At 53.0% G+C, this 115,343-nt stretch carries 104 protein-coding genes and 2 pseudogenes (2 of these 106 running past the window's edge); 41 read left to right on the top strand and 65 right to left on the bottom strand.

Annotation, left to right across the window (positions count from 1 at the left end; genetic code table 11):
- Window positions 1-259, top strand: partial view of a prepilin peptidase gene (locus SK39_RS13560; RefSeq protein ID WP_032938703.1) — the 3' portion only. Its footprint begins 209 nt before the window's first position; 259 of the gene's 468 nt are visible here — the last part of the coding sequence; the start codon falls outside the window, past its left edge; it ends in the stop codon at window positions 257-259.
- On the opposite strand, the gene bfr is transcribed toward SK39_RS13560, so the two are convergent.
- From bfr to fkpA, 11 genes are all read right to left on the bottom strand, one after another.
- Complete coding sequence (gene bfr / locus SK39_RS13555) at window positions 256-732, bottom strand: bacterioferritin (protein WP_003031113.1); 477 nt, start codon at window positions 730-732, stop codon at window positions 256-258. The two genes, SK39_RS13560 and bfr, sit on opposite strands and share 4 nt — an antisense overlap.
- A gap of 71 nt (window positions 733-803) precedes the next feature.
- Complete coding sequence (gene bfd / locus SK39_RS13550) at window positions 804-998, bottom strand: bacterioferritin-associated ferredoxin (RefSeq protein ID WP_003031111.1); 195 nt, start codon at window positions 996-998, stop codon at window positions 804-806.
- A 185-nt stretch (window positions 999-1,183) separates the two neighbouring features.
- Window positions 1,184-2,368: an elongation factor Tu gene (tuf, locus tag SK39_RS13545; RefSeq protein ID WP_003031109.1), complete on the bottom strand. Its 1,185-nt coding sequence runs from the start codon at window positions 2,366-2,368 to the stop codon at window positions 1,184-1,186.
- A gap of 69 nt (window positions 2,369-2,437) precedes the next feature.
- Window positions 2,438-4,552 (bottom strand): elongation factor G, encoded by a 2,115-nt coding sequence (gene fusA, locus SK39_RS13540; protein ID WP_003023659.1) that lies wholly within the window; start codon window positions 4,550-4,552, stop codon window positions 2,438-2,440.
- A 96-nt stretch (window positions 4,553-4,648) separates the two neighbouring features.
- Window positions 4,649-5,119, bottom strand: a complete 471-nt coding sequence (rpsG, locus tag SK39_RS13535; protein WP_003023657.1) for a 30S ribosomal protein S7 — start codon at window positions 5,117-5,119, stop codon at window positions 4,649-4,651.
- Window positions 5,120-5,214: 95 nt separating this feature from the next.
- Window positions 5,215-5,589: a 30S ribosomal protein S12 gene (rpsL, locus tag SK39_RS13530; RefSeq protein ID WP_003023654.1), complete on the bottom strand. Its 375-nt coding sequence runs from the start codon at window positions 5,587-5,589 to the stop codon at window positions 5,215-5,217.
- 125 nt (window positions 5,590-5,714) lie between these two features.
- Complete coding sequence (tusB, locus tag SK39_RS13525) at window positions 5,715-6,002, bottom strand: sulfurtransferase complex subunit TusB (protein WP_003023651.1); 288 nt, start codon at window positions 6,000-6,002, stop codon at window positions 5,715-5,717.
- Window positions 6,003-6,009: 7 nt separating this feature from the next.
- Window positions 6,010-6,369 carry a sulfurtransferase complex subunit TusC gene (gene tusC / locus SK39_RS13520; RefSeq protein ID WP_003837966.1) on the bottom strand — a complete coding sequence of 120 codons (360 nt, stop codon included), beginning with the start codon at window positions 6,367-6,369 and terminating at the stop codon, window positions 6,010-6,012.
- Complete coding sequence (tusD, locus tag SK39_RS13515) at window positions 6,369-6,755, bottom strand: sulfurtransferase complex subunit TusD (protein ID WP_003023646.1); 387 nt, start codon at window positions 6,753-6,755, stop codon at window positions 6,369-6,371. The genes tusC and tusD overlap by 1 nt, the downstream gene beginning before the upstream one ends.
- Window positions 6,755-7,477, bottom strand: coding sequence for a helix-turn-helix transcriptional regulator (locus SK39_RS13510; RefSeq protein WP_003023643.1), 723 nt, complete (start codon window positions 7,475-7,477; stop codon window positions 6,755-6,757). Before SK39_RS13510 ends, tusD begins: the two co-directional genes overlap by 1 nt.
- Before the next feature lie 167 nt (window positions 7,478-7,644).
- Complete coding sequence (gene fkpA, locus SK39_RS13505) at window positions 7,645-8,463, bottom strand: FKBP-type peptidyl-prolyl cis-trans isomerase (RefSeq protein WP_003023641.1); 819 nt, start codon at window positions 8,461-8,463, stop codon at window positions 7,645-7,647.
- Between the two features lie 232 nt (window positions 8,464-8,695).
- On the opposite strand from fkpA, the gene SK39_RS13500 reads away from it, so the two are divergent.
- Window positions 8,696-8,914 (top strand): protein SlyX, encoded by a 219-nt coding sequence (locus SK39_RS13500; RefSeq protein WP_003023639.1) that lies wholly within the window; start codon window positions 8,696-8,698, stop codon window positions 8,912-8,914.
- Window positions 8,915-9,113: 199 nt separating this feature from the next.
- On the opposite strand, the gene slyD is transcribed toward SK39_RS13500, so the two are convergent.
- The 4 genes from slyD to kefG all read right to left on the bottom strand — a co-directional run bounded on the left by slyD (window position 9,114) and on the right by kefG (window position 12,380).
- Window positions 9,114-9,719 carry a peptidylprolyl isomerase gene (gene slyD, locus SK39_RS13495; RefSeq protein ID WP_003023634.1) on the bottom strand — a complete coding sequence of 202 codons (606 nt, stop codon included), beginning with the start codon at window positions 9,717-9,719 and terminating at the stop codon, window positions 9,114-9,116.
- 94 nt (window positions 9,720-9,813) lie between these two features.
- Entirely contained in the window at window positions 9,814-10,014 is a 201-nt protein-coding gene (locus SK39_RS13490; RefSeq protein WP_003023632.1) for a YheV family putative zinc ribbon protein, read from the bottom strand.
- A gap of 9 nt (window positions 10,015-10,023) precedes the next feature.
- On the bottom strand, window positions 10,024-11,829 hold the full coding sequence (gene kefB, locus SK39_RS13485; protein ID WP_003023630.1) for a glutathione-regulated potassium-efflux system protein KefB: 1,806 nt from the start codon (window positions 11,827-11,829) through the stop codon (window positions 10,024-10,026).
- Window positions 11,829-12,380: a glutathione-regulated potassium-efflux system ancillary protein KefG gene (kefG, locus tag SK39_RS13480; protein ID WP_003023629.1), complete on the bottom strand. Its 552-nt coding sequence runs from the start codon at window positions 12,378-12,380 to the stop codon at window positions 11,829-11,831. Before kefG ends, kefB begins: the two co-directional genes overlap by 1 nt.
- A gap of 132 nt (window positions 12,381-12,512) precedes the next feature.
- On the opposite strand from kefG, the gene SK39_RS13475 reads away from it, so the two are divergent.
- The gene (locus SK39_RS13475; RefSeq protein WP_003023627.1) at window positions 12,513-14,414 is read left to right on the top strand and encodes an ABC transporter ATP-binding protein; all 1,902 of its coding nucleotides are present in this window, start codon (window positions 12,513-12,515) and stop codon (window positions 14,412-14,414) included.
- A 52-nt stretch (window positions 14,415-14,466) separates the two neighbouring features.
- Here SK39_RS13475 and SK39_RS13470 read toward each other — a convergent pair whose 3' ends face one another.
- Together SK39_RS13470 and prs are read right to left on the bottom strand one after the other, a co-directional pair.
- A complete protein-coding gene (locus SK39_RS13470; protein ID WP_048217090.1) occupies window positions 14,467-15,957 on the bottom strand; it encodes a nicotinate phosphoribosyltransferase in 1,491 nt (496 codons plus the stop codon).
- A 14-nt stretch (window positions 15,958-15,971) separates the two neighbouring features.
- Window positions 15,972-16,832 (bottom strand): ribose-phosphate diphosphokinase, encoded by an 861-nt coding sequence (gene prs / locus SK39_RS13465; RefSeq protein ID WP_048217089.1) that lies wholly within the window; start codon window positions 16,830-16,832, stop codon window positions 15,972-15,974.
- Window positions 16,833-17,023: 191 nt separating this feature from the next.
- On the opposite strand from prs, the gene SK39_RS13460 reads away from it, so the two are divergent.
- From SK39_RS13460 to SK39_RS13445, 4 genes and pseudogenes are all read left to right on the top strand, one after another.
- The gene (locus SK39_RS13460) at window positions 17,024-17,743 is read left to right on the top strand and encodes an NUDIX hydrolase (protein ID WP_003837957.1); all 720 of its coding nucleotides are present in this window, start codon (window positions 17,024-17,026) and stop codon (window positions 17,741-17,743) included.
- Between the two features lie 35 nt (window positions 17,744-17,778).
- Window positions 17,779-18,847, top strand: a pseudogene (locus SK39_RS13455) (hydrolase).
- Window positions 18,844-19,062 (top strand): YheU family protein, encoded by a 219-nt coding sequence (locus SK39_RS13450; RefSeq protein WP_003023615.1) that lies wholly within the window; start codon window positions 18,844-18,846, stop codon window positions 19,060-19,062. The pseudogene SK39_RS13455 and the gene SK39_RS13450 overlap by 4 nt, the downstream one beginning before the upstream one ends.
- Window positions 19,063-19,115: 53 nt before the next feature.
- The gene (locus tag SK39_RS13445; RefSeq protein ID WP_003827751.1) at window positions 19,116-19,985 is read left to right on the top strand and encodes a phosphoribulokinase; all 870 of its coding nucleotides are present in this window, start codon (window positions 19,116-19,118) and stop codon (window positions 19,983-19,985) included.
- Between the two features lie 98 nt (window positions 19,986-20,083).
- Here SK39_RS13445 and SK39_RS13440 read toward each other — a convergent pair whose 3' ends face one another.
- Window positions 20,084-20,488, bottom strand: a complete 405-nt coding sequence (locus SK39_RS13440) for an OsmC family protein (protein ID WP_003023611.1) — start codon at window positions 20,486-20,488, stop codon at window positions 20,084-20,086.
- A 306-nt stretch (window positions 20,489-20,794) separates the two neighbouring features.
- Here SK39_RS13440 and crp point away from each other — a divergent pair, with 306 nt between their 5' ends.
- Both crp and SK39_RS13430 read left to right on the top strand, forming a co-directional pair.
- On the top strand, window positions 20,795-21,427 hold the full coding sequence (crp, locus tag SK39_RS13435) for a cAMP-activated global transcriptional regulator CRP (protein ID WP_000242758.1): 633 nt from the start codon (window positions 20,795-20,797) through the stop codon (window positions 21,425-21,427).
- Between the two features lie 51 nt (window positions 21,428-21,478).
- Entirely contained in the window at window positions 21,479-23,566 is a 2,088-nt protein-coding gene (locus tag SK39_RS13430; RefSeq protein WP_003837947.1) for a YccS/YhfK family putative transporter, read from the top strand.
- A 91-nt stretch (window positions 23,567-23,657) separates the two neighbouring features.
- Here the strand turns inward: SK39_RS13430 and argD are convergent, their stop codons facing one another.
- From argD to ppiA, 5 genes are all read right to left on the bottom strand, one after another.
- Window positions 23,658-24,875 (bottom strand): bifunctional acetylornithine/succinyldiaminopimelate transaminase, encoded by a 1,218-nt coding sequence (argD, locus tag SK39_RS13425; protein ID WP_048217088.1) that lies wholly within the window; start codon window positions 24,873-24,875, stop codon window positions 23,658-23,660.
- 85 nt (window positions 24,876-24,960) lie between these two features.
- A complete protein-coding gene (gene pabA, locus SK39_RS13420; protein WP_003837945.1) occupies window positions 24,961-25,524 on the bottom strand; it encodes an aminodeoxychorismate synthase component 2 in 564 nt (187 codons plus the stop codon).
- 31 nt (window positions 25,525-25,555) lie between these two features.
- The gene (locus SK39_RS13415) at window positions 25,556-26,158 is read right to left on the bottom strand and encodes a putative adenosine monophosphate-protein transferase Fic (RefSeq protein ID WP_003023599.1); all 603 of its coding nucleotides are present in this window, start codon (window positions 26,156-26,158) and stop codon (window positions 25,556-25,558) included.
- Window positions 26,148-26,315, bottom strand: coding sequence for a YhfG family protein (locus SK39_RS25925; protein ID WP_003023597.1), 168 nt, complete (start codon window positions 26,313-26,315; stop codon window positions 26,148-26,150). Before SK39_RS25925 ends, SK39_RS13415 begins: the two co-directional genes overlap by 11 nt.
- Before the next feature lie 106 nt (window positions 26,316-26,421).
- Window positions 26,422-26,994 carry a peptidylprolyl isomerase A gene (gene ppiA, locus SK39_RS13410; RefSeq protein WP_003023595.1) on the bottom strand — a complete coding sequence of 191 codons (573 nt, stop codon included), beginning with the start codon at window positions 26,992-26,994 and terminating at the stop codon, window positions 26,422-26,424.
- Window positions 26,995-27,258: 264 nt separating this feature from the next.
- On the opposite strand from ppiA, the gene tsgA reads away from it, so the two are divergent.
- The 6 genes from tsgA to SK39_RS25920 all read left to right on the top strand — a co-directional run bounded on the left by tsgA (window position 27,259) and on the right by SK39_RS25920 (window position 34,440).
- The gene (tsgA, locus tag SK39_RS13405) at window positions 27,259-28,440 is read left to right on the top strand and encodes an MFS transporter TsgA (protein ID WP_003023593.1); all 1,182 of its coding nucleotides are present in this window, start codon (window positions 27,259-27,261) and stop codon (window positions 28,438-28,440) included.
- A 306-nt stretch (window positions 28,441-28,746) separates the two neighbouring features.
- On the top strand, window positions 28,747-31,290 hold the full coding sequence (gene nirB, locus SK39_RS13400) for an NADPH-nitrite reductase large subunit (protein ID WP_003023592.1): 2,544 nt from the start codon (window positions 28,747-28,749) through the stop codon (window positions 31,288-31,290).
- Window positions 31,287-31,613 carry a nitrite reductase small subunit NirD gene (gene nirD / locus SK39_RS13395; RefSeq protein WP_003023590.1) on the top strand — a complete coding sequence of 109 codons (327 nt, stop codon included), beginning with the start codon at window positions 31,287-31,289 and terminating at the stop codon, window positions 31,611-31,613. The genes nirB and nirD overlap by 4 nt, the downstream gene beginning before the upstream one ends.
- A gap of 186 nt (window positions 31,614-31,799) precedes the next feature.
- Window positions 31,800-32,609 (top strand): nitrite transporter NirC, encoded by an 810-nt coding sequence (gene nirC, locus SK39_RS13390; protein WP_003023587.1) that lies wholly within the window; start codon window positions 31,800-31,802, stop codon window positions 32,607-32,609.
- Between the two features lie 15 nt (window positions 32,610-32,624).
- On the top strand, window positions 32,625-33,998 hold the full coding sequence (gene cysG, locus SK39_RS13385; protein ID WP_016151091.1) for a siroheme synthase CysG: 1,374 nt from the start codon (window positions 32,625-32,627) through the stop codon (window positions 33,996-33,998).
- Between the two features lie 271 nt (window positions 33,999-34,269).
- On the top strand, window positions 34,270-34,440 hold the full coding sequence (locus SK39_RS25920; RefSeq protein WP_003837939.1) for a YhfL family protein: 171 nt from the start codon (window positions 34,270-34,272) through the stop codon (window positions 34,438-34,440).
- A 67-nt stretch (window positions 34,441-34,507) separates the two neighbouring features.
- Here SK39_RS25920 and SK39_RS13375 read toward each other — a convergent pair whose 3' ends face one another.
- The 20 genes from SK39_RS13375 to SK39_RS13280 all read right to left on the bottom strand — a co-directional run bounded on the left by SK39_RS13375 (window position 34,508) and on the right by SK39_RS13280 (window position 52,270).
- Window positions 34,508-35,602 carry an aminotransferase class I/II-fold pyridoxal phosphate-dependent enzyme gene (locus SK39_RS13375; protein ID WP_048217087.1) on the bottom strand — a complete coding sequence of 365 codons (1,095 nt, stop codon included), beginning with the start codon at window positions 35,600-35,602 and terminating at the stop codon, window positions 34,508-34,510.
- Between the two features lie 13 nt (window positions 35,603-35,615).
- A complete protein-coding gene (locus tag SK39_RS13370; protein ID WP_046671293.1) occupies window positions 35,616-36,920 on the bottom strand; it encodes a YhfT family protein in 1,305 nt (434 codons plus the stop codon).
- Window positions 36,921-36,931: 11 nt separating this feature from the next.
- Complete coding sequence (locus SK39_RS13365) at window positions 36,932-37,285, bottom strand: DUF2620 domain-containing protein (protein ID WP_047408212.1); 354 nt, start codon at window positions 37,283-37,285, stop codon at window positions 36,932-36,934.
- Between the two features lie 10 nt (window positions 37,286-37,295).
- Window positions 37,296-38,174, bottom strand: a complete 879-nt coding sequence (locus tag SK39_RS13360) for a phosphotriesterase-related protein (RefSeq protein WP_003023575.1) — start codon at window positions 38,172-38,174, stop codon at window positions 37,296-37,298.
- Complete coding sequence (locus SK39_RS13355) at window positions 38,171-39,397, bottom strand: phosphopentomutase (RefSeq protein ID WP_048217086.1); 1,227 nt, start codon at window positions 39,395-39,397, stop codon at window positions 38,171-38,173. Before SK39_RS13355 ends, SK39_RS13360 begins: the two co-directional genes overlap by 4 nt.
- A complete protein-coding gene (locus SK39_RS13350) occupies window positions 39,397-40,560 on the bottom strand; it encodes a YhfX family PLP-dependent enzyme (protein WP_048217085.1) in 1,164 nt (387 codons plus the stop codon). Before SK39_RS13350 ends, SK39_RS13355 begins: the two co-directional genes overlap by 1 nt.
- An 83-nt stretch (window positions 40,561-40,643) precedes the next feature.
- Window positions 40,644-41,006, bottom strand: a complete 363-nt coding sequence (locus SK39_RS13345) for a hypothetical protein (RefSeq protein ID WP_003023568.1) — start codon at window positions 41,004-41,006, stop codon at window positions 40,644-40,646.
- A 15-nt stretch (window positions 41,007-41,021) separates the two neighbouring features.
- Complete coding sequence (gene yhfZ / locus SK39_RS13340; protein ID WP_003847977.1) at window positions 41,022-41,927, bottom strand: GntR family transcriptional regulator YhfZ; 906 nt, start codon at window positions 41,925-41,927, stop codon at window positions 41,022-41,024.
- A gap of 165 nt (window positions 41,928-42,092) precedes the next feature.
- Complete coding sequence (gene trpS, locus SK39_RS13335) at window positions 42,093-43,097, bottom strand: tryptophan--tRNA ligase (protein ID WP_003023564.1); 1,005 nt, start codon at window positions 43,095-43,097, stop codon at window positions 42,093-42,095.
- On the bottom strand, window positions 43,090-43,848 hold the full coding sequence (gene gph, locus SK39_RS13330; protein ID WP_048217084.1) for a phosphoglycolate phosphatase: 759 nt from the start codon (window positions 43,846-43,848) through the stop codon (window positions 43,090-43,092). Before gph ends, trpS begins: the two co-directional genes overlap by 8 nt.
- Window positions 43,841-44,518, bottom strand: a complete 678-nt coding sequence (gene rpe, locus SK39_RS13325; RefSeq protein ID WP_003023561.1) for a ribulose-phosphate 3-epimerase — start codon at window positions 44,516-44,518, stop codon at window positions 43,841-43,843. Before rpe ends, gph begins: the two co-directional genes overlap by 8 nt.
- A gap of 17 nt (window positions 44,519-44,535) precedes the next feature.
- Window positions 44,536-45,372: an adenine-specific DNA-methyltransferase gene (gene dam / locus SK39_RS13320; RefSeq protein ID WP_003023558.1), complete on the bottom strand. Its 837-nt coding sequence runs from the start codon at window positions 45,370-45,372 to the stop codon at window positions 44,536-44,538.
- Between the two features lie 117 nt (window positions 45,373-45,489).
- Complete coding sequence (gene damX / locus SK39_RS13315) at window positions 45,490-46,791, bottom strand: cell division protein DamX (RefSeq protein ID WP_032937261.1); 1,302 nt, start codon at window positions 46,789-46,791, stop codon at window positions 45,490-45,492.
- Window positions 46,792-46,887: 96 nt separating this feature from the next.
- Window positions 46,888-47,976: a 3-dehydroquinate synthase gene (gene aroB / locus SK39_RS13310; RefSeq protein ID WP_003837915.1), complete on the bottom strand. Its 1,089-nt coding sequence runs from the start codon at window positions 47,974-47,976 to the stop codon at window positions 46,888-46,890.
- Window positions 47,977-48,033: 57 nt separating this feature from the next.
- Window positions 48,034-48,555 (bottom strand): shikimate kinase AroK, encoded by a 522-nt coding sequence (gene aroK / locus SK39_RS13305; RefSeq protein ID WP_003023552.1) that lies wholly within the window; start codon window positions 48,553-48,555, stop codon window positions 48,034-48,036.
- Between the two features lie 404 nt (window positions 48,556-48,959).
- On the bottom strand, window positions 48,960-50,207 hold the full coding sequence (gene hofQ / locus SK39_RS13300; RefSeq protein ID WP_032937260.1) for a DNA uptake porin HofQ: 1,248 nt from the start codon (window positions 50,205-50,207) through the stop codon (window positions 48,960-48,962).
- On the bottom strand, window positions 50,110-50,523 hold the full coding sequence (locus SK39_RS13295; RefSeq protein WP_032937259.1) for a HofP DNA utilization family protein: 414 nt from the start codon (window positions 50,521-50,523) through the stop codon (window positions 50,110-50,112). Before SK39_RS13295 ends, hofQ begins: the two co-directional genes overlap by 98 nt.
- Window positions 50,513-50,968, bottom strand: a complete 456-nt coding sequence (locus tag SK39_RS13290; RefSeq protein ID WP_032937258.1) for a HofO family protein — start codon at window positions 50,966-50,968, stop codon at window positions 50,513-50,515. Before SK39_RS13290 ends, SK39_RS13295 begins: the two co-directional genes overlap by 11 nt.
- A complete protein-coding gene (locus tag SK39_RS13285) occupies window positions 50,952-51,491 on the bottom strand; it encodes a PilN domain-containing protein (RefSeq protein ID WP_048217083.1) in 540 nt (179 codons plus the stop codon). Before SK39_RS13285 ends, SK39_RS13290 begins: the two co-directional genes overlap by 17 nt.
- A complete protein-coding gene (locus tag SK39_RS13280) occupies window positions 51,491-52,270 on the bottom strand; it encodes a type IV pilus biogenesis protein PilM (RefSeq protein WP_032937255.1) in 780 nt (259 codons plus the stop codon). The genes SK39_RS13285 and SK39_RS13280 overlap by 1 nt, the downstream gene beginning before the upstream one ends.
- Before the next feature lie 120 nt (window positions 52,271-52,390).
- On the opposite strand from SK39_RS13280, the gene mrcA reads away from it, so the two are divergent.
- The gene (gene mrcA / locus SK39_RS13275; protein ID WP_048217082.1) at window positions 52,391-54,943 is read left to right on the top strand and encodes a peptidoglycan glycosyltransferase/peptidoglycan DD-transpeptidase MrcA; all 2,553 of its coding nucleotides are present in this window, start codon (window positions 52,391-52,393) and stop codon (window positions 54,941-54,943) included.
- A 120-nt stretch (window positions 54,944-55,063) separates the two neighbouring features.
- On the opposite strand, the gene nudE is transcribed toward mrcA, so the two are convergent.
- A complete protein-coding gene (nudE, locus tag SK39_RS13270; protein ID WP_003023537.1) occupies window positions 55,064-55,624 on the bottom strand; it encodes an ADP compounds hydrolase NudE in 561 nt (186 codons plus the stop codon).
- Between the two features lie 322 nt (window positions 55,625-55,946).
- On the opposite strand from nudE, the gene igaA reads away from it, so the two are divergent.
- The 4 genes from igaA (at window position 55,947) to hslO (ending at window position 60,128) form a co-directional block, all read left to right on the top strand.
- Window positions 55,947-58,082 (top strand): intracellular growth attenuator protein IgaA, encoded by a 2,136-nt coding sequence (gene igaA, locus SK39_RS13265; protein ID WP_048217081.1) that lies wholly within the window; start codon window positions 55,947-55,949, stop codon window positions 58,080-58,082.
- Window positions 58,083-58,144: 62 nt separating this feature from the next.
- Entirely contained in the window at window positions 58,145-58,813 is a 669-nt protein-coding gene (yrfG, locus tag SK39_RS13260) for a GMP/IMP nucleotidase (RefSeq protein WP_003023533.1), read from the top strand.
- Between the two features lie 10 nt (window positions 58,814-58,823).
- Window positions 58,824-59,225, top strand: coding sequence for a ribosome-associated heat shock protein Hsp15 (gene hslR, locus SK39_RS13255; RefSeq protein WP_003837900.1), 402 nt, complete (start codon window positions 58,824-58,826; stop codon window positions 59,223-59,225).
- 24 nt (window positions 59,226-59,249) lie between these two features.
- Complete coding sequence (gene hslO / locus SK39_RS13250) at window positions 59,250-60,128, top strand: Hsp33 family molecular chaperone HslO (protein WP_003023531.1); 879 nt, start codon at window positions 59,250-59,252, stop codon at window positions 60,126-60,128.
- A 109-nt stretch (window positions 60,129-60,237) separates the two neighbouring features.
- Here hslO and SK39_RS13245 read toward each other — a convergent pair whose 3' ends face one another.
- On the bottom strand, window positions 60,238-61,956 hold the full coding sequence (locus SK39_RS13245; protein ID WP_048217080.1) for a DUF4153 domain-containing protein: 1,719 nt from the start codon (window positions 61,954-61,956) through the stop codon (window positions 60,238-60,240).
- A gap of 378 nt (window positions 61,957-62,334) precedes the next feature.
- Between SK39_RS13245 and pckA the strand changes: the two genes are divergently transcribed.
- Entirely contained in the window at window positions 62,335-63,957 is a 1,623-nt protein-coding gene (pckA, locus tag SK39_RS13240; RefSeq protein WP_048217079.1) for a phosphoenolpyruvate carboxykinase (ATP), read from the top strand.
- 74 nt (window positions 63,958-64,031) lie between these two features.
- Here pckA and envZ read toward each other — a convergent pair whose 3' ends face one another.
- The gene (gene envZ / locus SK39_RS13235; protein ID WP_003837891.1) at window positions 64,032-65,384 is read right to left on the bottom strand and encodes a two-component system sensor histidine kinase EnvZ; all 1,353 of its coding nucleotides are present in this window, start codon (window positions 65,382-65,384) and stop codon (window positions 64,032-64,034) included.
- Window positions 65,381-66,100 carry an osmolarity response regulator transcription factor OmpR gene (ompR, locus tag SK39_RS13230; protein ID WP_001157751.1) on the bottom strand — a complete coding sequence of 240 codons (720 nt, stop codon included), beginning with the start codon at window positions 66,098-66,100 and terminating at the stop codon, window positions 65,381-65,383. Before ompR ends, envZ begins: the two co-directional genes overlap by 4 nt.
- Window positions 66,101-66,325: 225 nt before the next feature.
- On the opposite strand from ompR, the gene greB reads away from it, so the two are divergent.
- The 6 genes and pseudogenes from greB to SK39_RS13200 form a co-directional block, all read left to right on the top strand.
- The gene (greB, locus tag SK39_RS13225; protein ID WP_003023524.1) at window positions 66,326-66,799 is read left to right on the top strand and encodes a transcription elongation factor GreB; all 474 of its coding nucleotides are present in this window, start codon (window positions 66,326-66,328) and stop codon (window positions 66,797-66,799) included.
- Window positions 66,800-66,897: 98 nt separating this feature from the next.
- Window positions 66,898-69,231: a Tex family protein gene (locus SK39_RS13220; protein ID WP_016151100.1), complete on the top strand. Its 2,334-nt coding sequence runs from the start codon at window positions 66,898-66,900 to the stop codon at window positions 69,229-69,231.
- A 375-nt stretch (window positions 69,232-69,606) separates the two neighbouring features.
- Window positions 69,607-69,834 carry a ferrous iron transporter A gene (gene feoA, locus SK39_RS13215; protein ID WP_003023519.1) on the top strand — a complete coding sequence of 76 codons (228 nt, stop codon included), beginning with the start codon at window positions 69,607-69,609 and terminating at the stop codon, window positions 69,832-69,834.
- A gap of 18 nt (window positions 69,835-69,852) precedes the next feature.
- Window positions 69,853-72,171, top strand: coding sequence for a Fe(2+) transporter permease subunit FeoB (gene feoB, locus SK39_RS13210; protein WP_032937253.1), 2,319 nt, complete (start codon window positions 69,853-69,855; stop codon window positions 72,169-72,171).
- Between the two features lie 11 nt (window positions 72,172-72,182).
- The gene (feoC, locus tag SK39_RS13205; RefSeq protein WP_003023516.1) at window positions 72,183-72,419 is read left to right on the top strand and encodes a [Fe-S]-dependent transcriptional repressor FeoC; all 237 of its coding nucleotides are present in this window, start codon (window positions 72,183-72,185) and stop codon (window positions 72,417-72,419) included.
- Window positions 72,420-72,580: 161 nt separating this feature from the next.
- Window positions 72,581-73,312: pseudogene (locus tag SK39_RS13200) on the top strand (Rpn family recombination-promoting nuclease/putative transposase); the annotation flags it as partial.
- Window positions 73,313-73,357: 45 nt separating this feature from the next.
- On the opposite strand, the gene bioH reads toward SK39_RS13200, so the two are convergent.
- Window positions 73,358-74,128 carry a pimeloyl-ACP methyl ester esterase BioH gene (gene bioH / locus SK39_RS13195; protein ID WP_016151103.1) on the bottom strand — a complete coding sequence of 257 codons (771 nt, stop codon included), beginning with the start codon at window positions 74,126-74,128 and terminating at the stop codon, window positions 73,358-73,360.
- 37 nt (window positions 74,129-74,165) lie between these two features.
- On the opposite strand from bioH, the gene gntX reads away from it, so the two are divergent.
- From gntX to gntT, 3 genes are all read left to right on the top strand, one after another.
- A complete protein-coding gene (gene gntX, locus SK39_RS13190) occupies window positions 74,166-74,849 on the top strand; it encodes a DNA utilization protein GntX (RefSeq protein WP_003023511.1) in 684 nt (227 codons plus the stop codon).
- Window positions 74,850-74,907: 58 nt separating this feature from the next.
- Window positions 74,908-75,483 carry a Fe-S biogenesis protein NfuA gene (gene nfuA, locus SK39_RS13185; RefSeq protein ID WP_003023509.1) on the top strand — a complete coding sequence of 192 codons (576 nt, stop codon included), beginning with the start codon at window positions 74,908-74,910 and terminating at the stop codon, window positions 75,481-75,483.
- Window positions 75,484-75,851: 368 nt separating this feature from the next.
- The gene (gntT, locus tag SK39_RS13180) at window positions 75,852-77,168 is read left to right on the top strand and encodes a gluconate transporter (RefSeq protein ID WP_003023507.1); all 1,317 of its coding nucleotides are present in this window, start codon (window positions 75,852-75,854) and stop codon (window positions 77,166-77,168) included.
- Window positions 77,169-77,264: 96 nt separating this feature from the next.
- On the opposite strand, the gene malQ is transcribed toward gntT, so the two are convergent.
- Window positions 77,265-79,352 carry a 4-alpha-glucanotransferase gene (gene malQ / locus SK39_RS13175; RefSeq protein ID WP_032937252.1) on the bottom strand — a complete coding sequence of 696 codons (2,088 nt, stop codon included), beginning with the start codon at window positions 79,350-79,352 and terminating at the stop codon, window positions 77,265-77,267.
- 9 nt (window positions 79,353-79,361) lie between these two features.
- Complete coding sequence (malP, locus tag SK39_RS13170) at window positions 79,362-81,755, bottom strand: maltodextrin phosphorylase (protein ID WP_048217078.1); 2,394 nt, start codon at window positions 81,753-81,755, stop codon at window positions 79,362-79,364.
- A gap of 618 nt (window positions 81,756-82,373) precedes the next feature.
- On the opposite strand from malP, the gene malT reads away from it, so the two are divergent.
- On the top strand, window positions 82,374-85,079 hold the full coding sequence (gene malT, locus SK39_RS13165) for an HTH-type transcriptional regulator MalT (protein ID WP_003848003.1): 2,706 nt from the start codon (window positions 82,374-82,376) through the stop codon (window positions 85,077-85,079).
- A gap of 41 nt (window positions 85,080-85,120) precedes the next feature.
- Here the strand turns inward: malT and SK39_RS13160 are convergent, their stop codons facing one another.
- The 3 genes from SK39_RS13160 to glpE all read right to left on the bottom strand — a co-directional run bounded on the left by SK39_RS13160 (window position 85,121) and on the right by glpE (window position 87,302).
- The gene (locus SK39_RS13160) at window positions 85,121-85,879 is read right to left on the bottom strand and encodes a DeoR/GlpR family transcriptional regulator (RefSeq protein WP_003023499.1); all 759 of its coding nucleotides are present in this window, start codon (window positions 85,877-85,879) and stop codon (window positions 85,121-85,123) included.
- Between the two features lie 95 nt (window positions 85,880-85,974).
- Window positions 85,975-86,805: a rhomboid family intramembrane serine protease GlpG gene (gene glpG / locus SK39_RS13155; protein WP_003023496.1), complete on the bottom strand. Its 831-nt coding sequence runs from the start codon at window positions 86,803-86,805 to the stop codon at window positions 85,975-85,977.
- Window positions 86,806-86,975: 170 nt separating this feature from the next.
- A complete protein-coding gene (gene glpE / locus SK39_RS13150) occupies window positions 86,976-87,302 on the bottom strand; it encodes a thiosulfate sulfurtransferase GlpE (RefSeq protein ID WP_003023495.1) in 327 nt (108 codons plus the stop codon).
- 198 nt (window positions 87,303-87,500) lie between these two features.
- Here glpE and glpD point away from each other — a divergent pair, with 198 nt between their 5' ends.
- Entirely contained in the window at window positions 87,501-89,009 is a 1,509-nt protein-coding gene (gene glpD / locus SK39_RS13145; protein ID WP_003023494.1) for a glycerol-3-phosphate dehydrogenase, read from the top strand.
- A gap of 90 nt (window positions 89,010-89,099) precedes the next feature.
- Here glpD and glgP read toward each other — a convergent pair whose 3' ends face one another.
- The 6 genes from glgP to asd form a co-directional block, all read right to left on the bottom strand.
- Window positions 89,100-91,547: a glycogen phosphorylase gene (gene glgP / locus SK39_RS13140; protein ID WP_003023492.1), complete on the bottom strand. Its 2,448-nt coding sequence runs from the start codon at window positions 91,545-91,547 to the stop codon at window positions 89,100-89,102.
- A gap of 19 nt (window positions 91,548-91,566) precedes the next feature.
- On the bottom strand, window positions 91,567-93,000 hold the full coding sequence (glgA, locus tag SK39_RS13135) for a glycogen synthase GlgA (protein WP_003023490.1): 1,434 nt from the start codon (window positions 92,998-93,000) through the stop codon (window positions 91,567-91,569).
- The gene (gene glgC / locus SK39_RS13130; RefSeq protein ID WP_003023489.1) at window positions 93,000-94,295 is read right to left on the bottom strand and encodes a glucose-1-phosphate adenylyltransferase; all 1,296 of its coding nucleotides are present in this window, start codon (window positions 94,293-94,295) and stop codon (window positions 93,000-93,002) included. Before glgC ends, glgA begins: the two co-directional genes overlap by 1 nt.
- A 14-nt stretch (window positions 94,296-94,309) precedes the next feature.
- Entirely contained in the window at window positions 94,310-96,286 is a 1,977-nt protein-coding gene (gene glgX, locus SK39_RS13125; RefSeq protein WP_048217077.1) for a glycogen debranching protein GlgX, read from the bottom strand.
- Window positions 96,283-98,469: a 1,4-alpha-glucan branching enzyme gene (glgB, locus tag SK39_RS13120; protein WP_048217076.1), complete on the bottom strand. Its 2,187-nt coding sequence runs from the start codon at window positions 98,467-98,469 to the stop codon at window positions 96,283-96,285. The genes glgX and glgB overlap by 4 nt, the downstream gene beginning before the upstream one ends.
- A gap of 273 nt (window positions 98,470-98,742) precedes the next feature.
- Window positions 98,743-99,849: an aspartate-semialdehyde dehydrogenase gene (gene asd / locus SK39_RS13115; RefSeq protein ID WP_003837862.1), complete on the bottom strand. Its 1,107-nt coding sequence runs from the start codon at window positions 99,847-99,849 to the stop codon at window positions 98,743-98,745.
- A gap of 191 nt (window positions 99,850-100,040) precedes the next feature.
- Between asd and yhgN the strand changes: the two genes are divergently transcribed.
- Complete coding sequence (gene yhgN, locus SK39_RS13110) at window positions 100,041-100,634, top strand: NAAT family transporter YhgN (RefSeq protein WP_003023480.1); 594 nt, start codon at window positions 100,041-100,043, stop codon at window positions 100,632-100,634.
- Between the two features lie 1,129 nt (window positions 100,635-101,763).
- Window positions 101,764-102,210, top strand: a complete 447-nt coding sequence (locus tag SK39_RS13105; protein WP_003846194.1) for a lipoate--protein ligase family protein — start codon at window positions 101,764-101,766, stop codon at window positions 102,208-102,210.
- A gap of 95 nt (window positions 102,211-102,305) precedes the next feature.
- Here the strand turns inward: SK39_RS13105 and gntU are convergent, their stop codons facing one another.
- The 5 genes from gntU to SK39_RS13080 all read right to left on the bottom strand — a co-directional run bounded on the left by gntU (window position 102,306) and on the right by SK39_RS13080 (window position 107,391).
- Window positions 102,306-103,646 (bottom strand): gluconate transporter, encoded by a 1,341-nt coding sequence (gene gntU / locus SK39_RS13100; RefSeq protein ID WP_003023477.1) that lies wholly within the window; start codon window positions 103,644-103,646, stop codon window positions 102,306-102,308.
- Complete coding sequence (gene gntK / locus SK39_RS13095; protein ID WP_003023475.1) at window positions 103,646-104,176, bottom strand: gluconokinase; 531 nt, start codon at window positions 104,174-104,176, stop codon at window positions 103,646-103,648. The genes gntU and gntK overlap by 1 nt, the downstream gene beginning before the upstream one ends.
- A 141-nt stretch (window positions 104,177-104,317) precedes the next feature.
- Window positions 104,318-105,313 (bottom strand): gluconate operon transcriptional repressor GntR, encoded by a 996-nt coding sequence (gene gntR, locus SK39_RS13090; protein WP_003023473.1) that lies wholly within the window; start codon window positions 105,311-105,313, stop codon window positions 104,318-104,320.
- A 221-nt stretch (window positions 105,314-105,534) separates the two neighbouring features.
- Window positions 105,535-106,230, bottom strand: a complete 696-nt coding sequence (gene yhhW / locus SK39_RS13085) for a quercetin 2,3-dioxygenase (RefSeq protein WP_048217075.1) — start codon at window positions 106,228-106,230, stop codon at window positions 105,535-105,537.
- Window positions 106,231-106,353: 123 nt separating this feature from the next.
- Window positions 106,354-107,391: an oxidoreductase gene (locus SK39_RS13080; RefSeq protein WP_048217074.1), complete on the bottom strand. Its 1,038-nt coding sequence runs from the start codon at window positions 107,389-107,391 to the stop codon at window positions 106,354-106,356.
- Between the two features lie 58 nt (window positions 107,392-107,449).
- Between SK39_RS13080 and SK39_RS27865 the strand changes: the two genes are divergently transcribed.
- The 7 genes from SK39_RS27865 (at window position 107,450) to SK39_RS13050 (ending at window position 113,597) form a co-directional block, all read left to right on the top strand.
- Window positions 107,450-107,581 (top strand): hypothetical protein, encoded by a 132-nt coding sequence (locus tag SK39_RS27865; RefSeq protein WP_009364666.1) that lies wholly within the window; start codon window positions 107,450-107,452, stop codon window positions 107,579-107,581.
- A 226-nt stretch (window positions 107,582-107,807) separates the two neighbouring features.
- A complete protein-coding gene (gene yhhY, locus SK39_RS13075; protein WP_003023469.1) occupies window positions 107,808-108,296 on the top strand; it encodes an N-acetyltransferase in 489 nt (162 codons plus the stop codon).
- 46 nt (window positions 108,297-108,342) lie between these two features.
- Window positions 108,343-109,227: a hypothetical protein gene (locus SK39_RS13070; RefSeq protein WP_032937247.1), complete on the top strand. Its 885-nt coding sequence runs from the start codon at window positions 108,343-108,345 to the stop codon at window positions 109,225-109,227.
- A gap of 322 nt (window positions 109,228-109,549) precedes the next feature.
- Window positions 109,550-110,764: a PfkB family carbohydrate kinase gene (locus SK39_RS13065; RefSeq protein ID WP_003023466.1), complete on the top strand. Its 1,215-nt coding sequence runs from the start codon at window positions 109,550-109,552 to the stop codon at window positions 110,762-110,764.
- 15 nt (window positions 110,765-110,779) lie between these two features.
- Complete coding sequence (locus SK39_RS13060) at window positions 110,780-111,541, top strand: glutamine amidotransferase (RefSeq protein WP_032937243.1); 762 nt, start codon at window positions 110,780-110,782, stop codon at window positions 111,539-111,541.
- A 53-nt stretch (window positions 111,542-111,594) separates the two neighbouring features.
- Window positions 111,595-112,566, top strand: a complete 972-nt coding sequence (locus SK39_RS13055) for a DMT family transporter (RefSeq protein WP_048217073.1) — start codon at window positions 111,595-111,597, stop codon at window positions 112,564-112,566.
- Window positions 112,563-113,597: a phosphotriesterase family protein gene (locus SK39_RS13050; RefSeq protein ID WP_003023461.1), complete on the top strand. Its 1,035-nt coding sequence runs from the start codon at window positions 112,563-112,565 to the stop codon at window positions 113,595-113,597. Before SK39_RS13055 ends, SK39_RS13050 begins: the two co-directional genes overlap by 4 nt.
- 44 nt (window positions 113,598-113,641) lie before the next feature.
- Here the strand turns inward: SK39_RS13050 and ggt are convergent, their stop codons facing one another.
- Window positions 113,642-115,343, bottom strand: partial view of a gamma-glutamyltransferase gene (gene ggt / locus SK39_RS13045; RefSeq protein ID WP_003023458.1) — the 3' portion only. Its footprint extends 44 nt past the window's final position; only the last 1,702 of its 1,746 coding nucleotides appear in the window; its start codon lies off the right edge, out of view; it ends in the stop codon at window positions 113,642-113,644.

Here is a 115,343-nt window from a genome sequence, read left to right as displayed (position 1 = left end):
CTGGGGGTATCGTTTGATATGCCGACAGGAAGGATTAGGCTTTGGTGATGTCAAATTTCTTGCCGCACTGGGCGCATGGCATCGCTGGGAATCATTACCACTGTTGGTTTTACTTGCCGCGGGCATGGCATGTTGTCTCACCGGGATTTCTTGCGTCCGTTACGGGAGACAGATGCTAAAAAACCCGCTGCCTTTTGGGCCATATCTGGCGGCTGCGGGTTTCGTTATTGGCTGGGTAAATCTGATACAGGGCGGTTAGTCACTGACTTTAATTTGCGATTGCAGATAATTTTGCAAGCCAAGTTTTGCAATCAGGTCCAGCTCAGTTTCGAGCCAGTCAATATGCCCTTCTTCTTCAGTCAGGATCTCGATCATCATGTCCCGGCTGACATAATCATGAACGCTATCGGCATAGGCAATGGCTTCACGCAGATCTTTCGCCCCATCCAACTCGAGTCGAAGATCGGATTGCAGCATCTCTTCAACGTCTTCGCCAATACCCAACTTGCCAAGATCCTGCAAGTTCGGGAGCCCTTCTAAGAATAAAATACGCTCGATATATTTATCAGCGTGTTTCATCTCATCGATAGATTCATGGTACTCAACATCATTGAGGCGAGTCAGTCCCCAGTTTTTAAACATACGAGCATGGAGAAAATACTGGTTGATCGCGACAAGCTCATTTCCCAATAGTTTATTGAGATAATTTATGATTTTAACATCACCTTTCATTTTATAGTCCCTCCGCTTCCACTCTTAGAGCGTAGATGGGGCTACAGGGATGTCAAAAAAAAGAGTGTGACTTAGGCGATCTCTTTAAATTCTGGCATTTGCGTTAATTCATCCTGCATGACTTCACGGGCAGCACGAATGCACTTACCGCATTGATTTCCTACAGGAATAAATTTACGTAATTGCTGAAAGGACTGAGGGTGAAACTGGCGAACAGCCTGACGTATTTTTTTATCACTTATCGCATTACACAAACAAACGTACATGATCGCTCCCGTTCAATTTCTGCGCAAAGTGTAAATGAGAATAGTTATGATTACAATAGCACAGCGCTATTTACGCGGCGGGAGAATGAATAAAAAATGCGAATAAATATGACAGCTACTAAATTGCAGGCAGCAAAAAGGGCGCCGAAGCGCCCTTTTTAAGCTCAAAGCTAATTAATCAATAATTAGCTCATTACTTTAGCAACAACGCCCGCACCAACAGTACGGCCGCCTTCACGGATTGCGAAACGCAGACCGTCGTCCATCGCGATCGGGTGGATCAGGGTAACAACCATTTTGATGTTGTCGCCCGGCATTACCATCTCTACGCCTTCCGGCAGTTCGATGGTACCAGTCACGTCAGTAGTACGGAAGTAGAACTGCGGACGGTAGCCTTTGAAGAACGGAGTATGACGGCCGCCTTCGTCTTTGGACAGAATGTACACTTCAGATTCGAACTTGGTGTGCGGCTTGATAGAGCCCGGCTTAGCCAGTACCTGACCACGTTCGATTTCTTCACGTTTGATACCACGCAGCAGAACACCAACGTTCTCACCAGCACGGCCTTCGTCCAGCAGTTTGCGGAACATTTCAACGCCAGTACAGGTAGACTTAGCAGTCTCTTTGATACCAACGATTTCAACTTCTTCACCAACTTTGATGATACCGCGCTCTACACGACCGGTAACAACGGTACCACGACCGGAGATGGAGAATACGTCTTCGATAGGCAGCAGGAACGGCTTGTCAATCGCACGCTCTGGTTCTGGAATGTAAGAATCCAGGAAGCCAGCCAGTTCGATGATTTTCGCTTCCCACTCTGCTTCGCCTTCCAGCGCTTTCAGAGCAGAACCACGAACGATCGGAGTGTCGTCGCCCGGGAAATCGTACTGAGACAGAAGTTCACGAACTTCCATTTCTACCAGTTCCAGCAGCTCTTCGTCATCAACCATGTCGCATTTGTTCAGGAACACGATGATGTACGGAACGCCTACCTGACGACCCAGCAGGATGTGCTCACGAGTCTGCGGCATCGGGCCGTCAGTCGCAGCAACAACCAGGATCGCGCCATCCATCTGCGCAGCACCGGTGATCATGTTTTTAACATAGTCGGCGTGGCCCGGGCAGTCTACGTGTGCGTAGTGGCGAGTCGGGGTGTCATATTCAACGTGAGAAGTGTTGATGGTGATACCACGAGCTTTTTCTTCCGGCGCGTTATCGATCTGGTCGAATGCACGAGCAGCACCGCCGTAGGTTTTAGCCAGTACGGTAGTGATTGCAGCGGTCAGGGTAGTTTTACCGTGGTCAACGTGGCCGATGGTGCCGACGTTAACGTGCGGTTTTGTACGTTCAAATTTTTCTTTAGACACGGCTATATTCCTTACTATAGTGCTCTCCCCTATGGAGAGAGCACGGGACTTAGGTTTTAATCCTGTGGATTATTTACCACGGGCTTCAATAACGGCCTGAGCAACGTTGTTCGGCGCATCGTCGTACTTCAGGAACTCCATGGAGTAAGAAGCACGGCCTTTGGTCAGAGAACGCAGCTGGGTTGCATATCCGAACATTTCAGACAGCGGAACTTCAGCATGGATAACAACGCCAGTGACGTTGGATTCCTGACCACGAAGCATACCACGACGGCGGCTCAAGTCACCGATTACGTCACCGGTGTTCTCTTCCGGAGTCTCTACTTCAACCTTCATGATAGGCTCAAGCAGAACTGGTTTCGCTTTCTTAAAGCCATCTTTGAAGGCGATAGAAGCGGCCAGTTTAAACGCCAGCTCAGAGGAGTCAACGTCATGGTAAGAACCGAAGTGCAGACGCACGCCCAGATCAACAACCGGGTAACCAGCCAGCGGGCCAGATTTCAGCTGTTCCTGGATGCCTTTATCAACGGCCGGGATGTATTCGCCAGGAATTACACCACCTTTGATGTCGTTGATGAACTCGTAGCCTTTCGGGTTTGAACCCGGCTCCAGCGGGTACATGTCGATAACAACATGACCGTACTGACCGCGACCACCAGACTGCTTAGCGTGTTTACCTTCGATATCGGTAACTTTCGCGCGAATCGCTTCACGGTAAGCAACCTGAGGTTTACCGACGTTCGCTTCAACGTTGAATTCACGCTTCATACGGTCAACGATGATGTCGAGGTGCAGCTCACCCATACCAGCGATAATGGTCTGGTTAGATTCTTCGTCAGTCCATACGCGGAATGACGGGTCTTCTTTAGCCAGACGGCCCAGAGCCAGACCCATTTTTTCCTGGTCAGCTTTGGTTTTCGGTTCTACCGCGATGGAAATTACCGGCTCAGGGAATTCCATACGTTCCAGAATGATCGGGTGATCCGGGTCACACAGAGTGTCACCAGTGGTCACGTCTTTCAGACCGATTGCAGCAGCGATATCGCCCGCGCGAACTTCTTTGATCTCTTCACGTTTGTTAGCGTGCATCTGTACGATACGGCCGAAACGTTCACGTGCAGTTTTCACGGAGTTCAGGATGGTGTCACCGGAGTTAACCACACCAGAGTACACGCGGAAGAAGGTCAGGTTACCCACGAACGGGTCGGTAGCGATTTTGAATGCCAGAGCAGCAAACGGCTCGTCATCGCTAGCATGACGCTCAGCAGGAGTATCTTTACCGTCGTCCAGAATACCGTTGATCGCAGGTACGTCTACTGGGGATGGCAGGTAATCAATTACCGCATCCAGCATCGCCTGAACACCTTTGTTCTTGAACGCAGAACCACAGGTTACCAGGATGATTTCGTTGTTCAGAACACGCTGACGCAGAGCTTTTTTGATCTCTTCTTCAGTCAGTTCTTCACCACCCAGGTATTTCTCCATCAGCTCTTCTGAAGCTTCTGCAGCGGACTCGATCAGGTTCTGGTGCCATTCTTCAGCCAGTTCCTGCATGTCAGCCGGGATATCTTCATAAGTGAAGGTTACGCCTGCATCTTCTTCGTTCCAGTTGATGGCTTTCATTTTCACCAGGTCAACAACACCGGTGAACGCTTCTTCAGCGCCAATTGCCAGCTGCAGCGGAACAGGGTTCGCGCCCAGACGGGTTTTGATCTGACCAACAACTTTCAGGAAGTTCGCACCCATACGGTCCATTTTGTTAACGAACGCAATGCGCGGAACTTTATATTTGTTTGCCTGACGCCATACGGTTTCAGACTGAGGCTGAACACCACCAACTGCGCAGTAAACCATTACTGCACCATCAAGCACACGCATGGAACGTTCTACTTCGATAGTGAAGTCAACGTGCCCCGGGGTGTCGATGATGTTTACGCGATGCGGTTCATACTGCTTAGCCATACCAGACCAGAATGCAGTAGTCGCTGCGGAGGTGATAGTAATACCACGTTCCTGCTCCTGCTCCATCCAGTCCATGGTGGCTGCGCCGTCATGAACTTCACCGATTTTATGGTTTACACCGGTGTAGAACAGAATACGTTCGGTAGTAGTGGTTTTACCGGCGTCGATGTGCGCACTGATACCGATGTTACGGTAGCGCGCGATGGGTGTTGTACGAGCCATTTGATTCCTCGTTTATCTTTTAGGCGTTCAATTTAAGTAGCCCAAAGCGGGCTGCTTACTAGAAGCGCCCGCCTGGTGACTAAAACTCCGAAGGGATTACCAACGGTAGTGTGCGAACGCCTTGTTGGCTTCTGCCATACGGTGAACGTCTTCACGTTTCTTAACTGCAGTACCTTTGTTTTCTGCAGCATCAGAAAGTTCGTTCGCCAGGCGCAGAGCCATGGATTTATCACCGCGTTTACGAGCAGCTTCAACGATCCAACGCATTGCCAGAGCATTACGACGGACCGGACGGACTTCAACTGGTACCTGATAAGTAGAACCACCAACGCGGCGAGACTTAACTTCGACAGTCGGGCGCACGTTTTCGAGAGCTACTTCGAAAGCTTCCAGTTCGTTTTTACCAGAACGCTGAGCCAGGGTCTCCAGCGCGCTGTATACGATAGTTTCGGCAGTAGATTTTTTACCATCTACCATCAGGATATTTACAAATTTAGCCAGCAGTTCTGATCCGAACTTCGGATCCGGCAGAATTTTACGCTGACCAATGACGCGACGACGTGGCATGGAAATACTCCGTTGTTAATTCAGGATTGTCCAAAACTCTAAGAGTTTAGTTTGACATTAATATAAAACGTTTGGCCTTACTTAACGGAGAACCATTAAGCCTTAGGACGTTTCACGCCATACTTGGAGCGTGATTGCTTACGGTCTTTAACGCCGGAGCAGTCAAGCGCACCACGAACGGTGTGGTAACGAACACCCGGGAGGTCTTTTACACGACCGCCACGGATCAGGATCACGGAGTGCTCCTGCAGGTTGTGACCTTCACCACCGATGTAGGAAGTCACTTCAAAACCGTTAGTCAGACGAACACGGCATACTTTACGCAGTGCGGAGTTCGGTTTTTTAGGAGTGGTAGTATATACACGAGTACATACGCCACGTTTCTGCGGGCATGCTTCCAGTGCAGGCACGTTGCTTTTTGCAACTTTGCGTGCACGTGGTTTGCGTACCAGCTGGTTAACTGTTGCCATTAAATAGCTCCTGGTTTTAGCTTTTGCTTCGTAAACACGTAATAAAACGACCTCATACAATATGAGGACGCAGAATTTTAGGTCGGTGTCGAAAAGGTGTCAAGAAATATACAACGATCCCACAATTACCAGGACATCTGGCTGGGATGCTTCACCGTAAGTCTGACGAAGTCAGTATAGCTAACCCTGACGACACTGTCTGAAATTTGACCGCTCAACCCGCGAGCCTTAATGTCTTCTTCCAGTACATAGACCTTAATGGAGGCATTTTGCAGACTTTCAAGGAAACGGCTTCCTTCGATTGCTGCCGTCACGCCATCCTGGAGCAATAAAAGTTCATCGTCTTTATCAATCAGACGAAGAAGAGAGGAGAAATCGGTAAGCCACGCGGAGCGATGTAGTGTGTGCAGCATGAGAGTCTCAAAACCTTAAAATGACGTCATAGTTGCCTAACTCACGGCGTAAATCTTCCGGTTCAAGCGCTGTCGCATCGATCACAAAATTACTCCCCTGCTGAAGGCCCCGCTCGCGTAATGAGGCAGCGCAGAGCCAACATTGATCGATATCGTACAACCCTAACAGTTTGAAGGTCGCGATATAGTCTCGCGCCAGCACGGCATCCGGTTGCTGTCCCTGAAGGATTTGAAAGACGCCATCACCGATAAAAAACACGCCGAGGTCTTCCGTTAATGCAGAGGTCGCCAGCAATGCATCTAACCCTTCACGGCCAGATGCGCTGCCGTGCGGCACGGTAGAAAAGACAAAAGCAACACGTTTCATCAGAATTGCACCACGCGATCGCAGGTCAGGGATGCCTCAGCCAACGAACCAAGCCCGCTGAGGTTAAAACCTGATTGTAAATTAGCTCCTGCCAGCCCCAGCCGCTTTGCCTCAGTCTCATCAACCACGCCGCGTCGCAACGCCGCAGCCACGCAAATATTCAGTGTTACACCATGCTGTTGGTTCAGCTGTTGCCAGGCCCGTACCAGATCGTATTCATCACTGGCAGGCGAAGTGAGTAGGTTGGCGTTATACACACCTTCACGATAGAAAAAAACGCTGCTTAGCTCATGCCCTTCTTTGAGTAGCGCATGAGCAAATTGCAACGCGCTGCTCGCCTGCTGCGTGCCGTACGCTGGCCCCGTCACCATGATGGCAAAACGCATTACTTATCTTGCCCCTGGAAATCGCCACTTTTGAACTGACGAATATAGAGGTAGACCGTATGTTTGGAGATGTTCAGCCGATCGGCGACCTGGTTGATGGCATCTTTAATATCGAAGATGCCTTTCTCATACAAATTCAGGACGATCTGGCGGTTCTTCGCGTTGTTGGAAACATTACGATCGGCATTCACTTCTTCGATTGTGAATTCCAGCGTCTGGGTAACCAGATCTTCCACCGAAGAAGCAAAGTTGACGGCAGAGCCCACTTCCGGGGTTTCCGGTGGGATAAAGGTATTCATTATCTGCGAGAAAGGGACATCAAGGTTCATGTTGATGCACAGCAGACCAATCACGCGATGCTCACGGTTGCGAATGGCAATCGTCACCGACTTCATCAAGACACCGCTTTTCGCACGTGTGAAGTAACACTTCGACACGCTGCTATCCGCACCCGTCATATCATGCAGCATACGCAACGCAAGGTCAGTAATCGGTGAGCCAATTTTACGGCCCGTGTGTTCACCGTTAGCAATGCGGATGGCCGAGCATTTCAAATCCTGCAAAGAGTGCAATACGATTTCACAATGGGAACCAATGAGCATCGCCAACCCGTCCACTACCGCTTCGTAGGATTTGAGGATATCGAAGTCGGTTTGATCGAAAGGACGTTGATCCAGCAAATCTAGCTCACTGGTTTCGTTGGTTAAAAGCGACCTGGACATGAAAAAAAGCACTCCTTTTCAGGAGCCTGTCGTTATGTTGTCAGGGCAGGCTCATCACTATTATAGGGGCATCTAAAGTAATACAGCGCACAAGGCGCTTTCCAGTATTAATTATATCCTGTCGATAATAAAAAACCGCCGCCCTGTGGGCGGCGGTTTTTGTTAGCTTATTTTTTGCTGCTGTCTGCAGCTTTATCTGCCGGTGCAGCATCTGGCTGCGCGTCAGCTTTCGGTGCCGGTTTGATGTCTAACAGTTCAACATCAAAGACCAGCGTAGAGTTGGCCGGAATGCCCGGAACGCCCGTTTTGCCGTAAGCCAGATCCGGTGGGATAACCAGCTGGATTTTGCCGCCTTTCTTGATGTTTTTCAGGCCTTCAGTCCAACCCGGGATCACGCCGTCAAGACGGAAAGAGAGCGGCTCACCACGGGTATAAGAGTTATCAAACTCTTTACCATCGATCAGCGTACCTTTGTAGTTAACAACCACGGTATCGCTGTCTTTCGGTGCAGCGCCGGTACCTTCTTTCTCTACTTTGTAGACCAGGCCAGTAGCCGAGGTTTTAACGCCTTTCTCTTTAGCAAATTTCTCGCGGTAAACTTTACCTTTGGCTTCGTTGTCAGCCGCGTCTTTTTCCATTTTTGCCTGAGCGGAGCTCTTCACGCGCGCTTCAAACGCCTGCAGAGTTTGTTCGATTTCCTGGTCAGACAGTTTGCTCTTGTCTGCAAACGCATCCTGAACACCAGCGATCAGCTGATCTTTATCCAGTTTGATGCCCAGCTTTTCCTGCTCTTTCAGAGAGTTTTCCATATAACGACCCAGGGACGCGCCCAGCGCGTAAGCGGCTTTTTGGTCGTCATTCTTGAATGCTGCTTTGCTGTCAGCAGTAGCGGCTGGTTTCGCAGCATCAGCAGCGAAGGTGATCGGGGCATGCAGAGCAACAGCCATTGTGGTCGCCAGCAGCGTTACTTTAAACAGTGATTTCATCCATATCTCCAGGGCCGGGGCATCTCACCCCAGGGTTAACTAACATAAAAATGTACTATAAAGCGTTGCAGAACAAATCAACATACAGGCACGCCCTATTATCACCACTTTTCAGACTCTTTTTGTTTAAATTAGTTTCGTTACCGAAGATTGAGTGCTGTGCAAACAGGCAAAGTTAAGTAGAATTCGCCGCAGTCCGCGATCTGCCGGAGAAAAAAGAAAGAGGTGAATCATGCAGGATACAACAATGGAAACTCGCCTGGCTGAACTGGAAAGTCGCCTGGCATTTCAGGAGATAACCATTGAAGAGCTCAACGTGACGGTGACCGCGCATGAACTGGAAATGGCCAAACTGCGCGACCATCTGCGTCTGCTGACGGAAAAGCTCAAAGCAACGCAACCGTCCCACATCGCGTCGCAGTCTGAAGAGACCCCTCCGCCACATTATTGAGACGTAAAAAAAGCGGGGATATCCCCGCTTTTTTTGTGTCCGAAAGCGCTAACGCTTATCGGATCTACTCACATATACCCAAAGGATTTCAAATCACAGCAAGGCGGCAAGCTTGAGGAAGTCCTGGGAGCATAGATAACTATGTGACCAGGATTCGAAAGCGCAGCCAACACCGCTGTGGGTTGAAAGACGAAGGGTATTAGTGGCAACCGCAGCCGCCGCCGTTACCTTTACCGCCACCGCCGCAGCAGCCTTCGCCGCCGTGCTCGTGACCATGGTCGTGGCCGTGTCCACCGCAGCAACCGTCATGACCGTGGTCATGATCGTGGTCGTGACCGTGCGCACCGTGAACGTGGCCGTGAGCCAGTTCTTCTTCGGTCGCTTCGCGGATAGCAACAACTTCTACGTTGAATTTCAGATTCTGGCCAGCCAGCATGTGGTTACCGTCAACCACAACGTGGTCGTCTTCCACTTCGGTAATTTCTACCGGTACTGGACCCTGGTCAGTTTCAGCCAGGAAACGCATGCCAACCTGCAGTTCGTCAACGCCCATGAAGACGTCTTTAGGAACGCGCTGCACCAGGTTTTCGTCGTACTGGCCGTATGCGTCGTTTGCGCCAACAGCAACATCGAATTTGTCGCCAACTTCATGACCGTCCAGCGCTGTTTCCAGGCCAGAAATCAGGGAACCGTGACCATGCAGGTAGTCCAGCGGTGCACTCACCGGAGACTCATCAACCAACACACCGTCTTCTGTACGTACCTGATAGGCCAGGCTGACCACCAGGTCCTTTGCTACTTTCATGATATCTCCTGAGCATGGAAAGAATAGTGGCGCAGATTGTAGCGGAATTCTGCACCCGTGTACCCTCTAGCTTAAAAAAAGCTGCGCCATATCGCTAGTCCGGATGAAAAATCCCTATCACTTGCTCTTCTTTGCGAACGTGCTCGCGCGCCTCTTTATCGGCTTCCCGCATCTGATGACCGCACTTAACACACTCAACAATATCGATATTATTTTCACGCCACATCGCCAGCGTATCCTGCGACTGGCAGGACGGACATTTTGCGCCTGCGATAAAACGTTTACGAATTGCCATGATTATCCTCTACTCAAATTCATCCCAGCCATCCAGCTGACGTCGCTCTTGCTGCATCTCTCGTTGGAAAATTTCCTCCAGCTCGCGCCGTGCTTCCCTTGCTCGAGAGATTTGTACCGTATCTGTATGCATGGGGATCAGTTCCCGCAGCATGCGCATATCCAGCCGACGGAAATGCAGCTGAGCACGCTGGGCCTGGTGCGGATGCATCCCCAGTGTAACCAGCGTTTTACGCCCCAACTCCAGCGCACTGGAGAACGTTTCGCGGGAAAACTGCGTCACACCGGCCTGTAATAACTCATGCGCCTCTACACGTCCGCGCGCTCGCGCAAGAATATGCAAATGCGGAAAATACTGTTGGCACAGTTCCACCAGTTTCATTGTGTCTTCAGGCTCATTACAGGTAATAACAATAGACTGTGCCGCCTCTGCCCCTGCGGAGCGCAACAGTTCCACCTGAGTGGCGTCACCGTAGTAGACCTTATAGCCATATTTGCGCATCAGATTCACCGCGCTGATATCTCGCTCCAGGACGGTAATACGCATTTTATTGGCCATCAACAGGCGACCAATAACCTGACCAAAACGCCCAAACCCCACCACAATCACCTGCGGTTTATCATCTTCCACCCAGGGTTTTTCGTCTTCCTCATCCGTGCCGTTAAACTGGCGGGAGAGCCATTTATCAATCAGCTTCATCACCAGCGGCGTGGTCATCATCGACAGCGTGACGGTCACCAGCAGCAACGCCATTTGGTCGCCCTGAAACAGCCGTTGCGAGGATGCCGTTGAAAACAGCACGAAAGCGAATTCACCGCCCTGACTTAAAACCCCGGCAAATTGCATCCGTTCAGAGCTTCTCATGCCGTTAAGACGCGCCAGTACATACAGCACCAGCATTTTAACGACCACCAGCACGATCACGCTCGCTGCCACCCACAGAATATGGGTGTAGAGCACGCCGAGATTGAGCGACATGCCAACGGAGATAAAAAACAGCCCGAGCAACAGTCCCTTGAACGGATCGATTGCCGTTTCCAGCTCATGTCGGTATTCACTTTCCGCCAGCAGCACACCCGCGATAAACGTTCCCAGCGCCATCGACAGCCCCAGCGCATCCATAAATAAAGCAGAACCCAGCACCAATAGCAGCGTGGCAGCGGTGAACACTTCCCGCACGCCAGAATCCGCAATAAAGCGGAAAACCGGACGCAGCAAATAGCGCCCGCCAATCAGCATGCCGGCAAAGGCCAGCACCTTCATTCCCACTTTAATCCAGTCAAAATGTTCGTCAGCAGACCCCGCCAGCAGCGGAACCAGCGCCAGCGCAGGGATCACCGCCAGATCCTGAAACAGCAGCACCGAAAAACCCAACTGCCCGGATTCACTGCGGTTCATGCCTTTTTCGCGCATCAACTGTAGCGCCATCGCGGTCGATGACATCGCCAGACCAATGCCGCCAACCACTGCCGCCTGCCAGGAGAACGCAGTGAGCATCAATAATCCGGCCAGCACCACCGCGCTCAGCATCACCTGCGCGGCGCCGACGCCAAAAATTGAACGCCGCAGTTGCCACAGCTTGGCCGGGTTAAGTTCCAACCCAATGATGAACATCAGAAAAACTACGCCCAGCTCGGAAAAGTGCAGGATTTCATCCACATCACTGATGAACCCTAATCCCCACGGGCCGATGGCAATACCCGCCAGCAAGTATCCCAACACCGGGCCGATACCCAACCGCGATGCCAACGGTACCGCCGCCACCGCTGCGAAGAGGAACAACACTCCGGCTGTCAACAAATCTGAACCTTCCATCAGCGGCCTCCCACAGGGATCGGATTCGCCAGCCAGTCACCATACGCTTTCGCATGGCTGTCCAGCTCCTGCTTCGTTTGCCTTCTGGCCCAGTAAACGATAATAGGGCTCATCCAGTGCATGCGGCACATACCGGCCGTCAGCTCGAAAGGGCGCAGCACATCGCTCATTGGATAACGGTTTAGCGCGTCATAGCGGTAGGCACTTTCCGGTTCTCCGGTAGTGATAACGCTACGCCAGTACTTTCCCGCCAGTTGATTCCCCCCGGGACCGCTGGCAAATCCACGGCTCAGTACGCGGTCAAGCCACTCCTTTAACAGCGCCGGACAGCTATAGGTATAGAGTGGGTGCTGAAAAACAATCACATCATGCTCACGCAGCAGCGCCTGCTCATGCGGAATATCGATAAAAAAATCAGGATAGTGCGCGTAAAGGTCGTGCACGGTAACATTGCTGAGCTGCATGGCCGGTTTAAGCAGAACACGGTTCGCGACCGAGTCCTGAGATTCCGGATGGGCATACAGCAGCAAGACTTTCGCTGGCTGGAACATCATCCCCCTCCCGGTTTTGTCTTTTGTCTATTTTCGACGTTTTGGGCTACCATTGCGCCTCGGTGCGGCAAACGGCCCGCACATTACATTATCATAATGATAAATTAACATAGTCTGAACATACGGCGCCTTATGATTGTTTTCTCATCGTTACAAATTCGTCGCGGCGTGCGCGTCTTGCTGGACAATGCCACGGCCACCATTAATCCAGGGCAGAAGGTTGGCCTGGTGGGTAAAAATGGCTGTGGTAAATCTACCCTGCTGGCATTGCTGAAAAATGAACTCAGCGCCGACGCTGGAGGATTTACCTATCCGGGAAACTGGCAGCTCGCGTGGGTGAATCAGGAAACGCCTGCGTTGCCACAGCCCGCGCTGGAGTACGTCATTGACGGCGACCGCGAATATCGTCAACTGGAAGCGCAGTTGAACGACGCCAACGAACGTAACGATGGACATGCCATTGCCACTGTCCATGGCAAGCTGGATGCCATCGATGCCTGGACCGTGCGTTCACGCGCCGCCAGCCTGCTGCATGGCCTCGGTTTCTCCAACGAACAGCTTGAACGGCCGGTCAGCGACTTCTCCGGTGGCTGGCGTATGCGCCTCAACCTGGCCCAGGCGCTGATTTGCCGTTCAGACTTACTACTGCTCGATGAACCTACCAACCACCTCGATCTCGACGCGGTGATCTGGCTGGAAAGATGGCTGAAAAGCTATCAGGGCACGCTGATCTTGATCTCCCACGACCGAGACTTCCTCGATCCGGTGGTGGATAAAATTATTCATATCGAACAGCAAACCATGTTCGAGTACACCGGCAACTACAGCGCGTTTGAAATCCAGCGTGCGACCCGCCTCGCGCAGCAACAGGCCATGTACGAAAGCCAGCAGGAGCGCGTGGCACATCTGCAAAGCTATATCGATCGCTTCCGCGCTAAAGCAACGAAAGCAAAACAGGCGCAGAGTCGTATCAAAATGCTGGAACGCATGGAGCTGATTGCCCCAGCGCACGTGGACAACCCGTTCCACTTCAGCTTCCGTGAACCGGAAAGCCTGCCAAACCCGCTGCTGAAGATGGAAAAGGTCAGCGCTGGCTACGGCGATCGCGTCATTCTCGATTCGATCAAACTGAACCTGGTGCCGGGTTCCCGCATCGGTCTGCTCGGTCGCAACGGCGCGGGTAAATCGACGCTGATTAAGCTGCTGGCCGGCGAACTGGCCCCCATCAGCGGCGAGATTGGCCTGGCGAAAGGCATCAAGCTGGGCTACTTCGCGCAGCACCAGCTGGAGTTTTTACGCGCCGATGAATCACCAATTCAGCATCTGGCACGCATGGCGCCGCAGGAGCTGGAGCAGAAACTACGAGACTACCTGGGTGGATTCGGCTTCCAGGGCGATAAAGTCAGCGAAGAGACTCGCCGCTTCTCCGGTGGCGAAAAAGCGCGTCTGGTGCTGGCATTGATCGTCTGGCAGCGCCCGAACCTGCTGCTGCTCGATGAACCGACCAACCACCTGGACTTAGATATGCGTCAGGCGCTGACCGAAGCGCTGATCGATTTTGAAGGCGCGCTGGTTGTCGTCTCGCACGACCGTCACCTGATCCGCTCCACCACCGACGACCTCTATCTGGTACACGACAAGAAAGTCGAGCCGTTTGATGGCGATCTGGAGGATTATCAGCAGTGGCTGAGCGATGTCCAGAAACAGGAAAATCAGAGCGACGAACCAGCGAAAGAGAGCGTTAACAGCGCCCAGGCACGTAAAGACCAGAAGCGTCGTGAAGCGGAACTGCGCACTCTGACGCAACCGCTGCGCAAAGAGATCACCCGTCTGGAAAAAGAGATGGAGAAACTGCACGCGCAGTTAGCTCAGGCGGAAGAGAAACTCGGCGACAGCGAACTGTACGACCAAAGCCGCAAAGCCGAACTCACCGCTTGTCTGCAGCAGCAGGCCAGTGCGAAATCCGGGCTGGAAGAGTGTGAAATGGCCTGGCTGGAGGCTCAGGAGCAGCTTGAGCAGATGCTCGCCGAGTAGTCATAATTGCCGGATCTGACGCCAATACGTCCTATCCGGCATTTTTGTTGAATTATCCCTGCATCGCCAGACGCTGGCGGATTTCTTCGAAATGCTCGCGGTTAAACAGCTTGCCGTTGAGAAAACGAGTTTTCAGCTCCCCTTCCTGCTCTTGTTTCCAGGTTTGTTCATCATGCAGACGCAGTTCCCCTTGCTCATCACGCGTGACGCGAAGCAGACCACGGGCTGAACGCTTCAGGCCATTATCGGTTTTCGGCTCTTTGAAAATCATCCGGCCTTTGCCGTCGACTTCTCCCCACGTCGCTTTCATCGCAAAACCGAAGGTGTCACGCGTGTTGTACTGATAGGTAAAGGAACCGACGCCAAACACGACGTTTGAACTGGCAAATCCTTTCGCTTCCAGACGACGCAGGATCTCATTCGCCCGCTCAAGGGTGATGGAGTCGCCATAAATCAGTCCAACATGCGGGTCGAGCACCTTGTAACCTTTAGCGTTAATCGTGCCGCCAAAAATCTCCCACAGCACTTCCACGGACCCTTTCTCCTGAGCGGTACGATCGCTGCTTGTATCGTTATCTTCGCCAGTACCGCACAGAATCTCTACCGGGTTGCCGCTATCCGGACGGAATACCACACGACCTTCACGCGCCAGAATGATGCCCTTCAGTTCACGGGTATATTCCGTCAGCACCTGCCAGTAGTCCCAGGTATCAGATACTATCGATACAAATCCTTGCGGGTAGAGATCGGCAATCAGGCGGCGGAAGGTTTCAATCTCATGCTCGCGCTCGCCCATACACATCACGCTGTGTTCAGTAGCTGGAATGCTGGCGCCGATAAAATAGGGCTCGCCGTCGGTGTAGTAATCGCGGGCGTACAACAGAGATGGAATACTGTCGGTCCCTTTAAAGCTCAACAAATGCCCACTGCCCGCCTGCATGGTGTCCTGTAATCCGGACATACCGCGAAATGAAAAGTCATGGCACTGGAAGTCAAGATGCGTCTGGTCGCTACAGGTTTTCTGTGCCCAGCGTGCGCAGATTTTGCGGTAATGGTGAGCAATCGTGGCGTTTGTCGACGCTTTCCACAATTCCGCCGACAGGACGGTCTCCAGGTAATTCACCAGCCAGAAAAATTCGGGTTTGGTGTTGATAATGGTTAAAACCGGCACCGTCATTGGGACTTTGCTACCTTCATCCAGCGCCTTGATGTGCAGCGGCAGATAGCCCAACTGATGCAATGCACGAATATGGTCCACCGCCACTGCATCTTTGCCGAGATAGCTATCCATGACCTGTTTGTATTCACTCACAACCTCATCTTCCGGGCGGGCAAAGAACGCCTCATTAAACAGGTCGACTAAAAACCACTGCATAAACCCCTGCAGGCCGAAAAATACCAGTTTGCCATCCGCCAACGGCGAGGAGAAAAAGCGATCGCTGCGTGGGGTAAAGTTGGAATATACGCGACGGGTGCCCTGCGGATACTGCACGCGGTGAGACACTTTGTAGCCGTCGATAGCTAAAATTGGATTCATTTTCATAACAGGTGTCTCCCTCAGGCGCGGTAAATCGCGTCAATATCGATAAGTTCAAGCTGCGGATGTTCCAGCGTCGGGGCAGCTAAAGAAGTGGTGGTGTAGATGGCGTCAATACCGTTAGCAAACAGGTGTTCAACGCCCTTAGAAAAGATCCCGTGGGTGACGTACAGGCTAACGCTGCGGGCACCGGCATCACGTAGCACCTGCGCAGAACCTATGAAGGTGCCGCCAGCATCACACAGGTCGTCGACAATCAGCAGATCCCTCGCCCTGACGTCTCCGGCCAATAACGCAAATCCCGTCAGGCTGCCGCTTGCCACATCACGTTTTTTGCTCAGGATGGCGTACTGCTCCACACCGGCCGCTCTGGCTACGGCATCAATCTTCTTCAGCGATCCTGCATCGGGAGCAACCAACATCAGCGCGTTTTGCTGAAACAGCCGCGATAATGACGCGCTTTGCATCAGGCAAACCTCCTGGGGGATCGCCACAAAGTTGTCGATTGCAGCCGCCGCCGCGTCACTGTGCGGGTCGAGCACGTTGACCTTGTCAAATTTCAACGTATTGAGCTGACTGGCGAAGACTTTCAGCGCAAAGCTGTCACCCGATACCATATGTCTGTCCTGACGCGCCCACGGCAGCCAGGGAAGGTCGAGATGGCTGACCAGTACATCGGTCTGATGACGGACCGCCTCAACCAGTTGCGCCAGCAGCATAAAATCGTTCATATCGCGCATAGCCGTGGCACGGATGCGCATCAGGCGAGCAAAGGTTGGCAACGCATCGGTGACTTTTAACCAGACAGCACCATCAGGAAAAACACCGCTGGCAACGGCATAGACCTGGTCGTCCAAAGTTAGTGTCAATTTTATGTTCATCGCGCTCACCCCTTAATTGTGTCCCTTCGACACAATTAATAATGTCTCTAAGACACATATTAAGCAAGCAGAAAATGAATTATTTTTAAGCTGTTAGTTAATCTACTGATAAATAATGAGAAAAAACGAACCTTGCCCCCCGGTGCCGGGCTGGTACACTTATCAGCGTTACAAATCATCGTGAGTACCTTATGACCACCGAAGCCGACTACCTGAATCAGTACGACGCCAGCCGCTTCCCTTCACCTCTGGTGACGGTAGATAGTGCGTTATTTACCCTGCATCAGCAGGCGCTGTGCGTATTACTGGTCGAGCGGGCAAAGCAGCCGCAAAAAGGACGTTGGGGATTACCCGGCGGCTTTATTGATATCGAAAACGATGATTCAACCCGTGCCACCGCGCTGCGCAAACTCACTGAAAAAACGGGTGTTTCGCCTTCGTGGCTGGAACAAATGGATACCTTTTCCGGGCCTGATCGTGACCCGCGCGGCTGGAGCCTGACGGTCACCTGGTTTGCACTAATCGCCTGGGTAGACTGCGCGCCCCATATCGCCAGCGTCAGCAATGCCCGTTGGGTGCCGGTTGATGAGTTGAAAAACTATTCACTCGCGTTTGATCACGAGAAAATCATTACAGCGGCGCTGCATCGCTTGCGGCAAAAAACGATGTACTCGCTCCTGCCAGTGTACTGCTTGCCGGAAACATTTACCCATGGGCAACTACTCGAAGCCACTGAGGTGATCCTCGGTCAGTCGATCCAGCGTAAAAGTCTGATTCGTCGCTTTGAAGCGTCAGGAATGTTTGAAGATACTGGAGAAAGCGTGGCGACAGGGACGCGTAAAGCCCGCCTGTGGCGACGTAAACCTAACGTCGATTTTCATTTTTTCTCGCGTAACCTGCTGACTGACTAGCGACAAAATCACATATTGGCTAACCCGCACGCGCTGTGCGCGGTATAGTTATTCTTTCCGATTATTAATTGCTCCGGTGTTATGGTTGAAATCACGTCCACAGAAATGACCCCACCTACCGACGATTCGCGAGAATTCCGCCCGATGCGCGGTATCAGTAACCGCCATCTGCAGACGATGCTGCCGCGATTAATTCGCCGTAAGGTGAAGTTCGACGCCCACTGGCAGCGTCTGGAATTGCCCGACGGTGATTTCGTCGATCTGGCGTGGAGTGAAGATCCACAACAGGCGAAACACAAACCGCGCCTGGTGGTTTTTCACGGTCTGGAAGGTAGTCTGAACAGCCCCTACGCACATGGCCTGATTGAAGCAGCACAAAAGCGCGGCTGGCTGGGCGTGGTAATGCATTTTCGCGGTTGCAGTGGTGAGCCCAATCGTTTGAACCGTATTTATCACTCCGGTGAAACAGAAGATGGCACCTGGTTTTTACACTGGCTGGAACGTGAGTTCGGTCGCGCACCGACCGCCGCGGTAGGTTATTCACTCGGTGGAAACATGCTGGCTTGTCTGCTGGCAAAAGAAGGCAACAATATTCCGATAGATGCAGCGGTTATCGTTTCTGCGCCTTTCGTGCTCGAAGCCTGTAGCTACCATATGGACAAGGGCTTTTCCCGTGTCTATCAGCGCTACCTGCTCAATTTATTGAAAGCCAACGCCTCGCGTAAGCTTGAGGCGTATCCCGGTTCGCTGCCGGTAAGCCTGGCCCAGTTGAAATCTTTGCGCCGCATTCGCGATTTTGACGATCTGATCACCGCCAAAATCCACGGTTTCGCCGATGCTATAGACTATTACCGCCAGTGCAGCGCCATGCCGTTGCTCAATCGGATCGCCAAACCAACGCTGATTATCCATGCTAAAGACGATCCGTTTATGGATCATCACGTGATCCCGAAACCGGAAAATCTGCCTTCGCAGGTGGAATATCAGCTGACTGAACATGGCGGCCACGTCGGATTTATTGGTGGCACAGTGCGCCGTCCTGAGATGTGGCTGGAATCAAGAATCCCGGACTGGCTGACAACGTATCTGGAGGCGTCATCATGATTATCCCATGGCAAGATATCTCTCCGGACGCGCTGGACAATCTGATTGAAAGCTTTGTCTTGCGTGAAGGCACCGATTACGGTGAACATGAACGCTCGCTCGAACAAAAAGTCGCCGACGTCAAACGCCAACTACAATCAGGTGAAGCCGTGCTGGTGTGGTCCGAACTGCATGAAACGGTCAACATTATGCCGAGGAAGCAGATTCACGAGTAATCCGTAGCCGCCGGCCGACTTTACTATAATTACAACCATTTCATGGAGTTGTTATGTCTGCCAAACATCCGGTGATTGCGGTAACAGGATCCAGCGGCGCGGGGACCACCACCACCAGCCTCGCGTTTCGTAAAATTTTCGCGCAGTTAAACCTGCGCGCCGCCGAGGTGGAAGGTGACAGTTTTCACCGCTATACCCGTCCGGAAATGGACATGGCGATTCGCAAAGCACGCGATGCCGGGCGGCATATCAGCTATTTCGGCCCCGAAGCTAACGACTTCGGTCTGCTGGAGCAAACCTTCATTGAATACGGCCAGACGGGCAAAGGTCAGTCGCGTAAATACCTGCACACCTACGATGAGGCCGTACCGTGGAATCAGGTTCCGGGGACATTCACGCCCTGGCAGCCGCTGCCTGAACCGACGGATGTCCTGTTCTATGAGGGACTTCACGGCGGCGTTGTCACCCCTCAGCAAAATGTGGCCCGGCATGTCGATCTGCTGGTTGGCGTGGTGCCGATCGTGAACCTGGAGTGGATCCAGAAGCTGACCCGCGATACCAGCGAGCGTGGACACTCGCGTGAAGCGGTGATGGACTCGGTGGTGCGCTCAATGGACGATTACATCAATTACATCACGCCACAGTTTTCCCGTACGCATATCAACTTCCAACGCGTACCAACCGTCGATACCTCTAATCCCTTTGCCGCCAAGAGCATTCCGTCACTCGATGAAAGCTTTGTCGTTATTCATTTTCGTAATCTGGAAGGGATCGACTTCCCGTGGCTACTGGCCATGCTGCAGGGCTCATTCATTTCTCATATCAATACGTTGGTCGTACCGGGCGGAAAAATGGGTCTGGCGATGGAATTGATTATGCTGCCGCTGGTGCAGCGACTGATGGAAGGCAAAAAGATAGAGTGATATGTGGAAAGCGCCCGATGGCGCTTCGCTTATCGGGCCTACGACTCAACATCACCCTGTAGGCCGGATAAGGCAACGCCGCCATCCGGCATCAGCAATTACGCGGCAACCACTTCATAGGAGTGGGTAATGTTCACCGCCTTTTCCAGCATCAGCGCCACGGAGCAGTATTTTTCCGCCGAAAGATCGACCGCACGTGCGACGGACGCATCTTTCAGATCGTTACCCGTTACGATGAAATGCAGGTTGATATGGGTAAACAGGCGCGGCGCTTCATCACGACGCTCGGAGGTCAGCTTCACTTCGCAGTTGGTCACATCCTGACGACCCTTTTGCAGGATCGACACCACATCAATTGCGCTGCAACCACCCGCAGCCATTAAGACCATTTCCATCGGGCTCGGCGCTTTATCACCGGAATTACCGTCCATCAAAATCTGGTGGCCAGAGGCGGACTCACCGAGGAAGGTCAGCCCTTCAACCCACTTAACACGTGCTTGCATATTTTATTACTCCGATGCATCAATTTTCCTGACAGATTACGCGCACACAACAAATCTCGCAACGGAAGGCGACCTGCGTCATGCTGAAGCGAGACACCAGGAGACACACGGCGAAAGCTATGCTAAAACAGTCGGGATGCTACAGTAATACATTGACGTACTGCATGTATGCAGAGGACATCACATTACAGGCCGTCGCACGTATTGACAGCCCCCTTCCCAGGTAGCGGGAAGCACATTTTTGCAAACCCAGAGACAGGATGTTTTTTGGCTCTGGAGACAGCTTATAACAGAGGATAACCGCGCATGGTGCTTGGCAAACCGCAAACAGACCCGACTCTCGAATGGTTCTTGTCTCATTGCCATATTCATAAGTACCCATCGAAGAGCACGCTGATTCACCAGGGTGAAAAAGCGGAAACGTTGTACTACATCGTTAAAGGCTCAGTGGCAGTGCTGATCAAAGATGAAGAAGGGAAAGAAATGATCCTTTCTTATCTGAATCAGGGCGATTTTATTGGTGAATTAGGCCTCTTCGAAGAAGGTCAGGAACGCAGCGCCTGGGTCCGTGCTAAAACTGCATGTGAAGTCGCTGAAATTTCCTACAAAAAATTTCGCCAATTAATCCAGGTCAATCCAGATATTCTGATGCGCCTGTCCTCTCAGATGGCTCGCCGTCTGCAGGTCACGTCTGAAAAAGTGGGCAACCTTGCCTTCCTCGACGTTACCGGTCGTATCGCGCAGACTCTGCTGAATCTGGCGAAACAGCCTGATGCGATGACCCACCCGGACGGTATGCAGATTAAAATCACCCGTCAGGAAATCGGCCAGATCGTTGGCTGCTCCCGTGAGACCGTCGGTCGTATTCTGAAGATGCTGGAAGATCAGAACCTGATCTCCGCACACGGTAAGACCATCGTCGTCTACGGCACACGTTAACCCCATCGAAGTGGCGCGTTACCCCGTAATGCGCCACTTTTGTTTGCTCCGATGTGGCGAAGACTGATATACCACCCAGAGATCAACTACGCACTACGACAAACGCTGGTGCTATGTTTACCTGTGGCCGTCGGCCTGATCATCGGTCAGCTTCATCTGGGACTCCTCTTTTCCCTCGTCCCTGCCTGCTGCAATATTGCCGGTCTTGATACCCCGCATAAGCGCTTTTTCAAACGCTTAGTGATTGGCGCGTCTTTGTTTGCCGGATGCAGTCTGATCATGCAATTACTGCTGGCACAGACTATACCGCTGCCGCTGATCCTCACCGGCCTGACGCTGATTCTTGGTGTAACCGCAGAATTAGGCCCTCTGCATGCGCGACTACTACCTGCCTCGCTTATTGCGGCAATTTTCACACTCAGTCTGGCAGGTAACATGCCCGTCTGGGAGCCGCTGCTAATCTACGCGCTGGGCACATTGTGGTACGGTCTGTTCAACTGGTTCTGGTTCTGGATGTGGCGCGAGCAGCCGCTGCGTGAGTCGCTTAGCTTGTTGTACCGCGAATTAGCCGATTACTGTGAGGCCAAGTACAGCATGCTGACCCAGCATGCCGACCCAGAAAAAGCGCTGCCTCCCCTGCTGGTGCGCCAGCAAAAAGCGGTGGATTTAATTACCCAGTGCTATCAGCAAATGCATATGTTGTCGGCGCATCGCAACAACGATTATAAGCGCCTGCTACGTGCCTTTCAGGAGGCGCTCGATTTACAGGAACATATTTCCGTTAGCCTCCACCAGCCGGAAGAGGTGCAAAAGCTGGTCGAACGTAGCCACGCCGAACAAGTGATTCGCTGGAACGCGCGCACTGTCGCCGAACGCCTTCGCGTACTGGCCGATGATATTTTGTATCACCGCTTACCGACCCGTTTCTCAATGGAAAAGCAGATTGGCACGCTGGAGAAAATCGCCAACCAGCATCCGGACAATCCGGTAGGTCAATTTTGCTACTGGCACTTCAGCCGTATTGCCCGTGTGCTACGCACCCAGCGACCACTGTATGCCCGTGATTTAATGGCTGACAAGCAGCGTCGGCTGCCGCTGATCCCTGCCCTGAAAAGCTATTTGTCGTTGAAATCCCCTGCGCTGCGTAATGCCGGACGCATCAGCGTCATGTTGAGCATTGCCAGCCTGATGGGCAGCGCCTTACACCTGCCAAAACCTTACTGGATTTTGATGACAATCCTGTTCGTCACGCAAAATGGCTACGGGGCAACCCGGGTACGTATTTTACACCGTTCAGTAGGGACGCTCGTCGGCCTGGTGATCGCTGGCGTCACGCTGCACTTTCATATTCAGGAAGGTTACACGCTGGCAGGCATGCTGCTGATAACCCTGGTGAGTTATCTGACCATCCGCAAAAACTACGGCTGGGCTACCGTCGGCTTTACGGTCACCGCGGTATATACCCTGCAACTGCTGACGCTGAACGGGGAACAGTTTATCGTGCCTCGGTTTATCGATACGATCACTGGCTGCCTGATCGCTTTTGGCGGGATGCTCTGGCTGTGGCCGCAGTGGCAGAGCGGTTTGCTGCGTAAAAACGCCCACGATGCGTTAGAAGCCGATCAGGAGGCCATTCGCCTGATTCTTAGCAACGATCCCCAGGCCACACCGCTGGCGTATCAACGCATGCGGGTCAACCAGGCGCATAACACGCTGTTCAACTCACTTAACCAGGCGATGCAGGAACCTGGGTTCAACTCGCACTATCTGGCGGACATGAAACTGTGGGTTACGCATAGTCAGTTCATCGTCGAACACATCAACGCAATGACTACGCTGGCAAGGGAACATACGATGCTGACGCCGGATTTGGCGCAGCGTTATCTGGAGTCCTGTGAAATCGCGATCCAGCGCTGTCAGCAGCGGCTGGAATATGACGGACCCGGAAGCTCCGGCGATGTGAATATTCTTGAGGCGCCAGAGATGCTGTCCCATGGGCCTTTAAGCACCCTTGAGCAGCATCTGCAGCGGGTTTTGGGGCATCTGAACACCATGCATACCATTTCGTCGGTAGCATGGCGTCAGCGACCGCACCATGGGATCTGGCTGAGCCGCCGGTTGCGGGACATGAAAGGTTAAGATCGACTGCCGGATGCGCTACGCTTATCCGGCCTACGAATCACACCTTACCCTGTAGGCCGGATAAGGCGCTCGCGCCGCCATCCGGCAATCAGCCCACCACCTTCGCTACCGCCTGCGCGAAGCGCTGCATCCCTTCATCGATATCAGTCTGCTCCACCACCAGCGACGGCGCGAAACGCATCACGTCCGGTCCGGCGTTCAATACCATCACGCCTTCATTCGCCGCGGCGTACAAGAAATCACGCGCCCGGCCTTTAAACTGCGGCTTCAGTTCGGCGCCAATCAGCAGTCCCATACCGCGAATGTCGCTGAAAATGTCAAACTGCTGGTCAATTTTCTGCAAATGCTGAACAAACGCCTGGCGTTTGGCCTGAATACCTTCCAGCACTTCCGGCGTATTGATGATATCAAACGCAGCTCCCGCAACCGCGCAGGCCAGTGGATTACCGCCGTAAGTGGAACCATGCGAACCCACGTGGAACGCCGAGGCAATCTCCTGGGTGGTCAGTACCGCGCTCACCGGGAAGCCGCCGCCGAGCGCCTTGGCGCTGGTCAGGATATCCGGCGTCACGCCGTAGTGCATATAGGCAAACAATGAGCCGGTACGCCCCATCCCGCTCTGTACTTCATCAAATACCAACAGTGCCTGGTGCTGATCACAAAGTTCACGCAAGCCTTGCAGGAATGCCGGCGTTGCTGCAGTAACGCCCCCCTCTCCCTGAATAGGCTCGATCACCACCGCGCAGGTGTGATCGTCCATCACCGCTTTGACCGCATGCAAATCGTTAAACGGGACATGGATGATATCTGCCGGCTTTGGTCCAAAGCCGTCGGAATATTTCGGTTGCCCGCCGACGGATACGGTAAACAGCGAGCGGCCATGAAACGCGTTATGGAAGGCAATGATTTTGGTTTTGAACGGGCTATGACGCACGCAGGCATAGTGGCGCGCCAGCTTAAAGGCGGTTTCGTTAGCTTCGGTACCGGAGTTCATGAACAGTACGCGTTCGGCGAAAGTCGCATCAATGAGTTTACGACCTAAGCGTAACGCCGGTTCGTTGGTGAAAACGTTGCTGGTATGCCACAGGGTTTCACCCTGGGTTTTTAACGCCTCAACCAGCGCAGGATGACAATGCCCTAACGCGGTAACTGCAATGCCGCCCGCGAAATCAACATACTCTTTACCCTGTTGATCCCATACTCGACTCCCTTTCCCTTTTACCGGGATAAACTCAGCCGGTGCATAAATCGGCAGAATCACTTCATCGAATGTCGCGCGTGTAATTGCAGTTTGTTCAGTTGCCATGTCATTACCACCCTGTTAAGCAGAAATGCTAGTGAAATTATAATCACAAAATATGAATAAAAAATCACTGAATAGCAACCACAAATCACCGGTTGAGGAAATTAGCCAGCAGCTGATGCCCCTGTTCGCTGAGAATGCTCTCCGGGTGAAACTGCACCCCTTCCATATCCCACTCCCGGTGGCGAATACCCATGATCTCCTGTGTTTCACTCCAGGCGGTCACCTCAAAGCAGTCAGGAAGGGTTTCGGGAGCGACCACCAGAGAATGGTAGCGCGTTACCGTTAATGGATTGGCGAGCCCCTGAAAAACGCCCTGCCCGTTATGCGTAATCGGCGACGTTTTACCATGCATCACTTTCGCCGCCCGAACCACGGTCGCGCCAAAGGCCTGCGCCATCGCCTGGTGCCCCAGACAAACGCCCAGCAGTGGGATCTTCCCTGAGAAATAGCGAATAACCTCCAGCGAAATACCGGCGTCATCCGGCGTACAGGGTCCCGGGGAAATGACGATTTTTTGCGGGCTCAGCGCGTCAATTTGCGCCAGCGTCAGCTCGTCGTTGCGCCTGACAAGGACATCAGCCCCCAGTTCGCAGAAGTATTGGTACAGGTTCCAGGTGAAAGAATCATAGTTATCGATAAGCAGGATCATGGCGGCTCCGGTACATAAGAACCGCGCTATTCTACTCAGTTTCCGGTGCTTCGCTTACCACTTTACGAAATATCGCCCGCAGTGCAGACAGGTCACCCATCGCCCCGCTCTGATTAGCCTGATTCCACTCCTCAACCGGAATGCCATCCCAGCTCAGCACATACCCTGCATGAATCGCTAACTGTTCGAAGAAAATACGCTGCGCCAGACCGCTACCAATGCGAAACGGATGCAGCACATTGATTTCGCAATAATAGTGCGCAAGACGATCGACAAACTTGTCTTCCGGTAATCCCACCAGCCAGGACTCATCTTCCAGGTCCTGCATCAGTGCATTGCCCTCTTTCTCGATATAGGCGAAATGGCAAAAGCGAGTATCGCCCTGGTAAATATCGACTTCGCGCAGGTGTCCCGCCCAGTCAAAAATATCTCGATACAGCTGGCGATGAATGGCGCACAGGTGCGGTAAGCCTCGTTTAAGCGGCCCCAATTCGATAGTCGCCGCACGCAGCGCCGTCAGTTCATAAGCCGCCTGCGCCAAACGCTGCGCCTGATGAATCCCCAGACGGTTACGCATGACATTCAGGCCAGGATATAAATACGGGTCGCGACCATCACCGAATTTATCGCTCATAGTGCCTCCTCAGCTCTTCAAGACGCGCCAGAGCGTCTTCAGCACTCAGAGTAACCCGTAGAATATCTACGCCTTCCAGCCGTCGGCTGGCCTGGAAATTGGCGTTTCGCCGCTGTTCCCACAGCCTGGACTTTTGTTTATCGGTGAGTTTTTTCACGTGACCTCCCTGAATGAGCCGACACTTGCCACAAGTATAAGCAGCAATTTCGGGTTACGCAGAGAGAGGGGTGAACGCGGGCAAGAACTACCCGCGCTAGATGCGATTACGGCAGAACTTTAGCAGAAAGGATAACAATCGGTTTTGACGGAACATTCTGGTATGGACCGACATCATGGGTCTGTACCTGAGAGATCTTATCCGCGACATCCATACCTTTCACAACTTTTCCGAAGACAGCATAGCCAAAGTCGCGCTGGCCGTGATCGAGGAAAGCGTTGTCTGCAATGTTGATAAAGAACTGGCTGGTCGCGCTGTCTTTATCCGCTGTACGTGCCATAGCAATCGTGCCGCGGGTGTTACGCAGTCCGTTATCGGCTTCATTCTTGATTGGCGGGTTAGGTTTCTTCTGCTGCATCTGCTCGGTAAAACCGCCACCCTGCACCATGAAGCCAGGGATCACACGGTGGAACGTAGTGTTGTTATAGAAACCGCTGTTGACATAATCGACAAAGTTTTGCACTGAAACCGGGGCTTTCTGACTGTTCAGCTCCAGCTCAATGTTACCAGCAGAGGTTGTCAGCAGAACATGAGGGTCACCTTTTGCTGCCAGTGCTGCGGGAGAGAGAGCAGAAAGAGCGAGAACAGCTGCAACAGCCGCCAGAGTCGATTTGAGCATGAGAATTCCTTAACAAGAGCAGAAATGAAGCAAGTGAATTGATTCTAAAGAGCCTTCAAGGACAAGGCCATCCCTTTACCTAATTTTACGTACTTGAAACAAATGTAACCTTACTGCCGCATGGATAAATGTGATTTAGATCACATACAAAAATGTAATAAACAAACTCATTACCAATAAATATTTAAATACATCACAAAAGCGCCTAAAATCTGCCCGCTCACGGCGCAGTCAATGCGCCTTACACTTCTATACAGGCCAGTCATGACTAACAGCAATCGCATCAAGCTCACATGGATTAGCTTTCTCTCCTACGCCCTGACAGGTGCGTTGGTAATTGTCACCGGGATGGTGATGGGAAACATCGCAGATTACTTCCATTTGCCCGTTTCCAGCATGAGTAACACCTTCACCTTCCTGAATGCCGGCATTCTGATCTCTATCTTTCTGAATGCATGGTTAATGGAAATCGTGCCCCTGAAAACCCAGTTGCGCTTCGGCTTTATCCTGATGGTACTGGCAGTCGCCGGACTGATGCTCAGCCATAGCCTGGCCTTGTTCTCTGCCGCCATGTTTGTATTGGGTCTTGTGAGCGGTATAACCATGTCGATTGGTACGTTCCTGGTAACTCAAATGTACGAAGGTCGCCAGCGCGGTTCCCGCCTGCTGTTTACTGACTCCTTCTTCAGCATGGCCGGTATGATTTTCCCGATGGTTGCCGCGTTCCTGTTAGCGCGCAGCATCGAATGGTATTGGGTCTATGCCTGCATCGGCCTGGTATACGTCGCTATTTTCCTGCTGACCTTTGGTTGTGAATTTCCGGCACTGGGTAAACACGCTCAGCAGTCAGACGCGCCGGTAGTAAAAGAAAAATGGGGGATTGGCGTGCTGTTTCTGGCGATCGCCGCGCTGTGCTACATCCTCGGTCAGTTGGGCTTTATCTCCTGGGTTCCGGAATACGCCAAAAGCCTGGGTATGAGCCTGAACGACGCAGGTAAACTGGTCAGCGACTTCTGGATGTCTTACATGGTTGGCATGTGGGCGTTTAGCTTCATTCTGCGCTTCTTCGATTTGCAACGCATCCTGACCGTACTGGCGGGTCTGGCCACCGTACTGATGTATCTGTTTATCACGGGTACGCCGGAACATATGCCGTGGTTCATTCTGACGCTGGGCTTCTTCTCCAGCGCGATTTATACCACCATCATTACCCTTGGCTCCCAGCAGACGAAGGTCGCCTCACCCAAACTGGTTAACTTCGTTCTGACCTGCGGCACCATTGGTACTATGCTCACCTTCGTGGTAACCGGCCCTATTGTGGCACATAGCGGCCCGCAGGCGGCATTGCAGACGGCTAACGGCTTGTATGCGGTTGTATTCGTAATGTGCTTTATTCTTGGCTTCGTCACGCGTCATCGCCAGCATAACGCGCCAGCAACGCATTAATCTCAGTGCTGGGGGCGCTTCGCTAGCCCGGTCTACACACTGCCGGATGGTATCCACATCATCCGGCATATTTTCGCCTCCTCTCTTCTTTCACTGGTCATGTAGGCCAATTCTTACAAAAACCCCTTAATTTGTACGCTATTTATACAAACACGAAAACTCAAATAATTCCGTCACTTATAAAAATGCTGACAAATCAGTTATATACCTCTTAAGGAGTATATAAGGGCGAATTTGATTTGCATCAATAAGTGTGGTTGCTGAATCGTTAAGGTAGGCAGTAATAGAAAAGAAATCGAGGCAAAAATGAGCAAAGTCAGACTCGCTATTATCGGTAATGGTATGGTCGGCCATCGCTTTATTGAGGATCTTCTTGATAAATCCGACGCTGCCAATTTTGATATTACCGTCTTCTGTGAAGAACCCCGCAAAGCATACGACCGCGTACACCTGTCTTCCTACTTCTCCCACCACACCGCCGAAGAGCTTTCTCTGGTGCGTGAAGGATTCTACGAGAAGCATGGCGTTAAGGTGTTAGTGGGCGAGCGCGCAATTACCATTAACCGCCAGGAGAAAGTAATCCACTCCAGCGCAGGTCGTACGGTTTACTACGATAAGCTAATCATGGCGACGGGCTCTTACCCGTGGATCCCACCGATTAAAGGTTCGGAAACCCAGGACTGCTTCGTTTACCGCACCATCGAAGACCTCAACGCGATTGAGTCTTGCGCGCGCCGTAGCAAACGCGGTGCCGTGGTAGGCGGTGGCCTGCTGGGCCTGGAAGCCGCTGGTGCGCTGAAAAGCCTCGGCGTTGAAACCCACGTGATTGAATTCGCCCCAATGCTGATGGCTGAACAGCTGGATCATATGGGTGGCGAGCAGTTACGTCGCAAAATTGAAAGCATGGGCGTGCGTGTGCACACCAGCAAAAACACTAAAGAGATCGTTCAGGAAGGCACCGAAGCGCGCAAAACCATGCGTTTTGCCGACGGTAGCGAACTGGAAGTCGATTTCATCGTCTTCTCTACCGGTATTCGTCCACGCGACAAACTGGCTACCCAGTGCGGCCTTGACGTCGCGCCACGCGGCGGTATCGTCATTAACGACACCTGCCAGACTTCTGACCCGGACATCTATGCCATCGGCGAATGCGCAAGCTGGAACAACCGCGTGTATGGTCTGGTCGCTCCTGGCTACAAAATGGCGCAGGTTGCCGTTGACCATATTCTCGAAACTGAAAACGCCTTTGAAGGTGCGGACCTGAGCGCCAAGCTGAAGCTGCTCGGCGTTGACGTCGGCGGTATTGGTGACGCGCATGCTCGCACGCCGGGTGCACGTAGCTATGTCTATCTCGACGAAAGCAAAGAAGTCTACAAACGCCTGATCGTTAGCGAAGATAACAAAACCCTGCTCGGCGCGGTTCTGGTTGGCGACACCAGCGATTACGGCAATCTGCTGCAGTTGGTGCTGAACGCCATTGAACTGCCGGAAAATCCAGATTCACTGATTCTGCCAGCACACGCGGGCAGCGGTAAGCCATCTATCGGTGTCGATAAACTGCCGGACAGCGCGCAGATTTGCTCCTGCTTTGACGTCACCAAAGGCATGCTGGTTGCCGCTATCAACAAAGGCTGCCATACCGTTGCGGCGCTGAAAGCGGAAACCAAAGCCGGTACCGGATGTGGCGGGTGTATCCCGCTGGTAACGCAGGTCCTGAACGCCGAACTGGCGAAACAGGGTATCGAAGTTAACAACAACCTGTGCGAACACTTCCCGTACTCACGTCAGGAACTGTTCCACCTGATCCGCGTAGAAGGCATTAAAACTTTCGAAGAGTTGCTGGCTAAACACGGTAAAGGTTACGGCTGCGAAGTGTGTAAACCTACCGTGGGTTCCCTGCTGGCATCCTGCTGGAATGAGTACATCCTCAAACCACAGCACACGCCGCTGCAGGACACCAACGACAACTTCCTGGCCAATATCCAAAAAGACGGTACTTACTCCGTGATCCCGCGCTCTGCGGGCGGTGAAATTACCCCTGAAGGCCTGGTGGCCGTGGGCCGTATCGCGCGTGAGTTTAACCTGTACACCAAAATTACCGGTTCTCAGCGTATCGGTCTGTTCGGCGCGCAGAAAGATGACCTGCCGGAAATCTGGCGTCAGCTGATTGAAGCGGGTTTTGAAACCGGCCACGCGTATGCCAAAGCGCTGCGTATGGCGAAAACCTGCGTAGGTAGCACCTGGTGTCGTTACGGCGTCGGCGATAGCGTCGGCTTCGGCGTGGAGCTGGAAAATCGCTACAAAGGCATTCGTACCCCGCACAAAATGAAATTCGGCGTCTCCGGTTGTACCCGCGAATGTGCGGAAGCTCAGGGCAAAGACGTGGGTATCATCGCCACTGAGAAAGGCTGGAACCTGTACGTTTGCGGTAACGGCGGGATGAAACCTCGCCATGCAGACCTGCTGGCAGCAGATATCGATCGCGAAACTCTGCTCAAGTACCTTGATCGTTTCATGATGTTCTACATCCGTACCGCCGACAAACTGACCCGTACCGCACCGTGGTTAGACAATCTGGAAGGCGGCATCGAGTATCTGAAGTCCGTCATCATCGACGACAAGCTGGGCCTGAACCAGCATCTTGAAGAAGAGATGGCCCGTCTGCGTGAAGCGGTGGTCTGCGAGTGGACAGAAACCGTTAACACTCCATCCGCGCAGGTTCGCTTCAAACACTTTATCAACAGCGATAAACGCGATCCGAATGTCCAGGTTGTGCCTGAACGTGAACAACATCGTCCGGCCACGCCTTATGAGCGTATCCCGGTGACTCTGGTGGAGGAAAACGCATGAGCCAGTGGAAAAACATCTGCAAAATCGATGACATTCTGCCTGCAACAGGCGTCTGCGCCCTGTTAGGTAACGAGCAGGTTGCGATTTTCCGCCCGTATCACAGCGACCAGGTGTTTGCGATCAGCAACATCGACCCGTTCTTTGAGTCCAGCGTGCTTTCTCGTGGGCTGATTGCTGAACATCAGGGCGAATTGTGGGTTGCCAGCCCGCTGAAAAAACAGCGTTTTCGTTTAAGCGACGGACTGTGCATGGAAGACGAACAGTTCTCCGTGAAACATTACGAAGCGCGAGTGAAAGACGGCACGGTGCAACTGCGCGGTTAATAAATTTTTGGGAGGCGCAACGCCTCCCCTTTTTTGACGTATTTGTAGGTCTTTTATTGGTAGGCCTGATAAGCGTAGCGCCATCAGGCAATTGCAAAAGCACATTGCCGGATGGCGGCATAAATGCCTTATCCGGCCTACGGTTACGATTTCTTTTTATTTTTGTACTTCAAGGATAATCAACACATGTTCACAGACACTATCAATAAGTGTGCGGCTAACGCTGCGCGCATCGCACGCCTGTCGGCAAATAACCCGCTCGGGTTCTGGGTCAGTTCGGCAATGGCAGGGGCCTACGTTGGCCTCGGCATCATCCTTATTTTTACCCTTGGTAACCTGCTCGACCCGTCCGTACGTCCGCTGGTGATGGGTGCAACCTTTGGTATCGCCTTAACGCTGGTTATTATTGCCGGTTCAGAACTGTTTACCGGTCACACCATGTTCCTGACGCTCGGCGTCAAAGCGGGCACCATCAGCCACGGCCAAATGTGGGCTATCCTGCCGCAAACCTGGCTGGGAAATCTGGTCGGATCCGTGTTTGTCGCCCTGCTTTATAGCTGGGGAGGCGGCAGTCTGCTGCCGGTCGATACCAGCATCGTCCATTCGGTCGCGCTGGCGAAAACCACCGCGCCTGCAACGGTGCTGTTCTTTAAAGGCGCACTGTGTAACTGGTTGGTTTGTCTGGCAATATGGATGGCAATCCGTACCGAAGGCGCGGCAAAATTCCTCGCTATCTGGTGGTGTCTGCTGGCGTTTATCGCTTCCGGCTACGAGCACTCGGTGGCCAACATGACGCTGTTTGCCCTCTCCTGGTTCGGTCATCACAGCGAAGCTTATACCCTGTCAGGAATTGGTCATAACCTGCTGTGGGTGACACTCGGTAATACTTTGTCCGGTGTCGTATTCATGGGATTAGGTTATTGGTATGCTACGCCAAAATCGGAGCGTCCGGCTCCGGCAAAAATCAACCAGCCAGAGGCGGCTGCTAATAATTAATTAAGGGGTAATGTCGTGGACCATTTGCCTATATTTTGTCAACTACGTGACCGCGACTGCTTGATCGTCGGCGGTGGTGATGTCGCAGAACGCAAAGCGCGGTTACTGCTGGAAGCGGGCGCCCGTTTAACGGTTAATGCACTGGCGTTTATTCCGCAGTTCAAAGTATGGGCAGATGAAGGCATGCTGACGCTGGTTGAGGGACCGTTCGATGAGTCCCTGCTCAACACCTGCTGGCTGGCTATTGCCGCCACCGATGACGATGCCGTCAACCAAAGCGTCAGCACCGCCGCGGAGTCACGTCGTATCTTCTGCAACGTGGTCGACGCGCCAAAAGCAGCCAGTTTTATCATGCCCTCCATTATCGACCGCTCGCCGCTGATGGTGGCGGTCTCCTCCGGCGGGACATCGCCGGTGCTTGCCCGTCTGCTGCGTGAAAGGCTTGAATCCGTACTGCCTCAGCATTTGGGCCAGGTCGCACAATATGCCGGCAAGTTGCGCTCCCGGGTGAAGAAACAGTTTGCCAGCATGGGTGAACGTCGCCGCTTCTGGGAAAAATTGTTCGTGAATGACCGCCTGGCGCAGTCGCTGGCGAACAATGACCTAAAAGCCGTCGAGGAAACCACCGAGCAAATGCTCAGCGAACCGCTGGATCACCGTGGTGAAGTGGTACTGGTTGGCGCCGGTCCTGGCGATGCCGGCCTGCTGACGCTGAAAGGGCTACAGCAGATCCAGCAAGCGGATGTCGTGGTTTATGACCGCCTGGTTTCCGACGACATCATGAACCTTGTACGCCGCGATGCAGACCGAGTGTTCGTCGGCAAACGTGCGGGCTATCACTGCGTACCGCAGGAAGAGATCAATCAGATCCTGCTGCGTGAAGCACAACAGGGCAAGCGCGTGGTACGACTGAAAGGTGGCGACCCGTTCATCTTTGGCCGTGGTGGCGAAGAGCTGGAAACGCTGTGCCATGCCGGTATTCCATTCTCTGTAGTGCCTGGTATTACCGCAGCCTCTGGTTGTTCTGCCTATTCCGGCATTCCACTGACCCATCGTGATTACGCTCAGAGCGTGCGTCTGGTTACCGGACACCTGAAAACCGGCGGTGAGCTGGATTGGGAAAACCTGGCGGCCGAGAAACAGACGCTGGTGTTCTACATGGGACTGAATCAGGCAGCCACCATCCAGGAAAAACTGATTGAGTTTGGCATGCAGCCTGATATGACCGTCGCGCTGGTAGAAAACGGGACTTCCGTGAAGCAACGCGTCGTCAACGGGGTTCTGACGCAGCTCGGCGAGCTGGCACAGCAGGTTGAAAGTCCGGCGCTGATTATCGTCGGTCGCGTGGTTGGACTACGCGATAAGCTGAACTGGTTCTCGAATCATTAATTGAATGCTAATAAATGCCCTGATATTCAGGGCATTTATTTATGATTCACAAAAGTTAATATTTAATCTAAATAAAATATCATCCATAGCATTCATCAATTTATTAAAAATAGATACATTTCATAGCATTTTAATTCATAAAAAATATAATTTATCCTAACATTATCATGTCCTTATTCGGACTATTTAAAATCTTCCTTAGTTGATATCTTAATCGCCGAGAAATGGATTTCATCCATTTAATAAATAGATATTTTACAAGGATTTTATCATGTTTAAATTTGCAAAAATCACCATCGTGGCAGGTGTACTGGCTACGCTGACCGCATGTACTGGTCATATTGAAAACACAAAAAACAACTGTAGCTACGATTATTTATTCCATCCGGCGATTTCAATTTCTAAAATTATTGGTGGCTGCGGCCCGGCTGCAAATCAATAATATACGCGATTGCGCAGATACAAAAAAACCGGGAATTTCCCGGTTTTTGCATTTATAGATTAGCTACTCATTCACACATCATCGCGCTCACGCTCTCGCGCAAAATACGCAGCACCGTTTCTTCTCCACTTCGGTTAGGATTAATGCGAATCGCATAATCACCCAGCAACGGATTAGCTTCGCGAAACGTCCCCGAAAGGCGATAGAACAGCGGAGGGATCTCATACTTCGACTCAGCTCCCACCGGGTATGGCAGCGCACCTCTTTTTTGTGCCTCTTCCAGCACACCAGCGGCAATTGGATGGTGAAACTCCACGATCAGCACCTTCGACTGGGCATTAGCAATAACCGCTTTTTTCACCTCAGGTATCGCTCCACTATCGAGCAGATTCAGCAGACGCTCAGAAACGCCAGCCTGCACCGCATGCATCACCGGAGCGAAAACCAGACCACGCAACACCTCGAGCGCCTGCGCTCCCTGGATCTGGCTGCCGCCGGAATAGAGGGTGTTACGGATTTTAGCGATGACCTCTGCCTTGCCGACAACCGCCCCTACGCCTTCCGGGCCGAAGAGCTTAAAGCAGGAAAAGGTGGACAGCATCGCCCCACACTCGCAGCCGATACCCTCTACTTTCATCACCGCGTAGTTATCATCGGTTAATGTCGGTACGCCGCATTGTGTTATTTCCGCCAACACATCCGCTAAAACGTAATGGTCCTGCGGTTGCTGCCGCGTATGCTGTACCAACGCGGCATCAGGGCGATACTGCGTAATAGCCCGCATGATTGCCGAGGGGCTGTTGAAATCAGCCCTGACCAGGGTGATGCCCATCTGCTCGATGATCACCAGTGTTGTAGGATACACAGGTGCGTCGTGTACCAGCAGCCGCTGCCCGGGTTTGAGCAGTGCGGCCAGCCCGGCGCGAATAGCCCCGGTGCCAGCACCCTGAACCAGCACGGCGGCTTCAGCATGAAACGCCTCGGCCAGCACCTTTTCCACACGCTGCGTGACCCGGGGCTGATTCAGCCCCGGGGCCAGCCCCAAATCGCCACCGGCCAGAAAGTCAGCGCCAGGAAAGTGACGGCAGAGCGTATCCACCAGCGCAAACTGCTTTTGTTGTGCTTGCGCGAGCGTAAGACTTTGCAGAGGGAACGTCTTCATGTTTTACGCCTCCTCAGGCCGGAACAAACAGACCAAACCAGTAGAGAATATTCAGCACAATACCCGTAATCATCACCGCCACGACCGGGGCCGCCATCTTCTGCACCGGACGCCCTATCGATTCGTTAAGGAAGTAAATCGCTACCGCAATCGAGAAGCCGGTGTAGCCCGCCATCTTGATGGCGGCAAAAATCGAGCCTATCAGCAGCGCCATTTCCATCAGCATATTCATCGCATTACGAATATTGTCCGATGCGTTACGCACTGACGGATAACGCCCCAGCCATTTGCCAATTGAGCGCAGCAGCAGCACTTCCGCTGAAATCACGATAGCGCCAAGGATTGCCGCTATCCACGGGTTCGGAGCCAGATAACCTACGGAATAAACAAAGGTGAAGCCCGCTACCGCGTACACACCGGTTGCCAGCGCGGTGGTGGCAATCAACGGCACAAAACCCAACCCACGCATAAATTCCGCCAGCGCCGCCTGGTTAATCAGCGTCTGCGATTGCTCAGGCGTAATCCCCGCTGAATAGGCTTTTTCCAGCGTAAAAATTGAGACCTCGCTACCAGCAAAAATTTTCATACTGGCAACGGCGGCAATCAGCGCGCCTACAATGGCAATATACGGCAGGTTTTTAATAATCCGTGAGGTTCGTTCTTCAAAGACCGATAGCCCACTGGCATCCATCTCCTCATCACCGCGATGGCGAATATCATGCGTAATGGCGATCGCCAACAGCATCATCATCCCCACAAAAATCTCAATCGATTCCGGGTTCAGATGCGGGAAGTAACGCACCACCACCACGCGGGTCATCAGTACCACTACTGCCGCGATAATGCTGTGTTTCCAGCCAAACTGGTAGAAAATCGCCACCAGCGGGAAGAGTGCGAATGCGGAAACCACCGGAGAACTCAGCTCACCGAGGCTGCCCAGTACATCAACCGGCAGCGCCGTGAGCAAATGGTTCACCGGCAGCAGGCAGGTCAGAATCAATACGCCCCAGATAGCGCCCAGACCGAACGCCAACAGGCTGTTCATTGCCAGCACGCCGAGAATATCCGTCGGCAGGAACAGCAGCCAGGCGTTGAGCAAGCCGGTTTTCAGGGTAAAGGAGATCCCCACCGACGCGACAAAGCCGATACTCAGACCAAACGCGATACTCCCCGCCTCCCGGCGGTTCATGTACCCCTCGATCAGCTGCGGCAGAATCGGGCGGATGCCGTCATGAAAGACGGCCGCCGAGCGGTGTGCCAGAAGTGACGTCATGCCGGTCAGGCAGGCCACCACCACAATCTGAATATACAGATCCATAGTCATGCCTTTTATTTCAGGTGGTTAACCAGCATCGGAATCGCATGTTCAACATGTTCGACGGAGAGACCAAACGCCACTTTCCCTTCCGCAACCATTTTTGCGATATGTTCGTCTTTCGCCTTAATACCCGGCCTGGCGATAGTGCAACTCTTGTTGTAGCCAATCACCGCGATGGCAATCGACAGTGCTGCACCCGCGCCGGTGTTACAAGCGCCGATGTAGTAATCCAGTTGTCCGGATTTCACCTTCATCGCCGCTTCCATATCGTTATGAATGGAGACTTCAAAGCAGCCCGGTGCTGCGGTTTCGATGGTTTTTTTAATCTGCTCACGCTGTAAGCCAGCAACGCCAATCTTTTTCATGATTCTGTCCTTATTGGAAAAATTTTGAGGGGTTATCACGTAACATCGTGTCCACATCGGCCTGACTGAATCCTGACTGGCGCAGCTGTGGGATAAAGGTGGTTAACAGATAGTCGTAGCCATTGCCGCCATTGGCTTTTAAATGCGAGCGGCGGGTAATGTCCATAGAGAGCATGACGTGGCTAAGCAGTCCGCAATCGCGTATCGCGTGCAGCATGGCGATGCGTTTCTCGTCCGGGTAATAGTTGTTTTTTCCGATGGTATCGAATTGCACATACGCGCCGAGCTCGATCATGCGTAAGATATTGTCGAGATTATCTTTCAGGTCGCAGTGACCAACGGTTACGCGGGAAAGGTCGACGCCGTGCGCCTGTAGCAACACCAGCTGTTCCACTCCCATCGTGCTAAAAGAGGTATGGGTTGAGATGGGGCGTCCGGTTTCGATGTGTGCCCGTGCCGCGGCGATAAACACCTTCTCTTCAAGCGGCGTAATCACGCCTTCACTAGAGCCAATTTCCGCGATAATTCCGGCCTTCAATTCAGTACCATCAATACCGATGACTATCTCATCGACCATCTCCTGCGCGAGCTGTTCCACGCTGTGCGCCGCAACATGTTCAGGGAAGAACGCATCCTGGTAATAGCCTGTGCAGGCCACGACGTTGATTCCGGTATCGCGCATCAGGTCGAGCATGAATTGCGGATTACGTCCCATATAGCGGTTGGTCATCTCAATAATGTTGCTGACGCCTGACGCCCGGAGATCCTTCATTTCCTGACAAATGAGATCGTACTGATCTAACCGGCAGTCGAGGTTATTCTTAAATCCGGAGAGATCGATATGCAGATGTTCGTGGACCCAGGTGTAGCCCGTCGGATCAAAGTTCATAAGGTGTCTCCTGTAAGGCGCAATGCCGAGAGAAAAGAACAGCCGTTTTGTGGCGCCGCCGCGCCGAAAAATTCACACACCGTAGCGCCAACATCGGATAACGTCGCCCGGATGCCTAATTGCGCAGGCTCAAGCCCCTGTTGATACACCAATACCGGCACAACTTCCCGGGTATGGTGGCTGTGCCCTATGGTCGGATCGTTGCCGTGATCGGCCATGACCACCAGACAGTCATTTGGCTCCATAGCGGTCAGAAGGCGTGAAAGATTAAGATCAACAAGCTGCAGCCGTTCGGCATAACGTGCGACGTCTTCAGCGTGTCCGGCGAGATCGGTTTCCTGAATGTTGGTACAGATAAATACCGTCGACTCCGCGTTAAATTCGTTAAGCGTGATATCCATAATCTGCTGGCTATCTACCAGGTTTTGCCAGCTGCGCCCGTGCGGATTGCCAACGATGTCCGCCACTTTACCGACCAGCACGGTAGGGATTCCGGCGTCATGCAGTTTTTGCGGTACCTGTACCTGCTCATCTACGCCAAAGCCCATATGCCTGACCTGAAAACCGCTTTCATACGCGCCGGAGCGTGGGGCATTAATGCCGACAAAGCGCCCTTCCATCGTTTCGGCGGCATCCAGAATGCGCTGGCTGTTCGCAAGCTGGCCGCCAAAGGTTATGACGCGCCCGACCTGAACCTGTTCACGCACTACGCGGCCAATCTTTAGCACCTCATCAAACGCAATGGCGGACAGGTTGGCAGTGACGTTGTAGACCTGACCTAAATCCGCTTCGAGGTTATCGCCCACTGCAACCGCATCGTTGACCCACAGAAACGCCAGCTCACCACCGCGACGTTCCACCTGCCAGCCCGCGACTTTCAGCGCTTGCTCAATGCGATCAATGACGTCGCTAAATGGCATCCGCAGCGGTGCCTGAGGCCGCGTGCCTAAAATTTCCTGATGGCCCATAAAGGTATCTCCCCCTTCATGCTGCAGCTCCGCAACGCCCCAGACTGCCGATTCCGAAGGTTTCATCACGCCCGGCGCAAAGCCCAGAGCGTTAATCAGCCCCAACTTCTCAAGCGTTGGCAGCCGTAAATGCGGGAGTTCGCCCAGGATATGACCACAGGTATTCGCTCCGGCATCCTGCGGCCTGACCCGCGTGACGTCTTTCATTGCGCCAACGCCAAAACTGTCGATTACCAACACCACAAATCGGGCCATTAGTCCTCCAGAATATTGCCGAGACTGTCGTATCGCGCGACGATTTCAGCTACGCCGCGCTGAATGCCCGACACCAGCACCACGTCGCTACGCGTCACGAAGATCTGGGTGCGAAAACAGAAGATCACCACGCTGCTCACCGGAAACTCACCGGCCACAGGCAGGTAGTAGTCAATGCTGCTGTCGTCCACGGGTTTTAGTTTCGCGGCTATAGGCGCGTCATTTTCTGGCGTAAAGACCAGCGCATTTTGCGCATGGCCGCGACGATAATAGCCCCCGCCGTAGCAATAACTGTCTCCGCGAAAATTGTGCGATATCTCGCTCAACCACAGCATCGCAATGCGTTCCGGCTGGTCGCCTTTTTGATTGGAAGGAATGGTGCCGGTCAACGCATGACCCGGCTCCGCATGGGTGACGCCATATTCCGCCAGCAGGGGGAGTGACGAACAGCTACTGGCTGACGGCGCATTAAGCTGCTCAATGGCAATCCCGGCCTCAACCAACTGACGTCGGGCATTTACCAGCGTATGCAGATTAGGCGTCGGCATCGTCTGCGCGGAGTTTTCATCCCATAACAGGCAGGGGAAATGGGTGAGGCCGCTCAGGCGCAGGCCCGGCAGCCTGCGGATTTCATTGACCACATCCGTCAGATACATCAGCGGAAATCCGCTTTCCTGCCCCGGGTAGAGAAAATCATCTTTGTCGTACACCTTCAGCATCACGTTCTGTTCACAGCCGGCCTTCACCGCAGCAGCGGAAACTTCGCGCGCTTTCTCCAGTGAGAACAATGTGATGACTTCAGTACCTTGCGCTACAGCCTCATTGACCAGCCGCGACGGGATCTGCACCAGATGTCCCTGATGCGCAACCGGCAACCCGGCACGGCGCATGACGCGACTCTCCTTGTAATCGACAACCACGATGCCTTCATAGCCAAGCTGCAACAGTTTCTCCGCCAGCCACGGGTTACGTCCAACCTGTTTGGTCATCAGATACAGCGAGATACCATGTTGCCCCGCGACATCCAGCAGACGTTTGCCATTCTCAATGACCTGGTCAACATCAATGACCCAACTGTCAGGGGCGATCTTTCCCTGCTGCCATAACGCGATAGCGGCGGAGATTAGCGCGGGGTTCTGGCGTTTCAATGCGTCTATAAACATTTCTCTGCCTCGTTTCTAATCCTTCAGTTAAATATTCATTTTTTTGAATATTTAAGATGCAATAAGCTCATTCCCCATTGATTTCAGACGCCTTCGTTCGCCGCCATCCACAATCCATACAAGTTCGCCAGCATATAGCCTTCTTCATTCGCGTGCAGCGCCACCGTAAACTCTTTCATCAGCGCCTGATGTACCAGCAAAATAGTTGGCCAGAGATGAGATTGCGCCAACTCCTCCAGCAACTCGCCATCCAGCGCTTCAATCACTTCGCCCTGGCGGCTGCGCATTAACGCACTCGCCATATGGGTCATCGCCATGGTTCCTTGCTCGCTGTGAATCGGCAAACGCCACTCTTCATCCAACCGCCTGACCACTTGCAGCATGCCGCTACAAATATCCTTGTCGATAACGCCTGCTTCACACAGCAGGTTAAGCCTGTTTTCCATGTCGTTTGCCTTCACTTAATAACTGGGTTCCTGTTCACCGTTCGCCACACGTTGTTGGTGGGCAAGCAGCGCCTCTTTGTTAACAACGGCGCGCAGTAGCTGCTGCATCGCATAATCCTCTGCGCGGGTAAGTACCACGGCCTCCGTGGCCTGCAGAAATCGCGGGTCGTTGGTGAGCGGCGTGGCTTCTAACCCCAGTACCGCCAGCTCGGCCTCTGCAACCACGTTCCAGATAACCGCATCCACATCCCCTTTCGCGATGCGCTGCAAGCTTTCGTGATAAGGCATATCGATCAATTCAACGTTACGGTTGCCAAAACAGGCCTCGGTCATGATTTTCTGATCCGCCGAACGGTTATCGAGCCCGACACGTTTTACAACTGCAGATTCGCCCTTGCGACAAATTAGCTGATGCTCGCCAACGTAGGTATGCGGTCCCAGCGCCAACGTGATGCGCAGCCCGTCCTGAGCAAGGTAACTTTCCGCCGCCAGACGAGAAACCACCGCCATGTCGTAGACGCCGTTTAGCAGGCATTCCACGCGAATATCAGCCCCACGCATGTGTGCATAATAAAACGGGATCCCATCGAACTGCGCTTTCAGCCCACTCGCCAGTCCTTCATATAAACGGGTGTAGGGCAGCGGCATCGCACAGACCACGTTATTAATATCCACATGCTTTAGCAGCGTACGGTTATCCATATCCACCAGATAGCTACCGTTACGCCCACGACGCTCAATACGGATTGCCCCAGAGGACTCCAGCGTTTTCAACGCAGCCTGGGTTAACCCTACCGATGAGTGACACTCGGCTGCCAGTTCATCAATAGTTTTCAATCGGTTACCGCACTTCTCACCGAGCAGGTAACGGGCCAGGGTTGTCAGCACAACCCCCTCTTTCTTGATAAATGTCCGACGCATTTTATATTTTCAGTAAATTGAATATTTATATCTTCATTAAAGTGAAGATATAACACAATGAGGAAATATGCAAACGGCGAGACGCTTCACATTTTTTGAGGTTCACAAACCAACAGGCGAAAAAAAACCGGGCGTAACCCGGTTTCTTCAACAACACAGAGCGCATTACGGCTTGGCGACAAAACCAATCGCTTCGTAAACGGCTTTCAGCGTAACAGAAGCACGTGCGCTGGCTTTTTCCGCACCGTCTTTCATCACTTTCTGCAGGAAAGCTTCATCGTTACGGAAACGGTGATAACGCTCCTGAAGCTCGGTCAGCATACCGGAAACGGCCTCTGCGACTTCACCTTTCAGATGACCATACATTTTGCCTTCGAAGTGCTGTTCCAGCTCCGGAATGCTCTGGCCGGTGACCGCAGAGAGGATATCCAGCAGGTTGGAAACGCCCGCTTTGTTCTGCACGTCGTAGCGTACAACAGGCGGCTCTTCAGAGTCGGTCATCGCGCGTTTGATTTTCTTAACCACAGATTTCGGATCTTCCAGCAGACCGATCACGTTGTTGCGGTTGTCATCCGACTTGGACATTTTCTTCGTCGGCTCCAGCAGCGACATCACGCGCGCACCGGATTTAGGAATGAACGGCTCAGGCACTTTGAAGATCTCGCCATACAGGGCGTTGAAGCGCTGGGCGATATCGCGGCTCAGTTCCAGATGCTGTTTCTGATCTTCGCCAACCGGTACCTGGTTGGTCTGATACAGCAGAATGTCTGCCGCCATCAGTACCGGATAATCAAACAGGCCGGCGTTGATGTTCTCCGCATAGCGTGCGGATTTATCTTTGAACTGGGTCATACGGCTCAGCTCGCCGAAGTAGGTGTAGCAGTTCAGTGCCCAACCTAACTGTGCATGTTCCGGTACGTGAGACTGCACGAAAATTGTACTTTTTTCAGGATCGATACCGCATGCCAGGTACAGCGCCAGCGTATCGAGCGTTGCTTTACGCAGCTGCTGCGCATCCTGACGAACGGTGATGGCATGTTGGTCAACGATGCAGTAGATGCAATGGTAGTCATCCTGCATGCTCACCCACTGACGCAGCGCACCCATATAGTTGCCAATGGTCAATTCACCTGAGGGCTGTGCGCCACTAAAAACGATGGGCTTAGTCATTTTTTGATTCCTGATTTTCGCTATGCGGAAGCCCGAGAGCGGGCAGTAGTTCATTAATACGGTCGTAAATAACGTCGGGCTGGCTCAGCGCGATCGACTCACCGTAGTTGTAGCCATAGGTCAGGCCAACGGACGGACAGCCAGCAGCTTTTGCCGCCTGAATATCATTGCGTGAATCCCCTACGAAGAGCATTTGCTCAGGCTTGATGCCAAGCTTGCTTGCCACCAGCAGCAGCGGATCCGGATGCGGTTTTTTATTCTGCACGTCGTCACCACCGATGACCACGCTAAAGTATTTGGCGATATCTAATGCTTCGAGTAATGGCGCGACAAACGGGGTCGGTTTGTTGGTTACCAGACCCAGCGGCAATCCTTTCGCATACAGCGCGCCCAGCGTGTCGGCAACATCAGGGAACAGGAATGTCCCCTCTTCTGCGACATCACCGTAGTATCTGTCGAACAGCTTACGCAAAATACGTACCTGTTCCTCAGCGGGAATATCATCATCAACGGGCGGTTTACCCATCGTTTTACGTAATGTCGCGCGCTCCTGACGAGACCACGCCAGCGCGCGCTCCATCAGTACATCTGCACCGTTACCAATCCAGGTGATAACGCGTTCTTCTCCGGCAACCGGCAATTCCAGCGCATACAGCGCCATATCCACCGCTGCGGCTAATCCCGGCGCGCTGTCGACCAGCGTGCCGTCGAGGTCAAATGCAGCGCCCCGAATATCCTGAAACTTATCCATGACTTACCTTCGCCAGTTCATTGCGCATTTCATCAATGACTTTTTTGTAGTCTGGTTGGTCGAAAATAGCGGAGCCTGCGACAAACATATCTGCGCCTGCCGCGGCAATTTCGCCAATGTTGTTCACTTTGACACCGCCGTCCACTTCGAGGCGGATATCGTAGCCAGATTCATCAATGCGACGACGCACTTCGCGCAGTTTATCCAGCGTTTGTGGGATGAAGGACTGCCCGCCAAAGCCTGGGTTAACGGACATCAGCAGGATCACATCAAGCTTATCCATGACGTAGTCCAGATAGCTCAGCGGCGTTGCCGGGTTGAACACCAGGCCCGCTTTACAGCCATGCTCTTTGATCAGCTGTAAAGTGCGATCGACATGCTCGGAGGCTTCCGGGTGAAAAGTAATGATGCTGGCACCGGCGGCGGCGAAGTCCGGGACAATACGATCGACCGGTTTCACCATCAGGTGAACATCAATCGGGGCAGTGATGCCATATTTACGCAGCGATTTCAGTACCATCGGTCCGATGGTCAAGTTCGGTACGTAGTGATTGTCCATGACGTCGAAGTGCACAACGTCGGCACCGGCAGTCAGCGCTCTCGCGGTGTCCTCACCCAGGCGGGCAAAATCAGCCGACAGAATTGAGGGGGCGATCAAATACTGTTTCATCCGCTTCTCCTTGAGATTTATTTCTTCGCAGGCGTTACGACTCCTGGTTTATACAGTGCCAGCAGTTCGTTCACCTTTTTACGCGTGCCGCCATTGCTGCTTATGCTGCGCCGCACTTTGACCTGAAAATGTTTCGCCGCTCGATACCATTCACGGGTATCGGGCGTATCGTGGTTCGAAATTAACACTGGGATCTGCTTACTGACCAGCTTTTCTGCCATCTCGGCCAAATGCGCCTGCTCTTTCGGGCTAAAGCTGTTGGTGTGATACGCAGTGAAATTTGCCGTCGCCGAAAGTGGTGCATAAGGCGGGTCGCAATAGACCACAGAGTTGCTATCCGCACGGTCCATGCACTCTTCATAGGAGAGGCAATGGAACTCCGCATTCTGCGCTTTCTCAGCAAAATGGTACAACTCGGCTTCCGGGAAGTAAGGTTTTTTATAACGCCCAAACGGGACGTTAAACTCGCCGCGCAGGTTATAACGGCATAATCCGTTGTAACCAAAGCGGTTCAGATACAAGAACAGCACTGCTCTGCGGAACGGATCCTGGCTGGCATTAAATTCTTCTCTGAACCGATAGTACACCTCAGCCTGATTGGTTTCAGGCATAAACAGCTCACGAGAAGCCTGCACATACTCATCGGTACGCGTCTTCACGATGTTATAGAGACTGATAAGGTCGCTGTTGATATCGGCAAGAATATAACGAGAAAAGTCGGTGTTGAGAAACACCGACCCGGCACCCACGAAAGGTTCAATCAGGCACTCACCCTGAGGTAAATGCCGTTTGATATCATCAAGCAGGGGGTATTTCCCCCCTGCCCATTTCAAAAAAGCGCGATTTTTTTTCATGCTGACTAACTAATTACACCTTCTCCGGCTGTGGAGAAAGCTCCGACAGCATCCTGCGCTTTAGTCTTTGTCCCGCAATTGGGCGAAACAGCAAACCATTGCAGAACATATCCTATCTTACTTCAAATCGGCCTGAACCTGGTGCAGCGGTTTTGCCCACGGGTTTTTCGCCTGAATATCAGCGGGTAACGTAGACACTGCACGTTTCGCATCTTCTTTAGACGCATACACGCCTGTCACCAGAACATACCACGGTTGACCGTTACGCGTCGTCTGGTACACCACATAGTTCTTCAGGTTTTCTTTCTTCGCCCAACCGTTCAGGTTGTCGTAGTTAGAAGAACTGCTGAGCTGCAGCGTGTAATGGCTGGACGGCGCAGATTTTAACGCTCCAACGTTACCTGCACTTTTCGCTCCGCCAGCAACAGGTGTTGTCGTTGTTGCTGTCGCCGTTGGCGCAGGCGTTGCGGTCTGTGCTGGCGCCGTCGTGGTTGCTTTCGGCTCAGCGGTCGCTTTCGGCGTAGCGGTTACCACAGGCGCTTTGGTTGTGGTAGTCGGCGCAGTTGCGGTTGGTTTTGCCTGGGCAACAGGTTTCGGCTCTGTCGGCGTCGCTTTCACCGTAGTTTGCGGTTTGCTCTTCGGCTCAATTACGGCCTGTTTACGTTCCTGATGCGTAGCCGCAGGACGTTCAGTCGTTTCCGTTTTCGCAGTCTGGCGCGCAGCATTACCATTACGCATCGGCGCAACGGTCGCAGGTTCGGTCGGCAGCGTAGAGTTAACCACAGCGTTGTTAACTTGCTCCTGGCCTTGCGGTTGTGTCAGAGCGTTGTTCAAATCGCCCTGCACTTCAACACGCTGCTGCCCTTCAGTTGCCGCAGGTGCCTGACCTTGAGTCGGGGTAGAGGAAATCGGTGGCAGGGAAACATCCTGCTGGGTATTGCCAGCAGTCTGCTCTGCGCCCGTTGCAGGTGTCGTTGCACTCGCCTGATCCGTTGCATTGCTGCCAGAGAGATCGATGCTCTTCTCACCAGATGCTGCCTGCTCATTGGAAGAAGATGAGGGGGCTTTCAGCGCAGAACCAATGCCGATAATCAGCAGCAGCAGTACCAGAACACCCACGCCCATCATCATATACTGGCGAGAGGCAGGCTTGCTGGCGACTTTCTTACGCTTGCGCGGACGACGTTCTACACGCTCTTCATCCACGGTATCGTCATCAGATTCATACTCTTCTTCAATGTTCTGCTCTTCATCACGCTCTTTGCGTGCGCGCGCAGGACGGCGATCGTCAGCATCCAGATCAACATCATCAAAATTGATTTGCGGCTCATTATCGCGTTCAGACGATTGACGAGAACGACCAGTACGACGATCGCTGGGATCGGGTTTCAGCTCGTCTTCTGGTTTGAATTCATCCATTTAACACCCCACTCAAAGGTTAATGCTTACGACTTTGCACATAACCTGAAGCTAAAAGACCTACGTTTCGCAACGTAAGCCTGACCTTTCTTGTTGTTACGCCTGCTGGCAATCAGCAATAGCGTTAAGAACCACCTCGTGCGACACTCCGCCGCGCACTTCACTCTTCCCTATCGCTCGCGGAAGCACCAAACGAATCTCTCCCGCTAACACTTTTTTATCTCGCAGCATGTGCGGCAGATAAGCCTCAGTGGACATTTCACGCGGCCCATTCACCGGTAAGCCTGCTCGCTGTAACAGCGTAATGATGCGCTGCGTATCAGCGGAGGTGAACTGACCCAAACGTTCAGACGTACGGGCAGCCATTACCATACCTGCTGCAACTGCTTCACCATGTAACCAATTGCCATAACCCATTTCAGCTTCGATCGCATGGCCAAACGTGTGCCCCAGATTCAGTAAAGCACGTAAGCCCATTTCGCGCTCGTCTGCTGCGACAACTTCTGCTTTCAGCTCACAACAACGACGAATACAGTACGCCATCGCCGGACCGTCCAGACGCAACAACGCATCCAGATTGTCTTCCAGCCAGCTGAAAAATTCACCGTCAAGAATGATGCCGTATTTGATCACTTCCGCCAGCCCCGATGCCAGCTCACGCGCAGGAAGCGTTTTCAGACAATCGAGATCCACCACCACGGAGGCCGGTTGGTAAAACGCGCCAATCATGTTTTTACCGAGGGGATGGTTTACGGCGGTTTTGCCGCCAACGGAGGAGTCGACCTGCGACAACAGGGTTGTCGGGACTTGAATAAAACGAACACCACGTTGATAGCTGGCTGCCGCAAAACCGGTCAGATCGCCAATCACGCCGCCGCCAAGGGCAACTAACGTGGTATCACGACCGTGCGGTTTTTGCAGTAACGCGGTGAAAACCGTATCCAGAACCGTCAGGCTTTTATGCTGCTCGCCATCGGGAAGGATAACGCTATCAACGTTAACACCCGCCTGTTCAAGTACGCCGCGAACCTTATCGAGATAAAGGGGGGCCAGGGTTTCGTTGGTCACCAACATAACCTGATCGCCCGATTTCAGCGGTAAGAATGAAGCTGGCTCATTGAACAAACCAGCCGCGATGGTGATAGGGTAACTACGTTCCCCGAGAGTGACTGTGATCCTCTCCATTACGCGACATCCACCTTAGTTACTTGTACCCGCAGACGAGTGTGTATTCAGCCAGAATTAGTTGCTTTCCAACATATGAATAATCTGGTTTGCTACGACTTTTGCGCTCTGATCGTCGGTGCGAATGGTCACGTCAGCAATCTCTTCGTACAGAGGATTGCGTTCGTCAGCCAACGCTTCCAGAACTTCACGAGGCGGTGATTCTACCTGCAGCAACGGGCGTTTCTTGTCACGTTGAGTACGCGCAAGTTGTTTTTCAATTGTCGTTTCAAGATAGACCACGACGCCACGCGCGGAAAGACGGTTACGTGTTTCACGTGATTTTACAGAGCCACCGCCAGTTGCCAGCACAATACCCTGTTTTTCCGTCAACTCGTTGATGACTTTTTCTTCGCGATCACGGAAGCCGTCTTCACCTTCTACATCGAAGACCCAGCCCACATCAGCTCCGGTTCGTTTCTCAATCTCTTGATCAGAATCGTAAAATTCCATATTGAGTTGTTGAGCTAACTGGCGCCCAATAGTGCTTTTTCCGGCACCCATAGGCCCAACCAGAAAGATATTGCGTTTCTCTGCCATTTTTTCGGTACTACTAAGACTATTCGTTAATGGTAAACCCGCTTCGCAGACACCCAGCGCAGCAGGACATGAACTGAAACCTCATAAGATATTGCGAGAGTCAGACTGAAAATTATCTCAATACTCAAGCGGGTTTGGCAACTGAATAAATCACCAAACCTAACGCATTTCTGGTCGTGGCAGGCATGCTACCCTGCAAACATCAGACCTGGCGACGTATCGCGCAGCCAAATGACACCCAATAAGCCTATGGCACACCACCGGAAAGGCAAAGCGTATTCACTGCCGCATAAGTAAAGAAAAGTACCGACGCTCAAATCGGTACTCCTTGTATGCTAAATACACCCTCACGTCAAATCCCTGAAACGTGTTCAGTGCAAAAACAATGGCTTTTCATGCATAAGTTATTCCGTTGAAACCAGTCTGGGCGTTATAAAGACCACTAATTCGCGCCGTTCATCTTCTTTACCATCATGGCGAAAAAGAGAGCCAAGCCAGGGAATGTCGCCTAATAGCGGCACGCTGTCGGCTGCGGATTTATTCTTATGTGAAAAAATCCCGCCAAGCGCAATTGTCTCGCCGCTTCTTACCTCGACCTGCGTTTCAATCTCTTGCTTGTCGATAGCCAACACTTCGCCATCTGCCTGCTGTAGAACCTGTCCCGGAACATTCTGGCTGATATGCAGTTTCAGCCTGATTCTCCCTTTCTGCAACACCGTTGGCGTCACCTCCATCCCCAGTACCGCTTCCTTGAACTCGACGGATGTCGCACCGCTTTCACCGCTGGAGACCTGATAAGGGATCTCACTGCCCTGCTTAATACTGGCAGGTTGCAGGTGAGATGCCAGTAATCGTGGACTGGCAATGATATCCAGTTGCTGTTTTTGCTCCAGCGCAGACAACTCTAGTTCCAGTAAACGACCGTTAATACGGCCAATGTTAAATCCCACACGGGATGTGGCGGTGGCTACAGAGAGATCGCTGGCAAGCGTTGTGACATTCCCAACCGCCCCCGGTTGTTGTGCGTCAGCCAGTGACCACTTCACCCCCAGCTCACGCAAACTTTTTTCATTAATGGTGACGATATGCGCCGCCAGTTCAACCTGGGCAACCGGCAAATCCATTTGCGCCACCCACGTTTCCAGGGTGTTGAGAACAACACGATTGTCACGCAGCAGTAAGCGGTTGGTTCGTTTATCCACCGTCATGCTTCCTTTGGCACTGAGCAGCTTTTCTCCGGCTTTTACCAGCTCGGTGGCATCAGCATAGTGCAAAATGATGCTGCGATGTTCCAGCGGAAGACTAGCCTGAATCCGCGCCTGCTCGTTTTCCTGACGAGCCGCATTTTCACTCTGCCATTGAACAGAATGCACATGCAGAATATTGCCCTCCTGGCGTAATACCAGACCGGCGCTTTTCACCACCGTCTGCAATGCCTGCTTCCAGGGGACATCCGTCAAATGCAGCGACAGCACACCGCTGACATCCGGCGAAACCACCAGGTTTTTTTGTTCCTGTTCAGCCAGCGCCTGCAATACCTGCGTAACCGGCACATCATCGACTACCAGCGTCACGTTTTGCGGTTTCGTCGCCAGCGCGCTTGTTATCCCAACCGCCAGTGCCATTAGTATCAACGCTATCCATCGCTTCATTTACCGCTCCTTGTCGCTGCCACTGCCACCGCGGCGGTTCGCAGTTTTTTTCTGTGTCGAGAGTTATGTTCTGGGCCGTTATCTGCATAATCGTCCAACCGTTTTTCAGGACGTCATTTCGCTTAACCCGCAGCCATTTTTTCTGGCTATCCTGAACGATGCCGATGGGTCGTGTGCCCTGACTCACCATGCCCTGAAAACGCCATGTCGACAGCTCAGCAATTTGACAACGGTCCTCCGGCGGCAGGAAGGGATTACGCATACCGGTAAGCATCAGTACGCTTACGCATATCAACAGCCAGCGCTCAACCATCATTCAGGCGCTCCAGCTTTAGCGTTAGCAGCAGCTCCGTGCCTTCTGCGGTAAGCGAAAATCGGCTGACGTTCATCCCCTGAGCCGCCAACTGGACAAACGTCAGCGGGATAGCATCCCAGGCCGATATCAGCGCCATCTCTCCCCCCTGAGCTGAGGGTTGCCAGTGGATAAGACGGGTAAGTGAATTCTGAAACAGCAGCGGGGAGAACAGGGTCAGTTTCTCTTCAGACTCTGCTGGTGATGCCGCCAGCAGATATACATCTCGCCATTGCATCTGAATAGCCGCACGTTGCTGGACCAGCGACTCGCGTTGCATAGTCCGCTCCCGCGCTAAGGGGTAAAGACATAGCGTCACCAGTATGAGTAACCCCAACATCCAGCCGCACCAGCATATGAGTCGAAAGCGTGGCGACTGCGCTAACCAGACATCACAGAGAGTTATCATGCGCACCGCTCCGTGTCAGTCGAAAGTGGAATTGCCAGCGTCCCTGCGCATCCTGCTGCGTTTCTCCAGGGCTGTTCAACATAAACAACGGCAACTGGCGTAATTGCGCTTCCAATGCCTTCAATGCGGCAAAGTTCAGTGTGTTTCCCGTCAGTTCCAGCGTGTCCTCCTGCCAGGTCATTTTTGTTAACCACGCCTGCTCCGGCAGTAATTCCGCCAGCCCTTGCAAAGCCCGCTGCCAGCTTCGGGTCTGCTCACGCTGTTTGTTCCGTGCCTGAACCTGCTGCCATCGTTGCTGGCGCAGTTGCATACGCGGCTTCAGCGCCATGAGGGCCTCGGCCCGCGTCTTTTCGGCGTCTGCCAGCAACAATTCAGCCCGATTTTCTACACTCAAAGCGCTGTAATAGCGCAACAACACGCCAATACTAAGCAAGAGTGAAGCGCTAAATAAGATGCCCCAGAAGCGCAGGCAAGCGTAACGCCGAGCCTGACGCCAGGGCAGAAGATTAATGGTCGCAATCATCAGTACACGCCCCCCATAGCGAGTCCCAGCGCAATGGCGAAGTGATGGCTTTGCGTTGGAATGGGCGGCTGGCGTACAAACACGGCGCTTAAAGGATCGAAGCCGCCGGGGGAGCATTTCGCAATGGCTGTCGTGGGCAGAGATAATGTCGTGGCAAGCTCCTCGATACAGCTAATATCGCCCGTTGATTTACGTCCCCATGCTGAACGGGTCGCCCATAACCACTGGGCATCATCACGCCATACCAGACACTGGTGATGATCCGGCAGGAAGGGAATAAATCGCTGTAACGCGCTGGCGTCCGGGGTAATCGCCGTAACCTGCACCTTAAGGGTTTGGATAAGCGTCAGAAGCGCTGAAATCTCTTTGCTTTGCGCAGCAGTGACGTTAAACGCCGGGCTCAACGTGTCTTCGCTATAATCAAAATGCAGTGCATCCGGCGCCATATCCAGTTCACGCGCCATCGAACCGGACAACCATGCGGTTTGCTCTGGCTCGCGTAACGTCATTGTCGGACGAGGAAACTTTTTTTGTAACGTCCTATTGGCGGGAAAAGAGAGATGAATATGGTGTCGGCGAGGGAGCTCCCGGCTCCACGACAGTAGCGCGGCGACCAGTTGTTCAGGCTCGCGAATATGACCATCGACGATAACCTGAGGCGTCAGCGGTATACGCCACCAGCGTTGCAGATACCAACCTGATGCTTCGCGAACGATAGCGACAGCCAGCACTTCATGTTGCTGAATATGCAGACCAATTTTCCAGATATTAAAAGCCATTGCTGATGATCTCCTTATCACCCGTCGCTTTAACGGGTATATCAATGCGTCTGGCTTGCCTTTATACTACCGCGCGTTTGTTTATAAACTGCCCAAATGCCACTAAATGGGAAATCTCCAGTGAAGTTCGTAAAGTATTTATTAATCCTTGCAGTATGTTGCATCCTGCTGGGAGCAGGCTCGATTTATGGCCTTTATCGCTATATCGAGCCGCAATTACCTGACGTCGCGACGCTCAAAGATGTGCGTTTACAGATCCCGATGCAGGTTTACAGCGCTGACGGCGAGCTAATCGCGCAGTATGGCGAGAAACGTCGAATCCCGGTCACGCTGGATCAGATGCCGCCGGTAATGGTTAAAGCCTTTATCGCCACAGAAGACAGCCGCTTTTATGAGCACCACGGGGTAGACCCGGTGGGGATCTTCCGTGCAGCCAGCGTAGCATTGTTCTCTGGTCACGCGTCGCAAGGGGCGAGTACCATTACCCAGCAGTTGGCGAGAAACTTCTTCCTGAGCCCGGAACGTACGCTGATGCGTAAGATCAAAGAAGTGTTCCTGGCGATCCGCATTGAACAACTGCTGAGTAAAGATGAGATCCTCGAGCTGTATCTGAACAAGATTTACCTGGGGTATCGCGCCTATGGCGTGGGTGCTGCCGCGCAGGTCTATTTCGGTAAAACGGTGGATCAACTCAGCTTAAGTGAAATTGCGGTGATTGCCGGTCTGCCAAAAGCGCCGTCAACCTTCAACCCTCTCTATTCGATGGACCGGGCAACCGCGCGACGTAACGTTGTACTGTCGCGTATGTTGAGCGAAAACTACATCACGCAGGCCCAGTACGATCAGGCGCGAGGTGAGGCCATTGACGCCAACTACCACGCGCCGGAAATCGCTTTCTCTGCACCATATCTGTCTGAAATGGTGCGCCAGGAGATGTATAACCGTTATGGCGAGAAAGCCTATGAAGACGGGTATCGCATCACCACCACCATTACACGCAAAGTACAGCAGGCAGCTCAGCAGGCAGTACGTAACAACGTGATGGATTACGACATGCGCCACGGCTACCGCGGCCCGTCGAACGTGCTGTGGAAAGTGGGCGAAAGCAGTTGGGACAGCAAAAACATCACCGATACGCTGAAAGCGCTGCCGACTTATGGACCGCTGTTACCGGCGGTTGTTACCAGTGCCAATCCGCAGGAAGCCATTGCCGCGCTGGCAGATGGTACGTCAGTGTCATTACGCATGGATGGCATGCGCTGGGCGCGTCCTTACCGCTCGGATACTCAACAAGGCCCAACGCCGCGCAAAGTGACCGACGTGGTACAGGCCGGCCAGCAAATCTGGGTACGCCAGGTGGGCGATGCCTGGTGGCTGGCGCAAGTGCCAGACGTCAACTCCGCACTGGTCTCCATCAATCCGCAAAACGGCGCGGTGCTGGCACTGGTTGGTGGTTTTGACTTCAACCAGAGCAAGTTTAACCGTGCAACGCAGGCGTTACGCCAGGTGGGTTCTAACATCAAGCCATTCCTGTATACCGCCGCGATGGATAAAGGTCTGACGCTGGCGAGCATGCTCAACGACGTGCCAATCTCCCGCTGGGATGCCGGTGCTGGTTCCGACTGGCAGCCGAAGAACTCCCCGCCGCAGTACGCCGGTCCTATCCGCTTACGTCAGGGGCTGGGTCAGTCGAAAAACGTGGTGATGGTACGCGCCATGCGCGCCATGGGCGTGGATTACGCGGCAGAGTATCTGCAACGTTTCGGTTTCCCGGCACAGAACATTGTGCATACCGAGTCACTGGCGCTGGGTTCGGCTTCGTTCACACCGTTGCAGGTGGCGCGCGGTTACGCAGTGATGTCTAACGGCGGCTTCCTGGTCGATCCATATTTCATCAGTAAGATCGAAAGCGATATGGGCGGCGTTATCTTCGAAGCGAAGCCAAAAATTGCCTGCCCGGAATGCGATATTCCAGTGATTTACGGCGATACCCAGAAATCTAACGTGCTGGAAAACAGTAACGTAGAAGATGTCGCGGTCTCGCAGGAACAGCAGAATGCCGCCGTGCCTATGCCACAGCTTGAACAGGCTAACCAGGCACTGGTCGCGCAAAGCGGCACACAGGAATACGCTCCGCACGTGATCAACACACCGCTGGCCTTCCTGATTAAAAGCGCGCTGAACACCAATATATTTGGTGAACCAGGCTGGATGGGAACCGGTTGGCGCGCAGGTCGCGATTTACAGCGTCATGATATCGGCGGGAAAACCGGAACCACCAACAGCTCTAAAGATGCGTGGTTCTCCGGTTACGGACCAGGCGTGGTGACGTCAGTATGGATCGGCTTTGATGATCATCGCCGCAACCTTGGTCATACGACAGCTTCCGGCGCGATCAAAGACCAAATCTCCGGCTACGAAGGCGGTGCGAAGAGTGCGCAGCCAGCATGGGATGCCTATATGAAGTCCGTGCTGGAAGGCGTGCCTGAACAGCCGTTGACGCCGCCACCGGGTATTGTGACGGTCAATATCGATCGCAGCACAGGACAACTGGCAAGCGGTGGCAATAGCCGCGCAGAGTACTTCATTGAAGGCACTCAGCCGACGCAACAGGCGGTGCATGAAGTGGGGACGACCATTATCGATAATGGTGAGACGCACGAACTATTCTAATCTTTTGCCGGATGGCGACGCCAGGGGCGTCTTATCCGGCCTACATTTTCGGCGCAATTATTTGAAAGTGCTGAACTCTGTAGGCCGGATAAGGCGTCAGCCGCCATCCGGCAATATAAACTACAATCGCCCCTGCCCTTTCAGCCATTCGCGTACGAGGAACAACGCACTGACATTACGCGCTTCGTGAAAATCAGGATCTTCCAGCAGGTCCATCAAATGCGCCAGCGGCCAGCGCACCTGCGGCAATGGCTCAGGTTCATCACCCTCCAGCGATTCAGGATATAAATCTTCTGCCACCACGATGTTCATCTTGCTGGAGAAATAAGATGGTGCCATGCTGAGTTTCTTTAAAAACGTCAGATCTTTTGCGCCAAACCCCACCTCTTCTTTCAGCTCCCGATTCGCCGCCTCAAAAATGCTTTCGCCAGGATCGATTAATCCCTTAGAAAAACCCAGTTCGTAAGATTCGGTCCCGACTGCGTACTCGCGGATGAGGATCATGTGGTCGTCAACAATCGGCACAATCATTACCGCTTCACGCGTGGATGGACGCATACGTTCATAAACGCGGCGTACGCCATTGCTGAACTCAAGGTCCACGCTTTCGACTTTAAACAGCCGGGATTGGGCGACGGTTTCCACTTTCAAAATCGTGGGTTTCTGTAATGATTTGCTCATTGTGAGGATCTTTGCTGTGAAATCTGGGGTTATTGTGCGATATACCGCACGGTTTCGGCAATGTGAATTGCCGTTTATTTACATTTATGTAACGTACTAAAAGTTAATCCCTATTTCAAATTAAAAGTCAATAGGTTGAAATAACTCCAGGAATTTGCTGATATTCCATTTTTAGTGATTTTGCTATGATTCGCTTTTACTGGGCTGTACTTAAAGATGCTCAAGTTCGACTCCACACTTGCCGATAGCCAACCACAGAATCACGAATATTGAACAGGGTGCGACTGACCACGCCTGACAGACTAAGTAAGATGGGGAAAGCATGAGCACCATTCTGATTTTTTTAGCTGCTTTGCTGGCCTGCTCATTGCTTGCAGGATGGCTACTCAAATCAAAATCCAGGCAGAAAAATTTACCCTTGAGCAGCGTCTTCTCAGACGCCTCGAAACGTAAACTCGCGCCTGAAGAACGCAATGCCGTCGAAAACTATCTCGAAAGCCTTAGTCAAATTCAGCAAGTACCTGGTCCAACTGGAGCCAGTTCTGCGCCAGTCTCATTAACGTTGAATGCCCAAAGTAATAGCGTCATCGTGCTTACTCGTTCGATTACACGTTACGGCATCACCACCGACGATCCTAACAAATGGCGCTACTATCTTGATTCCGTTGAGGTGCACCTTCCCCCTTTCTGGGAACAATACATCAATGACGAAAACAGCGTTGAGATAATCCATACCAATACAATACCGCTGGTTATCTCGTTGAACGGCCATACGCTGCAGGAATATATGCAGGAAGCGCGTGGCTATGCGTTGCAGCACACCGCTTCTACCCAGGCATCCATTCGTGGTGAAGAAAGTGAGCAGATTGAACTGCTGAATATTCGCCAAGAAACCCATGAAGAATATGCGCTCAGCCGCCCTTCGGGATTGCGCGAGGCGTTGCTGATAACCGCATCATTCCTGCTGTTCTTTTTCTGTTTGGTTATCCCGAATACGTTTGTTCCGTGGGCAGTCGGTGGCGCGGTGTTGCTGTTAGCTGCGGGTCTGTGGGGATTATTCGCCCCGCCGTCCAAAACCGCCCTGCGGGAAATTCATTGTCTGCGCGGTACGCCGCGTCGCTGGGGGTTGTTTGGCGAAAACGACCAGGAGCAAATTAATAATATCTCGCTGGGTATTATTGATCTGATCTACCCACCTCACTGGCAACCTTACATCGCCCAAGACCTTGGCCAGCAAACGGATATCGATATTTATCTCGATCGCCACGTTGTCCGCCAGGGGCGTTTTTTATCTCTGCACGATGAAGTCAAAAATTTCCCGTTGCAACATTGGCTGCGCAACGCCGTCATCGCGGGCGGCTCGTTGCTGGTACTGCTGATGCTGCTGTTTTGGATCCCGCTGGATATGCCGATAAAGGTCACGCTTTCCTGGATGAAGGGCGCGCAAACTATCGAAGCCACCAGCGTTAAACAGCTCGAAAACGCGGGCGTTCGCGTGGGTGACACGCTGCACCTGAGCGGTACGGGTATGTGTAATATTCATACCCAAGGGAGCTGGAATGCGCAGCCCACCACGCCGTTTATGCCTTTCGATTGCTCGCAAATTATCTGGAATGACGCACGCGCATTACCACTGCCCGAATCCGATTTGGTGAATAAGGCCACTGCGCTCACGCAGGCCGTGAACCGCCAGCTGCATCCCAAACCTGACGATGACTCTCGCGTCAGCGCATCGCTACGCTCGGCAATCCAAAAGTCCGGCATGGTGTTACTGGACGATTTTGGTGAGATTGTCCTGAAAACGGCCGATCTGTGTGCAGCCAAAGATGAATGTGTACGCTTAAAGAATGCGCTGGTTAACCTCGGTAACAGCAAAGACTGGGCCGCGCTGGTAAAGCGAGCGAACGCAGGCAAACTGGATGGGGTGAACGTGCTGCTGCGTCCGGTAAGCGCTGAGTCGTTAGATAATCTGGTGAATACCTCTACGGCACCATTTATTTCACGCGAGACTGCGCGAGCAGCCCAGGCGCTGAATAGCCCTGCTCCCGGCGGTTTCCTGATTATCAGCGATGAAGGCAGCGATCTGGTCGATCAGCCGTGGCCGACGACCTCGCTATATGACTATCCTCCCCAGGAACAGTGGAACGCCTTCCAGCGCCTGGCGCAGATGCTGATGCAGACACCATTTCGCGCAGAGGGGATCGTCACCAATATTTCGACTGACGCCAATGGCACCCAGCACATTGGCCTGCACCGTATCCCGGATCGTTCAGGGTTATGGCGCTACCTTGGCACGACGCTGCTGATGTTCTCCATGCTCGGATGCGCTGTCTACAACAGCGTGCAGGCATTCAGACGCTACCAGCGTCACCGCACCCGCATCGCGGAAATTCAGAGCTACTACGAAAGTTGCCTGAATCCAACGCTGATTGACGACCCGGAAAGCCTGATTCGATAACACGCTCGCACGACAGGATATGCTACTCTGTCGCGCATCATGTTTTCTTGTGGGGAGTTTCCATGCATATCAATATTGCCTGGCAGGATGTCGACACCGTGTTGTTAGATATGGACGGCACGCTGCTCGACCTGGCATTCGATAACTATTTCTGGCAAAAACTGGTGCCGGAAACCTATGGCGCGAAGCAGGGTATCTCTCCCCAGGAAGCCCAGGACTATATTCGTCAGCAGTATCATGCCGTGCAGCATACGCTAAACTGGTACTGCCTGGATTACTGGAGCGAGTGCCTGGATCTGGATATTTGCGCCATGACAACGGAACAGGGACCACGCGCCGTTTTGCGTGAAGATACCGTACCGTTTCTTGATGCCTTAAAAGCCAGCGGCAAGCGCCGTATTTTGCTCACCAACGCGCATCCGCATAATCTGGCGGTGAAGCTGGAGCATACCGGTCTGGCCTCACACCTTGATTTATTACTTTCCACCCACACATTTGGTTATCCCAAAGAGGATCAGCGGTTATGGCACGCTGTGGCTGAAGAAACGGGAATGAGTGCAGAGAAGACGCTGTTTATTGACGACAGCGAACCCATTCTCGACGCCGCTGCTCTGTACGGTATTCGTTACTGCCTCGGCGTGACCAATCCCGACTCCGGCATCGCCGAAAAGCAGTACGCACGCCATCCGTCACTGAATGACTACCGCCGACTGATCCCCTCACTGATGTGAAGGAGACGCCATGAAAGAAAAGCCCTCTGCTGAAGTCAGGCTGGATAAATGGCTGTGGGCTGCACGCTTTTACAAAACGCGTGCGCTAGCCCGCGAAATGGTTGAAGGCGGTAAGGTGCACTACAACGGCCAGCGCAGTAAGCCGAGCAAGATTGTCGAGCTGAACGCCACCCTCACCCTTCGCCAGGGAAATGACGAGCGAACGGTCATTATCAAGGCCATTACCGAGCAGCGTCGCCCGGCAACGGAAGCCGTTACGCTGTATGAAGAAACCGCGGAAAGCGTGGAAAAACGCGAAAAAATGGCGCTGGCGCGTAAACTTAACGCGTTAACCATGCCGCACCCGGACAGGCGACCGGACAAGAAAGAGCGCCGCGACCTGTTACGATTTAAACATGGCGACAGCGAGTGACTGTCACCTGCAAGAGAGATGATTATGCCGCAACATGACCAATTACATCGTTATCTGTTTGAAAACTTTGCCGTGCGCGGCGAGCTGGTGACCGTTTCGGAAACCCTGCAACAGATCCTCGAAAATCATACTTATCCGCAGCCGGTCAAAAACGTACTGGCTGAGCTGCTGGTTGCCACCAGCCTGCTCACCGCTACGCTGAAGTTTGCCGGTGATATCACTGTGCAGTTGCAGGGTGATGGTCCGCTGAGCCTGGCCGTCATCAACGGCAACAACAATCAGCAGATGCGCGGCGTGGCCCGCATGCAGGGTGATATTCCTGAAGATGCCGATTTGAAAACCCTGGTGGGCAACGGCTACCTGGTGATCACCATTACTCCGGAAGAAGGCGAGCGTTATCAGGGCGTGGTCGGTCTGGAAGGTGACACGCTGGCAGCCTGTCTGGAAGACTACTTCATGCGTTCCGAACAGCTGCCGACACGCCTGTTCATCCGCACTGGCGACGTTGATGGCAAACCCGCTGCTGGCGGAATGCTGCTGCAAGTGATGCCGGCGCAAAACGCACAGGCAGATGATTTCGATCACCTGACCGCCCTGACCGAAACCATCAAGGCCGAAGAGCTGCTGACGCTGCCGGCCAACGAAGTGCTGTGGCGCTTATACCACGAAGAAGAGGTTACTCTCTACGATCCGCAGGACGTTGAGTTCAAATGCACCTGTTCACGCGAACGCTGCGCAGGCGCACTGAAAACGTTGCCGGACGAAGAAGTTGACAGCATTCTGGCGGAAGAAGGCGAGATCGATATGCACTGCGATTACTGCGGTAGCCACTATCTGTTTAACGCCATGGATATTGCAGAGATCCGCAGCAACGCCTCCCCTGCCGATCCACAGGTGCATTAATCACCGTCTTGCCTGAAGGCGCGGCGCTTATCAGGCCTACGGAAAAACTGTCGTAGGCCGGATAAGCCGTTCGCGCTGCTATCCGGCAAAAACGCGGTCGGCAACACACTCACTCGGTGTAATAAGTCATCGGTAGTCTTTTGCCATCAATAGTGATATCCCGCCAGATTCTGGGGGCTGAACCCAGTTGCTGATTCGCCACCGCCTGCAGCAATTTATCCTTATTGAATCCTTCAGGTAGCCTGGCAACAGCTAACAAATCCCATTTGTTTTTCTGCATGCCGAAGACCAGACTCTCCCCATCGCCAAAAGCATATAGCACCTGCTCAGGATGACCATCCGCATTGAGGTCCTGACTCACCAATACGCACGCATTCTGCTCAGCACAAGAGGTGATGCGATACCCCTGTGCTTTGACAAACGTCCAGAACGCATCGTCTGGCTTCTCGCTCCCCGGAGCAATCACAACCTTCGATACTAACTGTGTTGCGGTTAGCTCTTTAACCGCATCCCGGCTCCCTTGCAGCAGAGAATTCAAGTCGCGTCTGCGCTTACTGTCTTGATTAAACGCCACATCTTTTTGTAATGCTTCCAACGCTGCGCGCCCCGGTTTTCCGCTGTGATCCAACATATACAGGCTGACCTGATCCGGTTTGATTTTCCCGCTGTGATACAGCCCCATATGGCTGTTAACGCTGATACGCCAGGCATCAATAACCGGCGACGACAGCAGAACCAACAGCCCCAACGCCAGCAACGAAACGCCAAGAATGACCGGCCCCTGAAGCTCAAGCGGATTGCGCCCGCGGCGTAAAATGCTGGCCAAATAGCCAAACGACCATACCAGCAGTACCACGACCACCAGCACGCCATACAAACGCTCAGGCGTCCAACCGTACTGCTGTATTCGCACCCACAGCGCCCAACCGGCAATCAGCGTATAGATGGGCGTGACAGCCAGAGCACATTTGATGAGATAGCGTAACGCGCCAGGATAAGGTAGAGCTTCTTTTTGTGGCTCACGCACGATAGCCATCAACAGCAACAGGAGCAGCGTCAGCGTTGACATCAACCCGGCCGCAGACACGCGTTGCGAAATAGCCTCCAGTCCAGTGAAGGGCAAGGTCAGTATGAACATCAGCGCCAACAGCGCGACCAGAGGTAACAGACCGGTGGCAATAAACGTCAGTAATTTTTGTACCGCCGTGACCAGACGCGACTGTGTACGAGCCAGTACCACTGCCAGTGCGGTAATCAGACCAAAGGCCACATAGCCAAACCAGTCGGTATCAAAGAAGAGCGTGCTGAAGAAGGGAATACCGACCAGCTTAAACATCTCGCTCCATAGCAGGAGCACCAGCCAGAACAGACCGTTGGCGACAAAGACAATCAGCAACGTCAACGCATTAAGCCACAATTGCCGATAAAAATGCGGGTAACGCGCCTGCTCACGAGAGACATGAAGCGAGTACTGAATCCAGGGCAAGGCAAGCATCGCCATCAGCAGTAAGCGCCAACCGTAGAACATAAAAACTTCATGTTGCCGCCACTTATCACTGTCCTCGACTTGCCACTTTAGCCAGACGCTCATCGCCAGCACCACAACAAAGATCAGCGCCATCCAATACCACAGCGCGCGTTGTTTGAAAGAAACGACAGTAAGCAAAAGTGCCGAGGTGATCGCAATCGTCGCAGGCATGCCATAGAACAGCCAGTCGTCGTTATGGGGCACCAGATATGTCATCAGCAGGTAGCATAATGCCCCCTGCAACAGGCCGATAAATATCATGCCCAAACGCGTTGTACGTGAAATTTCAGCACTATCCATGTCAGTTTCCAGAATGAAGGGAAAAGCTAATTATCGCATCAACTTCACAATTTTGAGCATTGGTAGGCTGATTTCAGACTAACGCGACGGGAAGTGAATCGATATTGTATATGTATGAGTTACGTTATTTTCTTACGTGAATGCGATTACACTCACAAGATTCCAGCCAAAAACACTCTTCATTAACGTTTTAAGAACATTTTCCACAACAAAAAAGGGTTTCCTGCCATAATATCCGCCTCTTTGTGACAGGAGTCGCAGCGTATTCGGTAACCCGTGATTTTCCCGGATGCGTAAATCTATGAGCCTTGTCGCGGTTAGCAATCCCTAAAAAACCTTACTATTCCAGGTAATACATATTGGCTAAGGAGCAGTGAAATGCGTGTGAACAACAGTTTAACCCCGCAAGATCTCAAGGCTTATGGTATCAATGACGTTCAGGATATCGTTTACAATCCAGACTACGACACACTTTTCCAGGAAGAACTTGATCCAAACCTGGAAGGTTATGAACGTGGCGTGTTAACGAATCTGGGCGCCGTTGCCGTTGATACCGGTATCTTTACCGGACGTTCGCCAAAGGATAAGTACATTGTCCGTGACGACACCACGCGTGACACGCTCTGGTGGTCAGACAAAGGTAAAGGTAAGAACGACAACAAACCGCTCTCCCCGGAAACCTGGCAGCATCTGAAAGGATTAGTTACCCAGCAACTTTCCGGCAAGCGCCTGTTTATCATTGATGCATTCTGCGGCGCTAACGCCGATACCCGTCTTTCCGTGCGCTTCATTACCGAAGTTGCCTGGCAGGCGCATTTCGTCAAAAACATGTTCATCCGCCCAAGCGACGAAGAGCTGGTTGATTTTAAACCGGATTTCATCGTGATGAACGGCGCTAAGTGCACCAACCCACAATGGAAAGAGCAGGGTCTGAACTCTGAAAACTTCGTGGCTTTCAACCTGACTGAGCGTATCCAGCTGATTGGCGGCACCTGGTACGGCGGCGAAATGAAGAAAGGTATGTTCTCCGTGATGAACTACCTGCTGCCGCTGAAAGGCATTGCCTCCATGCACTGCTCAGCAAACGTCGGGGAAAAAGGTGATGTGGCAGTCTTCTTTGGCCTGTCCGGTACCGGTAAAACAACGCTGTCCACCGATCCGAAACGTCGCCTGATTGGCGATGACGAACACGGCTGGGATGACGACGGCGTATTTAACTTCGAAGGCGGTTGCTACGCGAAGACCATCAAACTGTCTAAAGATGCCGAGCCAGAAATCTACAACGCAATTCGTCGTGACGCGCTGCTGGAAAACGTCACCGTGCGCGAAGATGGTTCCATCGACTTCGACGACGGTTCCAAAACTGAAAACACCCGCGTTTCCTACCCGATTTATCACATCGATAATATCGTTAAGCCAGTGTCAAAAGCGGGTCATGCTACCAAAGTGATCTTCCTGACTGCCGACGCATTTGGCGTGCTGCCGCCGGTTTCTCGCCTGACAGCAGACCAAACTCAGTACCATTTCCTGTCTGGCTTCACCGCCAAACTGGCCGGTACCGAACGCGGCGTTACCGAACCGACCCCAACCTTCTCTGCCTGCTTCGGCGCAGCATTCCTGTCTCTGCACCCAACGCAGTATGCAGAAGTGCTGGTGAAACGTATGCAGGCGGCAGGTGCGCAGGCGTATCTGGTTAACACCGGCTGGAACGGTACTGGCAAACGTATCTCTATCAAAGATACCCGTGCGATTATTGACGCCATCCTGAACGGTTCGCTGGATGACGCAGAAACGTTCCGTCTGCCGATGTTTGACCTGGCTATCCCGACCAAGTTGCCGGGCGTGGATACGCGCATTCTCGATCCGCGTAATACCTACGCGTCTCCAGAGCAGTGGCAGGAAAAAGCCAATGCACTGGCGAAACTGTTTATCGAGAACTTCGAGAAATACACCGACACCCCTGCGGGTGAAGCGCTGGTTAGCGCCGGACCGAAGCTGTAACGAAAAATGCCGGATGGCGGTTGCCACATATCCGGCCTACAGCAACAAAAAGGGAGGCATTTCGCCTCCCTTTCTTATACGTCTTTCGTGATACCCTGCGCGCGAGTGAAAGGAACCGGAAGCCATGCACGAATCGACAACCCACCACGTTCACTGGTACCAATCTCCAGCATGCCGTTATGGTTATCGATAATACGTTGCACAATCGCCAGACCCAGCCCCGTGCCGCTGGTACTGCGCGCGCTGTCGCCGCGGACAAATGGCTGGAACAGGTGCTTACGCTGCTCCGGCTTGATGCCCGGACCATCATCTTCTACCTGGAACCAGGCGCGATGCGTCTCCGTACCGCTACTGACCTTAATCCAGCCGTTGCCGTAACGGGCGGCGTTAACCACCATATTGGCAACCGCACGCTTGATCGACAGCGGGTGCATTTTCACCTGAATGGCGCCAGGCTGCAGCGCAGTTTCGATTTCACGTTCGTATCCGCTTTCTGCCGCAACCACTTCACCCAGCACCGAGTTCAGATCCGCCATCTCCATCGGCATCTCCTGACCGGTACGCAGGTAATCGATGAACTGCTCGATGATGGCGTTACACTCTTCGATGTCCTTATTGATGGACTCCGCAAGATAACCGTCCTCTTCGCCCATCATTTCCGTTGCCAGACGAATACGCGTCAGCGGAGTACGTAAATCGTGGCTCACGCCCGCCATTAACAGCGTACGGTCATCGGCCAACTGCTTCACACCTGCGGCCATATGGTTAAAGGCTCGGGTTACGGAGCGCACCTCTGAAGCGCCATACTCCCGCAACGGCGGTGGAATGATACCTTTCCCCACCTGCAGCGCCGCATGTTCAAGATCCACCAACGGTCGGTTCTGGATACGGATAAACAGCCACGCGCCACCGATAGCCAGCAGCATAATCGCCAGCGTATAGCGGAACAGCGGTGAGAAATCGCCTTGATGAATTTCCGTAAGCGGCACACGTACCCAGATGTTGGGCGACAGCCAGGTTTTCAGCCACACAACCGGCGAGCTTTTGTTTACCTCAACGCGGACTTCCGTTGGGCCACCCAACTGCTGCGCCATCTGATGGCTTAAGAATTCATAGTGTTGCGCCCAACGCAGTCCGGCTTCTTCAGCGGCCTCGTTGGAATAGAGGGAAATACCCAGCTCACGATAAATTTCCCGACGGAATGCGGGCGGCACCACCAGTTGCGTACCGTCCTCCAGCTGTAGTTTATCGGTCATCAGCATACGAACTTCGTAGGCCAGGACCTTATTAAACTGCTGGAGGCTCGGCAGAATCGCGAAGTTCAGCACTACCAGGTAAGTCGTCACCAGGCTGGCAAACAGCAAGGTGACGATGAGCAATAACGTGCGGGCAAACGAACTTCGTGGCGAGAAGCGCATTCGCCTCATGCTTTAGAACCGTCCGGAACAAAGACGTAGCCCAGACCCCATACGGTCTGAATGTAGCGTGGATGCGCCGGATCTTCTTCCACCATGCGACGCAGACGGGAAATCTGGACGTCGATAGAACGTTCCATCGCAGAATATTCACGACCACGGGCGAGGTTCATCAACTTGTCGCGGGACAGCGGCTCACGCGGATGGCTAACCAGTGCTTTCAGCACCGCAAACTCACCGCTGGTGAGCGGCATAGGCTCATCTTCACGGAACATTTCACGCGTACCGAGGTTCAGTTTGAACTTACCAAACGCAATGACCGCTTCTTCCTGAGAAGGCGCGCCCGGCAGTTCATTCGCCTGACGGCGCAGGACTGCGCGAATACGTGCCAGCAGCTCACGCGGGTTAAACGGTTTCGGGATGTAATCGTCAGCGCCGATTTCCAGTCCAACGATACGGTCCACTTCTTCGCCCTTCGCCGTAACCATAATGATCGGCATCGGGTTGCTTTGGCTGCGCAGGCGACGGCAAATAGACAGGCCATCTTCTCCCGGCAGCATTAAATCCAGCACCATCAGGTGGAAAGACTCACGGGTCAGCAGACGATCCATCTGCTCAGCGTTTGCGACGCTTCGAACCTGGAAGCCCTGCTCGGTCAGATAACGCTCCAGAAGCGCACGTAAGCGCATGTCGTCATCGACCACCAGAATCTTATAGTTCTCTTGCATTGTTATTACTCCCAAAGGTTCGCAACAATTAAGTGTATATTCTTAAGAAAGCTAACGTGAGTCACCAGCGAATTCTGGTATGAATTCCAGGCTAAATTGTTACAAAGCATATTAAACAGCAGCTTAAGTATACAATGTTTCTCGCAATACATTATTTATTCTGTTGATATGCTCACGTAATACTAATTGTGCGCATCATCACAGAGTCGAAGGTAAAACAATAAGATGAAAACGCCCCTGATAACCCGTGAAGGGTATGAAAAACTCAAACAAGAGCTGAATTATCTCTGGCGTGAAGAGCGCCCGGAAGTCACCAAAAAAGTAACCTGGGCCGCGAGTCTGGGTGACCGCAGCGAAAATGCCGACTACCAGTATAATAAAAAGCGCCTGCGTGAGATCGACCGCCGCGTCCGATATTTGACCAAGTGCATGGAGAATCTGAAAATCGTCGATTACTCCCCGCAGCAGGAGGGCAAAGTCTTCTTTGGCGCATGGGTTGAGATTGAAAATGACGATGGCGACATCCGCAAATTCCGTATTGTTGGCTACGATGAGATCTTCGGTCGTAAAGATTACATCTCTATCGACTCACCAATGGCGCGAGCGCTGCTGAAAAAAGAAGTCGGCGATCTCGCAGTAGTAAACACCCCTGGTGGCGAAGCCAGCTGGTACGTGAACGAGATTGAATACGTTAAGTGAGACCGGAACAATCCGAAGCCCCGGCAGATGGCTGGCATTTTTGTCAGTCAATCCGTATAACTATCCCCTGATTTTTTATCCTATAGACGAAGCTATCCATGATGAATGATTCTTTCTGCCGCATTATCGCAGGTGAAATTCAGGCTCGTGCTGAACAGGTAGAAGCTGCCGTTCGCCTGCTTGACGAAGGGAACACCGTGCCGTTTATCGCACGATATCGTAAGGAAATCACCGGCGGTCTGGACGATACGCAACTGCGTAATCTGGAAACCCGTCTGGGATATCTGCGTGAACTGGAAGACCGCCGTCAGGCAATCCTGAAATCTATCGGCGAGCAAGGCAAACTGACCGACGACCTGGCGAAAGCGATCAACGGCACGTTAAGTAAGACCGAACTCGAAGATCTCTATCTGCCGTACAAACCTAAACGCCGTACCCGTGGACAGATCGCCATTGAAGCAGGCCTTGAGCCGCTGGCAGACCTGCTGTGGAACGAGCCGTCTCACGACCCGGAAACAGAAGCCGCTAAATATCTCAACGCCGACAACGGCGTGGCGGATACCAAAGCGGCCCTCGACGGCGCACGTTACATCCTGATGGAACGCTTCGCTGAAGATGCCGCGCTGCTGGCGAAAGTGCGTGACTACCTGTGGAAGAACGCGCATTTGGTTTCCACCGTGGTAAGCGGTAAAGAAGAGGAAGGCGCGAAATTCCGCGACTACTTCGATCACCACGAACCGATCTCTACCGTGCCATCCCACCGTGCGCTGGCCATGTTCCGTGGCCGTAACGAGGGCGTGCTGCAGCTTTCGCTGAATGCCGATCCGCAATTCGATGAGCCGCCAAAAGAGAGCCACGGCGAACAGATTATCCAGAACCACCTGGGACTGCGCCTGAATAACGCACCTGCCGACAGCTGGCGCAAAGGCGTGGTCAGCTGGACATGGCGAATTAAGGTGCTGATGCACCTCGAAACCGAACTGATGGGCACCGTGCGCGAACGCGCGGAAGATGAAGCAATCAACGTCTTTGCCCGTAACCTGCATGACCTGCTGATGGCGGCTCCGGCCGGCCTGCGCGCCACCATGGGCCTCGATCCCGGCCTGCGTACCGGCGTGAAGGTGGCGGTTGTTGACGGTACCGGTAAGCTGGTCGCGACCGACACCATTTATCCACACACCGGTCAGGCCGCCAAAGCCGCCGTTGCCGTTGCGGCGCTGTGTGAAAAATACAACGTTGAACTGGTGGCGATTGGTAACGGTACAGCGTCGCGCGAAACCGAGCGTTTCTTCCTCGACGTGCAGAAACAGTTCCCGAAAGTCACCGCGCAGAAAGTGATCGTCAGCGAAGCCGGGGCATCGGTTTACTCGGCTTCCGAGCTGGCGGCGCAGGAGTTCCCGGATCTCGACGTTTCATTGCGTGGCGCAGTGTCTATCGCCCGTCGTCTGCAGGATCCGCTGGCTGAGCTGGTGAAAATCGATCCGAAATCCATCGGTGTGGGCCAGTATCAACACGACGTTAGCCAGACACAACTGGCGCGTAAGCTGGACGCGGTGGTGGAAGACTGTGTGAACGCCGTCGGCGTCGATCTCAATACCGCTTCCGTTCCGCTGTTGACCCGCGTGGCCGGCCTGACACGCATGATGGCGCAAAACATCGTCGCCTGGCGCGATGAGAACGGTCAGTTCCAGAACCGTCAGCAACTGCTGAAAGTCAGCCGTCTGGGGCCAAAAGCTTTTGAACAGTGCGCAGGCTTCCTGCGCATCAACCATGGCGATAACCCACTGGATGCCTCCACCGTTCACCCGGAAGCCTATCCGATTGTGGAACGCATTCTGGCCGCTACCGAGCAATCGCTGCGTGACCTGATGGGCAACAGCAACGAACTGCGCAATCTGAAAGCCGCCGATTTTACTGACGAACGCTTCGGGGTGCCGACCGTCACCGACATCATCAAAGAGCTGGAAAAGCCGGGTCGCGATCCGCGTCCTGAATTTAAAACCGCACAGTTTGCTGACGGCGTAGAAACCATGAACGATCTGCTGCCGGGAATGATCCTGGAAGGGGCGGTCACCAACGTCACCAATTTCGGCGCGTTTGTTGATATCGGCGTTCATCAGGATGGCCTGGTGCATATCTCTTCGCTGTCGAATAAGTTTGTCGACGATCCACACACCGTGGTGAAAGCGGGCGACATTGTGAAGGTGAAAGTGCTGGAAGTGGACCTGCAACGTAAGCGTATCGCGCTGACCATGCGTCTGGACGAGCAGCCGGGTGAAACCAATGCGCGTCGCGGCGGCGGGAATAACGATCGCACTCAGGGCAATCGCCCAGCGCCAAAAGCGGCGAAACCGCGTGGCCGTGACGCCCAGCCTGCGGGCAACAGCGCTATGATGGATGCGCTGGCGGCGGCAATGGGTAAAAAGCGCTAAGTTTAAACCGTGTGCCGGATGACGGAATCAATACCTTATCCGGCATATTTAATATATCCCCCGCTTTTCACCACAATATATTTATCACTTTATTAACAGATGAAACCTTAATTAAACATTAAGATTCTCAATAATTACCTCCGCGAACCATTCTTTCCCTACCAGAATAAATATTGAGGAATATCAAAATTGGCTCAAATTATTATCCAATTGTACATTCCGTCACATTTATTCTATTGATGATAGAAACCATTCTCATTATCATTGTTTTGTTGATTATTTACTCTTTCCTTACGTTGGCTAATCATCTGGTCTCATGCCGCCCTGTCGCCCCATGAGGTAATCATCCAGTTAGCGAGATATAAGTAGGTCCCTATGCAATTCACTCCTGACAGTGCGTGGAAAATTACCGGCTTTGCCCGTGAAATCAGCCCGGCTTATCGTCAGAAACTGTTGTCACTTGGCATGCTGCCCGGCTCCTCCTTCAACGTGGTACGCGTCGCCCCGCTCGGCGATCCTATCCATATCGAAACGCGTCGCGTAAGTCTGGTATTGCGTAAAAAGGATTTGGCGTTATTAGAAGTGGAAGCGGTTTCCTGTTAATACAGTGAGTCTATAAAAATGAAAAAACTAACCATTGGTTTAATTGGTAATCCTAATTCCGGCAAGACAACTTTATTCAACCAACTCACCGGCGCGCGCCAGCGTGTAGGCAACTGGGCTGGCGTTACCGTGGAGCGTAAAGAAGGTCATTTCGCCACAACGGACCATCAGGTCACGCTGGTGGATTTACCCGGCACCTATTCTCTGACGACAATCTCATCCCAGACCTCTCTCGATGAGCAGATTGCCTGCCACTATATTTTAAGCGGCGACGCGGATCTGTTGATCAACGTGGTCGATGCTTCAAACCTTGAACGCAACCTCTACCTGACGTTGCAACTGCTTGAGTTGGGCATCCCCTGCATCGTCGCGTTGAATATGCTGGATATCGCTGAAAAGCAGCAAATCCGTATTGATATCGACGCCCTCTCAGCACGTCTTGGCTGCCCGGTGGTTCCGCTGGTTTCCACCCGCGCCCGCGGCATTGAAGCGCTGAAGCTGGCGATCGATCGCTACAAAGAAAACGACACCGTCGAGCTGGTCCATTATGCCCAGCCGTTGCTGCAGGAAGCGGACTCCCTCGCCGACGCGATGGCCAAAGATATGCCGCTCAAACAGCGCCGCTGGCTGGGTCTGCAGATGCTGGAAGGCGATATCTACAGCCGCGCCTATGCGGGTGATGCAGCGCAAAATCTCGATGCCTCTATCGCACGCCTGAGCGAGACTATGGACGATCCGGCGCTGCACATCGCCGATGCGCGCTATCAGTGCATTGCCGCTATCTGCGATACCGTCAGCAATACTCTGACGGCAGAACCGAGCCGTTTCACCACCGCGGTAGATAAAATCGTTCTCAACCGCTTCCTCGGGCTGCCGATTTTCCTGTTCGTGATGTACCTGATGTTCCTGCTCGCCATTAACATCGGCGGCGCGCTGCAACCGTTGTTTGACGTCGGCTCCGTAGCACTCTTTATCCATGGTATTCAGTGGATTGGCTACACGCTGCACTTCCCGGACTGGCTCACTATCTTCCTGGCCCAGGGCCTTGGCGGCGGGATTAACACCGTGCTGCCGCTGGTACCGCAAATCGGCATGATGTACCTGTTCCTCTCCTTCCTTGAAGACTCCGGCTACATGGCGCGCGCCGCGTTTGTGATGGACCGTCTGATGCAGGCGCTGGGACTGCCGGGCAAATCGTTCGTCCCGCTGATCGTCGGCTTTGGCTGTAACGTACCGTCCGTGATGGGCGCACGTACGCTGGACGCCCCGCGTGAGCGTCTGATGACCATCATGATGGCGCCGTTTATGTCCTGCGGCGCACGTCTGGCGATTTTCGCCGTCTTTGCCGCGGCGTTCTTTGGTCAGAACGGCGCACTGGCGGTCTTCTCGCTGTACGTACTGGGTATCGTGATGGCTGTGTTGACGGGCCTGATGCTCAAACACACCATCATGCGTGGTGAAGCAACGCCGTTCGTGATGGAGCTGCCGGTATACCACGTGCCGCACATCAAGAGTCTGATTATTCAGACCTGGCAGCGCCTGAAAGGCTTCGTTCTACGTGCAGGTAAAGTCATCATCATCGTCAGCATTTTCCTCAGCGCGTTTAACAGTTTCTCGCTGAGCGGGAAAATCGTCGATAACATCAACGACTCTGCTCTGGCCTCCGTTAGCCGTGTTATTACTCCCGTGTTTAAACCGATTGGCGTTCACGAAGATAACTGGCAGGCAACCGTAGGTTTGTTCACCGGCGCGATGGCGAAAGAAGTGGTGGTGGGTACGCTGAACACGCTCTATACCGCGGAAAACATTCAGGAAGAAGAGTTCAACCCGGCAGATTTCCACCTCGGTGACGAGCTGATCGGCGCAGTGGATGAAACCTGGCAAAGCCTGAAAGACACCTTCAGCCTGAGCGTACTGGCTAACCCTATCGAAGCCAGCAAGGGCGACGGCGAAATGGCGACGGGCGCAATGGGCGTGATGGGCGAGAAATTTGGCAGCGCCGCCGCCGCGTACAGCTACCTGATCTTTGTTCTGCTGTATGTGCCGTGCATTTCAGTGATGGGCGCTATCGCACGTGAATCCAGCCGTGGCTGGATGAGTTTCTCGATTCTGTGGGGCCTGAATATCGCCTACTCTCTGTCGACGCTGTTTTATCAGACGGTCAGCTACAAAGAGCACCCGACCTACAGCCTGGTGTGCATTTTAGCGGTCATCCTGTTTAACATCGTGTTGCTGGGCCTGCTGCGTCGAGCTCGCAGCCGCGTGGACCTCGCACTGCTGGCAACCAACAGAACGGCGAGTTCCTGCTGTTCCAGCACGACTGGCGATTGCCACTAAGGTTATCGACAATGGCATCACTTATTCAGGTTCGTGATTTATTGGCTTTGCGGGGGCGTATGGAGGCAACACAAATTAGCCACACGCTGCATACCCCGCAGCCCATGATTGACGCCATGCTGAATCAGTTAGAAAAGATGGGCAAAGCGGTGCGGATTCAGGAAGATGCCGACGGGTGTCTTTCCGGAAGCTGCAAAAGTTGCCCGGAAGGTAAAGCCTGCCTGCGCGAATGGTGGGCTTTACGCTAATCAGATGCTATTTGCCGGATGGCGCTACGCTTATCCGGCCTACAAATGATGCAAACGTCCAGGCCGGATAATTCGTTTATGCAGATATCCGGCTTTTTTGCGTAATGGATTCCACATAGATTTCATTATTTCAGCAAAAAAGATCTATCCTCCAGCCAGCTACCCGCGAAGGTGATGGTTACATTTACACCATTATTGAACATCAAAGCAGCGCCGATGCTCACATGGCATTTCGGCTAATGCGCTATGCCATTGCGGTAATGCAGCGTCATCTGGATGCGGGACATAAGAAACTGCCTCTGGTAATCCCCCTACTTTTTTATCATGGTGCAACAAGCCCCTACCCCTATTCACTTTGTTGGCTGGACGAGTTTGATGACCCGGAGTCCGCCAGACAGCTTTATAGCACCGCGTTTCCACTGATCGATATCACCGTTGTGCCCGATGACGAGATTATGCAGCATCGCCGGATGGCGCTGTTGGAACTCATCCAAAAACATATCCGTAAACGCGATTTGATGGGGCTGGTAGAAAAACTGGCCATCCTGCTTGTTAAAGGACACGCTAATGACAGCCAGTTGAAAGCCTTGTTTAATTACCTGATGCAAGCCGGAGACACCGTGCATTTTGGCGAGTTTATTCATGAAATCGCCGAACGTTTACCCCAACATAAGGACAAGTTGATGACTATCGCCGAAAGATTACGACAGGAAGGGCATCTTAATGGCCTTCAGGAAGGCCATCGGAAAGGATTACAAGAGGGGTTACAAACGGGCAAACGAGAGGAAGCTTTGCGCATCGCGACGACCATGCTAGCGGATGGTATCGACAGATTAACAATACTCAGAATTACCGGGCTTAGCGCTGAAGACCTGCCAGCACAACCCCATTAATTTCATGCCCGGCAAGCGCGACGCTACCGGGCAAATCAACAGGGGCTATAGCTGGTGTTTTAACGCCACCAGCGCTGAGCAGAACTCCGCCGGATGCGAGATAAACGGCGCATGCGCCGCCTTAGCAAACACCAACGACTCACTCTGCGGCCACAGGGCATCCAGCATCGGGACGACTTTGCGCGGCACCAGGCCATCAAGATAGCCGTATAGCCGCAGGAAAGGCATTTCCACCGTGCACAGCGGTTCTCGCAGATCGACCGTTTTCAGGATCTCCAGCCCGCCATTAAGCACTTCGACGTCCGGCATGGGTAAAGCCAGCACCGTTTTCTTCAACGCTCGCGCATCCTGACGCGCGGTTTCCGTACCCATCGTTTGCAATGCCAGAAAACGCTCCACTGTACGCTGGAAATCTTCGCTCAGCTGCTGCTGGAAGCCTGCCAGCACCTCTGGCTTGATACCCGGCCACTCATCCCGCGCGCTAAAGCAAGGGGAAGACGCGACGGTCACCAGCGCCTGAACACGCTCAGGATGCGTTAGGGCTACCTGACTCGCGACCAGCCCGCCCAGACTCCAGCCGAGCCAGATAGCTTTCTCCGGTGCCTGTTTCAATACCCGCTCAGCCATCTCTTCCAGCGACATTGCACCGAAACCCTGGCTACGACCAAATCCCGGTAAGTCGACAAGATGCAGCGTAAAATGCGAACTCAGTTCCTCGCTTATGCAATGCCACACTTGCGCATTCAGTCCCCATCCGTGCAGCAGCACAAGATGGCAATTTCCCGAACCCTGGGTCTGCCACCAGATGTCATTCATCAGTTATTGTTCTCTTTTAGCCTGAAAGGATGCATCTATGCTAACAGTACCGGGATTGTGCTGGCTATGCCGAATGCCCCTGACGTTAGGGCATTGGGGGATCTGCTCAGTCTGTACGCGGGCAACGCGCCAACATGCCAGCCTATGCCCCCAATGTGGACTCCCTGCCGCTCATACCGTCATTCCCTGTGGGCGCTGCCTGCAAAAACCGCCGCCATGGCAGCGGCTGGTCACCGTCAGCGACTATGTTCCGCCGTTGAGCGGGCTTATCCACCAGCTCAAGTTTTCGCGACGCAGCGAAACAGCCTCCGCTCTTTCGCGTTTGCTGTTGCTGGAGGTACTACAGGCCCGGCGCGTCAGCGCCCTTCCTCTGCCGGACAGGCTGGTCAGCGTCCCGCTCTGGCAACGTCGACACTGGCGCAGAGGGTTTAATCAGAGCGATTTACTGTGCCGTCCGCTTGCACGCTGGCTGGGTTGCGACTGGGACAGCCAGACCGTCTCGCGGGTTCGGGCAACCGCCACACAGCACCATCTCAGCGCCCGATTACGTAAACGTAACCTGAAAAATGCCTTTCGCCTTGAATTGCCGGTGCAGGGACTCCATATGGTTATTGTGGATGATGTCGTCACTACCGGAAGTACCGTCGCGGAAATCGCGCAGCTGCTTTTACGCAACGGCGCGGCGACTGTCCAGGTATGGTGCCTGTGTCGAACCTTGTAGAGCCTCGATGATGGGCGTATTATAACCAAGTAAAATAGTCAACTATTAGGCCATTACTATGATCCATATTTCCGATGCTGCACAAGCGCACTTTGCCAAACTGCTGGCAAATCAGGAAGAAGGGACACAAATCCGCGTATTTGTGATTAATCCCGGCACGCCTAACGCTGAATGCGGCGTTTCTTATTGTCCGCCGGACGCCGTGGAAGCAACCGACACCGCCATTAAATTTGACCTGCTGACCGCATATGTTGATGAACTGAGCGCACCGTATCTGGAAGATGCAGAAATCGATTTCGTTACCGACCAGTTAGGCTCCCAGCTGACCCTGAAAGCACCAAACGCCAAAATGCGTAAAGTTGCCGATGATGCGCCGCTGATGGAACGCGTGGAGTACATGCTGCAATCGCAGATCAACCCACAGTTGGCTGGTCACGGTGGTCGCGTATCTCTGATGGAAATCACCGATGAAGGCTACGCCATTCTGCAGTTTGGCGGCGGCTGTAACGGCTGTTCAATGGTCGATGTGACGCTGAAAGAAGGTATTGAGAAACAGCTGCTGGCTGAATTCCCTGAACTGAAAGGCGTTCGCGATTTAACCGAACACCAGCGCGGCGAGCACTCTTACTACTAACGACCAGACTTGTAGGCCCGGTAAGACGCATCCGCGTCGCCACCGGGCATCGATGCTGGATGGCAGCGTAAACGCTTTATCCGGCCTACGCCCTTACATTTCTCTGCACGTACCCTGTAATAATCCCCTGCATAATTTGACCAGCCTCTCATAATTTAAATTTTGCCTGCCCAGGTGATTTTCAAGCGCCACATGTTACCCGTATCATTCGTATCAGCACCTAACACACACATAATAGCCAGCTAAACTGATTAGTTTTGCAGGCAACCAGCATTGGTGCTGAGAATACTCTGTTCCCGGTCGGGACAATCGGAATTTGTCATCTAAACACTGACGTTACCCATAACAAAGTTAAGGCCAGGTAAATCATGCCATTAGTCATCGTTGCTATCGGTGTAATCTTGTTACTCCTCCTGATGATCCGTTTCAAAATGAACGGTTTCATCGCTCTCGTCCTGGTGGCGCTTGCTGTCGGATTGATGCAAGGGATGCCACTGGATAAAGTCATCGGTTCAATTAAAGCCGGCGTCGGCGGAACCCTTGGCAGCCTCGCCCTGATTATGGGTTTTGGCGCCATGCTGGGCAAAATGCTGGCGGACTGCGGCGGCGCACAGCGCATCGCAACCACCCTGATTGCTAAATTCGGCAAAAAACATATTCAATGGGCGGTGGTATTAACCGGCTTCACCGTTGGTTTTGCCCTGTTCTACGAAGTTGGTTTCGTACTGATGCTGCCGCTGGTGTTCACCATTGCCGCTGCTGCCAATATCCCGCTGCTGTACGTTGGCGTGCCAATGGCTGCGGCACTGTCCGTAACGCACGGCTTCCTGCCACCGCACCCGGGTCCAACCGCTATTGCCACCATTTTCCACGCAGATATGGGTAAAACCCTGCTGTTTGGTACGATTCTGGCAATCCCGACCGTTATTCTCGCCGGTCCGGTATACGCACGTTTCCTGAAAGGCATTGATAAGCCAATCCCGGAAGGTCTGTACAGCGCAAAAACCTTCACTGAAGAAGAGATGCCAGGCTTTGGCGTCAGCGTCTGGACCTCTCTGGTCCCGGTTATTCTGATGGCAATGCGCGCCGTGGCGGAGATGATTCTGCCGAAAGGTCATGCTTTCCTGACAGTTGCAGAATTCCTCGGTGACCCGGTCATGGCAACGCTGATTGCAGTGCTGATTGCGATGTTCACGTTTGGTCTGAACCGCGGACGTTCGATGGATCAGATTAACGACACGCTGGTGTCTTCAATCAAAATCATCGCGATGATGCTGTTGATCATCGGTGGTGGCGGAGCCTTCAAACAGGTTCTGGTTGATAGCGGCGTGGACAAATACATCGCCTCAATGATGCACGGCTCTAACGTGTCTCCGCTGCTGATGGCATGGTCTATCGCTGCAGTACTGCGTATCGCATTGGGTTCCGCAACCGTTGCAGCGATCACCGCTGGTGGGATAGTGGCGCCGCTGATTGCAACAACCGGCGTAAGCCCTGAGCTGATGGTTATTGCGGTTGGTTCCGGTTCCGTCATCTTCTCCCACGTGAACGATCCAGGCTTCTGGCTGTTCAAGGAGTACTTCAACCTGACCATCGGTGAAACCATCAAGTCATGGTCAATGCTGGAAACCATTATCTCTGTCTGCGGTCTGGTAGGGTGTCTGCTGCTGGGTATGGTGGTCTGATAAAACGGTGCCGGGTGGCGCTTCGCTTACCCGGCCTACCGCTGTCATCGTAGGCCGGATAAGACGCACTCTGCGTCGCCATCCGGCAAAATAACACTACTTCTTCTTCGCCGCCGCTTTTCGCCGCTTATCCAAATCCTTAATCAGCTTATTCACTCTCTCATCGGCGAACATCTGCTCCAGCGTGGCGGTGAGCTTACGCCGCCAGTTTTTGTACTGGTCGCTGGTCCCCGGAATGTTGACCGGTTCAGCCATATCCAGCCAGTCTTCCGGTTGTAGGCCCAGCAGCGCACTGTTGCTGTCAGCGATGTAGCGTTGCATGCCGCGATTAAGAATCGGCGTCATCGACATCAGGGATGCCTTGTGACCGGCACGTTTTGGCAGGCAGCCGTATTTGTGCAGCGCGTCCAGCAGCCCCTGTTTCGCCAGTTCTCGGTCCTGATACAACCCGCGCAGCACGACTTCATCCGGATACAGGCCCAGTGCTTTACCCAGCGTCAAATCGCCGCTATCCCAATAACCTTTAAGCGTAGGAAGGTCATGCGTCGCCGCGACTGCCATTGATTGTTCCGGGTACGCTTTCGGCGTACGGAAGTTTTTCTCATGGTCATTCTCGAAATAAAGCACTTTGTAGGAGTACACGCCGCTGTCGCGCAGCTTGCTGACGATCTCCACCGGCACAGTACCCAGATCCTCACCAATTACCATGCAGTGATGACGTTTACTCTCCAGCGCCAGAATTGAAAGCAGGTCATCGACCGGATAGTGCACGTAAGCGCCGTGATCGGCAGTTTCACCGTAGGGGATCCACCACAGACGCAGCATCGACATAACATGGTCGATACGCAGCGCACCGCAGTTCTGCATATTGGCGCGCAGCAGTTCGATAAACGGTTCGTAGGCGCGTGCCGTAATGATGTGCGGATCCATCGGCGGCAGCCCCCAGTTTTGTCCGAGCGGACCGAGAATATCCGGCGGCGCACCAACCGAGGCTTTCAGGCAATACAGCTCGCGGTCGCACCAGGTTTCCGCCCCACCTTCGGCCACGCCAACCGCCAGATCGCGATACAGTCCAATCGGCATCGCAAAACTCTGGCTGGTTTTCCAGCAGTCAGCAAACTGGGTATACGCCAGCCACTGTAACCACAGGTAGAAATCCACATCGTCACGATGTTCTTCGCAGAAGCGTTTTACCTCTGGCGAGTCCACTGACTGGAAAGCTTCCGGCCACACCGGCCATCCCCAGCGCAATGCGTCCTCTTTCACCTGATGCGCATGCAGCGCATCAAAGGCTGCCTGCCAGTAGAGGCTGTCCCCTTCCTGAGACACAAACTGGCGAAATGCCGCCATCTGCTCATCATCACGTGCGGAGAAGCTTTTCCACGCCATACGTAGCGCCGTCATCTTCAGTGCAGTAACGGCAGAATAATCAACCCACTCGGCATCGCGCGCACGTTGCAGAGCTTGCTGAGTCGCGGGTTTCTGCCACCACGCCTGCGCCTCTTTACTCAGGCGGAAATCGTCTACGGCGTTCACATCAATATAAATCACGTTCAACCAGCGGCGTGAAGACGGGCTGTACGGGCTGGCGCTCTCCGGGTTAGCCGGATACAGCGCGTGAATAGGATTAAGCCCGATAAACGCGCCGCCGCGTTGCGCCACATCGACCAGCATGGCGCGGAGATCGCCAAAGTCGCCAATCCCCCAATTCTTTTCTGATCGCAGGGTGTAGAGCTGAACGCATGCGCCCCACAGCTTCTGCCCGGCTAACAGCGCCTGCGGTTCATAGCAGCGCTTTGGCGCCACGATGATACGACAATGGGTACGCAGCTCGCCCTGGGTCAGGGTCAACGTGTGATACCCCTCCGGCAGCTTCGCCGGAAGAGTGAAAGATTTACCGCCGACGGCATGCCCTTTGTGCTGCACGCCCTCTTCGGTGGTCAGCAGCCAGTTAAACTCTCCGCTTCCCTCAACCGCCAGCGGCATTTTCTTGCCAGCGGTGTAGACCATGACATTCGGCACCGGAGTTACCGCCACCTGAGTGGCAGCGGTGGTGCGATGCATGGCGTCAAGCAAACGCCGTTTGGTTTCGGCACCAATAGACTGCGGTTTACCGTGGGCATTAATGTAATTGGGGCTGATCCCCGCCGCCAGCGCGGCATTATCCAGACGTTTGCTTTCCATCGCGATTCCTTAACGTTTCGCCTGCCAGATACGAGCCTGATAATCGCGGATGGAGCGATCCGAGCTGAACATGCCGCAACGTGCGGTATTCAGAATCGCCGCCCGGGTCCAGGCTTCCTGGTCACGATACAACACGTCAACCTGCTTCTGAGCTTCAACGTAGGCCGCGAAGTCCGCCATCACCAGATACGGGTCGCCGCCCTGCTTGTCGATACTGTGCAGCATCTGGTCAAAGGCATGCTTGTCGCCGTCGCTGTATTTCCCGCTTTCCAGCTCTTTCAGGACAGCATCCAGCACTTTGTCTTCTTTACGCCATTTCACTGGGTCGTAGCCTTTGGCTTTGAGCACCTTCACCTCTTCCACGGTATGACCAAAGATAAAGATATTCTCGTCACCCACCTTCTCGGCGATTTCGACGTTTGCGCCATCCAGCGTACCAACGGTTAACGCACCGTTCAGCGCCAGCTTCATGTTACCGGTGCCGGAAGCCTCTTTCCCTGCGGTTGAAATTTGCTCAGAGATATCCGCCGCCGGGATCAGCATTTCCGCCGCCGAGACACAATAATCCGGCAGGAAGACGACCTTCAGCTTGTCACCCACTTGCGGGTCGTTATTGATGGTTTGTGCAACCTGGTTGATGGCGAAGATGATATTTTTCGCCAGGTAGTAACCCGGAGCCGCTTTTGCGCCAAACAGGAATACGCGCGGCACGCGATCTGCCTGCGGGTTGTCACGGATTTCTTTGTACAACGCCAGAATATGCAGCAGGTTGAGGTGCTGACGCTTGTACTCATGCAGACGTTTAATCTGAATATCAAAGATAGCGTTAGTCGTTATTTCAATACCGGTACGCGCTTTAATAAACTTCACCAGACGCTCTTTGTTCGCCAGCTTGATGTCGCGATACTGCTGACGGAACTTCGCGTCGTCGGCGTATTTTTCCAGGTTAATCAACTGGTCGAGGTCGTTGGCCCACTCTTTTTTCAGCGTTTTATCCAGCAGTGCGGCAAGCGCCGGGTTGCACTGCTTAATCCAGCGACGTGGGGTAATCCCATTGGTGACGTTATGGAATTTGTTCGGCCAGAGCTGGTGATATTCAGGGAACAGATCTTTCACCACCAGATCGGAGTGCAGCGCCGCCACACCGTTAACCGCAAAGCCGCTGACCACGCACATGTTAGCCATGCGCACCTGTTTGTTGTGCACCACCGCCAGCTTCGCCCAGACTTCAGCATCACCCGGCCAGGTTTTATCGACCAACGCCTTAAAGCGCTCGTTAATCTCTTTGATGATTTGCATATGGCGCGGCAGTAGCGCTTTCACCAGCTTCTCGTCCCAGCACTCCAGCGCCTCTGGCATAAGGGTGTGGTTGGTGTAAGCAAAGGTTTTGCTGGTAATGGCCCACGCATCGTCCCAGCTCATCTGGTGCTCATCAATCAGCACGCGCAGCAGCTCAGGAATGGCAATGGTCGGGTGAGTATCGTTGAGCTGAATAACTTCAAAATCAGCCAGCTCATGCAGTTTACGCCCTGCCAGATGATGGCGGCGCAGAATGTCAGCTACAGAACAGGCACACTGGAAGTACTGCTGCATCAGGCGCAGCTTTTTACCCGCGGTGTGGTTATCGTTCGGGTACAGCACTTTCGTCAGTTTTTCGGCGTCGATGCCCTGCTGCTCTGCGCGCAGGAAATCACCGTCGTTAAATTTGGTCAGGTTAAACGGATGCGCGTGGCTGGCCTGCCACAGACGCAGCGGTTGCGCTACGCCGTTACGGTAGCCGAGAACTGGCAGATCCCAGGCCTGACCGGTGATGGTAAAACCTGGCTCCCAGTGGCCTTCTTTGCTGACCTTGCCGCCAATCCCAACCTGCACATCCAGCGCCTCGTTGTGACGGAACCACGGGTAGCTGCCACGATGCCAGTCATCCGGGGCTTCCATCTGTTGCCCATCGGCAAAGGACTGACGGAACAGGCCGTACTGGTAGTTGAGGCCATAGCCCGTCGCCGACTGGCCGACAGTCGCCATCGAATCGAGGAAGCAGGCTGCCAGGCGTCCCAATCCACCGTTACCCAACGCCGGATCGGTCTCTTCTTCCAGCAGGTCGGTCAGGTTGACGTCATGTGCTTTCAGCTCATCGCTCACCTCCTGATACCAGCCGAGGTTGAGTAAGTTATTGCCGGTCAGACGGCCAATCAAAAACTCCATCGAGATGTAGTTAACGTGACGCTGATTTTTTGCCGGTTTCGCCGCAGGCTGGGCGCTGAGTAACTCAGCCAACGCCCCACTCACCGCCTGCCACCACTGGCGCGACGTCATTTCTTGAGCCGACAGTAAACCGAAGCGCTGCCACTGACGCGTCAGGGCAGCCTGAAATTGATCTTTGTTGAAAGTAGGCTGTGACATAGGGGTTCCAGATCCTTAGGTAATAAAACAACGTTATCGCTAGTTTGCCTGGCTCGTTGTTGACATTCCTCATCCTGGCACGGATTAGGGAGGGAGGAGGAGCGGGGATGAGCATAAAAGTGTGATCTCCGCCACTTAAAGGGGGCGTAATCACCCGTAAATTCGCGCAAACCGTGCATAACGCCCTTTGGATGACGCATTAATAACAAAGGATTAATCCACAATCTCAAATAATGGAGTGACGATGAGAAACAAAATGTAAATAGAGAAATAGTTTCTAACCTGAAATATCTATGCCGGGTAAGATAATTCACATAAAAATTTTAAGTCGGCCACAAAATTCGTCGATTTTGATTAGTCGCCTGAGTAACTATATAAAAACAGAGGGATTTTTCGACACATTAAAAATTACAACGGATCCAGTCGCCACGCCTGTTGCGACTCTTTAAAACAATTATTGCAATAGATGTATAGATTTGTGACATAGTGCAAAATCAGACACACAAAAAGTCCGCTTAGCTTGCATAAAACACCAATCTGGCCGACCTTATATCTATTAATTACGAAGCGCAAAAAAAATCATTCTTCCCTATTTTCACACAGTGAAGTGACTAACTTATGTTGATTCCGTCTAAATTAAGTCGTCCGGTTCGACTCGACCATACGGTGGTTCGTGAGCGCCTGTTGGCTAAACTTTCCGGCGTGAACAATTTCAGGCTTGCCCTGATAACAAGTCCTGCTGGTTATGGAAAAACAACGCTGGTTTCGCAATGGGCGGCGGGGAAGAACGACTTAGGCTGGTACTCTCTGGATGAAGGCGATAATCAACAAGAGCGCTTTGCCAGCTATCTGATCGCCGCCATCCAACAGGCAACGGGTGGACATTGCACCACCAGCGAAGCGATGGTGCAAAAGCGCCAGTACGCCAGTCTGACGTCACTGTTTGCCCAGCTATTTATCGAACTGGCCGAGTGGCACCGTCCGCTCTACCTGGTGGTGGATGATTATCATCTGATCTCCAATCCGGCTATTCACGAAGCGATGCGTTTCTTCCTGCGTCACCAGCCTGAAAACCTCACGCTGGTCGTACTGTCGCGCAACCTGCCGCAGTTGGGTATTGCCAACCTGCGGGTACGCGATCAACTGCTGGAAATAGGCAGCCAACAGCTGGCCTTTAACCATCAGGAAGCCAAACAATTTTTCGACCGACGTTTGTCCTCTCCCATTGAAGCGGCAGAAAGCAGCCGGATGTGCGATGACGTTGCTGGCTGGGCCACAGCGTTACAGCTGATCGCCCTTTCCGCCCGCCAGAACAATAACTCTGCTCACCAGTCGGCACGACGCCTCGCCGGGATCAACGCCAGCCATTTGTCCGATTATCTGGTTGATGAAGTGCTGGACAGCGTCGACCTCGGCACCCGTCACTTCCTGCTGAAAAGCGCCATTCTGCGTTCCATGAACGATGCGCTGATCGTCCGCGTTACCGGGGAAGAAAATGGCCAGATGCGACTGGAAGAAATTGAGCGCCAGGGGTTATTCCTGCAGCGGATGGATGACGTTGGCGAGTGGTTCAGCTATCACCCGCTGTTTGGCAGCTTTTTACGCCAGCGCTGCCAATGGGAGTTGGCGAACGAACTGCCCGAAATACACCGCGCCGCCGCCGAAAGCTGGATGGCGCAAGGCTTCCCCAGCGAAGCTATCCACCACGCGCTGGCGGCCGGTGACGCCCATATGCTGCGCGATATCCTGCTTAATCATGCGTGGGGACTGTTTAACCACAGCGAGCTGACGTTACTGGAAGAGTCGCTGAAAGCCCTGCCGTGGGAAAGCCTGCTGGAAAATCCGCGTCTGGTTCTGCTACAGGCCTGGCTGATGCAGAGCCAGCACCGCTACGGAGAGGTTAACACCCTGCTGGCGCGCGCAGAGCAGGAAATAAAAGGCGACATGGAGCCAACGCTGCACGCCGAATTCAACGCTTTACGGGCGCAGGTAGCGATTAACGATGGCAACCCTGACGAAGCCGAACGCCTGGCAAAACTGGCGCTGGATGAATTACCCATCGCCTGGTTCTATAGTCGTATCGTCGCCACCTCGGTGCACGGCGAAGTCCTGCACTGTAAGGGCGATCTCACACGCTCTCTGGCGTTAATGCAGCAAACCGAGCAAATGGCACGTCATCATGACGTCTGGCATTACGCACTGTGGAGCCTTATCCAGCAAAGCGAAATTTTGTTTGCCCAAGGCTTTTTACAGGCCGCCTGGGAGACTCAGGAAAAAGCGTTCCAGTTGATCAAAGAGCAGCACCTGGAACAGCTGCCAATGCACGAGTTCCTGGTGCGCATTCGTGCGCAGCTACTGTGGGCATGGGCGCGTCTGGATGAATCAGAAGCCTCTGCCCGTAGCGGTATTGAACTGCTTTCCACTTTCCAGCCGCAGCAGCAGCTACAGTGTCTGGCGCTGCTGGTTCAGTGTTCACTTGCGCGGGGCGATCTTGATAACGCTCGCAGCCTGCTCAACCGTCTGGAAAACCTGCTGGGCAACGGTCACTATCACAGCGACTGGATCTCCAACGCCGATAAGGTGCGGGTGATTTACTGGCAAATGGTGAGCGACAAAAACTCTGCCGCCAACTGGCTGCGCCACACGCCGAAACCAGAATTCGCCAATAACCACTTCCTGCAAAGCCAGTGGCGCAACATCGCTCGCGCGCAAATCCTGTTGGGTGAGTTTGAACCGGCTGAAATTGTGCTGGAAGAGTTGAATGAAAATGCACGAAATCTGCGCCTGATGAGCGATCTGAACCGTAACCTGCTGCTGCTTAATCAGCTCTACTGGCAGGCAGGGCGCAAAAATGACGCCCAGCGTGTGTTACTCGAAGCCCTACAGCTGGCGAACCGCACCGGGTTTATCAGCCACTTTGTTATCGAAGGCGAGGCCATGGCGCAACAACTGCGTCAGCTGATTCAGCTCAATACCTTACCGGAACTCGATCAGCACCGCGCCCAGCGCATTTTGCGTGAAATTAACCAGCATCATCGCCATAAATTCGCCCACTTTGATGAAGGGTTCGTTGAGCGTCTGCTGACTCACCCGGAAGTACCGGAGCTTATCCGCACCAGCCCGCTGACCCAGCGCGAATGGCAGGTTCTGGGACTAATTTATTCGGGCTACAGCAACGAGCAGATCGCCGCAGAGCTGGCCGTCGCGGCAACGACCATCAAGACGCACATCCGCAATTTGTACCAAAAGCTCGGCGTCGCACACCGCCAGGATGCGGTGCAACATGCGCAGAAGCTGCTGAAGATGATGGGATACGGCGTTTAGTTAATGCCTGATACGCGACGCTTATCAGGCCTGGAATTACCTTAGCACAGCTCTAACTGAATATGATGGTCAGCAATCACCTGCATCACACCAGCAGGCGGCAGCGTGTCGGTATAGACCGCATCCACCATGCTGATGCTGCCCATATTCACCATCGCGTTACGCCCAAACTTCGAGTGGTCCACCACTAGCATCACATGACGTGAATTCTCAATGATCGCGCGTTTGGTGCGAACTTCGTGATAATCAAATTCCAGCAGCGAACCATCGCTGTCGATACCGCTGATGCCTAAGATGCCGAAGTCCAGACGGAACTGAGAAATAAAGTCGAGGGTCGCTTCGCCCATAATACCGCCGTCGCGGCTACGCAGTTCGCCACCGGCGAGGATTATGCGGAAATCCTCTTTCGCCATCAGCGTATTCGCCACATTGAGGTTGTTGGTCACAATGCGTAAATTGCTGTGATTGAGCAGCGCGTGAGCCACCGCTTCCGGCGTGGTTCCGATATCAATAAACAGCGTAGAACCGTTCGGGATCTGCGTGGCAACTTTGCGAGCAATGCGCTCTTTTTCCGCCGTCTGCGTTGCTTTACGGTCATGCCACGGGGTGTTAACCGAGCTGGATGGCAACGCCGCGCCGCCGTGATGGCGCAAAATCATGTTCTGATCGGCCAGATCGTTAAGATCGCGGCGAATCGTCTGCGGGCTGACGGAGAAATGCTCCACCAGCTCTTCAGTACTGACGTATCCCTGTTTTTTTACCAGCTCGATGATCGCGTCATGTCGTTGTGTTTGCTTCATTATTGTTCCCTGAAATTTTGCCGGATGCGCTGACGCTTATCCGGCCTACAAATTGGTCCAAACGCACACCGCCTTCCGGCACCACAAAACTTGAATCAAGTTCGTTTTCGTACATTTATAGTATCGGCAAACGCCATTGCCAAACCCACGGCCAACCCGGCGATATGAGCGCCATTCGCCATCGACATGCCGAATAGATCAAACCAGCCGGCAACAATCCAGATCAAGGCAAAGATAATCAAACCACGCTGCAGGAAAATACCGCTCTGCGGATCGCGCTCGCCGCGCAACCACACGTAGCCCATCAGCGCATATACCACGCCAGACAATCCACCAAACCACGGGCCGCTAAATTTCTGCTGAACATAACCGCTCAACAGGGCGCTGATCACGGTAATAACAATCAGTTTTCCACTGCCCAGACGCTTTTCAACCGCACCGCCGAGATACCACCACCACAGCAGGTTGAACAGAATATGCATCAGCGAGAAGTGCATAAAAGCGTGGGTGAAATAACGCCAGAATTCAAATTTCAGCGAAGGGTCAAACGGCCATGCCAGCCAGAGCATCACAGCCTGGTCGCCCAGCACGTTCATCGCGATAAACACCAACACACACGCGGCCATCACCAACCAGGTTACCGGACCTGCGCGTTCGCGCAATGTGGCCAGGAACGGATAACGTTGGTAGCGCAGACCGCTGTCGGTCTGACCCGACTGCCAGCTTGCTGCGAGGTAGCGCGGATCGCCCGGATTCTCCAGAAACCGCACCAGTTCAGCGTGCACGCGCTGAGCCTGGGACTCATCCGCCAGCCAGACATCCGTTTGCTGATGTTGTTGAATCGTCAGGATAACGCCCTGTGTCGCCATATAATCAACAAATGCCTGCGCCACGCGGGGGTTAGCAAAAGAGGTAATCATCAACATGGTTGCTGTCGCTTCATCCACACAAAAGAGGACAGTATATATACCCTTCTTACTTCGAGCTGCATCTTTGTTGGCTTTCCTCGCTCACTCCGGTCACGTACTGTTCGTACGCTCCCGGAGATTCGCTGCGTCGCCGTCGCGATGCAACTCGAATTAATTTGGGTATAGCCTTACGAACCGTATGCCACTTCTGCCGGAAAATGTCGATGCCAGGCATCGAAGCCGCCGTCAACGCTGTAAACCGCGTCATAGCCCTGCTGCAGAAGATATTGCGCCGCGCCTTTACTGCTGTTGCCGTGATAACACATCACCAACACGGCAGTGTCGAAATCATGCTCGCGCATAAATGATCCCAGCGTGTCGTTCGTCAAATGAAATGCCTGTGGGGCATGGCCCATTGCATAGCTTTGCGGGTCGCGAATATCCACTAACACCGCCGCCCCCTGATGCAGCTTCTGATGCGCTTCTTCGACATTAATACATTCAAACTGATCCATTGCTCTCTCTTCTTTTTATGGCAGGTGACGCTTTTCGGACATGTTACTGCTTAGTGTACGTCCCGACGGCAGTTAAACGCCATAATGTTATATGTATCACTGTAAATTGTTTATCCGATGTTACCAATGGCGCGATTCTTTGCTATTATGCTCGATAACGAACATTAATGAGCTATAACGAAAGTGCGAGAGGCCAGCATGGAAACCAAAGATCTGATTGTGATAGGTGGAGGCATCAACGGTGCCGGTATCGCGGCAGATGCCGCTGGACGCGGTTTATCCGTGCTGATGCTGGAAGCGCAGGATTTAGCCTGCGCCACCTCTTCCGCTAGCTCCAAACTCATCCACGGTGGCCTGCGCTACCTGGAACACTACGAATTTCGTCTGGTGAGCGAAGCGCTGGCCGAACGTGAAGTGCTGTTGAAAATGGCACCACACATCGCCTTCCCGATGCGCTTCCGTCTGCCCCACCGCCCGCACCTGCGTCCGGCGTGGATGATCCGGATTGGTTTGTTTATGTACGATCATCTGGGCAAACGCACCAGTTTGCCAAGTTCTACCGGTTTGCGTTTTGGCGCAGATTCTGTAATGAAACCTGAGATTGTGCGCGGTTTCGAATATTCTGACTGCTGGGTAGACGATGCACGACTGGTTTTGGCAAACGCCCAAATGGTCGTACGCAAAGGCGGAGAAGTATTAACCCGCACTCGCGCCACCTCTGCTCGCCGTGAAAACGGTTTGTGGATTGTTGAAGCTGAAGATATCGATACCGGCAAAAAACACACCTGGCAGGCGCGTGGCCTAGTCAACGCCACCGGTCCGTGGGTGAAAGAGTTCTTTGACGACGGTATGCACCTGCCATCGCCGTACGGTATTCGCCTGATTAAAGGCAGCCACATCGTGGTGCCGCGCGTCCATACCCAGAAGCAAGCTTATATTCTGCAAAACGAAGATAAACGCATTGTGTTTGTTATCCCATGGATGGACGAATTCTCGATCATCGGGACGACAGACGTTGAATACAAAGGCGATCCGAAAGCGGTGAAAATTGATGAAAGCGAGATCAATTACCTGCTGAAGGTTTACAACGCGCACTTTAAGAAGCAGCTGGGCCGTGATGATATCGTCTGGACTTACTCGGGCGTGCGTCCGCTGTGCGATGACGAGTCTGACTCACCGCAGGCAATCACCCGTGATTACACGCTGGATATCCACGACGAAAACGGCAAAGCACCGCTGCTGTCGGTCTTTGGCGGTAAGCTGACGACCTATCGTAAGCTGGCTGAACACGCGATGGAAAAACTGGCATCGTACTATCAGGGAATTGGTCCGGCGTGGACCAAAGAGTGCATTCTGCCAGGCGGTGACATTGGCGGCGATCGCGAAGACTACGCGGCCAAACTGCGCCGTCGCTACCCGTTCCTGACCGAGTCGCTGGCGCGCCATTATTCTCGCACCTACGGCAGCAACACCGAATGGGTCATCGGCGAAGCCACCTCGCTTGCCGAGTTAGGTGAAGACTTTGGCCATGAGTTTTATGAGGCCGAGCTGAAATATCTGGTCGATCACGAATGGGTTCGTCGTGCGGAAGATGCGTTGTGGCGTCGCACGAAAGAAGGTATGTGGCTGAACGCTGAGCAGCAGTCGCGCATGACCCAGTGGCTGGCTGAATACATTGAGAAGCACCAGCTGTCGCTGGCGTCCTGATAAAAATGCCGGATGGCGGCGACGCCTTATCCGGCCTACAAAGGTGCATAAACGTAGGCCGGGCAAGCGCAGCGCCCCCGGCCTCGTGTTTTACAACCGCACCGAATCAATATGCCAGATGTTTTCGGCGTACTCTTTGATCGTCCTGTCCGACGAGAAGTAGCCCATGTTGGCGATATTAATCATCGACTTAGTAGTCCACTCTTCCGGATGACGATACAGTTCATCAACCTTATCCTGGCAATCAACGTAACTGCGATAATCCGCCAGCACCTGATAGTGGTCGCCAAAGTTGATCAATGAGTCCACCAGGTCGCGATAGCGTCCCGGCTCCTCTGGGCTGAATACGCCGCTGCCGATCTGCGTCAGCACCTGGTGCAGCTCCTCGTCTTTCTCGTAATATTCACGCGGCTTATAGCCCTGACTACGCAAAGCCTCAACCTCTTCCGCCGTATTACCAAAGATAAAGATATTTTCTGCGCCCACATGTTCCAGCATCTCGACGTTGGCACCATCCAGCGTACCGATGGTCAACGCGCCATTCAGCGCAAATTTCATGTTACTGGTCCCGGAGGCTTCGGTCCCGGCCAGTGAAATCTGCTCAGACAGGTCGGCAGCAGGAATTATTACCTGCGCCAGGCTGACGCTGTAATTGGGGATAAACACCACTTTCAGTTTGTCGCCAATTTGCGGATCGTTATTGATCACTTTTGCGACGTCGTTGATCAGATGAATGATGTGCTTCGCCATGTAATAGGCCGAAGCCGCTTTACCGGCGAAGATATTCACACGCGGCACCCACTCGGCGTCAGGATCGGCCTTAATGCGGTTGTAACGGGTGATCACATGCAGCACGTTCATCAGCTGACGTTTGTATTCGTGAATACGCTTGATCTGTACGTCAAACAGCGATTTCGGATTCACTACCACGTTAAGCTGCTGGGCAATGAGCGTGGCCAGACGTTTTTTGTTCTCCAGCTTCGCTCGGCGTACCGCCTGGTTCACCAACGGGAAATCACAGTGCTGTTCAAGCTCGCTCAACTGGCTGAGATCGGTACGCCAGGTGCGGCCAATATTCTCATCCAGCACCTCAGAGAGCGGCGGGTTAGCCAGCGCCAGCCAGCGACGCGGCGTCACGCCGTTGGTAACGTTGCAGAAGCGGGTCGGGAAGATCTTCGCAAAGTCAGCAAATAGCGACTGCACCATCAGGTTGGAGTGCAGTTCAGACACACCATTAACCTTGTGGCTCACCACGACCGCCAGCCATGCCATACGCACCCGGCGGCCGTTAGATTCATCGATAATCGACGTCCGCCCCAGCAGACCGGTATCGTTCGGATACTGCTCCTGCAGCGTTTTCAGGAAGTAGTCGTTAATCTCAAAAATGATTTGCAGATGGCGCGGCAGAATTTTGCCCAGCATATCCACCGGCCAGGTCTCCAGCGCTTCGCTCATCAAAGTGTGGTTGGTATACGAGAAAACCTGACAGCACACTTCAAACGCATCATCCCAACTGAACTTGTGCTCATCAATCAACAGACGCATCAGCTCAGGGATCGACAGCACCGGATGGGTGTCGTTGAGGTGAATGGCGATTTTATCCGCCAGATTATCGTAGGTTTTGTGCAGTTGATAATGACGATTCAGAATGTCCTGCACCGTGGAGGAGACCAGGAAATACTCCTGGCGCAAGCGCAGCTCGCGTCCTGAATAGGTGGAGTCATCCGGATAGAGCACGCGGGAGACGTTCTCGGAGTGGTTTTTATCTTCCACCGCCGCAAAGTAGTCGCCCTGGTTAAATTTACCGAGGTTGATCTCGCTACTGGCCTGGGCATTCCACAGGCGCAGCGTGTTGGTGGCATCGGTGTCGTAACCGGGGATAATCTGGTCGTAGGCAACCGCGAGGATCTCTTCGGTTTCTATCCAGCGCGTTTTCTTGCCTTCCTGCTGTATACGCCCGCCAAAGCGCACTTTGTAGCGCGTATTGTGGCGTTTGAACTCCCATGGGTTACCGTATTCCAGCCAGTAGTCCGGCGACTCTTTCTGTCGGCCATCAACAATGTTTTGCTTGAACATGCCGTAGTCATAACGAATACCGTAGCCGCGTCCCGGCAGTCCCAGCGTTGCCAGTGAGTCCAGGAAGCAGGCCGCCAGGCGCCCGAGGCCACCGTTGCCTAGGCCTGGGTCGTTTTCTTCATCGATCAGATCTTCAAGATCCAACCCCATACCTTCCAGCGCATTTTTGACATCGTCATAAATACCCAACGATAACAGTGCATTGGAAAGCGTGCGGCCAATCAAAAACTCCATAGACAGGTAATAAACCTGTCGAGTTTCCTGTGACAATTGCGCACGGTTAGAACGCAGCCAGCGCTCCACGAGACGATCGCGCACCGCGAACAATGTGGCGTTCAGCCACTCATGTTTATTGGCAATGACCGGGTCCTTACCAATCGTGAACATCAGCTTGTAGGCGATAGAATGCTTAAGTGCCTCTACGCTGAGTGTGGGCGATGCATAAGTAAATGGAGCATTCATATAGGTGATTCCTGGATAACTATTTCAAGCGATAGTAAAGCTCACGGTATGACTTCGCCGCGACTTGCCAGCTAAAATCCATGGTCATGGCCTGGCGTTGTACAAACCGCCACAGCGAAGGCCGGGACCACAATACGAAAGCACGCCGGATCGCACGTAGTAGCGACCAGGCATTACTATCTTCAAATACAAACCCACTGGCGATACCGTCCGCCAGGTTTTCCAGCGAACTGTCAGAGACCGTATCAGCCAGCCCACCGGTGCGCCGCACCAGCGGCAGCGTGCCGTACTTCAGTCCATACAATTGCGTTAAGCCACATGGCTCAAAACGGCTGGGAACCAATATCACATCGGCCCCACCCATGATGCGGTGCGAGAAGGCTTCGTGATAGCCAATCTGCACGCCCACCTGGCCCGGATGTTCCGCCGCCGCGGCGAGGAAACCTTCCTGTAATACTGGGTCGCCCGCGCCAAGTAACGCCAGTTGCCCCCCCTGCTCTAACAGACCCGGCAGAGCCTCCAACACCAGATCCAACCCTTTCTGACTGGTCAGACGGCTGACTACGGCAAACAGAGGCACTTTGTCGTTAACCTTAAGTCCCATCGCGATCTGTAGCTGACGTTTGTTCTCCGCCTTTTCTTCCAGCGTGTCACGCGTATAGCGCGACGCCAGCAGCAGGTCGGTTTCCGGGCTCCAGATTTTTTCATCCACACCGTTCAGCACGCCGGAAAGCCGTCCTTCCCGATGACGCTGCTGCAACAGACCTTCCATACCATAGGCAAACTGCGGCTCGGTAATCTCCCGCGCGTAAGTTGGACTCACTGCCGTAATGTGGTCTGCGTAGTACAACCCTGCCTTCAGGAACGAAATCTGGCCGTTAAACTCCAGCCCGTGCACATTAAAGAACGACCATGGCAATTGGATGTCATCCATATGCTTTGCATAAAACATGCCTTGATAAGCCAGGTTGTGTACGGTGAACACCGATTTCGCCGGATGGCCGCGCGCCGCCAGATACGCTGGGGCCAGACCGGCATGCCAGTCGTGCGCATGCACCACATCCGGGCGCCAGAATGGGTCAAGGCCGCAGGCCATTTCACATCCGGCCCAGCCAAGCAACGCAAAACGCAGGACGTTATCGGTATAAGCGAACAGGTTGGTGTCGTGATACGGGCTACCGGGACGGTCGTAAAGATGCGGCGCGTCAATCAGGTAAATACCCACGCCGTTGAAATGCCCGAAAAGCAGCGTGATACGTCCAGCGAAGGTATCGCGACGCGTCACGACCTGTGCATCGGGAATGCCGCGACGAATATCTGGAAACGCCGGGAGCAACACGCGGGCATCCACGCCGTCCGCAATTTGCGCGGCAGGTAACGCCCCAATAACATCCGCCAGTCCCCCGGTTTTTAACAGGGGGAACATCTCTGAACAAACGTGTAAAACCTGCATTATCGCTCCTGTTTGATCTGCAGTTTGCGCAGCATTTCACGCGTGACCAGCACAATGCCTTCCTCTGAACGGTAGAAACGACGCGCATCTTCTTCCGCGTTTTCACCTATCACCATGCCTTCAGGAATAACGCAGGCGCGGTCGATAATGCAACGACGTAAGCGGCACGAACGTCCCACCCACACTTCAGGTAACAACACTGCCGAATCAATGTTACAGAATGAATTCACCCGCACTCGCGGGAACAGAACGGACTGCACCACTACCGAACCTGAAATTATGCATCCGCCAGAAACCAGCGAGTTCAGCGTCATTCCGTGGCTACCGGAACGGTCCTGCACAAATTTCGCCGGTGGCAGCGATTCCATGTGCGTTCGGATTGGCCAGTCCTGGTCGTACATATCCAGTTCAGGCGTCACCGAAGCCAGATCAAGGTTCGCCTTCCAGTAGGCTTCCAGCGTCCCCACATCGCGCCAGTACGGTTCGGATTCCGGGTCAGACTGCACGCAGGACAACGGGAATGGATGTGCATACGCCATGCCAGCTTCGGTGATTTTCGGGATAATGTCTTTGCCAAAATCGTGACTGGATTTTTCATCGAGATCATCTTCCGCTAGCAGTTCATACAGATAATCGGCGTTGAAAATGTAGATCCCCATACTGGCAAGAGATTTGGTCGGGTCGCCTGGCATGGCTGGCGGATTGGCGGGTTTTTCAACGAACTCGATAATTTTATCGGTGTCGTCCACGTCCATCACGCCAAACGCGCTGGCCTCTTCAATAGGCACTGGCATACAGGCCACGGTGCAACGCGCGCCCTTCTCGACGTGGTCGATCAGCATGCGTGAGTAGTCCTGCTTATAAATATGATCGCCCGCGAGGATCACCACGTATTCCGCTTTATAGCGTCGAATGATGTCCAGGTTTTGGGTCACCGCATCCGCCGTACCGCGATACCAGTTTTCACCCTGCATTCTCTGCTGGGCAGGCAGCAAATCGACAAACTCGTTCATCTCTTCGCTAAAGAACGACCAGCCGCGCTGAATATGCTGCACCAGCGTATGGGACTGGTACTGGGTGATCACGCCAATACGGCGGATCCCGGAGTTAATACAGTTGGATAAGGCAAAATCGATAATGCGGAACTTACCGCCAAAGTGCACAGCAGGTTTGGCACGTTTGTTGGTCAAATCTTTTAAGCGGGTACCGCGGCCACCGGCCAGGATCAGGGCAACAGATTTTAATGGCAGCTGGCGCGCCAACATTACACGATCGTTCTTCTCTAAACTCACCATGACTAACTCCTTTTTTATCTTCTCTGGAACACACACAGTCCGTGCGCAGGTCCCTGCCAGACAGCCGTAAGCACCGGATTATCCTCTCCGGCAAATGGGGGAATGGCATGCCATTCCCCTTCAGGTAAAACGATATCTGTCACCTCAAGCGTGGCGTTTATTGCAATCAGAAAACGGTCTGAAAGCTGGATTTGCATCTGCCTCGGGCCGTTTTGCCACTCATCCGCACTTAAGGGTTGTGCGTACTTATTCAGCCAACGAACATTGCCATCGCCCTCTTCCCACCAGCAATCCCCTGTTAATGCAGGGATTTGCCGGCGCAGATGAATCAGCGCGGCGGTAAATGTGGTTAGCCCACTGTTTGCCTGCTGCCAGTCCAGCCACGTTAAGGCGTTATCCTGACAGTAAGCGTTATTGTTGCCGTGCTGGCTATGACCATGCTCATCGCCCGCCAGCAACATCGGCGTCCCCTGGGAGAGCAACAGCGTAGTTAACAGCGCATGAATGCTGTCGCGCCGCCGCTCAATCAGGTCCAGCGTGCCGCCTAATCCTTCTTTACCATGATTGTCGCTGTAGTTATTGCTAGTGCCGTCGCGATTTTCCTCACCATTCGCTTCATTGTGCTTATTTGTGAAGCACACACAGTCGCGTAGCGTAAAACCGTCGTGCGCAGTCACCAGATTGACCGTGGCGCTGGGTTTGCGGCCCTGGCGTTTAAACACATCGCTGGATGCGGCAAAACGCCCGGCAAACTCGCCCAACGAGAGATTACGCTGGAGCCAAAAGCGTCGCGTCGCATCGCGGAAATGGTCATTCCACTCGGCAAACGGAGGGGGGAAATTCCCCACCTGATACCCGCCTTCACCAATATCCCACGGTTCCGCAATCAGCTTCACGCGTGAGAGCAGCGGACAGGTTTGGATCGCGGTAAACAGCGGCGCATCCTGACGAAACGCAGGTGTACGCCCCATGACGGAAGCCAAATCAAAACGAAAACCATCTACATGGCAGGTTTCAACCCAATAGCGCAGGCATTCACATGCGTATTCCACAACGCCAGGATGGCTCAAATTGAGGGTGTTCCCACAACCGGTCCAGTTGTAGTAATCACCATCGTCCCTGATCCAATAATAGCTACGGTTATCAATTCCGCGCAGCGAGAAGACAGGCCCTTCGAGATCCAGCTCGGCGCTGTGGTTCAAAACGATATCGAGAATGACCTCAATCCCCGCTTTGTGCAGCGCTTTTACCGCGTCGCGAAACTCATCAAGCGCACTCTCCGGCGAGCAGGCATAGGCCGGATGCAGCGCGAACATGGCCACCGGGTTGTAGCCCCAGTAGTTCGACAGGCCCAGCCGCTGAAGTCGCGGTTCGCTGGCAAAATGCGCCACCGGCAGCAGCTCCAGCGCGGTAATGCCGAGACGCTTGAAATAGTCGATCATCACCGGATGACCCAGCGCTTTATAGGTTCCGCGAATCTCTTCCGGCAGGTCAGGATGCAAATACGTCAACCCTTTGACATGCGCTTCGTAAATCACGGTATTGCCCCACGGCGTGCGCGGCGGGGCATCATCCTCCCAGTCATAATGATCGGACACCACCACGCCCTTCAGCGCGATGGCGGCATTATCATGGTGATCCGGTTCATTTAGCCCGCCGTGCAGCAGCGGGTTATCTTTTAACTCGCCCTCGACCCGACGGGCGCAAGGGTCGAGCAGCAGCTTGGCTGGGTTAAACCGGTGGCCCTGCTGCGGTTGCCATGGGCCATGGACGCGATAACCATAGCGCAGACCGGGCCGGGCGTTGGCCAGATAGCCGTGCCAGACATCGCCGCTACGCCCCGGCAGGTCGTAGCGGAGTTCGCAACCGTCCTCGTCAAATACGCATAATTCAACGCGTTCAGCGTGGGCTGAGAAGAGAGTAAAATTAACGCCATGGCCGTCATACGTTGCACCATGGGGGGTGGCGTTGCCGGTTGCCAGTTGCGTCATTCCCCCTCCCGAACCAGCCAGATCGTTGCCAACGGCGGCAACGTGAGGCTCAGTGAATGCTGACGACCATGACTGGCGATTTCATCACTGTGCACCGCACCGCCGTTGCCAGTATTGCTGCCGTGGTAATGCATCGAATCGGTATTGAGGATCTCACGCCATTTCCCCGACTGATTGATACCGAAGCGATAGCCGTGGCGGGGCACAGGCGTAAAGTTACTGACCACGATGATTTCATTGCCGACCTTGTCACGACGCACGAAAGCCAGCACCGAACGTTCTTTGTCATCCACCACCAGCCACTCAAAGCCATAGGCGTCAAAGTCGAGCTCGTGCAGCGCTTTGTGATGACGGTAGGTGTGGTTCAGATCACGCACCAGACGCTGTACGCCGTGATGCCAGTTATCACCGCCTTCCAGCAGGTGCCAGTCGAGGCTGGCATCATGGTTCCATTCACGTCCCTGCGCAAACTCGTTGCCCATAAACAGCAGTTTCTTACCGGGGAAGGCCCACATCCAGCCGTAGTAGGCGCGCAGGTTGGCAAACTTCTGCCACGCATCACCCGGCATGCGGTCGAGAATCGATTTCTTGCCGTGCACCACTTCATCGTGCGACAACGGCAGGACAAAGTTCTCGGTGTAGTTGTACAGCATGCCGAAGGTCAGCTTATCGTGGTGATGTTGGCGATAAACCGGATCCAGTTTCATGTAGTCCAGCGTGTCGTGCATCCAGCCGAGGTTCCACTTATACCAGAACCCTAAACCGCCCATGTCCTGCGGTCTTGAAACGCCGGCAAAGTCAGTGGACTCTTCCGCCATGCTCACCGCACCAGGCACCTGTTCGCCAAGAATACGGTTGGTATTGCGTAAAAACTCAATGGCTTCGAGGTTTTCACGACCACCAAATTCGTTCGGGACCCATTCCCCTTCTTTACGGCTGTAGTCGCGATAAATCATCGATGCCACGGCATCCACGCGCAGCGCGTCGATACCAAAGCGCTCAATCCAGTACAGGGCGTTGCCCACCAGATAGTTGCTGACTTCACGGCGGCCATAGTTGTAGATCAGCGTGTTCCAGTCCTGGTGATACCCTTCTCGCGGGTCGCTGTGCTCATACAGATTAGTGCCATCAAACTCTGCCAGACCAAAGTCGTCCGACGGGAAATGGCCCGGCACCCAGTCAAGAATGACGTTCAGCCCCGCCTGATGCGCGGCATTCACAAAATAGCGGAAGTCATCGCGCGTACCAAATCGACGGGTCGGCGCATACATGCCGGTAGGTTGGTAACCCCAGCTACCGTCGAACGGATGCTCGTTAATCGGCAACAGTTCAAGGTGGGTAAAGCCCATCCACTTGGCGTAAGGCACCAGCTGATCCGCCAGCTCGCGGTAGCTCAGCCAGAAGTTGTTATCGGTATGACGACGCCATGACCCCAGGTGCACTTCATAGATAGAGATTGGCGCATCAAACTGGTTGGCTTTTTTACGCTCCTCGCTTTGCACCACTTTTTCCGGCAGACCACAGATAAGCGACGCGGTTTCCGGGCGCATTTGCGCTTCAAAGGCGTAAGGGTCCGCTTTGATTCGCAGCTTACCGTTGGCATCGATCATCTCATATTTATACAGCTGACCATGCTGCGCACCGGGGATAAACAGCTCCCAGATACCGCTTTCTTTGCGCAGGCGCATCGGGTGGCGACGGCCATCCCAGTAGTTGAACTGCCCAACCACTGACACGCGTTGCGCGTTAGGCGCCCAGACGGAGAAGCGCGTGCCGGTTACGCCATCCATGGTATCCGCATGCGCGCCCAGCGTTTCGTAAGGTCGCAGGTGCGTACCTTCAGATAGCAGCCAGGCATCCATATCCTGGATCAGCGGGCCAAAACGATAAGGGTCATCAATCAGATTCTGCTGTCCATGCCAGACAACGGCCAACTGATAGCGAAAGAAATTTTTACGGCGGGGAAGTACTGCACAGAAAAAACCGCGAGAGTCGAGGCAGTCCAGCTTGCCGACTTTGCGTCCGGTTTTGGGTTCGATCACCCACACTTCGGTGGCGTCAGGTAATAGGGCGCGGACTTCAAGTCCAGCGTCAGTTTGGTGCATACCGAGTACGGAAAAAGGATCCGCAAAATGGCCTGCAATTAGCGCATTAATCACGTCTCTATCGATACGAACGGACATGGTTGTCATCCTGTTTTATGGTGTCACCCCTTCCAACTGATTTTCGACATCAGGTAGCGACACTTTTTTTGACCTGAACGGCGCAGCACAATTGTGCATCCTCTCTGCGTCGTCCCACCTTCAGGCAACAACTTAATACCTCCGGTACTAAGTCACCCTTAAAGAATAGCCAATGCTTTATCTTACTCCTGGTAAAAAATGAAACATCTGCGCTTACTCCTGTATTACGCAAAAAAAAGGGTGACTCAGCACCCTTTGATCATTAACAAACCATTACGCCAGTTGACGTAACATGCGGCGCAATGGCTCCGCAGCACCCCAAAGCAGCTGGTCACCTACGGTAAAGGCTGACAGGAACTCCGGTCCCATATTCAGCTTACGCAGACGACCTACTGGCGTGGTCAACGTGCCGGTAACGGCCGCCGGGGTTAACTCACGCATTGTGATTTCACGATCGTTTGGTACTACTTTCGCCCACGGGTTGTGCGCCGCCAGCAGTTCTTCCACGGTCGGAATAGACACATCTTTTTTCAGTTTGATGGTGAACGCCTGGCTGTGGCAGCGCAGCGCGCCGACGCGCACGCACAGACCATCAACCGGGATCACGGAAGACGTGTTGAGAATTTTGTTGGTTTCCGCCTGTCCCTTCCACTCTTCACGGCTCTGACCGTTATCGAGCTGTTTGTCGATCCACGGAATCAGGCTACCGGCCAGCGGTACGCCAAAGTTATCAACCGGCAGTTCACCGCTACGGGACAGGGTCGTCACTTTACGTTCGATGTCGAGAATAGCAGAGGATGGGGTCGCCAGCTCCTCGGCCACATGGCCATACAGATGGCCCATCTGAGACAACAGCTCGCGCATATGACGCGCGCCGCCGCCGGAAGCCGCCTGATAGGTCGCCACGGAGACCCAGTCGACCAGGTCATTGGCAAACAGGCCACCAAGGGACATCAGCATCAGGCTAACGGTGCAGTTACCGCCGACAAAGGTCTTAATACCTTTATTCAGGCCATCGGTGATGACATCCTGGTTAACCGGATCGAGAATAATGATGGCGTCGTCTTTCATACGCAGCGAAGAGGCCGCGTCAATCCAGTAACCCTGCCAACCGCTTTCACGAAGCTTTGGATAGATTTCGTTGGTATAATCGCCGCCCTGACAGGTCACGATGATATCGAGCGCCTTCAGCGCATCCAGATCAAAAGCGTCCTGAAGCGTGCCGGTCGCGGTTCCACCGAACGTCGGTGCCGCCTGCCCGAGCTGGGAAGTAGAAAAGAAAACAGGGCGAATGGCGTCGAAGTCACGCTCCTCAACCATGCGTTGCATGAGAACAGAGCCGACCATACCGCGCCAGCCGATAAAACCAACATTTTTCATAGCGTTTTTTTCCTGCAGAGATGTGTGCTGTGTATGTATGCCAGTGTCCTGGTGGCATATCCTTCACCATACAAAATGCAGCCAAAGTCGCAAGTGAAATTAATCAATGATAGCGAAGCCATCAGTAATGCGACTTATCCCGCTGCGCAAGCAAGCAGAAAGTCCGTGGTAATTATCAGGGAATTTGAGTTATGAATGAAATCATTTCAGCGGCAGTTTTATTGATCCTGATTATGGATCCACTCGGAAATCTGCCCATTTTCATGTCCGTATTGAAACATACCGAACCAAAACGCCGCCGCGCGATTATGATTCGCGAGCTGTTCATTGCGCTGTTGGTGATGCTGATATTCCTGTTTGCGGGCGAGAAAATTCTGGCATTTCTTAACCTGCGCGCGGAAACCGTTTCTATCTCCGGGGGCATCATTTTGTTCCTGATCGCCATTAAGATGATTTTCCCCAGCGCCACCGGGAATAGCACCGGGCTTCCGGCGGGTGAAGAGCCGTTTATCGTGCCGCTGGCGATCCCGCTGGTAGCCGGTCCGACAATCCTGGCTTCATTAATGCTGTTGTCGCATCAATACCCAAACCAGATGGGGCATCTGGTGATTGCGCTGCTGATCGCCTGGGGCGGTACGTTTGTGATTCTGTTGCAGTCGTCGCTGTTTTTGCGTCTGCTGGGGGAAAAAGGGGTGAACGCGCTGGAGCGCCTGATGGGGCTGATTCTGGTGATGATGGCCACCCAGATGTTCCTCGATGGCGTACGGATGTGGATGAAGGGGTGATGTACTCGTTTCACGCCGGGTGGCGGCTTCGCCTTACCCGGCCTACGATGTGGATGTGTGCTCATTTGTAGGCCCGGTAAGCATAGCGCCACCGAGCAATGGTGTTGAAACTGGAAGAACATGGCATTTCAGAGAACGGTTCCGTTCACGTTATGTTCGTTGCTTCTCTGGAGTTTCTTCATCGGTGAACGTGTTAAGGGGGCTACGCAGCCCCCTTAACAATCCCGGCTCTCCGGCAGGAAAATTGTTGCTGCGCAATACCCTCCGCTTATTCCTCCAGGCTACCGGGCCGGGCGCGAGGAAACGTCCCTGTAAAACGCGCCCTGAGCCAGCATCCATGCTGACTCCCCCGGCCTTACGGAAACACGTCGGCAATTTTCAGCCGGACCAGCCCACACCTGACCATCTGCGTTTTTATTTGAACAGGTTTGGACAGCAAAACAAATTTAACTGGAAGTCAGAGCGTTGAAGCGATGACACCGGTCCGGCTGAAAATCGATGAGGCGTTGACGGCTGACCGGGTCTGCCCGCAGGGATGCGGGCAGAGGGGACGGCCTGCAGGGACGCAGGCTCGGCCCCGACCCGACAGGCAGACGGAATAAGACGAATAACTCGCGCAGCGACGATTTTCCCGCCGGGAGCCTGGGTTGCAAGGGAGGCGGCGGTGAGCCTCCCTTGCACGTTCACGGGTATCAGCGCTTCAAAGAAATGACACCACTGAGGTGAACGGAAACCTGAGCAATAATCACATGTTCACCCTACATGCTTAACTGAACGGTATTGCGCTGTAATTTCAGGTATTCCTTATGCTTTTAAGTCGCTGATATAACGTATTTTCATTTCTGCGAGGCGCCTTCCGGAATGCCCTCTTGTCAGCATCGTGGATTAGCCTTATCTTCTCGCTGCACCTGCAAAATCAGGTGTCAGAATTAGCCTTCTGAAAATCATACTGGCGACATATACTTCTATGTCGTGCGACCGATTTCGTCTCAATGGCGGGTCGAGCGGGGGCGTCGCAAGACGCGCCGGTATCCAGTATGACCGGTAAGGCTAACTCCGCTCGATTCTGCCACCCGCGAGATTAGCCTCTCCGGTGGTGGTTTAAATAAAACATACTGGAGGCTGCCCTATGGCGACTACCCCTCTCTTTTCACACTCTTTATTTACCCTGCCCTTTAGCCATGCCACGGATTTCACCGAACTGGCGGATAACTGCGAGCGTTTTGTCGAAGGACTGGTTGAATGCCATGACCCGGTTGAAAAACTGGCGATTTGTGCACGTTTGTCGGCCTGTCTCGCATTATTGCAACCGACCTTAACGGAGCCTGTACCGCAGCATCTACAGGCCAGCCTGACGGTAGAAACCTTACCGACCCGTTTTCCCCTTTTCGAGCCTGAGCCCGACCAGATGGGGCGTTACTGCCAGCTTTTGACACATTTGCTGATGAGCAAAACGCTTTCTGATGATATGGAGCGAGTAGCGGGTGATTTGTTGCAGGATTTGGTGGGGTATTTCGCCGACACGCTGAAAGCGCCGCGTTGGTTGAAAACAGAGGATGGTGTGATGGTGCTGTAAAAAAGCCGGGTGGCGCTTGCGCTTACCCGGCCTACGATGCGGATGTGTGCTCGTTTCCAGGCCCGGTAAGCGCAAGCGCCACCGGGCAACAAGACTCAGCTCAACAGCTGGAAAGCAATCATACCGACAATCGCGCCGACCGTACCGAGGATGGTTTCCATCATCGTCCAGGTCTTCAACGTTTGTGCTTCCGTTGCGCCGGTAAATTTACCGAACAACCAGAAACCGGCGTCGTTAACGTGGCTGACCACGATCGAGCCGCCTGCGATACAAATAGACAGTGCCGCCATCTGTGCGCCGGAGAAGTTTAACTGTTCAATCACCGGCATCACCAGACCGACCGCCGTTAAGCAGGCCACAGTCGCGGAACCCTGAATGATACGCACCGCTGCCGCCAGCACGAAGCAGGTAATGGCAATCGGCAGACCCATTCCGGTTAACGCTTCGCCCAGCGCCGGACCGACGCCGGAATCAACCAGCACTTGTTTAAACACGCCACCTGCACCAATCACCAGCAGGATAATCCCCGCCGGTTGCAGCGCATGACCGCAGATCTCCATCACTTTGTCTTTTGGCATACCCTGGCGAATCGCCAGACCGTAAATCGCCACCAGACATGCAACCAGAATCGCGGTAAACGGGTGACCGATAAACTCAAACCATTCGTAAGTTGAAGAACCAACCGGCACAAAGCGCGCGGCGATGGTTTTCAGACCAACCAATACCAGCGGCAGCAGGATCAGCGACAAGCTAAAGCCGAAGGACGGCATTTTACCTTCGCCCAGATGCGGCTCGGTAATGTCATCAGGAATGTTCAACTCAACGTAACGGCTGATGAAATTACCCCACAGCGGCCCGGCGATAATCATGCCCGGAATCGCGGCACACAGGCCAATCAGGATCATCCAGCCAAAGTCAGCGTGCATCTGCGAAGCCAGCAACATCGGCGCTGGCCCCGGTAGTAAAAACGCCGCAGCCGCCGCTACACCTGCAAACAACGGAATGACTAATTTAACCAGGTTGGTACCGGTGTGACGCGCCATCGAGAACGCCACGCTGATCAGCAGCACAATCGCCACCTCAAAGAACAGCGGTAGCGCACAGATAAGCCCGGCCAGGCCAATCGCGTAATGTGCGCGGCTGTGGCCGAAGGATTTCAGCATTTTGACGGCAATTTGATCAACTGCGCCGGTCTCATGCAAAATCTTGCCGAACATCGCCCCCAACGCCACAACAATCGCCAGGAAACCGAGCGTGCCTCCCATCCCTTTTTCCATAGTCGCGGCGATTTTATCGAGCGGCATACCGGAAAAAAGACCTGCACCAATAGACACCACCATCAAAGCAAGGAAGGCGTGCATACGCGCCTTCATCACTAAAAACAGCAGTAATAAAACGGACCCTACTGCTGTTAAAACAAGCGTTAATGTACTCACTACTTACTGCCCTGGTTAATAACCTCAATGGTGCTGGCGACCACACCGTCCAGTGGTTGATCGATATCGACCACCAGTACATCGTTTTCATTCGCACCTGGTTCTTCCAGCGCTTCAAACTGGGTCACCAGCATCTGCGTTTTGAAGAAGTGGCCTTTACGCGCTTTTAGACGGCTTTCGATAACGTCAAAATCCCCTTTCAGATAGATGAAAGAGAGGTTCGGGTTACCGTCGCGTAGCTGGTCGCGATAGACTTTTTTCAGAGCGGAACAGACGATCAGCGAAACCTTGTTGGTACGCTGCATCGCAAAAGCGGCGTCATTCAGCGCCTGTAACCACGGTTTACGGTCATCATCGTTGAGTGGCTCACCGGAAGCCATTTTCATGATGTTGCTGCGCGGATGGAGAAAATCGCCATCAAGAAACGCGGCCTGCAGTTGATGCGCCACTTCGCTGGCGACAGCAGATTTACCGCTGCCCGATACGCCCATCAGAACGTAAACGTGGTGATCATGATTAGTCGTGCTCAAAGCGTTGCCCCCACTGGTACAAGAATCTGGAAATTGTTACGGGTAACTGTTATCGGTAACATTGTCCAGCCGGATAAATAGAGAAGCAATATCCATTCGTGCTCGAAGTGTATAAGTGTGAGCTACTTCAAACTTGTTGGCTTAAATAGATCCGCCCGGTGACAAGGTGAAACCTAAATCTAACATTTTAGGTGTGACTGCTTCACCACGGATGCGCGCCAGCAGGCGTTCAGCACCAATGCTGCCCATGCGTTCACGCGGCGTGAGCACGCTCGCCAGACGCGGCTCCATCACCTGTCCGATGTCGTGACCGTGGAATCCGGCAATCGCCATGTCATCCGGGATTTTTAGCCCTAAACGCTGGCATTCGAAGGCCGCCCCTACCGCCAGGTCATCGTTGGTACAGAAAATGCCGTCGAGCTGCGGGTATTCGCGCCGCGCCTGACGGATGAGTTCAATACCGGAGGAGTAGGAAGAAGACTGTTCCACCATCACGCTGTACGGCACCAGGTTGGCATCGCGCATTGCCTGCTCGTAGCCCCTCTGTTTGATGATAGTACGTTCATCAAGACGTGCGCCAAGATAGGCAACATGACGGTGCCCGCGGGCGATGATAGCGGCAGTCATCTGGCGCGCGGCTTCGAAGTTGTCGAAACCGACGGCGATATCCAGACACGGGGACTGGCTGTCCATCAGCTCAACCACCGGGATACCGGCGACCTCAATCATTTTCAGCGTACGAGGCGTATGGCTACGTTCGGTGAGGATCAGGCCATCGATATTCCACGACAGCATCGATTCCAGGCGCTCTTGTTCCATTTCGGGCTTATAGCCGTAGTGCGCGAGCATAGTTTGATAACCATGGGCGTCGGTGACGGCCTCAATGCCGCGTAACACTTCAGCAAAAACCTGGTTAGTGAGAGACGGTAACAACACGCCGATAGCGCGGCTGGTGGCGTTAGAAAGGATATCAGGAGCGCGATTGGGAATATAACCCAGCTCATCAAGTGCAGCGGCAATTTTGCCCCGCAGCGCCACGGAGACCTGCTCCGGGTTACGCAAAAAGCGACTGACCGTCATTTTGGTCACGCCCACGCGGTCGGCTACATCCTGAAGTACGGGTCTTTTCTTTTTCATCGTCCTGAAGCGTTAAAAAGGGATAGATTCCCCCAGTTTACCACGGACGTGCATGAACCTTTGCAGAGAAAAAAGGAGTTTTTATTGTGAGAAATACACAAAATCATTCGAGTTGCATCAAGGCGGCGACGCAGTAAATCCCCGGGAGCGTACATTAAGTACGCGACCGGGGTGAGCGAGGAAAGCCAACACAGATGCGGCTTGAATGATGCCGTGTATTTTTAGACAGGCGGCAGATCAAACAGTAACACTTCGCTGTCGCTGTCGGCATGAATCGAAATTGCCTGTTCATCCCAGATTGCCAGACCATCGCTGGTGGTCGCTTTGGTTCCGTTAATGGTGACGTTGCCTTTTACGACCTGGATCCAGACGCGACGTTCAGCGGCAATCTGATGCACCGACTGCTCATCTTTGAGCAACGCCCAACGGTACAGCTCCATATCCTGGTACACTTTCAGCGAGCCATCGCGGGCATCCGGCGACAGCACCAGTTGTTTACCCTGAGCGGCATCGAAACGGCGCTGTTCATAGCGCGGCGTAATGCCGTTTTCCTGCGGCATGATCCAGATCTGATACAGATGCAGCTTCTCAGTCTTGCTCGGGTTGTACTCCGAGTGACGGATCCCCGTCCCGGCGCTCATAATCTGGAACTCACCGGCAGGAACCTGCTCTTTGTTCCCCATGCTGTCCTGATGTTCTACCGCGCCTTCCAGCACGTAGGTCAGGATTTCCATATCTTTATGGGGGTGAGTGCCAAAACCCTGGCCTGCATCAATCACGTCATCGTTAATCACGCGCAGTGCCGAGAACCCCATAAAATTCGGGTCATAGTAGTTGGCAAAAGAGAAGGTATGCCAGGAATCGAGCCAGCCATGATTCGCATGACCGCGGTCGTTAGCTTTGCGTAAATAGATCATTGTGTTCACCCCAAGATGTTTTCGATGGAGTAAGTGTGGACTCAATCCGCCTGGGATCATAGAGGGTGAAAATTGACTCCTCTGTTCAAAAAATATGAATAAACCCAGAGGAGTCTGCGCAGGCTATTTGGCGAGGGTTATCGTCGCCGGAGATGCCTGTTCGAAGGCGCGTTCGAGGATCTCCAGGATGGTTAGAACTTCAGATTCCTTGACGTAATTAGGCGTACCGGCGGTCAGCGTCTGGTACAGCGCATCATAGACGCGACCGTAATCCCCCACCTCCGGCTTCACCTCTTCTTTTACTGTGATGCCGTCATCGTTGACATACTCCAGCATTCCGATGGAATCATCAGCAGCGAAACCTGGCTCACCCGGCATGATATTGGCCTTCAGACTGGTTTCCTGCTGGTCGATGCCGTACTTCACAAACGAGCCTTTGGTGCCATGGACGATAAACTTCGGATAGTCGATTTTCACCAGATGACTGGTTTTAACAATGGCTTTCAGGTCGCCGTAAAACAGCTGCGCTTCAAAGGTATCGTCCGGGTTCGCTTTATTACGCAGGCTGCGGATGTCATAGGCCACATGATCGGGGCGTCCGAACAGCGAGATAATCTGATCCATGGTGTGTACGCCCAGGCCATAAAATGCGCCGTCCTGCGGCAGTCCCGGCTTAGTTTCCGCCTCGGGACGGTAGTAATCGAAATGGCTTTCAACCTCAACAATTTCGCCGAGCTTGCCGCTCTCAATCGCTTTTTTAGCAGTGAGAAAGCAGGAGTCAAAACGGCGATTCTGATACGGCGTAACGGTCAGCCCTTTGCTTTGCGCCAGTTCGAACAGCACTTTTGCTTCTGCCAGCGTCGGCGTGAACGGTTTCTCAACCAGCACGTTTTTACCCGCCTCAAGCGCACGTTTGGCGTAGTCAAAATGGCTGTCAGCATGGGTACAAACGATCACTAACTTCACCTGCGGATCGTTTAAGATCTCGTCGAGGTCGCTGGTGAAGTGAATATGTGAATACTGCGGGGCCTGCTCTTCCGGCCTGGCGTTACGGCGGAAAATATGCGCGACATGCCAGCTATTCTTGCGGTTGAGGACGTACGGCAAATGGTAGCGAGTGGTACTTTTACCAAAACCAATAAATGCGCAGTGTAAGGTCATGAGACAGTCCTTTTGAAGGTGATTGTCTACACCATAGCGCAAAGCGGCTGGAGACTGAATGTTGGATTCTTTGCCGGATGCGGCGTTGCCTTATCCGGCCTACAAAACCCAGGTCTCAGCCGTAGGCCGGATAAGCGCAAGCGCCATCCGGCATCATCCCGGGGACAAAATGACAAGTAAGCCAGGCTGAAACAAAACCCCAAAAAAAAAGCCAGCAAAAGCTGGCTAAAGTAATACTGGAAGCAATGTGAGCAATGTCGTGCTTTCAGGTTCTCCGTAGGGGTTCCCCTGAACGCAGAGCAATAATAATCATTCTCATTCGCACTTGTCTACTTCTTTTTGCAAAAAAATGCAGTTGACGGAATTTTCTTTCTCAGCGAGGGTAAAGACTCAATTAACCCTGAAGGAGATAAGGAATGAGTGAGATAGTGATACGCCACGCTGAACCGAAAGATTACGACGCAATTCGTCAGATCCATGCCCAGCCAGAGGTGTATCACAACACGCTACAGGTTCCTCATCCTTCCATGGAGATGTGGCAAGAGCGACTAACCGAACGGGTCGGAATCAAACAACTGGTCGCGTGCATTGACGATATCGTCGTCGGACATCTCTGTATTGAGGTCGCGCAGCGCCCGCGCCGCAGCCACGTGGCCGATTTTGGTATCTGCGTTGATGCCCGCTGGCAGAATCGCGGTGTTGCCAGCGCGCTTCTCCGTACGATGATCGACATGTGCGACAACTGGCTGCGCGTCGACCGTATCGAGTTAACAGTGTTTGTGGATAACGAACCTGCGGTTGCGGTCTATAAAAAGCATGGCTTTGAGATCGAAGGGACAGGTAAGAAATACGGCCTGCGCAACGGCGAGTACGTGGATGCATATTTTATGGCACGCGTGAAATAAATTTAAGGGCGAGTCTTATCGCCCTGCTTATTGAAAGGACGCAATAGTGAAAAAGTTTGTTCCCCTGGTTTTACTGGCCTCGCTCTCCCCAGCTTTTGCCACTACCGTACAAAATCTCGATGCCGTACCCGGCGTTATTCAACATACTGAAGGTAAACAGATTTTTGCTGAGCAAATGGCAGGGGCAACACCTGCGAAAGGATTTGGTGAACTTCCACAGGGATTATCAGAGAACCAGTGGATTGGCTGGGTTGCGCCGAACGAAAATCCTAATAATCTGATCCTCACCGGCGCCAAAGCCTGGGGAAAAGAGGGTAAATATATTGGCATTGCCTGTTTTGCTGACAATCAGGCCGATGCCGGGCAGGCAAAAAAGTATGCGGATAACACCTGTCCGGAAAACTACAACAACGGACGCGCCAATAAATTATATCTCGGCGTTTTCTCCTGGCAGAACCAACAGCTGCAGCCGATTGCCCGCTCGGAAAAACCATTAAACCAGATCTCAGCGTGGAATAAAGCTGCCGAGAAAGAGAGCGATGATGAGTCCGTCAGACCGCTGGCTTATTATACAAAATTGGATCTGGCACCGTACCGGATCGCTCCCGATACTCTGGCGTTCGGAGTGCGCGGTGGCTACTCCGATGCCTACTCCGGCGGCGGAGCGTTTTATGAAGTGCTGGAACTCTACACCATCAAAGACAGCAAGATAATCAACGTGTTTTCTGACCTTGTTTATTACTATTCGGATATCGCCGGAGACTGGAATAAAGACGGCACAAGGCAGCACGACATCAGCGAGAGTAAGTACATCCTGAAATTGCGGTCGGCAAAGACGCAGGGATTTTATGATTTAGAGGTCGTGAACCTGCAGGATAAAAGCAGCCAAATATTTCACTGGTCTGAATCACTGCAACAGTATGTTCCTTAACGGACGAATAAGACCTGCAACGTTCAGAAGGCTGTAGGTCATTATCCTTAATTTCCCCGTCGTTACATCCAAAAGCGGAATTGCCATCCAATCCTGGCATAAAGTTGTTGATTGCAGTCCATCGCCTCCGCCGTCATATTCAGGCGTAACAACCACCTGAATCATAGGGTTATTTTACTTACTATCTTCATCGCTATTTATCTTAACTTTAATAATATTAATATTACATTTTTGTTTTTTTTTGGTTTCTGCCATCACTTTATGGTGACAATCACAACAATATACTTCCCCTGGGACTAACTTAACCACGGTGAGGTAAAAAATGAAATTTGAACGCCATCATAGAATATTGAAAGAAATCAGTATTTCGGGAGTTGTAAAAGTTTCAAATCTGGCGAAAAGTCTCAAGGTAACAAAGGAAACTATTCGCTCAGATCTCAATGAACTTGCCGGACAGGGATATCTCACTCGCTGTCATGGTGGTGCATTTATTACCCTTGACTCTCTTGATAACGTTGCAAAAAACGAAATTGCTTATGTGCTGGAAAAATATGAATCAGCGCAGAAAATAAAAAAAGGTCTCTCTGCCATGAAGAATAATGTATGTGTTATTGGCTCGTTCAATGTTGATATTATCAGTTACCTACCGAGGCTCCCCTCGACAGGCGAATCATTACTTGCCGATAAATTTATTTTTTCGCCCGGAGGTAAAGGATGCAATCAGGCATTAGCTGCAAGCTATGCCGATTCTGATGTGCATTTTATTACTAAAGTAGGGTCAGACCATTTCAGTGATTACGCCATTAATTTTATAAACTCATCAAAAATCCATAAAAGCGTTATCTATCAGACCAAAGAAACACAAACAGGTACAGCTACTATTATGGTGAATGGAGATACCGGGGATAACGTCATCGCTATCTACCCCGGTGCTAACATGACAATTTCCCCTGATGAAATCACCATACAAAAAGAAGCCATCGTTCATTCAGATATTGTTCTCGTACAACTGGAGACAAATTACGAGGCGCTTCACCAAACCATTCGTCTCGCACAGAAAAATGATATCCCTGTCATTATCAACCCAGCACCATACAATGAAATGGTCAATACCATCATTGATAATATTGATTATATCACGCCAAATGAAACCGAAGCGGGTCTGCTGGCAAATATGTCCGTCAATGATATTGAGTCGGCAAAAAGTGCGGCAAAGATTATTCATCAGAAAGGCGTCAAAAATACCATTATCACCCTAGGGAGCAAAGGCTCCCTCGCTTATGACGGAACACAATTCATCTATTCTCCGGCATTCCCGGCAGTTGTAAAAAATACCGCAGGAGCGGGCGATGCCTTCAATGGTGCACTCGCATCTGGCCTTGCTAAAGGAAAATCACTGGCATCTGCATTGTGCTACGCCAGTGCATTCGCCTCGCTTGCTGTTGAAACACCCAATGCCTCTGACATGCCAGAAAACGAATCCGTTCTTCATCGCATTCAAGGTTCGCATTACAAACAAACTATCTCGACTCACTAAATGAAGGAGCAGACTATGAATAATACACAGAAAAAACTAAAGGTGCTCTTTATTGGAGAATCCTGGCATATTCACATGATCCATTCAAAAGGCTATGACAGTTTTACCTCCAGTAAATATGAAGAGGGTGCCACATGGTTACTGGAATGCTTAAAGAAAGGTGGAGTAGAAGTTGATTACATGCCCGCTCACACCGTGCAAATCGCATTTCCAGAAAGCGTTAATGAGCTAAACCGTTACGATGTCATTGTCATTAGCGATATCGGCAGCAATACGTTCCTGCTGCAAAACGAGACGTTCTATCAGCTAAAAATAAAGCCGAATGCCCTGGAATCAATTAAAGAGTATGTCAAAAATGGTGGTGGACTGCTCATGATTGGCGGCTATCTGTCATTTATGGGTATTGAGGCAAAAGCTAATTACAAGAACACCATTCTTGCCGAGGTTTTACCAGTTATTATGTTTGACGGCGATGACCGGGTAGAAAAACCAGAGGGTATCTACGCTGAGGCTATTTCCCCTGAACATCCTGTCGTTAACGGATTCTCCGACTACCCGGTATTTCTTGGATATAACCAGGTTGTCGCCAGAGAAGATGCCGATGTTGTTTTAACAATAAATAATGACCCACTGTTAGTGTTCGGTGAATACCAACAGGGTAAAACCGCCTGCTTCATGAGCGACTGTTCGCCGCACTGGGGAACACAGCAATTTATGTCCTGGCCGTTTTATACCGACCTGTGGGTTAACACGCTTCAATTCATCGCCAGAAAATAAAAAACAATGGAGTAACGAAAGTTACTCCTTTTATAAAATATAAGGATTGATGTATGAACAAGAATAAGTACTCAACCCCCTTACTGATGCTTGCAACTATCTTAGCCGGTATGCTTTCCCCTATGCAGTCTGCCGTTAATGGACAATTGGGACACTGGTTGCAGGATGGAAATGCTTGCGCAGTAATCTCATTCGCCAGTGGTCTGGTCGTCATGTTTTTTATTATTATTGCGCGCAAAGAAACACGCCAGCAATTCGCGTCGATCCCAGCCCTGATTAAAACGCGAAAAATCCCGTTGTGGAATTGGTTTGCCGGATTATGCGGGGCGATGGTTGTATTTTCGGAAGGGGCATCAGCCGGCGCGTTGGGCGTTGCCACGTTTCAAACTGCATTAATTTCCGCCCTCCTCCTTTCCGGCCTGCTGTGCGACCGTTTTGGTGTCGGTGTGGATGAGAAGAAATACTTCACGCCATGGCGCGTTACTGGCGCATTGTTCGCTGTTATTGCCACGATTTTTGTCGTGTCACCACAGTGGCATTCAACCTCCTTTATCCTGCTCGCTATCCTTCCATTTTTGGCAGGATTACTCGCTGGCTGGCAGCCTGCTGGAAATGCCAAAGTTGCCGAGGCAACGGGCTCTATGCTGGTTTCCATTACCTGGAACTTCATCGTCGGCTTTTGTGTGCTGGGCGCTGCGCTGGCGATACGTGTCGCATTAGGTCATGTCACCGTCCAGTTACCCGATACGTGGTGGATGTATCTCGGTGGCCCGCTGGGTCTGCTGTCCATCGGGCTGATGGCGATTCTGGTCAGAGGCTTAGGGCTGTTGATGCTCGGTGTTGCTTCTACCGCGGGTCAATTGCTTGGCTCAGTGTTGATTGATGAACTTATCCCGTCACTGGGTAATACGGTCTATCTGGTCACGATCATTGGGACGCTGTTTGCGCTAATAGGCGCAATTGTTACCACCATCCCCGAATACAGAGCATCCAAAATGGCGCAAAAAATGGAGGTGTCAGGATGAAAGGTTTCCTGCAAACCGTGACAGGCCCAGTGGCGCACACGGATATGGGTCTGACGCTACCGCATGAGCATCTGTTTAACGATTTATCATCGGTTGTTGACGAACCGCATTATGAATTCTCACAGCAACTCGTGGGGAAAAAGGTCAGCGCTGATCTGCAGTGGGGATTGAAACATGATCCCTACTGCTGCGCCGATAACATGGACAGAAAGGAAATTGATGATGTCATCTTTGAAATCAACAACTTTATGTCACTGGGAGGCAGGACGATTGTCGACGCGACAGGTTCTGAATCTATCGGTCGAGATGTCTTGTCATTGCGAGAAGTGGCATTAAAAACCGGTTTGAACATCGTAGCTTCATCAGGACCTTATCTGGAGAAGTTTGAAAGTGCCAGGATCCACAAACCTGTCGAGTTGTTAGCCTCACTTATTGATAAGGAACTGAATCAGGGGATAGGCGAGACGGATATTCGCGCCGGCATGATAGGTGAAATTGGCGTATCACCCGCTTTTACGCAGGCGGAACGCAACAGTCTGCGAGCGGCTTCTCTGGCACAACGTAATAATCCTCATACTGCGATGAATATCCATATGCCAGGGTGGCTGCGGCTGGGTGATGAGGTGCTGGATATTGTCCTTGAAGAGATGAACGTCTCTCCGGCAAAAGTCTCGCTGGCGCATTCAGATCCTTCGGGAAAAGATGTTGCCTATCAACGAAAAATGCTCGATCGAGGCGTATGGCTTGAATTTGACATGATTGGCCTGGACATCACTTTCCCAAAAGAAGGTATCGCCCCAGGCGTTCAGGAAACCGCAGATGCGGTAGCACATCTGATTGAATTGGGTTACGCCGATCAGATAGTTTTAAGCCATGATGTTTTTCTCAAACAGATGTGGGCAAAAAATGGGGGGAACGGTTGGGGATTTGTCCCGAATGTTTTCCTCGCCTATCTGGCCGCCCGTGGAGTAGACAACGATACTCTACGCAGGCTCTGTATTGATAACCCAGCGCGGTTGCTCACGGCATAGCCAACAAAACGCCCGGTGCCTGACACCGGGCTATTAATCAAAAATCAGTATCCCGCCGTTAAATCATCCACGGAGCGTGGGTCGGACGCGCCATACAGTGCGCCATCCGGTCCAACCATAATGCTCTGCGTACTGCCCATCGCTTCCTTCAGCGCGACTTTCTGCCCTTTCTGCTCCAGCAGCTTAATGGTGTCCGGGCTAAACCCTTTCTCAACGCGCAGTTCATCGGGCAACCACTGATGATGGAAGCGCGGCGCGTTGGTCGCTTCGGCGACGTTCATTCCAAAATCAATGCTGTTGACTACCATTTGCAGCACGGTGGTGATGATTCGGCTCCCGCCAGGGCTGCCGGTAACCAGCCAGGTTTTCCCGTCTTTTACCACGATAGTCGGCGACATTGATGACAGCGGACGCTTCTTCGGCCCAACCGCGTTAGCATCGCCACCCACCAGCCCATAAACGTTCGGCACGCCCGGCTTGGCGGAGAAATCGTCCATTTCGTTATTAAGCAGAATGCCGGTGTTACCTGCCACAATCCCGGTGCCGAAGGTGGTGTTCAGGGTATACGTCACCGCCACGGCATTACCGTCTTTATCCACCACCGAGAAATGGGTGGTCTGATTGCTTTCATACGGCGCGAGCTTGCCAGGTTTGATCTGGCTGGAAGGCTTAGCCTTGTTGATATCAATTTGATCGGCAAGCGATTTGGCATAGGCTTTATTGGTCAGCGCCTGCCACGGTACTTTCACAAAATCCGGGTCGCCCAGATACTCCGAGCGGTCGGCGTAGGCATATTTCTCCGCTTCAGCCATTACCTGCATGGCATCAGCGCTGCCAAACCCGTACTTCTTCATATCGAAGTTTTCAAGAATATTGAGGATCTGCACAATGTGAATACCGCCAGAGGACGGCGGTGGCATCGAGAAGACCTGATACCCGCGATAGTCGCCGCTAATCGGCGTACGCTCCACGGCTTTATAGCTGGCTAAATCCTCTTTGGTCATCAACCCGCCGTTTTTCTGCATTTCCCCAGCTATCTGTTCGGCAATTGCCCCTTTATAAAACGCATCCGGACCGTTCTCGGCAATCATCTCCAGGCTTTTCGCCAGGTTCGTTTGCACCAGCTTGTCGCCCTTTTTCAGCGGCTCGCCGTCTTTCCAGAAAATGGCTTTGCTGTTCTCGTGATTAGGGAGCACTTCGCTGCCATAGGTTTTCAGATCGTCGGCCAGCGCGTCGTTAACCACAAAGCCTTCTTCCGCCAGCTTCATCGCCGGGCGCACGACTTTGTTCAGCGGCATCGTGCCGTATTTCTCCAGCGCCAGCGAGAAACCCGCCACCGTACCCGGCGTACCGGATGCCAGATGTGAGGTTAGCGACTTTTTCGCATCGGCGTTGCCCTGTTCATCGAGGAACATGTCGCGGGTCGCGCCAGCGGGAGCCATTTCACGAAAATCGATCGCCGTGGTGTTACCGTCTTTGGTACGCAGCAGCATAAACCCGCCGCCGCCCAGATTGCCTGCCTGCGGATGCGTCACCGCCAGCGCGTAGCCAACGGCTACAGCGGCATCAACGGCATTCCCGCCCTGTTTCAGAATATCCACCCCAACCTGGGTGGCTAAAGCATCTACGGAAGCCACCATCCCCTGTTGCGCACGAACGGGATGGAACACATCTTCCTCGACACCGTAGGATACTGGTGGTGGCGCAGCCGGCGCGGCAGCCACGCTAAAACAACTTCCTGAGAGC

It is taken from the genome of Citrobacter sp. BIDMC107, from assembly GCF_001037575.1.
Taxonomy (GTDB): domain Bacteria; phylum Pseudomonadota; class Gammaproteobacteria; order Enterobacterales; family Enterobacteriaceae; genus Citrobacter; species Citrobacter freundii.
This window is presented reverse-complemented; position numbering and strand designations above follow the sequence as displayed.

Coding starts and splice junctions, on each gene's coding strand:
- prs (WP_048217089.1), bottom strand. CDS start 16,832: ATGAACATAAAATTGACACTAACTTTGGACGACCAGGTCTATGCCGTT.
- rpe (WP_003023561.1), bottom strand. CDS start 44,518: ATGAAACAGTATTTGATCGCCCCCTCAATTCTGTCGGCTGATTTTGCC.
- SK39_RS13460 (WP_003837957.1), top strand. CDS start 17,024: ATGACCACCGAAGCCGACTACCTGAATCAGTACGACGCCAGCCGCTTC.
- SK39_RS13350 (WP_048217085.1), bottom strand. CDS start 40,560: ATGTTTATAGACGCATTGAAACGCCAGAACCCCGCGCTAATCTCCGCC.
- SK39_RS13245 (WP_048217080.1), bottom strand. CDS start 61,956: ATGGATAGTGCTGAAATTTCACGTACAACGCGTTTGGGCATGATATTT.
- fkpA (WP_003023641.1), bottom strand. CDS start 8,463: ATGAAATCACTGTTTAAAGTAACGCTGCTGGCGACCACAATGGCTGTT.
- hofQ (WP_032937260.1), bottom strand. CDS start 50,207: ATGAAGCGATGGATAGCGTTGATACTAATGGCACTGGCGGTTGGGATA.
- aroK (WP_003023552.1), bottom strand. CDS start 48,555: ATGGCAGAGAAACGCAATATCTTTCTGGTTGGGCCTATGGGTGCCGGA.
- SK39_RS13160 (WP_003023499.1), bottom strand. CDS start 85,879: ATGAAGCAAACACAACGACATGACGCGATCATCGAGCTGGTAAAAAAA.
- glgP (WP_003023492.1), bottom strand. CDS start 91,547: ATGAATGCTCCATTTACTTATGCATCGCCCACACTCAGCGTAGAGGCA.
- gph (WP_048217084.1), bottom strand. CDS start 43,848: ATGGATAAGTTTCAGGATATTCGGGGCGCTGCATTTGACCTCGACGGC.
- tusD (WP_003023646.1), bottom strand. CDS start 6,755: ATGCGTTTTGCCATCATGGTGACGGGGCCAGCGTACGGCACGCAGCAG.
- glgB (WP_048217076.1), bottom strand. CDS start 98,469: ATGTCCGTTCGTATCGATAGAGACGTGATTAATGCGCTAATTGCAGGC.
- SK39_RS13290 (WP_032937258.1), bottom strand. CDS start 50,968: ATGATAACTCTCTGTGATGTCTGGTTAGCGCAGTCGCCACGCTTTCGA.
- malP (WP_048217078.1), bottom strand. CDS start 81,755: ATGTCACAGCCTACTTTCAACAAAGATCAATTTCAGGCTGCCCTGACG.
- greB (WP_003023524.1), top strand. CDS start 66,326: ATGAAAACGCCCCTGATAACCCGTGAAGGGTATGAAAAACTCAAACAA.
- feoC (WP_003023516.1), top strand. CDS start 72,183: ATGGCATCACTTATTCAGGTTCGTGATTTATTGGCTTTGCGGGGGCGT.
- rpsL (WP_003023654.1), bottom strand. CDS start 5,589: ATGGCAACAGTTAACCAGCTGGTACGCAAACCACGTGCACGCAAAGTT.
- SK39_RS13500 (WP_003023639.1), top strand. CDS start 8,696: ATGCAGGATACAACAATGGAAACTCGCCTGGCTGAACTGGAAAGTCGC.
- SK39_RS13470 (WP_048217090.1), bottom strand. CDS start 15,957: ATGAAAATGAATCCAATTTTAGCTATCGACGGCTACAAAGTGTCTCAC.
- SK39_RS13280 (WP_032937255.1), bottom strand. CDS start 52,270: ATGGCTTTTAATATCTGGAAAATTGGTCTGCATATTCAGCAACATGAA.
- yhhY (WP_003023469.1), top strand. CDS start 107,808: ATGAGTGAGATAGTGATACGCCACGCTGAACCGAAAGATTACGACGCA.
- trpS (WP_003023564.1), bottom strand. CDS start 43,097: ATGACTAAGCCCATCGTTTTTAGTGGCGCACAGCCCTCAGGTGAATTG.
- SK39_RS13295 (WP_032937259.1), bottom strand. CDS start 50,523: ATGATGGTTGAGCGCTGGCTGTTGATATGCGTAAGCGTACTGATGCTT.
- glgX (WP_048217077.1), bottom strand. CDS start 96,286: ATGACGCAACTGGCAACCGGCAACGCCACCCCCCATGGTGCAACGTAT.
- SK39_RS13375 (WP_048217087.1), bottom strand. CDS start 35,602: ATGAAGACGTTCCCTCTGCAAAGTCTTACGCTCGCGCAAGCACAACAA.
- SK39_RS27865 (WP_009364666.1), top strand. CDS start 107,450: ATGTTGGATTCTTTGCCGGATGCGGCGTTGCCTTATCCGGCCTACAAA.
- hslO (WP_003023531.1), top strand. CDS start 59,250: ATGCCGCAACATGACCAATTACATCGTTATCTGTTTGAAAACTTTGCC.
- SK39_RS13105 (WP_003846194.1), top strand. CDS start 101,764: ATGGCGACTACCCCTCTCTTTTCACACTCTTTATTTACCCTGCCCTTT.
- fusA (WP_003023659.1), bottom strand. CDS start 4,552: ATGGCTCGTACAACACCCATCGCGCGCTACCGTAACATCGGTATCAGT.
- nudE (WP_003023537.1), bottom strand. CDS start 55,624: ATGAGCAAATCATTACAGAAACCCACGATTTTGAAAGTGGAAACCGTC.
- yhgN (WP_003023480.1), top strand. CDS start 100,041: ATGAATGAAATCATTTCAGCGGCAGTTTTATTGATCCTGATTATGGAT.
- damX (WP_032937261.1), bottom strand. CDS start 46,791: ATGGATGAATTCAAACCAGAAGACGAGCTGAAACCCGATCCCAGCGAT.
- aroB (WP_003837915.1), bottom strand. CDS start 47,976: ATGGAGAGGATCACAGTCACTCTCGGGGAACGTAGTTACCCTATCACC.
- nfuA (WP_003023509.1), top strand. CDS start 74,908: ATGATCCATATTTCCGATGCTGCACAAGCGCACTTTGCCAAACTGCTG.
- kefG (WP_003023629.1), bottom strand. CDS start 12,380: ATGTTCCAGCCAGCGAAAGTCTTGCTGCTGTATGCCCATCCGGAATCT.
- crp (WP_000242758.1), top strand. CDS start 20,795: ATGGTGCTTGGCAAACCGCAAACAGACCCGACTCTCGAATGGTTCTTG.
- gntR (WP_003023473.1), bottom strand. CDS start 105,313: ATGAAAAAGAAAAGACCCGTACTTCAGGATGTAGCCGACCGCGTGGGC.
- pckA (WP_048217079.1), top strand. CDS start 62,335: ATGCGTGTGAACAACAGTTTAACCCCGCAAGATCTCAAGGCTTATGGT.
- nirC (WP_003023587.1), top strand. CDS start 31,800: ATGTTCACAGACACTATCAATAAGTGTGCGGCTAACGCTGCGCGCATC.
- gntX (WP_003023511.1), top strand. CDS start 74,166: ATGCTAACAGTACCGGGATTGTGCTGGCTATGCCGAATGCCCCTGACG.
- SK39_RS13345 (WP_003023568.1), bottom strand. CDS start 41,006: ATGGAAAACAGGCTTAACCTGCTGTGTGAAGCAGGCGTTATCGACAAG.
- malQ (WP_032937252.1), bottom strand. CDS start 79,352: ATGGAAAGCAAACGTCTGGATAATGCCGCGCTGGCGGCGGGGATCAGC.
- hslR (WP_003837900.1), top strand. CDS start 58,824: ATGAAAGAAAAGCCCTCTGCTGAAGTCAGGCTGGATAAATGGCTGTGG.
- bfr (WP_003031113.1), bottom strand. CDS start 732: ATGAAAGGTGATGTTAAAATCATAAATTATCTCAATAAACTATTGGGA.
- SK39_RS25920 (WP_003837939.1), top strand. CDS start 34,270: ATGTTTAAATTTGCAAAAATCACCATCGTGGCAGGTGTACTGGCTACG.
- argD (WP_048217088.1), bottom strand. CDS start 24,875: ATGGCAACTGAACAAACTGCAATTACACGCGCGACATTCGATGAAGTG.
- dam (WP_003023558.1), bottom strand. CDS start 45,372: ATGAAAAAAAATCGCGCTTTTTTGAAATGGGCAGGGGGGAAATACCCC.
- tusB (WP_003023651.1), bottom strand. CDS start 6,002: ATGCTGCACACACTACATCGCTCCGCGTGGCTTACCGATTTCTCCTCT.
- SK39_RS13050 (WP_003023461.1), top strand. CDS start 112,563: ATGAAAGGTTTCCTGCAAACCGTGACAGGCCCAGTGGCGCACACGGAT.
- SK39_RS13490 (WP_003023632.1), bottom strand. CDS start 10,014: ATGGCAATTCGTAAACGTTTTATCGCAGGCGCAAAATGTCCGTCCTGC.
- yrfG (WP_003023533.1), top strand. CDS start 58,145: ATGCATATCAATATTGCCTGGCAGGATGTCGACACCGTGTTGTTAGAT.
- SK39_RS13365 (WP_047408212.1), bottom strand. CDS start 37,285: ATGAAAAAGATTGGCGTTGCTGGCTTACAGCGTGAGCAGATTAAAAAA.
- SK39_RS13285 (WP_048217083.1), bottom strand. CDS start 51,491: ATGATTGCGACCATTAATCTTCTGCCCTGGCGTCAGGCTCGGCGTTAC.
- SK39_RS13415 (WP_003023599.1), bottom strand. CDS start 26,158: ATGAGCGATAAATTCGGTGATGGTCGCGACCCGTATTTATATCCTGGC.
- envZ (WP_003837891.1), bottom strand. CDS start 65,384: ATGAGGCGAATGCGCTTCTCGCCACGAAGTTCGTTTGCCCGCACGTTA.
- tsgA (WP_003023593.1), top strand. CDS start 27,259: ATGACTAACAGCAATCGCATCAAGCTCACATGGATTAGCTTTCTCTCC.
- glpE (WP_003023495.1), bottom strand. CDS start 87,302: ATGGATCAGTTTGAATGTATTAATGTCGAAGAAGCGCATCAGAAGCTG.
- malT (WP_003848003.1), top strand. CDS start 82,374: ATGTTGATTCCGTCTAAATTAAGTCGTCCGGTTCGACTCGACCATACG.
- SK39_RS13370 (WP_046671293.1), bottom strand. CDS start 36,920: ATGGATCTGTATATTCAGATTGTGGTGGTGGCCTGCCTGACCGGCATG.
- gntT (WP_003023507.1), top strand. CDS start 75,852: ATGCCATTAGTCATCGTTGCTATCGGTGTAATCTTGTTACTCCTCCTG.
- SK39_RS13080 (WP_048217074.1), bottom strand. CDS start 107,391: ATGACCTTACACTGCGCATTTATTGGTTTTGGTAAAAGTACCACTCGC.
- SK39_RS13445 (WP_003827751.1), top strand. CDS start 19,116: ATGTCTGCCAAACATCCGGTGATTGCGGTAACAGGATCCAGCGGCGCG.
- SK39_RS13360 (WP_003023575.1), bottom strand. CDS start 38,174: ATGAACTTTGATCCGACGGGCTACACCTGGGTCCACGAACATCTGCAT.
- feoA (WP_003023519.1), top strand. CDS start 69,607: ATGCAATTCACTCCTGACAGTGCGTGGAAAATTACCGGCTTTGCCCGT.
- pabA (WP_003837945.1), bottom strand. CDS start 25,524: ATGATCCTGCTTATCGATAACTATGATTCTTTCACCTGGAACCTGTAC.
- tusC (WP_003837966.1), bottom strand. CDS start 6,369: ATGAAACGTGTTGCTTTTGTCTTTTCTACCGTGCCGCACGGCAGCGCA.
- SK39_RS13510 (WP_003023643.1), bottom strand. CDS start 7,477: ATGTCCAGGTCGCTTTTAACCAACGAAACCAGTGAGCTAGATTTGCTG.
- SK39_RS13450 (WP_003023615.1), top strand. CDS start 18,844: ATGATTATCCCATGGCAAGATATCTCTCCGGACGCGCTGGACAATCTG.
- igaA (WP_048217081.1), top strand. CDS start 55,947: ATGAGCACCATTCTGATTTTTTTAGCTGCTTTGCTGGCCTGCTCATTG.
- nirB (WP_003023592.1), top strand. CDS start 28,747: ATGAGCAAAGTCAGACTCGCTATTATCGGTAATGGTATGGTCGGCCAT.
- glpG (WP_003023496.1), bottom strand. CDS start 86,805: ATGTTGATGATTACCTCTTTTGCTAACCCCCGCGTGGCGCAGGCATTT.
- SK39_RS13430 (WP_003837947.1), top strand. CDS start 21,479: ATGTGGCGAAGACTGATATACCACCCAGAGATCAACTACGCACTACGA.
- kefB (WP_003023630.1), bottom strand. CDS start 11,829: ATGGAAGGTTCAGATTTGTTGACAGCCGGAGTGTTGTTCCTCTTCGCA.
- yhfZ (WP_003847977.1), bottom strand. CDS start 41,927: ATGCGTCGGACATTTATCAAGAAAGAGGGGGTTGTGCTGACAACCCTG.
- yhhW (WP_048217075.1), bottom strand. CDS start 106,230: ATGATCTATTTACGCAAAGCTAACGACCGCGGTCATGCGAATCATGGC.
- glpD (WP_003023494.1), top strand. CDS start 87,501: ATGGAAACCAAAGATCTGATTGTGATAGGTGGAGGCATCAACGGTGCC.
- rpsG (WP_003023657.1), bottom strand. CDS start 5,119: ATGCCACGTCGTCGCGTCATTGGTCAGCGTAAAATTCTGCCGGATCCG.
- asd (WP_003837862.1), bottom strand. CDS start 99,849: ATGAAAAATGTTGGTTTTATCGGCTGGCGCGGTATGGTCGGCTCTGTT.
- bioH (WP_016151103.1), bottom strand. CDS start 74,128: ATGAATGACATCTGGTGGCAGACCCAGGGTTCGGGAAATTGCCATCTT.
- SK39_RS13220 (WP_016151100.1), top strand. CDS start 66,898: ATGATGAATGATTCTTTCTGCCGCATTATCGCAGGTGAAATTCAGGCT.
- SK39_RS13355 (WP_048217086.1), bottom strand. CDS start 39,397: ATGGCCCGATTTGTGGTGTTGGTAATCGACAGTTTTGGCGTTGGCGCA.
- slyD (WP_003023634.1), bottom strand. CDS start 9,719: ATGAAAGTAGCAAAGGACCTGGTGGTCAGCCTGGCCTATCAGGTACGT.
- ppiA (WP_003023595.1), bottom strand. CDS start 26,994: ATGCTCAAATCGACTCTGGCGGCTGTTGCAGCTGTTCTCGCTCTTTCT.
- feoB (WP_032937253.1), top strand. CDS start 69,853: ATGAAAAAACTAACCATTGGTTTAATTGGTAATCCTAATTCCGGCAAG.
- SK39_RS13055 (WP_048217073.1), top strand. CDS start 111,595: ATGAACAAGAATAAGTACTCAACCCCCTTACTGATGCTTGCAACTATC.
- SK39_RS13065 (WP_003023466.1), top strand. CDS start 109,550: ATGAAATTTGAACGCCATCATAGAATATTGAAAGAAATCAGTATTTCG.
- bfd (WP_003031111.1), bottom strand. CDS start 998: ATGTACGTTTGTTTGTGTAATGCGATAAGTGATAAAAAAATACGTCAG.
- SK39_RS13475 (WP_003023627.1), top strand. CDS start 12,513: ATGATTGTTTTCTCATCGTTACAAATTCGTCGCGGCGTGCGCGTCTTG.
- SK39_RS13440 (WP_003023611.1), bottom strand. CDS start 20,488: ATGCAAGCACGTGTTAAGTGGGTTGAAGGGCTGACCTTCCTCGGTGAG.
- glgA (WP_003023490.1), bottom strand. CDS start 93,000: ATGCAGGTTTTACACGTTTGTTCAGAGATGTTCCCCCTGTTAAAAACC.
- nirD (WP_003023590.1), top strand. CDS start 31,287: ATGAGCCAGTGGAAAAACATCTGCAAAATCGATGACATTCTGCCTGCA.
- ompR (WP_001157751.1), bottom strand. CDS start 66,100: ATGCAAGAGAACTATAAGATTCTGGTGGTCGATGACGACATGCGCTTA.
- glgC (WP_003023489.1), bottom strand. CDS start 94,295: ATGGTGAGTTTAGAGAAGAACGATCGTGTAATGTTGGCGCGCCAGCTG.
- SK39_RS13060 (WP_032937243.1), top strand. CDS start 110,780: ATGAATAATACACAGAAAAAACTAAAGGTGCTCTTTATTGGAGAATCC.